Origin of the sequence: Flavobacterium sp. Root186 (assembly GCF_001428525.1) — a bacterium.
Lineage (GTDB): Bacteria > Bacteroidota > Bacteroidia > Flavobacteriales > Flavobacteriaceae > Flavobacterium.
The window spans coordinates 115,343-230,685 of the sequence record NZ_LMHW01000011.1; the positions used below are offsets into that span (position 1 = coordinate 115,343).

Consider the following 115,343-nt stretch of genomic DNA (forward strand, 5'->3'; position numbering starts at 1 on the left):
ATAATTAGTAAACGCTGAGAAAAACTACATGTCAAACAAATCTTTGTTGTTTTTCTTTTCACTTATTTTGCGTTTAGTGATTCCAGAACAGCTGTTGTTTTCGTTTACAATATCAGCGACATTCCAAGTTCCTTTAATGGATTTAACCCAGCAGAAAGAACTTACCTGATAAGCAACAATTGTTTCTGGATTAATATCTATGGTATCTGTTTTTTTTCCGCTTTTGAATAAAGAAATTGTATATTTTTTGTATTGATTATTTGTTAAATAAAAAGCGTCTGATTGTCTAATTTTGGCGATCTCTTCAACAGGTAGACTTATTGCAAGGCTTGAAATAATTTTTAAGTTTTGAGCGTCAGTTAATAGTTTTAAAATAGCAGTATTATAATCAGCATTGATTTCCTGAACTAAACCAGCAACATCTAAAATTTTAATAGTTACCAATTCAGGTTTGACAGGCAGACTATCTATGAAAGCAACTTTTGTTTGATTCTGGTTGTATTTGGCTTTTGATTTATAGATTTTATTTAATTTTCGATTATAGGGAACAACTCCAATTTCTATTCGAATATTATTTTCCAGTTTTGGCAAACCCTTTGGCTCAAATATATTTTCATTGTATGATAATTTTGATGTTCCGATACTTCCTAATTCGACAACAGAAGAGGAAAATTTATAGTTGTCATTTTTAATTTTAGTTGTCTGGCAGGCACTGCAAATTATGATGATAAAGACAACAATTTTTTTTAACATAATGTTCTTTTTTATAGATGGGAAAATATAATAATTCTATTAAAAAAATAATATTTATATATTATTCTTAGTTCCAATTTTTTTAACAAATCTAGTAAAATTGATGTAATAGATTGTTAAAATTAAATCTTTTATTTTTGGACTAAATTGCTATTTTTTTATACTTGATTTTCTTTGGTTTAATTTTCTTGTTCCATAGATTAAGATTATTATATCGTTAATTTTTTGATTTAAATTATGAGGTAATATCCTATATTTGATTTTTTAATTTAAAACCTAATTATGAAAAAAACTATATATGTCAAACTATAAATTGTTAAACATTCTCAACAAATCTTATTTTCTCAACAAATTCAGGAATTACAAAATGAAATTCATAAACTAAAAACTAAATAAAATGCTAAACCAAAAAAAAAAGAAAACTAAAAAGCAAATTTTTCAGCTTAATTTTAATTGTACTATTTTTTAATTTTTCATCCTATTCTCAAGCAAATGGACCTTTTGATTTAACACTAAGTGCCTTATTTCCACAAGGTGTCGCAAATCAGGCAGTAAATATTCAATTCCCTAGTGTTCCATTGTGGGGCTGGTTGGAAGTTACAGTTACTTCCGGATACAGTAATCAATTGTCAATAGGAAAATTAACTAAAAGATATCAAATTGGTCATAATGTAGGTGGTTATTTTAATCAGACAACTGAAATTCCGCAAGCATTTGGGCCTGTAGCAAACCAATGGCTTATAGGTGATTTTAATCATGATACGAACAGTATTCCTATTTATCATTTGGTAGGAACAAGTAATTTTTTGATAATTAAAATTGAAGGTTTAATAGTATCAAGTGCTACAGATATTAATTTAATAAAAACCGGCACAACAATTAGTTCTTTAGAAACCATTGTATCACCTGGAACGCGTCATTACACTAGTATTATGCAAGATAGAGTAGGGATTGGTACAAACACGCCAGATAGTGCCTTGGCAGTAAATGGAACGATTCATTCGAAAGAAGTTAAAGTAGATGTTCTAGGCTGGACTGATTATGTTTTTAAAAACAATTATAATTTGTCAACTCTTGAAGAAGTAGAAAAATATATTACAGAAAAAGGTCATTTAGAAAATATTCCAAGTGAAGAAGAAGCTGTAAAAAACGGAATTTCTTTAGGTGAGATGAATGCTAAATTACTGCAAAAAATTGAAGAACTTACTCTTTATATGATTGATGTAAATAAGAAAGTAAATGTACTTCAAATCAATAATGATAAGCTTGCTCAGGAAAATAAGCTGCTAGTTAAAAAGATTGAAACTATAGAAAAGAAATAGTTGTTGAGAATACTTTAAAGCTATTGAGATTTTATAATTAAAAAATGCACGAATGTCTACGTCGTGCATTTTTTTTGAAACTTAAAAGGGACTTACTTTTATTCTTATCGCTTTCTTTGAATTAATGAGCTTCCATTTCACTTTAGCAGGGGTATTTCTAAAGAAAAAACATTCCCAGTTCCCTACAAGTTTGAAGCAAAAAACGGATATTTCTGCAAGGTTTTATTTGAATTTGCTTCTAAGTACGGAAAAAATAATAAAAGGTTTTTCTTATATTTTTCATGGAATTATTAACAAATTATTTCTCATTCCCGGCATCCTTGTTTTCTCAATAAAAAAGATATATTTGTAAAAAAATATTACATTTTTGTTGTGAAGAAAAATCTACTTAAAAAACTGCCATCATTCAATCTACAGGAAATGTTGATTGTTCTTGCTATCATAGGAATTTTGCTTTTAATTGCTTTGCCAAACCTGATGCCTTTGATTACAAAAGCAAAAAGCGTAGAGGCACAGGTACAGCTTAAAGCAATATATAATGCAGAGAAACAGTACTATTTTATGTACTCAAAATACAGCCCGAATTTTACTGAGATAGACTTTGAAGCACCAAAAACGACAAAAGAAAGCGGGAGTGCGAATTATGTTTATGAAATAGTACAGTCAACTAATAATGAGTTTAAAGTAAAGGCTACAGCAATTACTGATTTTAATGGAAATGGGGTTTTTAATGTTTGGGAAATTGATCAGAATGGTGTTCCAAAACAAATCATAAATGATTAATGTGGTACTTGAAATTAATTTTACTTATTGTATTTACTCTTGTATTATATCAGGATTTTAAAAGCCGTTTAGTTTACTGGTTTTTATATCCAATTATTGGGATTCTAGCTTTTGCAATTCAATTACACAATCTGCCTTTGTCAATTGCATTGACTAATTTGGGGTTTAATTTAATATTTGTAGTTTTGATTTTGGCAGTCAGTATGATGTATGTCAGGTTTAGAAAATTAGATTTTAAAAATACTATCGGGATAGGAGATATCCTGTTTTTTCTTTTTATAGCCGGCACATTTTCTATAGTTTCTTTTCTGGTTTTATTTGTTTTTTCCCTTTTGTTTTCTTTGATTTTGCATTTAGTTTTAAGTAACAAAAAAGAGCAGTCTACGGTACCATTAGCGGGTTATATGTCACTTTTTTTTGGTGCTGTTTATGCAATTTCTTTTTTTTGGAACGACACATTTTTATACGCTTATTAAATGGAAAATTTTGACATTTCAATAGAGTTCCAGCAGCTTGTTAAATCAGAACAGGCTTATTATTACCGAATTGTTCCTGTTGGGAAAAATGAAAAAAACGTACTATTAAAAACAGATAATTCTGACATAGCAGGCTTGCAGAATGAATTAAGTATTCTGCTTAGTTTTCCTGTTCGGTTAGAAACAGATTCTACAGAAAATATAAACCGTTATTTAAGTACCAATTACCGCAAAACGTCTAATAACGTTTCTGAGATTCATTATACTTCTGATTTTTTAGAAAAAATTGTATTAAATGCTAAGGAAATAGGGAGCAGTGATATTCATTTTGAACCTTATGAAAAAAATGCAAGAGTTCGTTTTCGTTTAGATGGTAAGTTAAAAGAACAGTTTCATATTTCGGTAGAAGAATATCCAATTATTGTAAACAAAATAAAAATTCGTGCCCAGCTCGATATATCCGAAAAAAGATTACCACAAGACGGGCGTATAACAATGGTTACGGATTATCAGGATTTTGATGTTCGTGTTTCTGTTTTGCCAACGCTGCACGGAGAAAAAGTAGTACTCCGTATTTTAAGTAAAGACACCAGTCATATTGATATTAATTCTTTGGGTTTTACAGAAAAAGAATTGGCTTCTTATTTAGAAAATATAAAACGCCCAAATGGTATTGTTCTTATTTCGGGGCCGACAGGTTCAGGAAAAACAACAACTCTATATGCTACCTTGAAAAGATTAAATGTCCCGAATACTAATATTTTAACAGTTGAAGATCCGATAGAATATACGCTGGAAGGAATTAATCAGGTTCAGTTAAAAGAAAATATCGGGCTTGATTTTGCAGCAACTTTAAGAACATTTTTAAGGCAGGACCCGGATATTATTATGGTGGGAGAGATACGTGATGTGAATACCGCAAATATGGCGATTCGCGCTGCATTGACAGGGCATCTTGTTTTATCAACTATACATACAAATTCAGCATGGGCAACAGTATCGAGATTGATAGATATGGGAGTTCCGTCATTTTTAATTGCAAGTACTCTTAATATTAGTGTTGCACAGCGTTTAGTACGTAAATTGTGTAATTCTTGTAAAACGGAACAGCCAATTACTGAAGAAATTTTCCCAACTGGTTTTGAAGTTCCAAAAGACTTAAAATCACATCATATTGCTGTGGGATGTGAGCATTGTTATCATACAGGTTATTCAGGAAGGAAAGCGATTTATGAAATTCTGCCAATTGGTTCAGAATTATCTAATTTAATTAAAAACAACCAACTGGATATCAATGATTATCTAGAAGAAAAAGATATTTTTACACTAAAGCGTAATGCATTGTTATTAATAAAAGAAGGAATCACTTCTGTTGATGAAGTTTTTTCATTACTCTTGTAAATTAAAATATATAAAAGTCCTACAATTGACATAAATTCATGAAAAAAATAATTACTCTATTTTTACTGATTCTTTTCCAGATTTCATATTCACAGGATAATCGGATTTTACAGCTTAAAAATAATATAGAATCCATTTCTGCCGACGCTCCTGGACTTAATGAAAAAGTTAATGTTAATATTAAAGAGGCTTCTTTGTCGAGCTTCTTATTGGCTGTTTCTCAAATTCATAAACTTAATTTTAGTGTAGCTACAAATCTAAACCAGATTAATATTGTAAATAATTTTTCGGATGTTACAGTAGGTGATCTACTTATATTTTTGTGTAAAGAATATAATCTAACCATTGATTTTACGGGAAATATTCTGGCCATAAAATCATATGAAAAACCTGTAGAAATTCAAAAGATAAAAGAGATTGATGTTGCCTATGATTATGCCAATAATTTACTTTCGCTAAACCTGAAAGAAGATAAATTATATGATGTTTTCAGAAAAATAATGGATGTAAGCGGTAAAAATTTGGTTTTTGCTCCTGGATTAGAAAACCAGCCACTGACTGCTTATATAAAAAGTATGCCTTTTGATGCGGCACTAAATAAATTGGCTTTTGCTAATAATTTAAACGTAACCAAATCTAGAGATAACTTTTACATTTTTGATAAATTAGAAGGAAATTTTGTTGTTGAAGGTACAGGAAACCAAAATGGAGAAATAAGACAAAACAAACCTCAGCGTCCAAGAAAATCTAATTTTTTCTTTACTGTAATTGATCCTGATAAAAAACTGTTAAACGTAGATTTTGAAAACACTCCAATTTCAAGTATAGTGTATGATATAGGTCACGAACTTGATATTGATATGTTTATATCAAGTCCTTTAGAAAACGCAGGTAACGGAACAGTAAAAGCCAAAAACATCACTTTTGACGAACTTTTAGCAAAATTGTTTGAAGTAAAAACAGATAGTTATCCAGCACAAAATAATAATTCACAGCAGTTTAATACTAATAACTCAGTTGGGTCTATGGCATCTTCTGGAGGCAGTTATACTTTTAAAAGAAGTGGCTCTGTGTATTATTTTGGAACAAAAGATCAATTAGTGGTGCGAAATATTAAATCGATTCCGCTAATGCACCGTTCTATTGAACTTTTAAGTGATCCGGCAAAAGAAGGTCGAAGCGCAGGAAGATTAAATAACACGAACAGCTATTCAAATTATAATTCTTATGATAGTAATAGCAATAGATCAACATCTAATTCTAACTATTCTAACCCAAATGGTAATTATAATAACAGCAGTAATTCTTCGTCTTCAAGCAGCAGCAGTGGCCCTTCTGAATCTATTTTGACTATAATACCTGATGAAATAAAAAAAGATTTGGATATCAAAATTGACAAAGAGCTGAATAGCTTTTTAGTTAACGGACCTGCGGCAAACATCGAACGATTTGAATCCTTTATAAATTATATTGACAAAGCCGTTCCTGTAATTTTAATAGAAGTAATGCTGCTGGAAGTAAATCGAAGTGCAACTGTAGAAACAGGGATTCAGGCAGGAATTGGAGATAAACCTGTTACTACAAAAGGAACTGTTTTTCCGAATGCAGATATTAATTTAGGCGCTTCAACAATAAATAAAATTATTGATGGTTTTAACGGATTTGGTTCTTTAAATATCGGACAAGTGGTTCCTAACTTTTATTTAAGTTTAAAGGCAATGGAAACAAACGGAAATTTGAAAGTACGTTCGTCCCCGAGATTATCTACTTTAAATGGCCATAAGGCTTATTTGTCTATTGGTGAAACAACATATTATGTTGTTACCAACCAGAATTATTATGGTTCACAAATTCCGCAGGCTTCGGAAGTTAAAAACTATCAGCCTATTGATGCTGAATTGTCTGTAACTATTATGCCTTTGGTTTCCGGTAACGGACAGATTACAATGGATATTAAAGTAATTCAATCGAGTTTTAATGGGCAAAAAGTAGACAAAGATGCTCCTCCGGGAATTAATTCCAGAGAGTTTACTTCAATTATTAGAGTTAAAGATCAAGATATTATAGTATTAGGCGGACTTGAAGAGTCTGTAAAAAATGATTCAGGAACAGGAGTGCCTTTATTATCGAGAATTCCAATTCTAAAGTGGTTATTTAGTTCGAGAAAACGAGAAGATTCGAAGAAAAAATTAAGCGTATTGATTAAACCTACAGTTATTTACTAATGACCGCATTCTCCTTACATACTTTTTTACTTGGAAAACAATACATTGGCGTTGAGCACTTCACTATAAATAATGAAGACAAAGTCGCTTTACTGCTAGTTGAAAAGAAAAAAGAGGGGTTAGTAATTAGCAAAAAAGACAGAGTTGGCTATAATGGAAAAATTGCAGAAAAATGGGATACGAAACTACCCTTTTTTGTGCTTATAAATTCTAATCAGGTTATTCAAAAAGAAGTTTTAGGTGTAGAACCATCAGATGAAAAACTATTACATAAATCTTTCCCTAATACAAACTGGGATGAGTTTTATTATGAAATCTGGAGGTTAAAAACAAAATCTGTTATTGCTATTGCAAGAAAGTCATATGTTACTACTTTACTGGAAGATTATCAAAATCAAAAAATAACAATTGCAGGAATCAGTCTTGGTGTATGTTCTATAGCTGATATTATTGCCTATACTGACGAAGATAACCTTTATACCAATCATCAAAATATATCTAAAGAAGAGACTCAGATAATCTCTGCGAGTTCTTTAGAATCTGCAATAACCTATACTATAAATGATCTTCAAATTGAGAATAGACAATTACTGGCTTTTTCAGGTATTTTACGATTGATACTAAATAATACTCTTAATACCGGTTCAATCATTTCTTATAGTGATGAGTTGTATGATAACTACAATCAGAAAACATTTTTTAATAAAGGAATTAAAATAATGGTTGGGGTTATATTAGGAATATTACTTCTCAATTTTATTTTCTTTACCCACTATTATAAACTAGCCCAGGAATCATCAGAAATTTTGCTGGTAAATAAATCATCTATTGAAGATGTCAGTAAAATAAAGCAAAGAATTATAGTAAAGGAAGAAAAGGTAAAAGACATTGATGGCAGAATGACTTCCAGAAGTTCTTTAATTATCAATGAAATTGCCAATAAAGTGCCTTCGTCAATTTTATTGACTGAATTAACTTTTAATCCATTAGAGAAAAAGATTAAAGCAGAAGAGGCTATATGGACAAAAGATAAAATAATTACTATTTCGGGAACTACAATTGCAAATCAGTCCTTTACTAAATGGGTAGAAGATATTGAAAAACTACAATATATTGACAAGGTTTTAATTACGCATTTTGGTAAAAATGAAGATAATGAAACTACATTCTCTATAAACTTAACCCTGAAGTAAGATGAAACTGAACAAAAAAAATAAACTGCTTGTAATTGGTTTTTTTGTTGTGCTTTATATCTGCTATTCTTTTGCGATTTCTAATACAATAAATTATTATACTGAATATAAAAACAAAGAGCAGGAGATAGCTCAAGATAGTGATATGCCGAAACTAGTGGGGCAGCTGGTTCAAAAAGAAAAACAGCTGGATCAGATTTTGGCTAATTATGATGTAAATATTTCAGAATCTTTCCAGAATGATTTATTAAAGCAATTAACTTCTTATAGCGATAGTTACCATTTAAAGATTGTTGATTTTAAAGAGCCTCACATTATATCACAAAAGGGTTTTACTACAACGAGTTATACATTTTCTCTTGAAGGATCGTTTAATGGATGTTTGGCAGTACTCAACAAGGTAGAAAATAATCCGATGCTTGGGAATATTAAACATTTAAATTTCGTTAAAAAGAGAAATTATAAAACCAATACAGATCAATTATTTGTAGAAGTTATTATGCAGAAAAATAAAGGAGTTTAAAACGAAACTTCGCATCAAAAACCAAAAATTAAATAAATTATGAGAAAGACTTTTTTATTATTTGTGGCATTTGCCGCGCAGGTAAATTTTGCTCAAAGTGTTTTTCCTACTGATGGCTCGAATGTGGGAATTGGAACTTTATCACCGGTTTCTAAATTACATGTTGTGGGTACAATAACCAGCTACGAACCTATCGCTCTTAGTAGTACAGTTAACTCTTATCAGCTTATTAACAGTATTTCTGGAAATGTTGGAAATATATTAATAAATAACTTATGGACGTACAGAGATGGGACTTTAAATAACTGGTTTAATGCCAGACTTCATGATGGGATTTCAATAGATGCTTCTTTCAAAACTCCAAATTTAGATACCAAAACATGGTGGGAAAGAGATCCCAAAGATAATATTCAGTCGTGGGGTAACGATGCAGTAACGTATATGACTATTAATCAGGGTAATGTTGGTATTGGAACCGTTTCTCCTGTCAGTAAATTGTCTGTTATTGGATCTTTGACTTTAAATGGAGGTCTAAATAATGCATTAGAAAGACCATCGATAAATACTGGAACGTTAACATATGGTGAAATTCGAGGCTTTAGTAATTCAACGGATTTAGCAGATGATGGTTTCTTAAGAATTTCCGCAGGTGGTGGCACAAATTCTAGTACAAAATCTTTTATTGATTTGTCAGGATATTCAAGAATTCCAGATATGAATAGAAATATCGTATTTGGAACTTTTGGATTAGAACGTATGCGAGTTGATATCTATGGTAATGTTGGTATTGGAACAATAAGTCCTTCAAACAAACTTGATGTAAATGGGACAATACATTCAAAAGAAGTAAAAGTAGACATGATAGGCTGGTCTGATTTTGTATTTAAAAAAGAATATAATTTGCCAACACTGGAACAAGTTGAAAAACATATTGCTGAAAAAGGACATTTAGAAAATATTCCAAGCGAAGAAGAAGTTTTAAAAAATGGAATTAATCTAGGGGAAATGAATGCGAAACTTTTGCAAAAAATTGAAGAATTGACTTTGTATAGCATTGAGCAGCAAAAAGAATTAAATTCTGTAAAAGCTAAATTGGAAAGAATTGAAAATTTACTTAGTGAAAAACTAGAAAATAAATAAAACCAATAGAGATGAAAAAGAATTTTTTATTTATAATTGTATTACTAATTGCACAAAATATTTTTTCACAAACAGGAGGGAGAAGATTTTTTAACAAAAGCTTTTATGTTAACGATGTAACTCTTTTAGAATTAACGGATGATTTAGGTCAATCCTTAAATAAAAATAATATCTATAAAGTCCAATTGGTAGTTACAGGAACGGGAACTAAAACAGGTGCTGAATATTTAGTATGGAATGATGTAACTACTGCTTCTTGGCAGATTAGGGCAGTTACTTTGTCTGGCAATTCTTCAAATCATCCATTACTTATTGTAGAAAATAACATCGTAAAAGTTTATACAAAACATATTAGTAAATATACCGTTTTTGCATTTATTGAAGAGATAATTTCTAACGAAGATGATGTACAGCCTTCGATTTTTGGTGCTGCATATCATTGGCAGCGAGATGGAACATTTTTATTTTATGGCGGAAATGTAGGTATTGGAACAACAGTTCCAACAGCTAATAAACTGGATGTTAAGGGAACGATTCATTCTCAAGAAGTAAAAGTTGATATGCTTGGCTGGTCTGATTTTGTATTTAAAAAAGAATATAATTTACCAACACTAAAAGAAGTTGAAACACATATTACCGAAAAAGGACATTTAGAAAATATCCCAAGTGAAGAAGAAGTTTTGAAAAACGGGATTAATCTTGGAGAAATGAACTCTAAACTTTTGCAGAAAATTGAAGAATTAACTCTTTATGCTATTGAACAGCAGAAAAATACCGAAAAATTAATGAAGATTATCGAAGAACAAAACAAGAGGTTAGAGGTTCTGGAAAATGGAAAATAAATTGAATGTAATGATATAACAGAAAGTCGCTTCTATAATGAAGTGGCTTTTTTTGTTTATACTATTGGCGTAGCTTTAGAATCAGTAGCCAACATTGTGCGAAAAATAAGCCGCATTCTTGAACTAAGAGATATGAAGTAGAAGCATTAGCTCAGGCTTTAGGAACAAATCAACAAGCAGTTTCTGCTATGGAAAACAGTGAAACTATCGACGATGATAAACTTGCAGAAGTGGCAAAAGCTCTTGGCGTAACTGTGGATACAATTAAAAATTTTTCGGACGAAGCGGCTATCAATTATTTTAATAGTTTTAATGAAGCTGTAAATAATAGTCATTTTGGAAATAATAATCATTGTATATTCAATCCTCTTGATAAATTGATTGAAGTTTATTAAGAAAACAAAAAACTTTATGAGCGTTTGTTAGAAGCTGAGAAAGAGAAAATTGGTTATTTGGAGAAGTTGCTGGAAAAGTAAAAGTATTTATGAAAAAGAGAGACATTTAAGTCCCTCTTTTTTTTACTCTATAATATTTTATTGATTAAAAATAACCATGTTTGAAGCTTTGTTAATTTTATTCATTATGTAAAAACATTATAGTATTCCAAATGGCATTCATCGTCTCAATATTTAATACCCAAATTGAACAACTTTCATTTATTTCAACAAATTCATATTCTGCTGTTTTACCAAATTTTAAAGCATTTTTTTTAAGAATTTTTAAAAAAGCGTCGTGAGAAATTTGCCCTTCAACTCTAAAATTTGAACAATAATAGGTAAAATCATTTCCAATAACAGTATATACATCATCATCTCTTCTAATCCCGACTAATGCAGAAAATCCCTTCTGTTTTAAATCTTTGATAAAATCAGAATCATTATTCACATAAAACTTACCTGCGCACAAATCTAATTTATTTCGTTTAATTCTTGCTTCGATATTTTTTTTCATAAATCTTTTTGTAAAATATACATATTTTTTGGATTGCCAGTTTTTATAACATCTAAACCTTGAAATTGTTTTCCCGATTGATAAAATTTTTCTAAAAATTGAGGAAGTGTCTTGTGAATTATTGGACCGGAATCAATACTTATTCTCTCCACTCCCAATGATTTAAGGCTTTGAGAAACTATGGACATATCTGAATATTTAAGTTTATCAGCATATGTAATTGGTATATGAGCAGTGCCATTTTTTACATAAATATCAGAGGCATAAAAACCCGCTCTGCTAAGTGTTCTTTAACTACATAAACAAGCTGCGCAAATGTCTCTGACTTTGAGCTATTCCAAATATATTTAAAAATCGTAGACATCTCAAAGTCTCTAACTTTAAAAAAATAAGCTTACCTTAATCTTATCAAGAAGTATATTCAAAAAGTCAGAGACTTTTGAGAAAGTTATAATTTCTAAGAACAAAAGAATTGCGCAAAGTCAGAGACATTTGCGCAGCTTTTTATGAGAACTCTTCGGGGAGCGGGGGAAATATTCCCCTTTTCAATCTCACTAACAATCTGAAGTTTTAGTGACATACTGTAATCTCGTTGACTACGCTTTACATACTTTATTTGATCTTCCATAACGATGGCTTTTTGTGTATCGCTATTTCAGGACTAGACAAAGATATACAATAAAAAAAGAGACTTATAAAGTCTCTTTTTTTATTGTAATAAGTAAAAGCTAGATCTATTTTTTTAAAATTATCTGCGAATTAGTAATAATTATTTTTTTTTTGTGAAATTAAAGTCATTTTTATTTAACATAAACTTCCTTCGAAAAATATTTAAAACTTTTTTTAATAGTTAAATCAGATTTTTCATTGTTAGTTTCATAATGCATTTCTTCGAGAAAGCCTTTTATGTTTTTCTTTCCAGAAGTTTTGAATTCCAAACCAAATATCATCTTTATTTGTTGAATAAAAAGTATCTAATTTTACAGTGTTCAAATTACTAAAATCCGGATTAATACCTTGCCCTACATAAACAGCATATTTGCTGTCTTTTGAAAATGTTGGTTTACATTTAATTGATCCAATTGATCTTCCAATGTTTAATGTATCTGCTAATTTAATGGTAAATGTATCGCTTTGTAATTTTATTTCGCGACCGTCTAAATCATATTTTATACGTTGATTTAGTACTTCTTTGCCCTCAATTGTAAAGATTTCATCTTTTTGAATTAACTGCCCTTTATCATTGTATATTTTCCACCATCCATTTTTATTATTATTGTACAAAGGACCAAAAGCTTTAATTTTTTTGTTTTTATGGTACTCGTACTGTATCGTATTTATTGAATCGATTCGGTATTTTTTTCCAATCAAATTGCCTTGTTCATTATAAAAAAAACTTACTGATTGTCTGTTTTTTTTAAAACTCGTAGCTTCTTTTAATTTTCCTGTTTCAAAGTATTCCTGAGATTTAACCTGATTATTTAAATCGTCATAATAGAATACAGATTTTAATTTACCATTTTGAAAATACTCTTCTTCTGTATGTGAATTTTTATTATTACAACTAATTAACATGAAAATTATTAGTATAATAATAAGTTTTATTTTCCCCATGATTTTAAATATGAATTTTTTAATGCTTCTTTTTGATAATAAATTCTATTTAGTGAATCTACCTGTCGATCTACTTTGTGTGGATCGCCTACAAGGTGTAAAGTTATTATTTTTTTAGTAATTGTACTGTCAAATAGATTAATGTTATGATCTTCTTGTTGATATCTAATATATTTGTAATTATATTGATCATCAAATTTCCCTACTTGGTCTCCATGTAAATAACCACCAGTTAAGTCTCTTGAATATTTTAAAAAGTTATATTGAGCTTTTCCACCGCCACCGCCAATTGGGAAGACCATTTCATTTGCATAAATAGGGTTATCACGCTGTCCATCTTTACCTAGTTTTTGTCCTAATTCGTCTGTTCCTCCACCGGTTCCCCATACAGGATGTCCACTAAAATTATTCTCAAACCATTTCCATTTTGTATTTGGAAAAGGATCATAAAAAGTGTTTGAAAAAACACCAAAATTACCAAAGGCATCATTATGGTTAGAACTCATAGGCATACAAGATATAATATTGATTTTTATATTCATTTTTCTTTACGGGAAACCTCATTTTGGATATTTTTTTTAAATAATCTTAGTTCTAATATCTAACTTCCAGAAACAAAAAAAGAGCAAAATCTAATGACTTTGCTCTTTGCTTTTATAATGGTTGAAATAAAAGAATTTTCTATGTCGAAAAAGTCAACCCTTTTGCTTTAAAGTTACTAAACAAAACTTGTTTCGCTGTACTTATAGTTTCTTCGGTTCTGTAAATACTGCACCAAAATTTAATCTGTATTTTAAATTTTCCATCAGAAATAGAATTGTAATAAATCTGAGACGGTTTGGTGTTATTTACTAAAGGAAGACTTTCAAGAGAACTTAAAATAGTTGCATTTATATCTTCGGGAGTTGCATCGCCGCTAATTTCAATAGAAATATCTACCAGTTTAAAATTATCGGTATACGTCCAGTTGGTAATGTTTTGAGATAATAAATTACCATTTGGGATAATGATTTCGGCACCATTTGGAGCATTGATTTTTGTTGTTCTTAATCCCATTGATTTTACTCGTCCAGATTCAGAACTAATATCAATAACATCTCCAATTTGAATTGGTTTATCAAAAATCAAAATAATACCCGAAACAAAATTGTTTACCACGTTTTGAAGTCCAAGTCCAACACCAACACCTAATGCGCCTAAAAGAATACTCAGTTTATCTAAAGGCATTCCGGAAGCTGCGACGGCCAAAAGATAACCCACAATAAGAACAATAAGTCTGGTAATTAATAGCTTAGAGTGTTGTCTTTTGTTTATGTTTTCTTCGTTTTCATCTTCAATTTCTCCAAAAAAGTAGGCAACATAATTTTGCAGTAAATGTGCAGCCCAGACAATAATGAAAAATAAAACGATATTCCCTAAAGTAAAAGTGATGCTTCCAATGGTATTAGGACGGCTAAGTAAAGTGGCAAGAGAAGAACGTAATGATTCCCAAATGTTTAAATTGGAAGCAATTACAACCAGCCACATATAACTGATTATAATTATAAAAGGTTTTTTGAGTGTATCAGATACATTCTCGTAATCAAATATTTTTTCGATTCCTCTTTTTATACGTGTTGTGTAAATTTGCAAAAGGATTATTTCCAGAATTATTTTTAAAAGAACACTTAAAGCAACAATCTGCGTCAGCGAAATAAATGCAGTTAGGCTCAACATATTTGAAAGCGAAACTCTTCCGAAAATATTATAAAGAATTGATAATCCATTTAATCCGATAAAAATAATGCTGGCCCATTTAAAGAATCCTTTGATATACAATTGATCTTTTAAACTTTTTATTTGAACTAAGCCATATCGTATTCCTAGAATATTTATGATGATAAAAGAACAGCGTTGAAATAGTCCAACTTCGATAAAAAGGTCAAGGAAGCAAAGGGCAAAAAATAATCCGAAAAGCAATAGCCAGTTACGCATTGATTTTCCAGACCAGTCATTTTTAAATATAATAGTCAGTACACCTAGTGAACCTAACTGAAGCAGCTCTAAAAATAGAGCAGGAGCATATAAATTTGTAACTATAGCAATGTTTAAACCTATAATAATTACAGGCAAAATAACACCTCTGTTTAAATATTTAAAATTAAAAAGAGAAAGATTCTCGGCATGACCGTTAGATTTTAAGTATTTCAAATTTCGTGAAATATACCAGGCCAAAAGTCCCATGAAGAAACATAACGTAATTAACCCGCCTGCTTTGTAGCTTAAATAATAAGCAGCAACATTTTCTTCGATTATAACTTTTGCTTTAATGTTGTGCGATACCACTTTTTTTGCTGTAGTATTAGTGCTCCATAATGACGGATATTCTTTTTTAAGAATACTGATTCCAGATTTTTCGAGTTTTGTTTCTACAGTTGTTAAGGCGTTTGAAACAGCAATTTTATGCTCTACTGTCAGTCTTTTTTTGATATTTAAAATTTCCTGATTTTTCGTCATCAGGCTGTCCGTTTTTAGATATCTTTTTTTAAGACTGGCTAATTCTGTTTTAAATTGTTTTCTGCGAATGGTATCTTTTATAAGTGTAAAAAGAGTTTTGTCTTTACGTAGATCAATAATTCTACTTTTAATTTTTTCAAGATTAGAATTACGGTGATCTATCGCTTTATTTTGATCGTTTAATTCCTGTTCGATTTCTTTTAAAACGATACGATACATTTGCTGATTTCGCACATTCGGATTAGCACCTTTTAAACTTGCTAATATTAAATCGAGTTTGCTTTCGGTTCGTTTAATTTCTCCAAATAAGTGAAAAGTGTTTCCTTCGAATTCGGCATCATTTGCAGCCGATTGCAAAACATCTCCTGCTTTTTCAATAGACATTAAGTAATCACTGTCTGTTGCGGTTTCTTCAAATAGTTTTGACTTGTTTTCTGTTTTTGAAGCTGTAGTCTGCGAATACGAAAATGATACGAAAAACAGTATCATTAATAAGGCGGATAGATAAGAATTTCTTTTTGAATTCATAATTAATTTGGTGATTTAAGGTCACCAAATTTAATTGTTTTTTGGATAGAAATGTTTTTAAGAAATGGGAAATTTAAGAAAAGAAAGATCTGTCGACTATAAAGTAAAATGTCCTTGAATATTTTATAATATTCAAGGACATTTTCTTAAAAATGAAAAGGAATTTACTGTATTTTATTTTTTAAAGAGGAAAAGATATCCCATTTCCTGAATTATACAATTTATTAATATCATCTTGATTTAGCACTCTGTTTTTCCAAATACCGAGTTCGTCAACGTATCCGACATGTCTTAAAGTTGATGATAAAGTCCAGTTAGCAGTACCAATTCTGGTAGTACTGTTTCCTATGTTCATTCCTAAGTACTGACCTATGCTTGTATCGTTTATTGTTTGACTTATAGAATTAATATATATATTAGTACCAGAAACTGTTTTTGATCCATTATCAGTAACGACAATATGATACCAATTATTTAAAGCTATAACCCCATTTGGAGTTATTGCGCTTTGATACATTGCATTTGACCCTGCTGAAAATTTGGTTAATGTTGCAGCACCAAAAGGCGTTAAATGTATTTGCCATTCAACATCTGTTGAATTACTTCTTTTATTTATAATCCAGTTTCCAGTAGATGAAAAATTAGTTGCATAAAACCAGAAGGAAATAGAAAATGGGATATCTGCCCCGTTTCCTGATGTAAAACTAAAGTTTACATTATTTGGTATATCAACATACGCTACAGTTGATAAAGGAAAATTTATTGCACTTCCTATTTTTCCGGTTACATAATTTGTATTTGTAGTAATTCCATTTGGGGATAGGCCGGTTGATTCGGTAACATCTCCATTAAATTTGTAATATGCAACTAAGTTATCTTGTAGTTTGGATTTTTTTTTCCCAAAAATAGTATTTTGTAATAAGCTTCCCATAACTTATACTCCTAATAATAAAATATTATTAGTATTACCTCTTTTTGTGAAAGTAAAAATTTGTTTCTCAGCGGTTACAGAAGGTGCCCCAAATAACCATGTATGAGGTGTTGTAATTGCCCAAGTTATACTTACTCCAGGCAGTGTAATACCGTTAAAAATAAAACTGGCTGGCAAAGAAGCAGGAACTGTAATTGTACAGCTTGTTGTGAAAAGTATTGTTTTTCCGTGCCATGAAGAAGGAATAGTTTGACTTGCAGCGACTTCAACCTGATTAGCGATATCTTGCTTGTTTGATAAATCGATATTTCCACTTCCTACAAGGGATTCTCCGTTGATTGTTTTAAGATTATTAGTCGTGACAAGCGTTCCGCTGCTAAATTCTAATTCACCACTTTCATTAGTTACTAAAGTTTTATTTGGCTCATTTTTTTCTAAATCAGCTACCTTAATTCTGTTATATTTTGTTGTGCTCATTTTTTGTTTTATTAATTGTGATTAGATAGATTTTTTAAAATTTTTATGAAGTATGATATTTAAAGAAATTATATATCATTTATATTTCTCCATCTGTTATTGTCCAATTGTTTGGTGTTGCAGTTAAAATTACTTTTCCTGCAGAAGCTGCTCTGTATTGTATTGAAGAAGTATTCACTAAACAATTATATTATAGTGTATGCTGCAATTAAAACTTATTATAGTATTTGTTATAATTTGATGCTGCCAGCAGTGATAAATCACTAGGTATTAAAGCATCTGCCATCATTATATTTGTTTTATTGATATTATAGACTTCTAACATTTGATTAGAATTGTACATTCCGGAATAAATTTTCCCATTAGAAGCTAAATTACCAGTTGTCCATTTTAATGTAGTTGTACCATAATTATTACCTATTAGTTTTGTTGTATTAGTTAATGTGTCTAATTCTAAAACCTTACCTATTTTGGCTGGAATAAAGTAAATTTTGCCGTTTAGGCCAATAATTCCACCACCTAGCCATTTTTGCTCGGAAGTATAGGTTGAACCAATCAATGCAGTTGTACTCGTATTAGGATTAAATTCTAAAATTCTATCAGCTCCAGTGTACGGTGTAAAATATAATTTTCCATTTGGAGCTAAAACAACTCCAGAATATTTTCCGGTTCCTGATAGAGAATCCCCTACTAGCGTAGTTGTATCATTAGCAGGATTTATTTCTAAAATTTTATCGTTATTTAAAGGAGCACAATATATTTTTCCATTAAAAGCTAATACTCCTCCATACCAATTTGAGGTTGATCCAGAATAAGTATTGCCAATTAATGAAGTAATTCCTGTATTGGGATCCAGCTTTAAGACTCTTGAATTAGTGGTTGGTATAAAATAAATATTGCCGTTTGGCGCTAGTACTCCACCACTATAAGAAATACCTCCAACTTTGTCTAGTAATTCTGTTGTATCATTTGAAGGATTTATAACTAGTATTTTTGTAACATTTGATACCGATTGTGGAGCACAGTATATTTTTCCATTTGGCGCTAGTGTACCACCAACCCATTTATGATCTGATGTGACACCGTAAGAATTTCCTATCAATGTCATTACCCCATTTACAGGATTAAATTTTAATACCCGACTTGCACCGCCAGGTATGTAATAAATACAGCCATTTGGTGCTAAAACAGAACCTATGTATTTTACAGATCCAGATAATGTAGTAGAAGTTAGTCTGGTGAAATTCTGCTTTCCAAATTCGTTATAGATTATAGGGTTCATCCTTTATGCATTTGATATTCTTAATAAATCTATTGTTCCTATACTTACCAATGTAGCTGTGCTTCCTACAACTCCATTTAAGATAGCGGTTCCATCAACTTGAGTTAATGTTCGACCTTCACCCTGAACAAATGAAATTTCTCCAGTACCAAATTTGGTATATGTTATGATATTATTAATTCCTCCTTTTACAGTAATGCTTATAGGATTTACGCCATTATTAATGATGACATTTCGACCTTGCTGTTGCAGACCATTTGCATCAAGAGTATCAGTAGTTATATTGTTAACCCCGGTATTAATGGTAATTTGAGGCTTCAATCCAGTATCAATTAAATCTTTCAATACTTTACCTTGTCTGGCATCTAATGCTTTTCCAGCATTAGTAAAATCAAGAGCATTATAGTTGTCAATTGAAATTTCATTAATATCTGTAAAGACTAATTCTCCAGTGCTATTAGTTGATAAAATTTTATCAGGCTGATTTTTTTCCAGATCAGCAACTTTTATTCTGTTATAATTTGTATCCATTTTATATGATTTACTTGATTTGTGTGTATTGAATATCAAAATCAAATTAGTGGATTTGATTTTTTGTTTTGAAATTATTTAGGAAGATCTCCATTGGGAGAGCCAAAAGTTTGTAAAGATGAATTTACGGGAATGTTACCGCCAGTTTTACATAAACAAAGTTATCAGCATCAATATTTAACTTATGTTATTAGTTGATAAACTAATGATATTACTTAAGTCCGATTTATTGTAAAAATTGTCAACTGCCATTATACTAATAGTATAGTTGGTATTTTCTACAAAACCGTTAATTACATCACTAGATACTTTTAGATCTTGTTTGTAAACACCATTAACATATACTTCATAAAAATCTATACCATTTTGGGAATATGGAGGAGTAAATTGAAACTTCATGGAAGTATTATTAATAGGTGTCACCGATAAATCAATAACTGCATTTGGGGGTGTAAAATCTGTAACATATCTAACAATAGCCGATCTATTTGCAATTGCCCAGGCAATATCCTTATCCACAGCTCCAAAATAACTCGTTTGTGCTAGTGGACTTGCGTAAATCCTAAAACCGGTTTTATTTGAAGAAAATACAAAGTTATTTAAGGCTGCTGATGAGCCGCTTCTTAAGACTGCTAGTTTTGGAATATAGACAATTTCTAATGAGGGACATCCATCCATACCCGAAAAACTCCACTCAGAGTAAGAAGCTTCTGGAAGAATTATTCGTTTTAGCTTAGGGTTTATTCTGAATGATCCATAGCGTCCTTTTAAATTAGTTACATTTGGCAATGATATCTCCGCAAGATTTGTGTTAGTAAAAGATTCGTCTCCAGTATTTCGTAATCCATTTAATTTTATTTTCTGTAATAGTGTAGCCGATCTGAAAACCCGACTTTCATCTGTTACTGCGAGATTCTTTTCATCAATAAAATAAGTTATATTACTGTTCAACCAGCTACGATTTGGTAAGCTATAAGTACCTCCAATAATTGCACATTCAATATTATTATCTAAAAGGCGGAACATTTTAATACGACTGGCAGAAATACCTAATTTGGTCGCTAATAATGCTGGTGTATTAATTGTGTCGCCAATACCGCCTATATATGTATTTATTTTATAATTGGATTTTCCAAAAATGGTATTTTGTATTAGTGAACTCATTATTTATTGTGATTTTTTCTTATAATTAAGACATGTTAACTTGTTGTTTATGAAAGGATTTTATATTCTTTTGATAATGATTTAATTACAAATCAGCATTGGTCCAGCTTAAAATAAGAATGGCTGAATCTTGTTGAAATTAGATTCATTTCATTTTTCTCAATGCCGAATTTGTAATTAAAAAATAAATTATTTTGTACTGCAGAAATCCAATTTTAACTTATGGATTCGGATTTTCTTCCTCTTTATAATTATGAGTTAAAATTCCATTTGCGAAATAGGTATGAAATGGATTTAATGTTAAAGGGAAAATTCTTCTTTTCTCTAAATTAATGGCAACAGATGTAACCGGAATGATTTCATTGTTAATCGTGTAAAGATTATCTCCAGCCTGAATATCTCCAAGAGCGATAAATCTCCAAAAATCATCGCGCTGGATAAGCTGTAAGTGAGTTGGAGTAGCTTCTAACAATCCGTCGTTTACAATTATTGTTTTATAAGCATCTTTTTGCGTTAATTTAGTAATTGGAGATGTTATTCTTTTTTCCAGTAAAGAATCAGAAGACCATTTGTATAATTCGCTGGCATTATTGGTATCAATAAGCGTTTCAATTTCAGCAGAAAGAAGTAATTGATCGAGATGTAATTCTTCAATCGCTTTTTTAGACCCATCTGGCAATGTAATTAAAGTGCCTTCAACGAAACAGCCGCTTCCGCCTGAACCGCCTGTAGAATTATTACCCGTTGTTTGATACGTTACATTACTTGATGTTGACAAACCAGCTGCACTTCTTGTTGCAACCTTATAATAATAAGTAGTATTTGGAGTTAACGAGTTATCTGAAAATGATTTTACATCTGGAGCGTTTAAAGATCGGTATGCTGTCCAATTATCACTACTTAAGTCATTTGTTCGAAATAATTGATATCCCGTAATTCTTACATCATCATACGGAACAATCCATGATAAATTTATAGTCATTCCGTCACTTGAAAGACCGCTGGAGATAATTGGTGTATTAAGTATACACGTTCCTAAATTATTTGCATACACTTGTGCATTTTCTTCCAGCCAGGCAATGGCTTGATTATTTGCGTCAGTAACACTAATATCAGATACAAACTGATTTACATAAGCGGTAAGAGTGACTTCTGTACCAATTTCTCCCACAGAGCAGCTGTTCTTTCTTATAGTTTTAGTTTGTTCTGTATTATAATATCGTGCACCAGGCGGACAGTTTGTTGTGTCTAAAATGGGTGCGATATAATCCGGATCAGTTACCACATTTGGTTTTGTTTCCCCAGTAGAACTGTCATCGTCTTTATAGTATCTTTCTAATAAAGTAAAAGATTTATATCCTGTATTTGCCATGCTGTTTAATAAGTTATTACGACTTTTGCTGTCGAAGAGTCTACATTATATGTTATATATCCGATGTTAGTAACCTGATTTACATTATTTACCCAAGTTGGTGGATAAGGGATATTTTTAGAAAAATTGAGTTGTTGTATTTGAGAACCGTCTACGTTTATAAAATCATATCCTGATTTTTCCATGGTTCCTCCTGAAAAAGTTGTGATCTCAATATCGATGTTTCCTGTCCCAATTTGACTAAACCAGGCACCAGCCATTCTAACAGGAATTGACTTTAATGAGTTATTATCAAAAGCCAGTTTGTCAAAATTAATCAAGCAGGCCTCGACACCATTATTTTCTCGATTATCTCCTGCGTACATAATATAAGATTCAGTAACTGTATTGTTGTTTGGTAACTCAGTTCCATGGCCGTGACCAAATCCCATATATTTGTTATCCCACTGTGTTCCTGTGCTGACAAACCCCGTAAAGGTGTCAAAATCTATACCCGCACCTAATGCCCACTTGTATCTTATTACCATGTAATCGAAAGGCTGTAATGTTATTGGCGGTTCAATTACACATGAAGGATTTGCGCCTCGCCAAGCCGTTTCTCTAATGCTGCAAATACCAGTGTTATTAGCATATGCCTGAACATTTGCATTAAGCCATGATTCAGCTTGTTCATTTGCATCAGCTACACTTTCAGTTGATACAAATTTATTAGCACTTGCAGTTAAAGTGACCAGATTTCCAGTTGTTGCTTTAGAACAATCATTCTTTTTAACCGCTAATGTTTTTTCTGTATTATAAAAAACCACCTCACCTTCGATTGGAGAGTAATTATCTAAATAATTAAAAGGTTTATATGTTGTATTTTCTTCCATACATTATGTTTTAGTAAATAATAATGTTGTCTTTTTGTTTTCTAAATACCATTAGAAAGTCATTGAACAATTGTTGTATTATGATGGCTGTGTTGGCCAAACAATAGATGTTAAGTCATCGAGACTAGTCAAATCCCTTAGGGCCTGTCTGTAATTTTTCCATTCTGTTTTTTTCTCTTCTGAAAGAGGCGAATCATCTAATTGAGTCCAGTCACTATCAGTTAACAATGTGTTTCGGGTTGTTCTTAAGTTTTCCAGAATATTTTCCTGACTTTGAATGAAAGGAGAGTAAGCATGTTTACCATTAATTACCTTGTAATTTTTTGATAAGGCTTCCTGCCACTCTTTTTCTGTTAAGTCAATATTTGGCTCCGAGATATTTTCATGAATTCCCTCCACATAAAAACCCGTGTATTCTCCATCTATGTTGTATGTTCCTTTATACATTTTTTTATTTTTAAATTTTATTATTAATAACCAATTGCAAACATATATCCAGTGCTTCCATCAATAATTGCATCATATGATGTATTAGTGACATTATAAACATGATTAAAACCTTTATTTCCTGATGAATTTCTGTAGGTAGATAAGACTACACTACTTGCTCTGTTAGGCCAGGTAATAGGAAAACTGTAGTTTGTAGAGCCATTAATTAAATACGCCCATTGTAATATTAGACCGTTGCTAAATTTTTGATATCCATTGATTAAAGGTATACCATAAGGAGAATGTCCAGCATCATAATCAGAAGCGGTTGAGGTAGAAACCGAGCCATCTGCCATAAGATATTGGTTTGAAGCCCCGCCTGTTTTAATGAAACTTTTACTTTGGGTATCTCCGATAAAAGTTTTATTTCCGCCAATGGTTTGATTTGTAGTTAAATCGACATATTTTGAACTTAATTGCTGATCAGATATTGAGATTGAACTTGCAAACCAATAATCGACTTCAATATTTCGATTGCTTATTGTTTCAGAAAACGTAATAACATTGGTGCCGTCAACTATTGAATAATCTTTATCTTCTCTAAGTAACTGCCCGTTTTTGTAAATTTTTATACTGTACTTTAGCGGCTTGTTTTGTAACGTAATCGTATCATTACTAAAGGTATCGGCACTAAAATTTTCTTTAAACGGAATGGAAGATTTTCCATACATGGAGTCAGAATCTTCTAATATTGGATTCATGTTCTGATACCAATAATTTATTTCGATATTTCTGCCGGTAATTCCCTCAGGGAAACTAATTTTTGCATGATCATAGTCTAATTCATAATCTTCATCTTCTGCTAACAACTGTCCGTTTTTGAATACTTTAACACTGTTTTCAATAGGCGGATGTTCTAATTCTACTAATGAGCCGGTGAAATCATCTCGATATTCTTTTAAAGGGAAGTAACAGTTACCGGAAATAATTCCTGAATTTTGGAAAACAGATCTTAAAAGTGCGGGGGTAATATAATGCTCGTTAGATGTGCCAGTTTCGACCATTTGAAAATCGGCTTTGTCATCTTGTTTGTGAACGAAATTGTCAAAAATTTCGACAAAGTCAGCATGTGACGGAATGTCTCCATTTAGGAATTTGCTGTGAAAATCATTTCTGCTTGTTGCCATGTTATTTAATTTTATTTCTTGCTTTAAATGTTTGTTTGATAAGGTCTGATTTAAATACCAATGAGGTTAATCATTGGTATTTATTGGTTTAAAGAGTTAGGATTTTTTCTTCGCTGCTAAACATACCTGAAGAGTTTTCAGAAATTACTTTGAAGTGATGGTAGATTCTTTCGCCATCTTCATTTTTAATAACTAATTCATCTGTTGATAGTTTAGTCTCCTGCAAAGGCAGATTCACATTAATTTCATTAGATGCTTTCTCGTGAATTTTTTCCCAGTTACCTTGATTATTCATTTTATAAAAATGATATTTACCATTGTGAACAGTTTTTTCCCAGCTAAAAATTACTGGTTTAAAGATTTCTCCGTTTGTTCCGGTTTCAATTCCTGAAGCTTCTAATACGGGAGATTCTGGCGAAACATTATCTGCAATTATGGTTGCGGTAATTTTAGATGGCTGCGAAGGTGCGTAGTCAATATTAACGATTGTGTTTGTTTCAGTCGAACTCGGATCTGCATATTCGATTTCTTTTGAAACCGTAACGCGGTAAAAAAGACCATCTCCAAAAGGAACAGATTCCAGATCTTCAAATTCATTATAAACCGTCCATACATTATCAAATTCATTCGATAGTGTATTTTCATCAATTAAAACTTCTTTAACCGGAGCCATAGTTCTTATCGACTGTGCATCCTGCATTGAAGCTGCACGATAAATATTAATTTTTTTAATGTTGAATTCCGGCTGATAAGCATTTAATTCGAATTGAATAGCAGGCTTAATTCCTAAAACCTGATTTTCAAGAATTGGCATAATTCTCTTGATTTCCGGCATTTTAGGCGGAGTTGAAGAAACTAATTTCACAGGCCCTAAAAGATCACTAAATTCACTAAAGTTCATTTTAATGTCCATTTCGCGAACAGCGTAGAAATAAATACTCTGCGAATTTCCGTCAAGATTGAAATCTGTAAATTGCGTTATGTTTAGGTTCTCATTTACGATTTTCATCATTGGTGCAATATCAAAATCGGTATCAGTCGGTTTTAAGGCATGGCCATTTTTATCTTTAATAGTTTGTTTTTTATTGGTTGGAGTATATTCCGGGCCTTTAATGTGTTCATAAATAACCGGCACTTCCGTTAAAGGAACAAAGGCAGACTGAATAGCTTGTTCGATAAAATGGACTGCTAAAACAGGATTTTCGACTCCTTTAGAGATTATAACTCGATTTAATGCTGATATCGATGTGATTTCTTCTTCATCGTCTATTGTTTCAGGCAGTGAATCATTATGCCATCTAATAAAGTCATTGATTAGTTTTATTAATTCTTCATTATCTGGTAATGGGAAACCAAAGCCTTCAGAATCATTTTCCGGAAAAATTTTATAATGACCGTCTGTTTCAAGTTCATTAAAATTTAAAAAGTTTTTCCATCTTTCTTTAAAATTAATTTCATCGTTTCCGCCAAGTTTTTGTAGTTCTTCACGAATCGTATTTATAGTTTCTCTTTCATACAAAACATTTAAGAAACTTTCTTCATTGGCTCTGTAATGTAATGCTCCATAAGGTTTATGATCTGGACTGTATCTTGTTTTAAAAGTAAAAGTTGAACGATTGTAAAAATCTGGTCTTGTAGCATAATAACTATCACATTTTATCTCTTCAGGTTTTACCGGTTTTTCAATTTTAACAGCATACATCGGACTAGGAATACTAATCTTTGATTTGTATTTGAAAGTTGGCCGAACTGCACATGTACTGATTCCGAAAATAGAGTAGTGTGTACTTTCATTTGCTCTTGGCTGAATATTTTGTTCATTAATTCCAGATGCAGAATCTGCGTACAGGTAAACTTTATAACTAGGGTAGTAGTTTACCTCTTGCTGTCCGATAATGATTTCATTATAATTATCATCCATTATCTGATTCACATAATCTCCTAATTTGAAATCGGTATCATTAATATATAAAACTAAGTCTCCTGTTTCACCAATATTTTCTGTTCGAAAAACTTTAAATTCTTTTCGTGATTCTACAGGAACTGTACTTCCAGATTTTACAGCACTTTTTCTAAACAAACGAACAATACCATTAGACCATTCTACAGAATTTTCGTTTCCGGTTTTGAATTGAGGATGTTGAGGTAAATTAAAACCTGGGAAAGTTATTTTGTATAATCCTAAGTGTTTTTCTACTAGCTGTTCCTCTACAGCTAATGGAATAGGATCTTCGTTTTCATCTAATTTATATGTTCCATCTGCATTCATTTCATAAGTTTTTTCCAAAACTCTTTCAATTACAGCAGGTTTAAAGATTCCTCTTGTTTTTTCTAGTTGTAAATCGTTTGTGTTTTCGCTTTTTGGCTGAATAACTTCACGATGAATCTCATTAAGATAAGCTGGGTATTCAACTTTAAAATCAATTCCCGGTTTATGCCAGTTACAAGATGACTGCATATTTTGTACCAGAGTACACAATCTGTTTTCAGGAATCTGAATTGATTTAATTTGATCAGAATCTATTGTGGCATCTCCATCTGCATGAACACTGTCACTAACTTCTTTTTTCAATACTTCAATTAGTGCGTAATCAAATACTACATCAAGACCTGTTGTTTTGGTGAAAACTTCAATATTTTTAACAACATAATTTTGATCTCCAATAGTCAGGATTCCCCCATCATACCTTTCTTTGTTGTCTTTTGTTAATGAGATTTTAATTTGTTCACCACTGCTTAAGATTTTATATTCTTCAATTCTGACAATTGAAGTCAAATTATCTGTACCATTATCAATAACGCTTTTGATAGCAGCATATTCAACTTCTGGAAGTCCGTCTTTGTAATACAGTTTAAAATGATCTGCAAATATTTCTTCACTATCAGGATAAATGCTGTTTATGTCATCTTTTGTTTCTTCAACTGACATTCCTGTTGGAACGGTATAATTTACCAATTCCTGAGCCGAGTAATAATCGAACAAGATTCTGACTAATGTTTTATCATCTCCTGTAATCTTGTCAAGAAGTTCTTGTTCAGAAGCTGAAGTAAACATTAGCGGACTTTCTTCTGTAATTAAAAGTGAGTTGATATTACTTGGCGGCATTAAATTGTTTGCCGGTTTGATATCTGATTTAATACTTATTTGTCTTCCTGTTGTTGCTCTGGAGAAAATATTAACACCATATCCTTGATAGATATAGTTTTTTTTACCTACTTCTTTCTGACGTATATTTATAATTGATTTTCCAGATTCAGGAATAATAATTGGAACTGACTCATAATTCAATTCCTCAAGATTTTTATTGACATTCTTGTATTCTAAATCATGCGACAATTCAGGTTTTACCCAATTGTCATGCAGCTCTTCAACTTTATAATCAACTCCTACGTAAACAGGAAATGTAAAAGTGCTTCCGTCATATTCCACCGGAGATTTAAAGAAATCTTTATAGTCTTTACTAACGTCATAATCCATGACATCATCCATAAATAAACTTACATATCTTTTCTTTCCATCAAAACTGTATCCTTCCGGATCTGTAATGTTTGCAGTCTGACTTTCATCAGAATCCATATTTAATCCTGGAACAATTTTATTTAATTGTACAGGAAGAGACTGACGTTCTGTATTTAAAGATGTTGGAATACTCATAGAAAGATGTTGTCTTTCAGTTGCTCCCGTGCCATCCAAATCACCCAAAGTCGTATATTCTGTTAGATAAATAAATTCTCCAGAAAGAACTTCATTATCCATATCAATGCATCCCAGGCCTAACATACGCGCAATATGGTAATCATTTGCAGCAATGTTTAAAAGATCCAGATAAGATATTTGTGTGAATCTTTCATCTTCTAATTGTTCTTCTGTTGGAGTTTTTCCAGCATCAAGATCTCCAAAATTGATTATTTCTGAAGCAGTTGGATTATTTGGTTTAGTGCTTAATGCGAGATATTGATTGACAATTTGTTTAATATTTTTGTCTCCTTTATCATTTTCATCTGTTGTTCTATTCCATTTATTTTTATAGTTAGCAATATTTACATAATCGTCATCATTATATTTTAACCATTTTCCGTGAACGGCATTTAGTTTTGGTTCTAATTGTTCAAAGACCTTAGTATCGTCATCGCTTAGTGCATACTTTCCTTTTAAAGTCCAGTCCCCATTTGTATTAGCCTGAGTAATAAAATCGGAGTAAAACTCAAAACTTATTGAATGTAAGAGACATTTATCAGCTTTCAATCGAATGCTTCTTCCGTTTTCAGAAACTAAACGAATATTGTCTATTTGAGATGAAGAATACGTTTTACGATTTGAAACTCTTTTTTCTGCAATAAAATTATTTTCTGCAACAGATAAAGTTTCTAATCTTACTTTGCTCGAAGTGTTTACAGATGAAAAGTTCAATTCAGCGGCAAAAAACAATTCAGATTTATTTTCAATTTCGATCAAATTATTTCCATAAGCCTGAATAAAATCAGCAGGATTAACCAGTGGATCTATAGTCAGTTTAACTAATTTATATTTTGTTGTATTATGAAAAGTAACATAAATTGATCTCGTTGAATTAGCAGGTTTATAAATCCATAAAGCTTTATGATTATCGACAACATTTGGTTTTTGGCTTAAATCTAAAACATGAGTTTTCCTGATGTAAGGAGCTCTGTAGACTTTAACGAAGTCATCAGGTTTATTAAAATTAGATACCGTACCCGTATATAAATCTCCTTTGGGAAGATGTTTGTCGCCTAATTTGCCAGCAAGCATCCATCGAAGGTGAATTCCTTTTGTACTGTCAACTCCTCGTGAGCCGGCAGCTGCAATTTGCAAATAAGTAGACTGCAGATTTGTTTTTGACGAATCAATATCAATTACAGCAGATTCTTTACCAACATTAAAGTTAATGCTGAAGCCCAAAGGATTTTTAACATTATTCAAAGAAATAAGAGCAGGGAAATTTCCAAGAGCTAATGGTTTTCCTTCAATTTGAATAGCAGTTTCAATCTGAGCCGATCCGGGAATTGTAACAGCATTTTGAAGTTTAAAAATTAAACCATTTAAACTGCTTTTCTCATGAATTCTTGTTCCTGCACTTAATGTAAGCGCAACGCGGCTTTTGTTTCGAAGAATTAAACTTCCGGCTCCTTCCTTTACTTTTTTACCTTTCTTTAAAACAGGATAAGTAATTTTATTTTCGATAATACTTACATTCGAAATACAGCCCGTTTGAGCAGTAGATAAATCAGTAATAAGCTGATTTAATTCTGTGCCTAAAGTGCTGAAATCAGGAACTCTGATATAATCAGATTCTAATGCTGAAGTTCTGTTGTCTTTTAATTTTGGTACTCTGCCTAAAAAAGTATTTAATGGTGTAATTAACTCGTTAACATTATCTGTTGTACTCGTAACACCATAAACGAAAACCTGCGATTTTAGATTTAACTCAGTAAATAGATTTTTTAAGAATTGAGAATTATTTACCTGAAGACCATCTGTTACAACAAAAACAATATCGGGAGTAACAGCCAGATTCTTAGCAGCATTTAAACCAGATGCCCAATAATCAGATTGAATGTAGGCTCGACCATTTCCAAACAAATTAATCCAGTTTAAGAAATCTTGTTGGTTATCGGCAATTCTTTTCTGGATAACATTATCGGATCTAACAGCAGTATCGCTGTTAGACATTCCGATTAATGAAAGTGAGATGTTGCTTTGAGCCTGAGAATTGATAAATGAAGTCAGCCCGCCTCTAATCTGCTGTGCTTCATTGGAGCTAATCGAACCCGATTCGTCAACAACGATTGCTATATATTTTTCGCAGCCGGAGAGTTGGCTTGCCTGAAGATTTATAGAACTCATTTTTTTCTTGTTTTTTAAAGATTTGTATTTTCTAATTCTGATAGTTGAACCTCTATGTTTTGCTTGTCAATAGATTCTGTTAATGCTGTTCCTCCATTTTTCCACATTCTGTAATCAAATTGGATATTTAAATTATCCTTTGGAATTATTTTGTCACTATGCATAATTAAAGCCTGTGAATAATCTTTTGAATGCAATACCGTGTAATCAGCTTTAAGATTTCCTAGTTCATCAACTACTATAATTGAATCTTTGATCTCTTCTAAAGGCATTTTCGGAATATTAAATGGCTCCGGATTACGAACTAAAAGAGCGATGATATTACCAGTATTTGTGTCGATAATTTTATTAACCTCCGAATTTTGTGCCGGATCAAGAGGAGACATTTTTAAGATTCCTTCAATTGCACGGTCAAATGAATGCTGATATTTTGTTACCAATGCATCACTTAAATTGTTTTGTTGATTAGCGATTACATCATGTAAAGCATTAATTTGATCCTGAACTAAATTAAGTTTGACATCATACAATGCTCTATGCGACTGATCTTCATTTAAATAATAACTTTCGATTTGTTCTTTGAAATCTTTGTAACGGGAAGTCTGGAAGCCGAATTGATGTATCAATACGTTTTTACTTTCGCTGGTAGTTCCATGCTGTGCGTCATCAAAAAAGTTGTTTACTAAAACCGTATAAAGTTTAGAAGGTTTTAAATCAATTAATTCTACTTCGTATCTATATGATTTTGGTTTTAAAGGCTGTCCCCAATGTAAACTGCATCTCATTGCTGATTTATCAGTAAGAATGTTGTTTATTAATTGAATGCCTAATGGGATTCTAGGATCGTTATCGTCTTTCCATTCGTCAATTTCTTCATTCGGTTTTGGATATGCTATTTCTTCATTTTTAAACGGATATTCGATAAGCAAATCAGTCAGCGGATCTTTAATAAAAAGATTTAATTTTCCTTTTATTTCAGGTATTTCTTCATTATTATAAGGTCCCCAATCCTTAAACATGTGATAGGCATAAGGATTTGTAAAAAACAAAGAAACTTTACATTGTTGATTTCCATAAAAAGCAGGTTTCGACTGCAATAAACTTCCATCAGCATTTGGGTAAGAACGGTTATAATCTAAGTATTGTCTTAATGAAGTCAGTGGAGATTTCGATAACTCAGTCAATTCGTTTTTAACTGGCGGCAGTTCAGTAGGATTTACTGGTTTATCGGGAACCGGATAATGACCTACAGGGCCTAAAGTTTTAAATCCATAGAAATAATTAAAATCTTTTGTGTCTTTGTCATCTACTGTGTCAGTTAAAGTGAAGTCTAAACAATACGTTGTATTTGGTCTCCAGATTGGCTGAACAGTATTTTCTACTGCCGTTTTCATTGCTTCTCGATCGTCTTCTACAGCTTCTATTTGAGGAATGGTTGTATTATGGAAATAACTTTCTTTACTCAGCCATTCAATACTTTGAACCGAAGTTGTATAATCTAACTCAGGATCTTCTTCAGAATTTCCGTTAGAGCAAATCATCTCATTAACCGAAATTAATTTTGAGTTTTTAGGAGCTTTTGTATAATTTACTTTTTCAACTAATGTAACTGTTGTTAAACTTGTCATTTCTGTTGTTAGAGCTGATGCAGAAGTTGTTATGGTAACAGTTTGCTCAGGATATAAAGAACAATTATCAAACTGATCTGTAAACAAGGAGAAATAAACTCCTTTTTCTTTTGGTTTAGATGAAAGCATAAGAATTTCATTTTCAGAAGGTTCATTTTGAAGATGAATGATCGATGCGTTTTCTAGGTTATTTCCTCTTTTAATTAATCTTGTAAGTGCTAATGCTGAACTGAATACGAATAAATGCTGTTCGTTATAAGCAACAATCGAATTATCTGCCAGAGTACTGTTTGATAAATAAATTGGAGAATTAAAAACAGCATCCTGTTTTACAATATCTAATGAACTTGCTGTGATTTGAGCTAAACCAAATTTTTCATTTGAGAACTTAACCGTTATTAAAACCTTTCCGTTTGCAATGACAGCATCAATAATTTCAGATACAGAAGCATCAGAAATAACTTTTGTCTCCATTACAGAAATTGCATTTGTACTGGTATTAAGTTGGATACGAATAATTTTTCTATCTTTCGTAACCAAACTAAATTCAGTAGCATTATGCTGCAGAACATTAATTGCAGTTCCATTGATTGTCGCACGCTTAATAAGAGCACGATTGGTTCCGTTAACCCAATTAATCTGTGTTTCAGTTTCTAATGCATTAATCCAAAGCAATTCGTTATTTGCAAGAGACAAGATTTTATTAAATCCTAAAGAATAACTGTTTAAATATTGCACTCCGGAACTTAAATTCAATTCATCATCAAGCTCCGTAACAGCCATCGCAGCGATAGGAGATTCGCAGCCAATAATAAGATCAAAATCAATAATAGCTTCTCCAATTCCTTTACATTGTTTCGCATTCAGTGCCTGAGTGATTAGTAAATTACCATTTACAACCTGCATTGAAGTAACAACTCCATTCAATAAACGCTCTCTTAAAATAGCTCCTTTTGAATCAATTTGTAAAAGAACCGTTGTATCTACTTTTGGATGGAAAGAGATGATGTACGTGTCGTTGAATTTAATTACTTTATCAAATGTATACAGCGTCTTTCCTTTATATCCGTAATAATTTGTAAAAGTCAATTTACTTGGTGTACCAGCCGATGGATTATCATTTCCGGCATCAGCTTTTAATCTTGCTAATTCGGCCAATAATGCATTGTAATCAGACATAGAGCTTGGTAAAGAGATAGAAACTTCACCGGTTTCGCTGGTATATGTTTCATTAAATAAAGCGGCTATTTCATTTCTAATTTCATAAATGCGTTTTGCATTAGGAGATAAAGGAATGATAGCAATTTTATCAATTTTAGTTTTTGAAATTGGTTCCGTTTCTTCACTAAATAATTTTATGCTGCTTAACAATTCAGCTTTAGTATAAGTTAAATCATATTCGGCTGTACCACTTTTTGTTTTTCTAAGTTTAATTGGTTCGTATGAAACAAATTTTGAGTTATCTTCAGTAATAGCAGTAAAAGCTTTTATGACAACTTCTTTAGCCTGAGTTGTTATTTGGAAAGCTGGTTCAATTGCAGATTCCGGGAAAATAACTTCTAACTGATTCTCGTTTTTGAAAGACAAAGACTTATTGTAGCCATGCGGGTTTGTTTGTCCCGAAATACTCATAAAATCTAAACCTTCAATTGTATTATCTTCAGTGATTTCTGAAAGTTCCCCAATCAATTTAAAAAACAAGCCATTAATTTTATCTGCTTCATGTTGAGATGGAACATAATAGCGCAAACCAATTTGTTTATTAAGAAAATCAGTGTGTTCTTCTTTAATTCCATCAGAAACACAGAATAATTTAGATGAAGTGATTCCGAATTGCTCCGGAACGTGCCATCCTGGTTCTCCAGCACTTAAAAATGAAAATGGATTGGTTCCTAATACACGAATACTATCATATTGATCAATTGCTTTCTGCCATTGTGCCCAAGGCAGTTTGCTTAAATCTTCGGTTGTATCAATGTTTTTTACAGCTTCAAATGGGTGATAATCTTCCCATGCTGAACCATTCCATGATTTTATTCCAATAGATTTAATAGCATACTGATGCTTAACCTGACGCAGTTTTCTTCCTGCCTGAGTGCTTACTGGCGGCATCATGTCAGTATAGTTTTTAGCGTCTCCGGTATAACCTCCAATTTTTTGAGACAATTCAGGATTTGGCAATAATCCTTTGGCCATTTTAATATCGATGTACGTATCTAAAGGAATTATTTGTCTAATAAGTTCTGCCTTAGGCAATCCATCTTCACCAAATTGATTTCCATTATAACCTGTTTCACCTTCTGATTTGAAATAATCAAGAGCAAAAGCTTGATTCGTAAGCATGTGGACACCTTTTACATTTTCTAATGTTCTGTTGTCTTCTCCATCTCCAACTGTTCCTTTAGGAAGCGGACTGTAAGGTGTACGATCAACAACTCTGTTAATATCCCATTGAATTTCGACTACAAAGTTTTTACGGACTCTTATAAAACCAATTTTTACGCGAACACTTAACTCCAGTTTAGCATAAATTAAGAATGGTTTAAATGATTCTACAGAGAAAATAGTATCTAAAACAATCTCGACATTAATGATCCAAAGTTTAATTTGAATACCACCGCCGGCTGTAATATATCCACCCATTTGCGGACGTTTGAACGAAATTTTTCCGCCAAGTTCCAAATAAGCCCATAATTTTACTTTAGCAGGCCCAAAGCTTTGTTGTAAATTAAAATCTAACCTGGCGCCGGCTTCAATTCCCTGAGCCGAAAGCATGATAAAAGCTTTAGCAGTAAACAAGGTCAAAATTTCAGCAGTGATTGGGTCTTTTTTAGATCCAATATTTACATACCACGGTTTCTGATTTTTAAAGAAGAATCCGGCTTCTAATAACGCATGAAGTTTAAAGATCTGTCCGCTGTCTTTCGGAATACTAAAATCTGCTCCCGCTGCCAGTTCTAATGAATCGTCGCCAAAAGCAACCATTGCAAAGAATGGAGGATTACTAGGATCATCTTCAATAAGTCCTAATCGTCCGGCAACAACATTTAATCCTGCTTCAATATAAAATAACGTAGGCAGAGATAATAAAAGCATTGCTCTTAAAGACAATACATGTCCGCCGTCTGCAACGGTTCCAAAAGTAGCTCCGGCTCCAATAGAGAACGGAGAATTATACTGCATTGAATCTGGCGGTCCGCTGAATTTTCTAATATTAATACCTGGTTTTGGACTTTTGTAAAACTCATACCAAGAATTGTCTTTTTTCAATCCTGCAGCTTCTTTTGTCGCCACATATCTAAAACCTAGCAAACCTCTAAAAGCAGAAATAGCGAGGAATCCAAGTGGAATAGGAGTAGGCAGTTCGATATGAGCATCAATTAAGAATGCCGGATATTTTGGCATAAAACGCATTCCAACACCACCGGAGATTTTTGCTTTTGGCAGTTTTAAACCAACTTCACCTATAAATTCCTGTGATTTTCCAGGTTCTGGAAGCGAAATCATACCATTAATGATTGCCATTGCAGAAGCTTCCGTAGCTGTTCCCGGAATAATTAAGTCAACTTCAATAGTTTGAATTCTTAGGAAAGATTTTGCTTTACGATCGTCTTCATCATTGCCATCCGTAGGATAGTAAAATTTCACACCTTCTCCACGAGCGTCAACTCCAAGCGGGTTGATGCTGATTGCACCATCAAAGCCCCAGAAATTATATTTGCGGCCGTTAATTTGGGTAGAACCAAAGTTAATATTGGTAACAGCCATTTGAACCGGTCCAAGATTTACAGAAAGACTGATAGGAATAGGAATTGATCCTCCTTCAACTTCAATATTTCCATCGCTGTAAATACGAAGTTTTTCAATGTCAAATCCCTGACCTTTCATAAGGTTTCCAATTAAAGAATTTTCAGGGAAAGAAACATGACATGAAGTTCCTATATAAAAGTCATCGTCTTGTTTTCCTAGTTCGAAACTGTTGAAATCAAATTTTACGAGATCAAATAAATTTGCTGTCGGTTTATTTTCTTTAGGGAATGAAGCGGTAAGATTGAAGTCGCCATCATCTTGTAAGTGACCTTCAAGATCTATTTTAAAAGCATCGTTGCCCTTTTTGAATTTTTTAATTTCTAAAGCACCCTTGATATTAGAACCAATTACTTTGTTTTGTTTAAATGAAATATCAAACTTATTGAAACCAATTTTGAAGCCTTTTTCTGCAGACCCAATTGTTTTCCAAAGCGTATTGTCATATAACTCCAATAAAAAGTTTTGATAATCTTTAGCAGTTGTAAAAATATACGTTGTAGAAGCTTCAATAGGCGAAACTACTGAAGAAAGTGTTGTTAAAGATAAAGGGTAGTCAAAAGCATAAGGGATTCCTTTACTATTTAATTGTTGTAAAAAAACAAGTAAAGAGGCATAATCCGCGATTTCTTTTTTATTTGCCACTCCACTTTGATCTTTTTCGAACATCGTGATTGGGTAATTAAAATTGAATTTGTCGTTGAAATAATTAAAAGGACCATGTACACTTGGAACAGTTTCCAGATAAATATTTCCCGAAAGACCGCCGGAACCTACTAATAAATCGGAAGCGCCAATTTTTAATGTTGGAGTTGTATTTAGTGGATCCTGTTCAATATTATTAAACCATTTTGAAGGCAGAGTAACCGAAACAGCACGTGCATAAACTCCAACAAAATCATTTGGACGCCCGTCAGCATCAGCTTCGGGAATGTTGGTTTTCTTGCTTAAATCAACTTTTAAAGTATCTAATTGGAGAATTAAACCCGTATTACCAATCATGGCATATTCAGGTTTTAATGATCCGCCTAGTTCTAATTGATAACCAATTCCCTCTTCGGTATCAGCATACAATTGTGCCTGAGCAAATGTAAACATTGATTTTGTTGTTGGATCTGGAAAAGCCTCACCTTTATCTGTAACAGGTTTTAAAATGTTTTGAGGAAACTCGATACCGGCACTTAAAGCTAAAGTTGCTTTGGCTTTTGGTGTAATAATTCTTTTAATATGAGCTTCGATACCATCAGGAACAATAATGTTATAAAATTCCTGTAGTTTTTGTTTCGTTTCGCTTAAATCTGATTTTAAGATATAAGTAGCAAATAATAGTAGCGAAACAGATTCTGTAATTGCCGGATTGTTTTTAATAAGCGTAATTACAGCATGAATAGATTCTTCAATTCCTTCCGGAAGTTCTAATTTTTCTTGTTCAGTTAGCCCTTTAAGAGTATTGATATCTTCTAAAAGCTGTTCGTATTTTGTTTTTCCTTCTTCAGCTTCAACAAAAATGTTCAGCATGTGAGCAACAACCTGTTCTTCGCTGATGCGGAAAACTTGCAATCCTACCGAATAAAAATCTTTTATTGAAAAAGAAAAATTACTTGAACTGAAGGTTTTAAGAAAAGCTAAAATTTCCCACTGATATTCTAATGTAATAGGGAATGAGGAAATAGATGAATCGCCGTCAAGGTCTGGATTCAGTACAAGACCCAAGCCAAAAGGTAACGGAATTGCGAGTTTTTCGCTTGTTACGATATCAAGGCTGTAAAAAGCCGAGTCGCCGCGATATCCTTTTGAATATTGTAAGTTTTTGTAATGAATTTTATCGAAGATAGCATTCAGGCCATTTTCAACAAACGATAAAAACTCCGGTAAGTCATCTACGCTAATTACCTCAGATAGTCGAGGGTAATACCTTGCCGTAGGAATTGGAGTCGCTGGAATTGGATTAGTTGGCATATTCTAATTTGTTTTTGACTTTAATTTTCGTTCGTGGTTTTGCATGATTAAATTCTTGGTTTTATAAACCAAACGGGGCATTCAAATAATTAATCCACTATTTGATGTACCAGGTTTACTGTATTTTTTGATTTAGATAATGCCTTGAAAAAGCAGCGTTTTTTGCAGTGTTTTTCTTTTGATAGTGTAAAGATCTATCTAAAAAAGAGGTTTAACAAACAGCTGCTTAGTGGTTTAACATGGATGTTCTGGAGCTTTACAAGGTTGTAAAGGAAAAGAACGAATATGTGTTCGATTATTAAAAAAAATGATTTAAAAGTAGGATGAACTTATGGTTTTAAGTTTTTATTATTTTCTGTATGATAGAATGAAAGTTTTAAGAAAGCTCAAAGACTTTTTTAGCCTTTGAGCTTTCTTTAGTTCAATTGTCAGTAAGAGACTTTTATGTTTATAATTTTAAGAAAAGAGAAGAGAAATTATCAAAAATTGAACGACAGTTTGCATTGTTAAGTTTAATGTTGGTAGGATCAGCAAACTCACAAGAAACTCTGTATTCTAATGATATTGAGGCATTGCTAAATTTTATGTAATTGCCATTTAGTGCTTGTAAATAATATTGGCTGTAGTTTTCTTCCGAAACATTTCCATAATTATCGTAGGCCAGCGACGAAAAACTCAAAGAAGAAGATACAGGATTGTCGTTAATTGTTGCTAGATTAGTGTGTAAAGCTATTTCGCAATTTCGAATAGATTGATTTGTTTGTATGTCTGTTCTTTTGGAAGAATACAATTTAACGTATTGATTCCCCCCGAATGTACAATCGTTTCCTTTTAAGAATACTTCAAAAGTTACTGAAGTAGGAGGTGTGAGAGTTCCGTATGAGCTATTTCTTATGTGATATTTGTCAAATGTTTTGAAAAGAAGATTTGCATAATCCGAACTTCCTAAAGCATTTGCAGGCAGTAAAACTGTTTTAGTATCAGTACTATTTATTGTTGAATTTAAGAAAGCTGTTTGGGTAATTAATGATTTCCATGTCACAGCAAGAAATTTATCAACATCATTTGAACCTGCTAACTTAGATCTTTCGCCGTTATGTGTTTCCCATAAAATACCATTTTGATCTCGTTCAATAGCACCCTCTTGTGGTGTAGTTGTTAATGTACCATTTGGTATGATTAACGGGGGGCTAGCAGTTGTACCAGCGGCAGTTTGTACAAAATCATTTTTTAATGCTACGATGCCACTTTTATTTGGTAGTTCAATTTTATTTATTTCTGTAGCTTTTTCTTCGGATAAAAATGTACAGCCAATAAAGCTGCCATGTGTGTTAAATTGTATTCCATGAGTAGAAGTAATACCAGCCATTGCTAATCCATGTCCAGCAGAAAAACCTCTTGAACTAAAATAAGATCTATATTCATTATCTGATTCATCTAAATAAATTCCTTTATTATAAGCAACACATCCTGCTGTTAAGACTTCATCAAATGTAGGTGTAGATTCGTTTAGCTGTCCAAGAGTTACTAACTCATCCGGTTTAGTTGCAGGACTTGCGGATATAGTATTTTTCCATTTTAGTGGAGAATTTTTAATCCACTGCCACCAATTAAAAAGTTTTAATCGGCTTACTACTTTCTTGTCTTCCTGAACTGTATCATTTATTTGGGTTTCTGGATCACTAGCGAGATTAACAGTATTACTATCAATCATATCTTTTAATACTTTTCCCTGTCTGGCATCTAATGCTTTTCCTTCCGTTATGCAATCAAGTGCGTTGTATTTTTCGGTTTGAAGATTATTTGCATCATGAAACTCCAGTTCTCCTTTTTCGTTAGTTACTAAAATTTTGTTAGGTTGATTTTTTTCTAAATCTGCCACTCTGATTCTGTTGTAATTTGTACTCATTTTTTAATTAATTATTACGGGTTTATAAAATTTATAGGCGTTTATTAAGGCTTATGGGGGTTACCGTAATTTATTTTGACTGATCAATGTTTTAAAAAGCATGTTTTCAGTCAAAATGTATTGTTTAAAAATTGTGTTAGTGGCGTCACAATAGATTTTTCATTTTGCAGTATTGTAAAATGAAAGGGTAGTAGGTAAGTATGACTTTAGAAAAGCCAATAATTAGGTTGGAATGCTGATGATTTTGTACTTTAAGGTTTTTGAAAAAGTGCACGACTTCCTGCTATTTTATAAAAAGCTTTTGAGGGAAGGTTTGAATCTGCATCAGCGTCTGTATCATTTGCATAACTTGGAGGAGTGAGGTAAACAAAATAACCATTTTCATCAAGGTAAACTCGCATTTTTTCAACTTGCATATCAGTTCCTGACACAGTTTTTTGGCCTGTGTAAAATTCAACACGACTTTTTCCGGTTCCTTTTCCTGTACCCGATTTTATTTTGTATGTACCTCCGTCTAGATTTGGAGAGCCTAAATCATTATTTTGTTTGTAGTAAATATCATTTGACTCAACAGTAGCGTAAATATCCCCAATTGATTGATTTATGGTGATACCTCTAAATGTATAATTATACCCCATTGCAACAAAATTTCCAGTACCTCCATTTTGTTTATATGTATCACCACCTGCACAAGCATAAACATCATTATTTGTAGAATTAATAGCCATGCCTCTATAAGATCTTGAAGTTAGACCTAAAGCAGTAAAACTGCCAGTACCACCAGTTTGTTTATATATATCACCACCATTTACGCATGCATATACATCGCTATTTGAACTATTTACAGCTAAACCAAACCAAGCTAAACTGCTAACATCTAGTGAAACGAATTCACCTGTTCCTTTTGTTTGTATAAAAATTCCACCTCCATCAGCACATGCATAAACATTTTCTGTTAAAGAATTATATCCCATTGCAGTCCAGTTTCTTTTAGTTTGTCCTAAAGCAACAAAACTTCCGATGCCACCGGTTTGTTTATATATATCTCCATTGTAGACACAAGCATATACATCACCAGAACTAGGTATAACAGTAACACCATACCATTGACGATTAGATCTTTCTAAAAATTCAAAGTTGCCAGCCCCTCCAGTTTGTTTAAATACACCAAAACCATTTGCACAGGCAAACACATCGTTTGTTAAATTATTACAACTCATGTTTCGCCACTGTCTATATGTTTGCCCTAATGGAACTAATGCACCTCCAGAAGGATTAAAATTAATTGCCCTACCAGCTCTTACTATTAAATCCTTGCCATTTTGAATACTTATGCTGTCTTCAATCCCGATGGTTCTTGAAGCTGGTAAATAACCAAATAGTAAATCGGATGATAAAGCCCATTGATTATCTATTCCTATATAAGTTCCATCATCCAAAATTCTGCTATTTCCGACAACTGTAGAACCAACATACTTTGGAATTCGATTAGTTGTTCCTGCATTTATTACACTAGTAATATCCGAAGTCATTGCAACAGTTCCGCTTTTATCAGGAAAAGTCCAGGTTCGTGATGCTGTAGCAGTGTTTGTAATAAATGATGTAAAAGTGTTCGCCGCGTTTCGTAAACCTAACATTAAGTTCAGGAAAATTTTTACTCCAGAGACAGTTTGAGCTGTAGTTGTGTCCATGTCTGGTGTAGCAATATTACCGCTTCCAAATATTGAATTTCCTCCTACTGTTTTAAAGAGAGATTTAAAGTTTGCCCATGTCATCATTCGGGCTAGAGAACCAATTAGAAACGGCATTTTGTCTGTGTCAGCGATTGTACTGATAGTTTGCAATGAGTTCTGGAATGCTCCGAAATTTGCATCATCAAGTTTTGGCTGAAAATTATTTTCTGCATCGCTAAACTCTAATTCACCCTTCAGGTTCGTTTTTAGAATTTTATTAGGCTCATTTGTTTCTAAATCGACTACTTTAATTCTGTTATGATTTGTATTCATTTTTTAGTTAATTGCTGAGGTTAAAAGTTAGAAGTGTTAAATGATTGACCTATAGTCATAATTGATTTAAGTTGAGATATATTTTCAAACGGGACTTGTTTTTAGTCTTGTTTGTATTTTTATAATGGTAACCTCAAAAATTATATTTTAGAAATTGTGTTAGTGGCATCACAATAGTTTCATTTTACAGAGTTTATAAAATATTTGGATAATAATTGGCTTTCAGAAAAGCCAATAAAAGATTAGGGAACTTAATTATAAGTTCCAGGTTGGGATTTAAAATGTGATTTTTGAATTTTGTTAGATTATCATCTTCTGTGAAGGAGAATGATGTTTTTTTAAGAGAGCTCAAAGACTTTTTTTGTCTTTGAGCTTTATGTATTTTGTGTTCCCCCGTTGGCGCGAGCGTCTCGCTCGTACACACACAAGGATCAATTAATGTCAATTTCTAAAATAGTCTGATCATTATCACCATAATTTCTTGCCGAACTATATTTCCAATCTACCGGATTAGTTACAAAACCAGTTTCGATTGGATTATTATGGATATAGTTTAGTTTTTGTTCAAAAACTTTTAGTGACCAAATTTCAATAGGTTTATTGTTTTGCTGCCAAAATTGCCTGAATTTGACATTGCTGTTTTTGTTTCCGGCTCTTTCAAACATCCAAAGCATCCATTCTTTCCTGCTTTCTTGCGGATTTTCTTCAATTGTTTTGAGCATTTTTCTAGAGGTAAAACCTTTGAAGTCTCTTATTAGACCAGAAGGATCTCCATTTTCAGATCTAAAAATTAAATGAATATGACTTGTCATAATACAATAACCATAAATCTCCATTCCTTTATTTTTTCTACAGTAATCTAATGACTCAATAATATTTCCAAAATACTCTTCTCTCGTGAAAACATCTATCCAGTAAACTGTAGCAACTTATAAAATAGGCTCCAGTTTTTTCTCCAAATTTGTATTTTCTGCTCATTTATTTTTTTTGAACTAATGTAAGAAATACTTTGTGTTCACGAGCGAGACGCTCGCGCCAGCGGGGGAAATGATGTTTTTTAAGAGAGCTCAAAGACTTATTTTGTCTTTGAGCTGTTATATGCTTTGTGTTTATAAGCGAGATGCTTTCGCTAACGGAGGGGACACGGGATTAATATTAGACAATTGAACTAATTGGAAGCATAGGAGCAAAATTATGGAAATAAGGATGAGAAATCCAATTAAAATATCTTGCGTTATCAGATGACAAAAACTCATCTACACTTTGATAATCATCATCATATATATATATATCCCTTACATCATTGTTTTCATCATAAAATACACTTAAAAAAGGATATTCATATTCGTTTCTTTTATATATATTTAAGTCTCCATAAAAGTACTTTCTTTGATCATCCATTTCGTTTGTTTTTAGATCAATTGTACATGATGCAATTAATAATTTCTCACTATTGAAAACTTTAACGCCTTTAGTTTCTAATTCTCCTTTATTATAAAAAAGATATTCCCAATAAGAGTCTCCTAAATTATTACTTTGATTATTATAAAAAAATGTCCAGTAATTTCCAGTTGAAGCATATTGATTTATAATTGTTTCTAAGTTTTCATCTGAAGATAAATAGTAATCACCGCCTTTTAAAATTATATTATTTGTTCTTCCTTTTGAACCATACTTTTGAACCATCTTCAGTTCGTTATTATAAAAAAATTCTTTATTGAAGAATTTTAAGTTTGCAACTTGCTGACTAGTAATGTAATTTCCGTCTTGATTTGTATACTTTATATTTGTATTCATAATTTAATATTTAAATTTTAAAAATGGTTCAAGGTCATAAGGACCTCCTTCTTTAACAATAGCAAAGTTAATATCTTCAGATAAGAAATTAATGTCATTGCGTACAGTTTGTCTAAATTGTTTGACAAATTCTTTTCCGAAAAGTTTTTCAATTCCATCTAATTTCATAAATCCTTTACTTGAGACATTTTGAAAATTAAATGTAAGATTTTTTTCTTTTGCATATTGACGAGCGATATAAGTGAAAATCTCAAAATCCTTTGGTTTTAATTTCAATGCAAATTCAAAATCCCCTGGAGCATCTAAGAGGAAATCATTTGGATTTAAATGCTCTAATACTTCTCCACTTTTATACTTTCTTATTGCAGATCCTTGAACTATTAATTCAATTCTATTTGCAAAATTAAAATTTAACCAATTATCATCAATGTACTGCGTTAAATTGTTGTCATTTAATGTACTAATAACATCATCAATAATATCGTCATTCCAAAACTTAAATTTATTGCTAAAATATGTTTTAGTTTTCCCGCAGAATACTTCAAAAATTTTATCAGTTTTGTTAAAACCAGAAGGATAACCTCTTTTTAAAATCTCATCGTAAAAAAAAGTGATTTGTTTGATTAACCTATCTTTACTTATTAATTTATCAGTTTTCGAACCGATGAATAAAAAATGTGAACAAAGCTTATCAAATGCTGGACCAAAAACATCTGCTTTAGTATTTAAATGTGATACTATCTCTATCATGTCTGAACTACTGTAATTAGTAGGTGTAAATTGCAAGCTGCCCAGTAATTTTTTAGAAACATCAAAAAGACCAGTATTACCTTTGTTAGTAAGCAAGATTCTCACACGATCAACAATGGTATTGAGGCTTTGAAATTGAGATGCCGAATCAGCAAATTGGAGAATTGTATGAGCAGTTTCTTCTGCTGCATTGCTACTTCCTAAAGCGTGTGATAAATTATCAATGGAATTTGAGTTAGATCCATTACTATCTGCAATTTCAACCAACCTTCTTGCTTGCCTTTTAGCGGCTAAGGATGCTATACCATCGCCAGCATTAACAGTTAGACAAGCTAATTGTAATAAGTTCAAAAAGATTTTAACCCCTGCTGGCGCGAGCGTCTCGCTCGTGCACACCCAGCATATCAATTAATGTCAATTTCTAAAACAGTCTGATCATTATCACCATAATTTCTTGCTGAACTGTATTTCCAGTCTACAGGATTAGTAATGAAACCTGTTTGAACTGGATTAAAATGAATATAGTTTAGTTTTTGCTCAAAAACTGTTAAAGACCAAATTTCAATAGGTTTATTGTTTTGCTGCCAAAATTGCCTGAATTTGACATTGCTGTTTTTGTTTCCGGCTCTTTCAAACATCCAGAGCATCCATTCTTTTCTGCTTTCTTGCGGATTTTCTTCAATTGTTTTGAGCATTTTTCTAGAGGTAAAACCTTTGAAGTCTCTTATTAGACCAGAAGGATCTCCATTTTCAGACCTGAAAATTAAATGAACATGACTTGGCATTATGCAATAACCATAAATCTCCATTCCTTTATTTTTTCTACAGTAATCTAATGATTCTACAATGCTCCCAAAATACTCTTCTCTTGTAAACACATCTATCCAGTAAACCGTAGCAAAACTTATAAAATAGGCTCCAGTTTTATCTCCGAATTTGTATTTTCTGCTCATTTATTTTTTTGAGCTAATGTAAGAAATACTTTGTGTTCACGAGCGAGACGTTCGCGCCAGCGGGGGGATCATGGTACAATAAAAATACTAATCTTCATAAATTACAGTTAATGGTATATTAAGATTTAAAGATTTTTGTAAAAGTTCTTTTATTTCAATTATCATATCAATATAATAATCCATATCCTCGGGAACATAGTCATGATCTATACTTAAGTTGGAACTCCAATCATTTCTATTTCCAATATTAACCTCATTTTTTAAATTTTCAAAACCACTATACTTCTCCCACATGTTTAATGTTTCATTTTGTAATGCTGGTATGATTTGAGTTGTTATCAATTGAATACTTTCTTCAATATAACTTAAATCAAAATGTGCTTGCATGTCATTAAAGGAGTTTAAGTTTGCAATATTTAGATCATTTTTCAATCTAAAAGCTATTTCTTTTTCTAGTAGAAAATAGAGTTTAGCTGCTAAAGAATTGTTAATATTTTTTACATAGAATAATAATGTGTTTAATTCGTCTCTTCTAAAATAAGTATCTGTGTTTTCTATTTTGTATCTAATATCTAGTGACATATTTGTTTGTTTTAATCTGTTATTATCCTATTATACAAGCTTTCTATTAATTCTTCTCTTGTTGTGTTAAATGTTTCAGGATTAATCTCTTTAAAATCATTTCTATTGTAAGAGTTTGCTCTTAATTTTTGTTTGAAATCTGATAGAGACATTGTTTGAGGCTTCTCAAATTTATCAAAATATTTTACTTCTATAGAATATATTTGATCTAAATTTTGAGGTCTTGATATATCTTTCCATACTTTTTTTCCTTCATTTATGATGAATGCTTTTGCTTGTAAAATATCTTCTGGAAGATTTCTAAAAAACTCTAATTTTTGAGCATCATCATATTTTAATTTTCCTGCACTTTCAAATGTTTCTCCTATATTAAATTTAGCACTATATGGGGTTTTAATTTTATTTACAGTGGTGTTAATTACCATTGCATCAATATCTAGATATATGCCTGGTTTGAATGGAGTTCCATCACCCGATAGCGCGGATTTGTAATCCGTGCCCACAACAATAAGACACAAAACAAATCATTAAAACTAAAATTACACAAAGTTATATGCTTTTTTATATTTACAAATAGAACTAACCAATCTTTACGGGCACGGATTGCAAATCCGCGCTATCGTGGTTGCAAATCCGCGCGATCGGATAATAATAATACATGCCGCCACCAGCATCAGGGTGTTTTATTTCGATATTATTATCATTAAAATTAATTTTTATCATTGAATATTTATTTTATAAATGTTACTAAATCTGTTATATAAAAACAATCTGCACATGTATGCATTATTATTTTCGAGCTTTCTGGTTTTGCAACTATATTCCCAGCTACCTGAAGTCTTCGTTATTCACGTTGCGCAAATGTCTCTGACTTTGGGCTATTTTATTAAATTTGATTTAAAATCAAAAAGATCAAGAAGTCTCTGACTTCAATCTAAAATTTTGATTAAAGTTATTAGAATTTTGAGTGTAATTTATGTCATTTTTTAGAACGAAACATAAAAAGTCAGAGACTTTTCTAGACATATTAGCTTTAAAAGATGTAGGTAAGTTACGCAAAGTCAGAGACATTTGCGCAGCTTTTCATAAGAACACTTCGCAGAGCTGGTTATCATTTTCTGTGAAGGAAAAATGATTTTTTTTAAGAGAGCTCAAAGACTTTTTTGTCTTTGAGCTTTTTAATTTTTTGCGAGTGGGACGCTTGCGCCAGAGAAGGTGTTGGTTTAGATAAACTTACCCATTTCTTAGATAATTTACCCAAGCTTGGGTAATAGCTCGAAAATGATTTAGTGGGATACTTTGACTAATGATAAAAGATTCTCTATTAGTAAATGTCACAGAAAATGCAGATACCTCAATAAAATCACCATTTCCTACTGTTAGATCATTATCTACAGGAAAAGGATTTCCATTTAAATAATGATCAATTAATTGAATTACCTCCTCTTCAATATTATCGGGCTCTCGAAAATAAGTAAAAAACATTTCCATTTCTCCACCTCCATAAAAAAGTTTAGTATATGAATTTTGATTATCTCTAATTTTGATAAAACTTATATCATATAAGTCTAAAATCTGATTTAGTGTCATATTATTGTTATTTAAAAATCAAATTGATCGGGAAAAATAGACCATTTTCCGTACTTATCTTTTGTTATTATAATTTTTTGTCCATCTGTTGCCTTTGATTCAAATCGAAGTGTATTTATTTGTTTTGAAGGTCTAGATATTTTTTTTGAAAATGCATATGCCATTTCTTCATTTATTCTTTGCGTACTGTAAGAGGATGGCCAAAAAACACTTTCATCTCTTTTTGCTTTCATGTACTTTCTAGAAGGTGGCTCAAAAGGGTTCTCCCACTTTTTATTTGTTGCTGGATCAATTATATCTCCCATATGCCTTTCTATTTTTGCTTTTACATATCCTCTAGAATTTTCTTTAACCTTCAATGGATCTTTAAAATTCCATTTTCCTTCAATATATGGTGGAGCATTAATTATTTCAAGTTGATTATGTAAACCTGTAATTTCTGTTTTTGTAGAACTGCCTAATATATGAGTAACTGACACATCACCTTTATGAACATGTTTAATCAAATTTGTATTGTTCGTTATATTGTGATAGGCATCTAAAAAATCATAATCTCTATAAATTTTCAAAAATTGAATTTCATTTTGCCAAACATCTACCCAAGTGTAAAATTGCGTTTCACCATTCACAATTCGTGAATATTTGAAATCCATTTTTATCCATTTTCCTTCTTCCTGAACATTGTAAAAATAGTTAAAAAATGCAAATTGTTCATCTTTGGTAAAACTGTTAAATTTAGTTATGATTGTTTCACGTGCATAAGATGGAAGGTTATTTAGCTTTAAATGCATTAGATCTATTAAAGAATCAATATCATAAATGCCTCTGATAGCATTCATAGTATCAATATCTAATCCATGAGGCTTTCCTAATGATATCAATTTTCTTTCTTGTGTTAAAACGTCTGAAGCTGCACCATAAAGTCTTTTTTTGATGAATGGATTTGAAACCAGTGAGCTAATTGTCAAAATTCCAAGAAAAGTATTTAGTTTTTGTGTAAATTTTTGTATATCAGAATCAGGATTAGTATTTCCTAGATATGAACTAATTGCAAGTGCATTTCCTGCAGTAAATTGTATTAAACCGTTTACTCCAGAAACTGCTTCCCAAAATAATACGGTTTCTGATGCAGTGGCTGCACCAGTCCACACTGCCCTAGTTTTTGATAAATAATTCAAGTATTTTAGACTTGATAATTCTCCAACCCCGGTTAAATTTAAGGCAACTTCAACAGCAGTCATTGTAGCAAAATCAATTTTTTTTAGATCGCTGTAATCTTGCATATAATATAAGAAAAATACAGGAATTCGAGATGTAGGGTCATCTATATTAATGTCATTTTTAGGATTTCTAAATTCAATTAGATCTAAATCTGGTTTAAAACCAATAATTGAAATAGGTTGAAATAAATCATATATTCCATATACATACGAATATGGCATTTTATGCTGATTATTATCCTTAGGGGAATTTGTTGTTATCGTTGTTTCTCCTTTTTCCAGTATAGTAATTTTTCTCCCTTTTATACCTTCAATTTCGTATTCTATATTTGTTGAACTGAGAAAAGCATCGTTTAATTCTCCAAATGATTGATAAAGTAATACTGCTGGAGAATTCTTACTGTTATAATATTTTGTTTTTTCTATTGAACTTCCTGAATCAATAATTAATTTCATATAATATGATTCTGGGAATAGACCAAAAGCGTTTGCTCCTAAAGTATATGATGGATCAGCATATTTTGGATTGTATTTAGAAGATTTCCAAATTTTATATAATGTTAGTATGAATTTTTTTCTATTATCATCAGTATTAAAAATGTTATAATATCTACCAGTTCTGTTGTCATCAATTTTTGAATATAATATTTCAAAAAGGGTTTGCTGTGTATCGACAGTATTGGTTTGATTATAAACATTAGCAACCTGATATACTTGAATTTTCATAAGTCTATCTAGTAAATCATTTCTATCTCCAGCAGGTACAGAAGAAAAAGTGAAAGATTCGATAATCTTTATTGCTAATTGTTCTCCATTATTATTTTCAGTTAATCGATGACTATAATCACTTATATTTTCTAATAAATCAACTTTGTCATTCATAGGTACAGTTGCTAAAGCTTCTGCAGAAAGACATCTTGCTAACCAGTAAAATTGCTCTTTTTTGGAGGCTTTTCTGATTGAAATTTGATTTGCATAAAAACCTTCATAAAAACTAGTTAAATTTCTCATATAATCTTCGAAAACTTCAACACTTGGACTTACAAATATTGGTTGAGTACTCCATTCAGATTTCTGACTGTTTATATATTGGCCAAAATCACTACTTGTTCCTAACTCGATTGTATTAAATATATTTTCTATTGAGTTGATTTGAATAGCAATCTTTGCGATCAAAAACGCTTTTGCCTGTTTATCATTTACATCAGTAAGTGGTGTAACAAATAATCCAATTTTATGATTGTAAAATTGCATCGCGGTATTATTCAATTGAACATTTACCCCTCCAATAGGATCTGGAAAAACTCCAGTTGGGATTTTAATTTGCCAAGTTCCATAATCTACAATTTGTGTATTAGGTTGATATGGCCATTTATATGTTTCAATTTTACAGAAATCAGTATATGGGGTTTCTACTTTTATTTTTTTAACAATTATTACATCTTTAGCAGATGCTGGTTTAAAAGTATATTTATAATCTTTTAGTTGATAAAGCTTATTTTTATCTATTAGGTATTCTAGAAAAAAATCTTCTTCATAAAAGCCCCCTATAACATCTTTGTCTATTTGTCCAACAAGATCCACATCTCTGAAATCTTCCTTAACCGTTTCTCTGAATTTTTTTGTAACTCCATTAACATCAGCTTCAAACGAATTTAAAAAGCCATATATACTATATTTGGGGTTAGTTAAACCAGTTAATTTAATAACATTTCCCGATTTTAATATTGCTGCTTGTTCCATTATACAGATAAATCTAAATCTAACATTAATTCTTTTTTTAAGTCCTCTTTTACATATTCACTATATCCTTTACTAAAATGATAGTTTCGATCAAGAGAATAAGCAAATACAGTCTTTTCTGGTTCAGATAATTCTGTTTCACCATTTGTGTTTTCTGCTACAATAGCAACCTTATATTTTTGGTATGGAATATTTTCAAGAGAAATCAACTCATTTCCATCTTCAAATAAATCAATCAAAAACAAACGAGGATTTTTTGTGTCATCTGTAATTAATGTTTGGATAGCATCATTTTCGGTTTTAGTTAATCCCAAAATGATTTTATTAGGAGTAGAGCCATCCATTGTTTTTAATTCCAGTCCTGTAATAGTTTGAGTGCTGTCTGTAAACAGTTTCAAATTATAGTAATAAGGATCTGGCAATTGATAGGTTTTGCTTTTTGTAACGGCGCCGCTTGCAGAAGCCGTTGTTTTTGTATCGGGTGTTGTGCTTCCGGTTGCAGAAACAGCATTGTTCATCACATCACCTGCTTCTGTCAGGTAGGTAACACGGGCAACTGTAGGTGTTTCTTCAATTCCGGTTTCAATAACATCATTTACAGTAAGAGTTTGTACAATTGAAATGCCCTGCTGTTTTTTATCGTAAAACTCATTGATAAGATTTAGTTTTTCAGAAGTCATTCTGGAGTAACTGTCATCGCCGTTTAATTTTAATAAAGGTTGTGCATCAATTAAACTAAATACATTATCAAAAAAGTTCGCTTGTCCGTATAGAATAACAAGATCTCCATTTTCGTCTTGTGTTGTTCCGGCTGTATATTGATTCACTTTTCCCTGATATAGCAAAATGTTAAGCGCAGCAATATTCTTACCTTGAATTGCCGGAGTTGTAAGCTGAATGGTTGAGGTTACATTACTGTAATTTCCTTCTTCATCCGGAGGTAATCGCAAACCATCGGCATTAATGAAATTATCTTTTTGTGCGTTGGCAACTTTAGCAATCTGTCCGTAAAAAGCAGTATTGTTATTGTTGTCTGTAGTAAATTGCAGATAAAGATTATTTGTAGTAACAGTGTTCGGTTGTTCTTGTTTATCAATTAAAACCGGCCATCCATCCGTGCCATAAGTTACGGCTGTCATTGGAACAATTCCTTCTGAATTCGCTAATAAACCTGTTTTAAGATTTTCAGGCCCATCACCAATGTTGTAATTTCCGTAAAAGTCATAACTGCGGGTACGGTCACTCTGAATATAGACATACCAATAGTTTTTAGTGAAAAAATTATTGATAATGCCATTAAAAATTTCTGCACCTTTTTTTGTTGTTTTAGTTCCTGCGCTGACAACATCTACAGAATCTTGAGGAACAAACAAGCCATAAAAAGCAGCAATATCGATAAATTGTACACTTTGCTCACGTAGTAATTTTTGTTCATAAGGAGTACCTCCAGTAATGGAAATAGAAGCGAAAGCTTTACGGGCATATTCTAAATTAAAATCAAACTCGCCATTATTAAAATTATGTTTGTAATCTCCATAATTTAGGACTACATCAATGCCACATTCTCCTTGCGCAAAATCCCCTAACGTTTTACCACTATCAATTAAAGGAAGTTCGAAAGAATCCTCTTCTTTTAAGACATTATCTGTTGTTTTGAATTTCGATTCTTTAAAAAATAAATCAGATAGAGGCGTTGCTAAGGTTTTTTCTTCGTCAAATCCAATATATGAGGCAAGGAAAGACGGTTTCTCAATAGCTGTATTTCCATTATAGAAAGCATCAAAATCAATATTAATCTTATTGATAAAATCAGACGTTTGTTCTGTTTGCTGAATTATTGCAGGATTAGAACCTGTTGTAAAAAAATCACTTCTTTGCAATCCTCTATAAACGAAATATTTGATATTTAATCCCGGAAAAGGCTGTTTGTAAGGACGAAGAATAAGATTTACTTTATCAGGACTATTTGTCTGAGGCTGTACTAAAACAACTCCTTTGCAGATTGCATAAGCCTTTTTGGGAGAAGCTAATGAAAATTTGGAGGTCAGGTTAAACTCGGTACTCGATTGAGGACCAAAAGCTTGTTCGCGGCTTTGCGTAAAGCCTCCTGACTCCACGAAAAAATGAGACTGTGAAGACATATTTAAATGAATTATTTAAAAGTTAATTTTAAACCATTAATGGCTTATAGATTTTGTAGACGAATCTTAGAAGTAAAAAGACAAGAGCAATAAGAAGTATTCTACCCAGCCAAATCTGTACCTTTTGCCAAAAAGTTAAGTAATTGACAAACTTGGTAATCGTAATTGTTTTTTCCTGAACATCTTTTACCTGTTTCGATTTCCAGAAAGCATAGAGTTCCTGTTCTTTCAAGTCGCAGTCAACGCTGAGTTTATTGTTATCAAGTCGAACCCTTGGGCTTTTTAATGTACGCCCTGGTTCGGCCTGAATAACATTTTTGAGAACTACTTTTCCGTTAATACAATCAAGTAATGCGTTATAAGAACTGCTGTCTTTGGCTATTTTAAAAACAGTATCGTGCAGTGTTTCTGTAATAGTAATAGTTTGAACTTTATTTTCGTTTTCAACAGGTTTCGGACTTCGGCATGAAATCACGATCAGAATAATGAAAAGAGAAAAAACAAAACATTTTAGTTTTTTAGTCATAATTAAAGTTGGTTTATAAGTTTAGTTTTGCAGACGTAAAAAACCTTTTACGCTTTTTATATCACGTTTTCTTCTGGCTACTTTGTAGCCTTCACGGCCTCCGGCCTCATTGGTATTTCCTTCAATGGTGTAAATAGTAGTTCCGGTCACTTTTTCAACGAAACCAGTGTGGCCTGCGCCGTTATTAAAATCCATAATGAAAACATCTCCAGGCTGAGGTGTTTTTTTTACTAAAAGGGGTCTCGAATTATATTGATCCAGAACTCCGGCTGTTTTCTTTAAAGGATTTTTGGCATTAATCTGTAATGCTGCTTTTTGTGTACACCAGTAAACAAAAGCCATGCACCAGGCATATCCTTTTGATAGGCCGACGCTTCTTAAATAAATTTCAACTTCGGGACCGGAGTTGCTGTTTCTGGGAATTTCTTCGACACCAATTTGTGCCGTGGCGATTTCTAAGGTTTTTTGGATTAGTGTCATGAATTCTTTCCGTTAAGCTGTTTAAATTTTTGTAACTCATCAACCAGCTGCTGGTTGATAAGCATAAGTTCTTTGTGCTGTACTTCCATTTTTTTTATGGTATCTGTGGCAGCAGTAAGGCGAGCGGTAATATCGTCCAGAAGATCACGGTAATATTTTACGGCACTTACTGCGTTGTCAAGTTCGGCGGCGCGGTCTTCTGCTAATGATTTTCGCATAGAGAAAAACCAGGTTATAAAAGCGGCAAAAAATGCCGTAAGAGATGGGTATAGAAACTGTTCCATTGGTATTAATGTTGAATATTTGATAAATATGATTTTGGGGAAACAACAACAGCATGTTGTTTTTGGAAGAAGAGCAATCTTAAAATTCTGCAGTCAAATTAATGCTGTTCTTTCCTTTTGTGATTGCAAAGATTGGGAGAAAAAAGCCCTAAAAAAAACGAATGCAAGGTGTGCGGACATTAGTATTCTAGGGCTTTACAAAGTTGTACAGAAAGCGAACAGAGCTCATTTTTACGGAAGTAAATGACTCATCTTTGCACCAATAAAAACAATGTTTTTTAGGAGGTGAAAGATTTCGCTTTTCTTTTATAATAGTTAAGAAGGCTTTTCCTGATTGCTCATAAGTTCTTCGATTTTTTTTAATTCTGAAGTAATAGGCGTACAAAGAATTTCATACAAAGTAGTTCGTGAAATGGGATAAACAGGATATACATATTTACGCCATACTACCGTAGTAGGAATATCTTCCGTCTTGTGTTTTTGATACAACTCTTTAACAAGTTTGTAGCGCAATAATTTATTTTTTTGAATTCCGAGACTTCTGTTTGAGGATATAGGCATGATGTGATATTTATTGAGTGATAGAAAATGAAGAGAGATTTTTTGAAAAGAGAAGAATTATTAAAAGGAAGATTTAATCATGATTACGAATTATTTGAATACTAAATAATGACATAAAGATTTACAGCAGCCAAACCATTTAATCTTTTTAAGTAATGGTTTTTCTACTTCAAATGCCATTTTTTGAACCTCGTTCTGAGGTACTATTTGTTAAAGATTATTTTTTAACAATTGAGGTCAGTACACTTCCTATCATGATCTCGTTCCGCAGCTCTAAAGACTGGGAACTCTATAGAAAGAATGGTTTTTGGCTGCTTTTTTTGGGTAAAAACCGCCCATCTTCGGTTTCTGTTTTCCTTCAGAAAGAAGTGAAAAACAGGAACCATTTTTTTATGTTTACTTAAGTTTTTATAATGTAGATATTGAGGAATTTATTTAGCCTTTGTAGGTGGCTGTTGTGTGTTTTTTAAATCTCGGATTTTTAATTACGATGCTTTCATATTGATTAAAAGCCTGACGTTCCTTATTAGATAAATCATTTTTGCAGTTCCAGTTTCCAAGTCCGTCTTTAAAAATGGTATGTTCATTGACCTTGTAACTTTCGTGGTCAGTAATTGGCTTTATTTTTACGCTCATTTAAGTATTGTTTAAAAATTATTTTGATTCTGAAATAAAACCATTCACGGAATAAAAGAATAGGTTTTAAGTTGGTAGCAATAAGCAGAAGCGCTAAAAGAGCCGACGCGTAAATATCATTATTAGGCTGCATGACTTTGTTCGTTTTGCTGGTTAAAGAAATTAAAAGCATATCCCTGTAAAAAATCTACAGACGACATAGACAACGGAATATTGGTTTTTACACCATTTTCATCAATTCTGTTCGCCTCAATAAACCAGCTTGAGCGGATTGGTTTAAAAGAAGAAGCGATAATTTCAACACCATCGGTAAATTCTTCATTATTAAATTCTTTAGTTAATTTTTGAAGCTCCAAAACACGCGAACCTTTTAAATTTCCTTTAGCATCTTTTTTTAATAAATTGAAAACAATTTTTACCAATGATGCTGTTTCTTTACTGGTAGAAAGCGACGAAATGTAATTTTGTACTTTTTCAATCCCAATTGTAACCGTATCATCCCAGCCTTCATTAATACGATAACCAATCGTGATTTCTTCTTTATCATTAGAAAAAGTATGAGACATCTGCTTTTCTTTAAAACCATAAACCTGATTCTTTAAATCCAGAATAGTCTCAAACAACTGAAAAGTTTCTGTTTTCGCATTTCGCATCATTTCAGAAGTTTCGTGCAACCTCGAAAGTGCTTTCGGAATAGTTTCGGCTACCAGTTTTTTATAAGCATCTCGTTCTTCATTCTTTTTATTTTCAATTCGGTTTAAAGCTTCTTTTAATTGCTGTGCAGAAAATTGAGATAAATCCATAGATGGGTTAATTGTATTTGTTAACGGCGTGTTCATAGTAATTGGCTTTTAGTTTTTATAATAATTTAGTTATGCACATAAGATTTCTTCCTTAAAGGGATCACCGTAATAAGGTTTAAAATTATAGTGATCAGCAAGTCTCAAGACTTCTTTTAATTTGTTTTCAATTGCTTGTGAAACGGGGCGGGGAGAAGCGGTTTCATCGTCCAGAATATGCATCCATTGAAAACGTTCCTGATTAATGCAGATTCTTTCTCCGGGTGTAAAAGATCTCGATCTTTCAGAACAATATTGAAGTGCCAGATACAATTGTGCAATTCTTGCTTCGATTTGATTTCTACTCATGATTTTTATTTAATAAGGTTCGTAATTTTTTGATATCAGATTCTATTAAGTTTCTCTCGGGACTGTTTGGATTTTCAATCAGCCAATTTTCCAGTTCCTGAATTTTTTCCTTGATTTGATTTGTTTCCATTTTTATTATTTTAAGTAATGATGAATAATGTTTTTTAATTTTAATGATTAATATTACTAGTTATTCGTAGTTTTATTCTCATTTAGTGTAGTGGTTTGTTTTTATTTTTCTACGACTTATATATGTTTTAATTATTTTATAATCAGTATTTTGAATATGATTTTGAACTTAGGTGTAATTTCTGTATCGCATAAAATTGTGTGTATTTGTCTTGTTTTTGATATTTATTTTTCTTTACTTTGCAAATATAATGTAAAATAATACATTAAAACAAATTTTTAACGTAAAAAAATACATCTTTTTATGGGGTCAACTGAAAGAATAAGAGAATATCTTGATTATAAAGGGATTACTAAATATAAATTCTGTAATGAGTTAGGCTTTTCTAATAAGTTTTTAGATAACAGCAGTAATATGGGAACAGATAAAGCGTGTAAAATTTTACACTACTATCCGGAGATAAATTCTGAATGGCTTTTAACCGGAAACGGATCCATGATAAAAGAGGATAACACTAATATTGTAATTATGAGTAATGACCGAAAAACAATCGATTCACTGCATGTGAGCCAGGAAATACCCTTATATGACTTAGAAGCTGTGGCGGGTTTAAGAGAATTATTTAACAGCGGAAAACCGCAAAGAGTTCTCGATACAATAAAAATTCCAAATCTTCCAAAATGTGACGGAGCCATTTCTGTAACTGGAGATAGTATGTATCCGCTTTTAAAATCCGGAGATATTGTCCTTTATAAAGAAACCGAATTTGAAAATATCTTTTTCGGAGAAATGTATCTTTTAAGCGTCAAGTTAAATGACTGGGAAGAATATATTACGGTAAAATATGTTCAGAAATCAGAGCAGGGAATGGAGTTTGTAAAATTGGTAAGTCAGAATTCGCATCATCAGCCCAAAGACATTCATATTTCAAAAATATCTGCATTGGCACTTATAAAAGCCAGCATTCGTATTAATACGATGATGTAAGCTTTGCCTATTGTTATAAAAAGTCAAACCCTTTAAATTAGTTATATTTAAAGGTTTTTTATGTTTTTATCCCAACAAAAGTACAAATACACCCCTTCAAAAGAAAGAATAACCACTCTCATTTTTTGTATTAGATTTACCTTGCAGTGCAATTGATTTATTTTTTTTCTAAGTTTAGAGCAAAATAAACCAATCCTATTTATTTAGTCACTGATCTCAGTAAATCAATTTATGAAGGACATTAAAATTTACCTTTTAAGTTTTATATTATTTTTTTCAATTCCTTTTGAAGCCAATTCTCAGGAATCAGATTTATATTTTGATCATATTGATTATGATGTGAGTTTTTCGCAGAGTATGATTTCGAGTATTCATCAAACTAAAAAAGGATTTGTCTGGATAGGGACTGCAAACGGATTAATTAGTTACGACGGCTATAATTTTCTAAGATATGTCTACAATAAAGATATACTGAACACGATTAGCAACAATCATATCAATGTAATTTTAGAGGACAGCCAAAAAGAACTTTGGATAGGAACCAACAACGGATTGAATCTTTTCAATAAAAAAGAGAACAATTTTTTAAGAGTTGATGTTCAAAAAGTTAAAGGCGGAAGAAACTACATTTCATCAATCATTCAGGATGATCAAAATAGAATCTGGATTGGGACTTTCGGCGGAATTAAACGCTTAAACAAAAAGCAGTATTTATTAGAAGAAATTTCAAACGACCATAATTCTCCTTTTAGAAAAAGCAGGGTTTTATCACTTTTTTATGATCGTAATTATGGCGTTTTCGTGGGAACATCAAAAGGATTGGAATGTTTTGATCCTAAAAATGGTTCACGAAAAGAACTTCCTGAAATTTTAAAGGAAAATGATGCCCTTATTCATTCTAAAATTTGGAAAATAATCAAAGAAAAAAACGGGGATTTATGGTTTGCCACCGAAGCCAATGGGGTATTTCACTACGATACAGCCGGAAATTCCGTGAAAAATTATCTGCAGAATCCTAATAACAGGAAAAGTTTGTCTTCAAATTGGGTAAACGATATTGTTAATGTTGATGCCAATACTATTTGGTTTGCCACCAAAAATGGTTTATGTGTTTATAAAAAAGACAAAAAAGAGTTTACCAAATACCAGCACAATCCGTTAGCAAGTTACAGTTTGTCTGATGATGATATAAAATGCTTTTTAAAAGACCGTCACGATGATATCTGGATTGGCACCAATGGCGGAGGCGTGAATTTTTTTCAGAAAACCAATACCAATTTTACCAACGTAAGAGAAGTTATTAAACCTAATTTCGGATTAAACAGCGCCCTGGTAAATGCCGTTTCTAAAGAAAATAATAATGCTGTCTGGGTAGGAACAAACGGCGGTGGTTTAAATTTTCTCGACTTCAGAAATAATAGAAATTCCTCTTATTTAATTGATACCAATGATTTTGATAAAAGCGTAAATATGATCACTGCTTTGGTCAATCAGAATCAGGAGAATTTGTTTTGCGGTACTTTTAACGGATTATACAAGTTTAACAAAAGCAGTAAAACCTTCAATAAAATACCGCTTTCACCAAACCCAAAAGATCGTGACAGACCCATTACTTCTTTATTACTGGATAATGGAGATTTATGGGTAGGAACAAACGGAAACGGACTAAAAAAAATACTTCAGGACGGAACCATTGAAAGTTATATGGCCGACGGAACTTCAAATGCCCTTAGCGATAATTTTATTACAGATATAGCAAACAGGGAAAATGGTTTGTGGATTGCCACGCAGTATGGTTTAAACTATTTTGATAAAAAACTAAAAAAAGTTACCAAAATCTATAAATCAGGAAAAGCCAGCGGATTGCCAAATAATAGTCTTACCGTTATGTTTACCGATTCTAAAAATAGATTTTGGGTAGGTTCTGAAAGCGGAGGCATAAATTTATTAAATGAACAATCAGGGCATTTTTTCGAAATCAACCGAAATATGGGTTTTACAGATGAAACCATCAAAAGTATTTCAGAAGATTCAGAAGGAAATATCTGGGTGAGCGACAATAATTTGTTATACAAAATCAGAACAAAGAAATTTAAAACAACTCCCAATATTTCTGATTTTGAGATTATTTCCTATTCTGCAAAACACGGTTTAAAAGTAAAACAGTTTTCAAATAACAGCAGTTTAAGACTCAATAATAACGAACTCGTATTTGGATCTTCAAACGGTTTGATTCATTTTAATCCGTTCAAATTGATCAAAACACCAGATAATGCAGAGATCGTTCTAACCAAACTTATTGTAAACAATGAAGAAATCAGGCCGGGAAATAAAGATGTCGATTTACAGGAAGATATAAGCGAAATTCAGGAAATCACATTAAATCATGATCAGGGATATATTGGTTTGGAATTTAGTGCAATGAATTTTGTTTCTCCGGAAAAAAATGAATATGCATATAAGTTGGAAAGTTCGTTTAATAAAGACGACTGGCACACCATTGGCTCACAACATTATATAAATCTGACCAATTTAAATTCAGGAACTTATCTTTTAAAAATCAAAACTTCAGATGGAGGCGGAAAATGGAACCCAGCCATTAAAACCTTAAAAATTATTATGTTGCCGCCGTGGTGGAAAACCTGGTGGGCTTTTATTTTCTATTTCGGATTACTGCTTGCTGCATCTATTTTGTTATTTAGATTTTTGAGAAATCGAGAATTGCTAAAGCAGGCATTTTATTTGGAACAGGTTGAAAAAGAAAGACAAGAAGAATTATACAAAATGAAACTGGATTTCTTTACCAATGTTTCGCACGAAATTAGAACGCCGTTAACGCTTATAAGCGGGCCTGTTGAAGAATTATTAAGCGGAGCCGAGAAGAATTCTAATCTCGAACAGAAACTAAAGGTTATAAAAAATAATTCAGACCGATTATTGAAATTGGTAAATGAATTAATGGATTTCAGAAAAGCCGAAAAAGGAAGTATGAAAATTTATTGCGAAGAGCAGGATATCGTTTCTTTTTGTTTTGATATTTACGAATCCTTCCGCGGATTTGCAGTCGCGAAAAAAATCGATTACAAATTTGTTCTCAATATCAATACAGCGATGCTTTATTTTGATAAAAATCAGATGGAGAAAGTGATTTATAATCTGCTTTCGAATGCCTTTAAATTTACCAGTAAAAATGGCAGAATCACTTTGGCTGTCGAACAAAAAGAAGAATCAGATTCGATAGAAATTAAAGTAAAAGACAACGGAATTGGAATTCCTGAAAATAGAAAAAAGAAAATTTTCAAGAACTTTTTCCAATTAGACGATCGCGGAAGCACCAATATGGGAAGCGGTATTGGGCTTGCTTTGAGCAAAAGCATTGTAGAACTGCATCACGGGGAAATCAAAGTGCAGACAGAAGCCGATGCCAATTTCAATACCATCTTTACTATTACTCTAAAGAAAGGAAAAGATCATTTTAAAAAATCTCAGATTGTTGAAAACGCAGTCAAAATAGAAAATGCAAATCCAATTTCTGATGTTGAAACTGAAATTGAAACTTACGAAGCAGAATATTTTGAAGAAACAGAAAACAACACCAAAAAGACAGTTCTTGTAATTGAAGACAATGAAGAAGTACTCTCTTTTGTTTATGATATTTTATACAGCGATTACAAAGTTCTCAAATTTACAAATGGTTTGAAAGCGTTGGAATATATGGAAAAAGAAATTCCAGATCTTATCGTAACCGATGTTATGATGCCGGAAATGGATGGATTTGAACTCTGTAAAATTTTAAAAACAAACCAAAACACCAATCATATTCCGGTAATATTGTTAACTGCAAAATCTTCCACTTTAAACAGAATTGAAGGACTTTCGATAGGAGCAGATGCTTATATTTCAAAACCTTTCAGTATTGAAGAATTAAAACTGACGATAGCCAATTTGTTATCTGCAAAAGAAATAATGCGCCAGAAGTACGGCGAAAGATTTATTTCAGATTCAGAACTGGAAAATGTAAATACGCCCGAAGGTTTATTCGTAAAAAAACTAACCCAGATAATCGAAGGCAATATCGATAATACAGATTTTGATGTAAATGATTTGGTTCGGGAAATAGGAATGAGCAGAACGGTACTTTATAAAAAAGTACAAACTCTGACGAACCATTCTGTAGCAGGATTTATAAAAAATATGCGATTAAAGAAAGCAGCCAGCTTATTGAGCAATACCAGCTATTCCGTGTCAGAAGTAACTTATATGGTTGGTTTTAACGACAGAAAGCATTTTAGCAAAGAGTTTAAAAAGTTTTACAATTTATCACCTACAGAATATAAAGGGACACATACCGGGAAAGAGTAAAATTTAAATACAGGTTTTATTGTAGAGACGCACAACAGTGCGTCTTTTTTTATGCATAAACGAATATGCCTTAAAAAAAACAAAAAATGCGTTTCAAATAATTTTTTAAGGTTTTTATTACGAATATCATTTTTAAAGGTTTTAAAACTATAAATAAACACATTGACGCCCCTAAAAGCGAATGTTATCCTCCCCTCAAACCGTCATTTATTAATCACATTTGCAATGAAATCATAACTGATTTCTATCTAACTAACCAAAAAATAACTTATGAAAAAAAGCAAACATGAAAAGATGTTTTTTCTTGGAGGAAACTATCTTAAACTAGTTTTATTACTTTTTATGTGTATTCTTTCAACCACAATGAAGGCACAGGAAAGTTCGGTTTCTGGAAAAGTAGTCGACAACTCCGGACTGCCTTTGCCGGGTGTAAATGTCCATGTAAAAGGATCAACAAAAGGAACCCAAACCGATTTTGATGGTAACTTTAGTATAACGGCGCCATCAAAAAGTACGCTTGTTTTTTCTTTTATCGGAATGGATGAGGTTTCAGTTGAAACCGAAAACAAAAACAATATAAAAGTAGTCTTAAAACCAAGTTCTCAGGCATTAGACGAAATTATCGTTGTAGGTTACGGAACCAAAAAGAAAAGCGACGTAATAAGTTCTGTTGCATCGGTAAAACCAGGCGACATGACAAAAGTTGCCACTTCTGATGTTGGAGAAATGCTTAGGGGAAAAGCAGCCGGAGTTCAGGTAACATTGGCCGATGGCGGTCCGGGAAGTTCTTCATCCATACAAATTAGAGGTAAAAAATCTATTAACGGAAGCAACGAACCCATCGTAATTGCAGACGGTATCGTAATAGGAAATATCAACGACATTAATGCCAATGACATTGCTTCTTTAGAAATTTTGAAAGATGCCGCTGCACAATCTATTTACGGAGCCAGAGCATCAAACGGGGTTATCTTAATTACCACTAAAAGAGGAAAAACCGGAAAAGCAAGAATTGCTTATAATGGATTTTCTGGTGTGCAAACAATCAACAGAAATTTTGATATCTACAGCGGAGAAGAATTTGCCCAGCTAAAAAGAGAAGCGTACAGAACAAGTAATAATGGTGTTTACAGACCAGACGAACAGGTTTTTTCGCCTCTTGAATTAGAGTCGGTTAAGTCAGGAGAATATATCGACTGGGAAAAATATATTGTAAGAACAGGAGTAACGAACAACCACAGTTTGAGTGTTTCATCCGGAACTGATAAATCAAGCATTTTTACGAGTTTGAACTATATCAATACTTTGGGAGTTATTCCAAATACCGACTTTGATAAAGTTGCCATGAGAATTAATGTTGACCAAAGAATTTCAGACTGGTTGAAAATTGGGATGAACCTTTCGCTTCAGTATTCAGAATCCAATCGTCCGAATGTGGGGAACATTCTGAACAATGCAATTAATACTTCGCCACTCGGGAAAATCTACAATGACGATGGCACTTTCCGTCATTTACCAGGAGGAATTCAGGAAACCCCAAATCCGCTGATTGATATTTATGAAACTAATACCAACGAGGTGAACAGAAATGACATTATGAATGTATTTCTGGACATCAATATTTTAAAAGGTTTCACGTATAAATTGAATGCAAGCCGCAGATCGTGGAATTATAAAGGAATGGCATTCAATTCTTCAAAATCACTTTCCGGAATCGCTAATTCAGGTCAGGGCAGCGGAAGTATTACCTATAAAGATAATGTAGAATATCAGCTGAGTAATATTTTGAATTACAACTTCAATCTCGCCGAAAAAAATCATTTTGGTGTAACAGGAGTTTATGAAGTAACAACATCAGAATACAACGATTTTGTAAATACAGCAAGCAGAATCCCAAGTGATATTCTGGGAATTTATGGTTTAGAAAGTGCTTTTTTAAATACACCATTAATTGGAGGAAACGAGCGTTCCCTAATTTCATTTGCCGGAAAATTAGAATATGATTTCGACAGCCGATATTATTTTACAGTTTCAGGCAGAGCCGATGGATCATCAGTATTTGGTAAAAATAATAAGTGGGGATTTTTCCCGGCTGTAAATGCGGCATGGAATGTTTCAAATGAAAATTTTATGAAAGAACACGTACCCGTGATCAGTAATTTAAAGTTAAGAGCCAGTTATGGAAAAGTAGGGAACCAGCCTCAAAATCCATATCAAAGTATGGCAACTGCAACGCAAAGGGATTACATTATAAACGGAGTAAAAGTATCCGGTTATGTTCCCGGTTCTCAATTGTCTAATCCTGATTTAAAATGGGAAACATCGACACAATTAAACCTTGCCGCTGATTTTGGATTATTCAAAAACAGATTAAACGGAACAGTTGAGGTTTATAATACAGATACATCAGATTTACTAATTTATGAAACATTAAATGCGAATACTGGTTACACGACCAAACTTTCGAATTTAGGAAAAGTAAACAATAAAGGTTTAGAAATTTCCCTGAATGGAGATGTGATCAAAAAGAAAGATTTTAAACTGAATTTGGGAGCAACTTTCACCAAAAACAAAAACAGTATTGTAAGCATTTATGGCAAAGATGCCAACGGTGACGGAAAAGAAGATGATGCCGTTGGAAACTTATGGTTCATCGGAAAGCCAATCGACGTTTATTATCAGTACAAAGCTGTTGGAATTTATCAGGAAGGAGAAAATATTCCAATCGTTACAGGAACAACGTTACTTCCGGGAGATATAAAATTATACGATGCAGATCCGTCAAATGGTGCCAATCCAAATCCGGATCAGGATAGGGTGATTACATCAAAAATGCCCGATTGGTTCGGAACTTTTTCCATAAACTTAGAATACAAACATTTTGATTTCTCAGCAGATATTTATACTGTTCAGGGCATTACAAAAGACAATCCATTTTTATATAGCTACGTTCAGGGAGGATCTTTAAGAGGAGTAAAAAATGGTTTAAAACAAGATTACTGGACACCTGAAAATCCGGGCGGAAACTGGCCGAGGCCAAGAGACGGTAACGACCCGCCATATATTTATACTTTAGGATTGCAGGATGCATCATATGTTCGATTACAAAACGTATCAGTAGGTTTTAAATTCCCTGAAAACACACTTAAATCATTAGGATTAAACAACATGAGATTGTATGTAACAGGAAGTAATTTAATCACCATTACAGATTTCCAGTCGTACAGCCCTGAGAAAAACGTAGGCGAATATCCGGAACCGGTTACTTGTGTTATAGGCTTACAAGTTGGTTTCTAAAAGCATTTTATAAATAAAAAAATACGACAAGATCATGAAAAATATAAATTTTCTATTTGTTTTGGTTTCCGTGCTTTCTTTAGGACTTACTTCTTGTGAAGACTTTTTGGAAGAAGAGGTAAAAGATCAAATTTCGGTAGATTATATCTACAGTTCTCCAGCCGGATTAGAAGTTGGAGTAAATGCACTTTACAACCAGATGCGATACTACAATCTGCCATCTGGAGACAACAGCGATTTATGGGGTAATGTTTTCTTTATGGTCGCAACCGATTTAGGATTGCACAGAACATGGAATACGCCTTACGGAACAGGTCACAATCCGGCTGCATTTACTGGCTCAAAATGGATTCAGGGCTATAAAATTATCGACAGATGTTCTGCTATTATTACATCGGCAAGATCTATAAAAATGGATGAAAATGCCAAGAAAAAATTAGTAGCGCAGGCACGTGTTATTAGAGGTGAATTATATCTGGATTTAAAACAAATGTATGGAGGAATTTTGATCGACACCATTCCAACAACACCTGAAAATATTAATGATGCAGTAGAATACAAAGTAGCCAGCGATGCTGATGTTTACCGGTTAATTGATGCCGATTTAGATTATGCGATTGCTAATCTTCCGTTTAAGGTAGATGCCGGACGTTACGGACAAGGTGTTGCCAGACACATACGCGGTAAAAGCGCTTTATGGCAGGAAGACTGGGCAGGGGCTGCTTCACAATTTGATGCCATCATTAATGACGGAACACACGGTTTGGTACCCTTGGCTGAGGTTTGGGGACAAAATGGAAATCATAAAGAATCACTTTTTACCTATCAAAAAGATTTTTTATTAGGCCCGGATGATAATTTAGCCGGAGGCGGCGGATCTTGGCTGGGAAGCGTTTTTACACAAAGAACCTACGAATTAAATGCAAGCGAACTGATTCAGGATGTGGCTTATGGAGGTCAGGCTTTAGGATGGTTTTATCCAAATAATTATTTAAAATCACTTTACGATCAGGCAAATGACTTAAGATTTAAAACCTATTATTATTCCGATAATTATCAGGATTATAAAATTAATGTGCCGGGAAATCCAAAATTCGGACAGCCAATAACGAATCCGGCAATTGCGGCTCCAAACGGAAATTACAGAGCCTGGCACTGGAGTTTGAAAAAATACCACGATACCGAAAAACTGCCTATGACCTCTAACAGTTACAAAGATTATATGTACTACAGACTGGCAGAAACGTATTTATTGGCATCAGAAGCACATCATAATCTGGGCAACGATACAAAAGCATTAGCTTATCTAAACAAAGTAAGAAGAAGAGGGTATACAGGAAACCCGGACAGTAATGTAACAACTTATGACATCACGGTTTGGACTTTGAACAATTATTTAGATGAATCAGCGAGAGAATTAGCATTCGAAAACAACAGATGGTTTCTCTTAAAAAGATTAGGGCTTTTGGTCGAAAGACAAAATTTGTATTTCCGTTCAAGTCCATCCGGAACTATTTCTGGCGAAGTACCTCTAAAAATGACTCCGGCAATGGTCAATATGCCAATTCCGCAAAGTCAGATTGATTTAATGGGAAAACCGGCAGGATTTAATGTAGGCTATAATTAAGGTTAAAGTTAGTAATTAACCCGATCCGGGAATCAAAGTAAAATTTAATTTCCGGATCAAATAAAAAATAACACGATGATAAATAAACAATATATTTTAGGTGCATTGACCGCTTTGTTGTTTGCCTCTTGCAGCAACGACGAAAAAGTAGTTTTTATTAACGCAGATGATAATGGAGCTCCGGTAAATCCGACTCCAGTATTGACTTTAAAAGAAAAAGCAAAGTTTAAAATTGGTGCAGCAGTTAAAATGAAAGATCTTCAAGGAGAACCCAATTTAAAAAATGCAGTGCTAAAGCATTACAGCCAAATTACGGCCGAGTATGAAATGAAAATGGCAAGTATCTGGACTTCTGAAACAGCATATAATTATACAGCGGGCGATTATCTGGTAAATTTTGCCAAAGATAATAATCTGCAAGTTCACGGACATACCTTGGTTTGGTACGATTCATTTCCGCAGTGGTTTAAAAATGCCAAATACGATTCGATTGCATTTGAAGCCAAAGTCAAAATTTATATTACTGATGTTGTAGGGCATTATAAAGGAAAAGTAAAAAGCTGGGACGTAGTAAATGAAGTTTTTGCAGATGGCGGTGCTTTAAGAAACGAAACCGTTATAAATCCTCTTTTTAAAGATCCAATTGGATTCTATGGAAGATGTTTTAGATACGCAAAAGCAGCCGATCCCGATGCTAAATTATTTTACAATGATTACAGCGTAGTTATTGATGCAGGAAAAAGAACTGCTATTAAAAAAATGGTAACAAGATTTAAAGCGAATGGAGTTCCAATTGATGGTGTAGGAGATCAGTTTCATTACGCAACTGATACTAACAGACAAACCATGAAAACCGGTTTTACAGATCTTGCCTCTACAGGATTACTAATTCATATTTCAGAATTAGACATTAAAGTAAATACCGGCAAATCAGATTCGTATGTATTTAATGATGCCGAAGCTCAAAAACAGTCAGAAACCTATAAATACATTACCACAATGTATGAGGAGCTGCCTCAAAATCAAAAATTTGCCATTTCAACCTGGGGTGTAACCGATAAATATACCTGGCTCACAAGTTTTTGGCACTCAAAAGAATATCCGCTGCTTTTAGATGCTGATTATAATAAGAAACCAGCCTATCAAGGATTTTTAGACGGATTAAAATAGCGTTTTTAGAATATAGAGTATAGAAAATAGAAAATAGAATATAGAAAATAGAGGCAAGAAGCAAGATTTGAAGAGAAGTCTTTCCTCTTTCTTCAAATTCTCTTAAAAAAAGCAAAAGCAAAACAAGATTAAATGAGAAATCTTTCCTCTTTGCTCTTTCTTCTATTCTCTCAAAAAAATAACCAAAAAAAAGAAATCATGACCATAAAACTAAATCATATAGCTAAATTAAAATATCTCTTTTTAGTACTTTCAATAGGTTTATTTTCCTGTGAGGAAGATGTACGTGAAGTTTATCTTTATAATAAAGGAAAATTAGAAGCAGTTTCGACTAGTACCTCGATTAAGGCAGGAGAAACTGTAACCTATACCGATTCGTCGACCAAAATACGTGCTATTAAATGGACATTTCAGGGTGGATCACCGGGTTCATCAATAGATCCGAATGTTGAGGTAAAATATACTAAAGGCGGCTCCTTTACAACGACTTTAGAAATCACCTTTGTTGATAATACAATACAAAAGAAAACATTTGCTGTTGAGGTTGAAGCGCCGGCAATTCCTCCGATTGTAGTGCCTGTAGATGGATTAAAAATCTATTCTGATAATCCAGATTTTACAAAAACGGCACCTGTTTTAAACTGGGTTTCAAGTAACCAGTTTGTGATAAAAGAAACTGCTGATGGAGGATACGAAGCCGCTTACAGAACTTTTTCACTTCCGGCAGCACCTCCGGCAGCCGAAGCAAAATGGGCAATGGCAATTTTACAATTTGTCAATGTTACTGATATTTCATCTTATACGCACATCAATATGGCAGTAAGAACGACCAGTACAGGAAAAATCAGATTCAGAATGAAAGATGCGAGTAACACAGGTTATGTAGAATTTGATGCAACAAGTAATCTTTACGGTTTAAAAAGGGATGGAAACTGGAATATGGTTAAAATTCCAATTGCAGATTATAAAAAACAAAATCCACTTTTAGATTTAACTAAAATCAAAGATATTTTGGTTTTAAGAAGCGTTGATCCGGAAGATGTAAGGTCTTTAAATAACTACACTTTCGATATTGATCATATCTATTTATCGAAGTAAAAATTCAAAATACAATTTGGGACAGTGAATTGCTGTCCCAAAATTTCTTTTCAAATCTCCCATATTAAAAACTAATGTAATGAAGCATTTTCTTTATGCAGTATTCTGTTTTATAAACCTGATTTCTCTGCAAGCACAAAATACTATTGCCTATCAAAAAGTCGAAGCCAGACAAAATGCCTTAGATCCAAAATGGGTATCATATGAAGCTAAAACAGTTGATGAACTTCCCGGATTTAAAATTAAAAAGCAAGGAACCATTTCTATTTACGGCGGATCAAAAGCCTGGCAGAAAGAAGCAACTGGATTTTTTAGAACCGAAAAAATTGACAATAGATGGTGGATTATCGATCCCGAAGGTTATCCGTTTATTTATAAAGGAGTTGCCGTTTTTAATGCGGGTCGTTCTGTAAATCAGCAAAAATCATTCGATAAAAAATTTGGAAGTCCGGAAAATTGGCTGAAACAAGAATCAAAATTACTTCGCGAGAATGGATTTAACGGAGTAGGTGCGTGGTCGAATGTAGACTTGATTAGAAAAGGAGAAAATCCTTTGGTTTATACCGTAATTATTTCGCCAATGGGAATGTATCATTCCGATCATATTAAAAAATATGGTGGAAAATATAAAGAAGCCAGCTGGCAGAATTACCGTTTTGATTTGGTTATGGTTTTTGACAAAGAGTTTGATGCCTATATTGAAAAATCAGTAAAAGACGTTTCTCAATATAAAAATGATAAGTATTTGATGGGTTATTTTACAGATAATGAACTGCCGTGGTATAACGACGCATTAGATAAACATTTAACTTTATTGGCCAAAGATGAACAAGGATATATCGCTGCAAAAGAATGGTTAGATCAAAGAAAAGGTTTTGATGCTTCGGCCTCAGACATTACTCAGGAAGACCGAATGGCATTTACCGCTTTTTATTTTGAAACCTATATGAAAAAAGTAACGCAGGCACTTCGAAAAGCAGATCCTAATCATCTTTATTTAGGATGTCGTTTTAATCAGGATAAAGAGCAGGAATTAACGAATCCGGAGATTTTTAAGGTTGCCGGAAAGTACATGGATATCATTTCGATCAACCATTACAGAAAATGGGAGCCGAGTCAGGATTTAATGAATAAATGGGGCGAATGGTCAGGAAAACCATTTTTAATTACAGAATGGTACACCAAAGGAGAAGATTCAGGTTTGCCAAATAATACGGGTGCCGGATGGCTCGTTCGAACTCAAAAAGAGAGAGGACTTTTTTACCAGAATTTCACTTTAGAATTACTTAAAAATAAAAATTCGGTTGGCTGGCATTGGTTTAAATATATGGACAACGATCCGGAAGATTTGAGTACTGATTATTCAAACAGAGATTCAAATAAAGGCATTGTAAATAGTGCATTTAAACCTTATGCGCCTTTATTAAACGAGATGAAAATAATTAATGATAACGCGTTTGAATTGACACGTTATTTTGATAAGAAATAGAAAATTGTATTAAAAAATAAAATGATTTTAGCTATGAGAAAAATAATAATGCTGTGTTTTACTTTTCTGATTTTTGGAAAAATGATGGCACAGGAAATTCCGTTACTATCGAATATTTCATCTCGAAATAATATTAACTTAAACGGAAAATGGAGTTATATCGTAGACCCGCTCGAAAACGGATATTATGATTATCGTTTAATGCCCTTTAAAAACAACGGATTTTTTGAAAATAAAAAATTCAATACCACAGATTTAACCGAATATAATTTTGCAACTTCTGCTACGATGGATATTCCGTCTGATTGGAATTCAAAAGACGAAAGATTGTTTTTTTATGAAGGAACAGTTTGGTTTCAGAAAGACTTTAATTATAAAAAAGAGGCTCAAACCAAAGGGATTCTTCATTTTGGAGCAGTCAATTACGATGCGAAAGTATATGTAAACGGAAAATTAGCAGGAAGCCACGTTGGAGGTTATACACCATTCAATTTTGATGTGACCAATTTATTAGTAGACGGAAATAACTTTGTCGTGGTAAAAGTGGATAACAAACGTCATAAAGATAATGTTCCAACGGTAAACATGGATTGGTGGAATTATGGCGGAATTACAAGAGACGTTACTTTAGCTCAGGTTCCAAATACGTATATTGAAGATTATCTGGTTCAATTAGACAAAAAAGAAAAAGGAAAAATTTCCGGCTGGGTGAAGCTGAATAGCGAAACGGCAAATCAATCGCTTTCTGTTTCAATTCCCGAATTAAAAATAAAAAAGAACATTACAACCGATGCAAAAGGAATCGCGTATTTTGAAATAAAAGGAAATCCGGTTTTATGGACACCGGAAAAACCAAAATTGTACGACGTAACTATAAACAAAGCTGATGAAAATATAAACGACAAAATTGGTTTTAGAACAATTGAAACCAAAGGAAAAGAAATTCTGTTAAACGGAAAAAAAGTCTTTTTACGTGGAATTAGTATTCATGAAGAAGCCCCTTTTAGATCTGGAAGAGCCTGGTCTCAGGAAGATGCGGTTACCTTACTAACCTGGGCAAAAGAACTAGGTTGTAATTATGTTCGTCTGGCGCATTATCCGCATAATGAAAACATGGTAAAAGAAGCTGAAAAAATGGGATTAATGATTTGGTCAGAAGTTCCGGTATATTGGACAATTTCATGGACAAATCCAGATACGTATGCCAATGCCGAACGTCAGTTGCACGATATGATTTACAGAGATAAAAACCGCTGCGGAATTGTAATCTGGTCTATTGCCAATGAAACACCACATGGAGACGACAGAGATGTTTTCCTAAGCAAATTAGCAAAATATGCGCGTACACAGGACAATTCCCGTTTAATTAGTATGGCAATGGAAGTAACTAAAAGCCCTAACAATATCAATACACTGCAGGATAATATGAATGAATATGTAGATATTGTAAGTTTCAACCAATATTTAGGCTGGTATAGAGGAACGAATGAATCCTGTAAAGATATGCAGTGGGTAATTCCGTATAATAAACCCGTTATTGTTAGTGAATTTGGAGGCGAAGCTTTACAAGGATTACACGGCGACAAAAAAGAGCGCTGGAACGAAGAATATCAAGAAGAACTGTACATTCAAAACACACAAATGTTTAATCGAATTGAAGGCTTAGCGGGAGTATCCCCATGGATTCTTGTAGACTTTAGATCACCAAGAAGACAATTGACCAACATTCAGGATTTCTTTAACCGCAAAGGTTTAATTTCAAACACAGGAATTAAAAAGAAAGCTTTTTATGTGATGAAGGATTGGTATGCACAGAAAGAAGAGGAATATAAATAAAAGGAGTTTTAGATAAACTGAAAAACCTTCAAAGTCAGAAATGATTTTGGAGGTTTTTTGTTTTGAATTTTTTTTTGATTTGAGATGATGTTTAAATGACTGCACCTCATATTTGTTGAGTTTATATTTTTTGCAATATTAAAAATTTTCTCCAAGGGTTCGAATCCCTCTTTCTCCGCAGAACTTGAAACCTGTAACAAATGTTAGGGTTTTGCTTTTTTATATCTTTTCTCTTTTACTGTAGCTTTTAGCATTTGATTAAAAGAGAAAGAGGCTCCGCCACCTGTATCGAAAGCACCAGCAAACACTGGGTGTTATGTTATGTCAAAAAAAGCAGGGTCACTAATAGGGCACTCTTGAAATTCTTGGGTTTACTAACCTCTGTAAATGTAGGAAAAAAAATCGAGAAATGGCTGGAGAATTTCGAAAAAATGCGATTTTATCTTTATCAATTATTCAGCATTTCGTTTGTAAAAGAATACTTTGATTTTTACTTTGCTTTATGAACAAGTCATTCATAAATTAATTTAGAGAAGGCTCTCGTGTGTTTATCTAAAGCTTCATCAAGCACTGAGATCTTTTATTCACAAAAACGAGTAACAATTCAATAACTCTTTAATTCGCCAATTTTTCACATCATATAATGATAATGTGCAGATTATCGATAAAAAACATAATATTAACAGGATTTTTTTGTATTAGTTTGTTTTGGCTGTAAGTTTGTATTTATCTGATTTTTATTGTTTTATACTTTAATGCGCTGCGATATATTAAAAGAAATAAAATTATTAAGCCTAAAGAAGCAAAGAAAGATAAGTGCTAGATTTTTCTGTTAGCTGTTAGGCAAACAAATGCTATAATAAACTAGGAAAAGAATCTGCATAAGCATTTTTTATACCTATACATGCAATCTGCTCTTTAAAACTGCTCTCATACTTGAGGAACTGCTCCAGTTTAAAGACAAATGAGCTTGATAGCTCAGATGCTGGCATATCTTCCTTTTTGTAGTTGCTACTGATGAAGCTTAAAAGCAGATCTTTTGCCCTTTTGTACTTCTGCAGAGAAGCCGGTGCGCGCTCTCCTGAGTTAACTCTTTTGGTGAAAAATAAGTTGTAAGTGTCCATAATCTCAATTATGGTTGGGCCTTCAGGCTGGTCGATTTTGACTTTTCCTGTGAGTTCAGCTTTTAATAATTCCAAGTCAACTTCAGGGTCAATCCTGAAGAGTTCAGTAAACTTTTTTTCGGCATTAAGCTGCATCAGATCAAGTAAACTTTTAATTACCTTCTCTTTTTCCGCCTTCAATGTATTTTTTAAGTGGTTTGTCTGAATCCATCTTTCTTTCGAGATGAATTTTCCCGAGGCGATTGTAATTATTTTGTTTTTATAAGAAAGTCTTAGAATAATAGAGCTTTCTCCATCTCGATTAACTCTGCCGGATTTTAGCAGAAAAATTGTTTTTAACATGTTATCTAATTTTAAAATTAATAATCAAATTGAATTAATAATTTTAAGAGAGCCCATTGATAGCAGGGAATTCCCAGGGAATTCTTTTGCTTTAGTGGTCCAATTTCGAGAAAAAAGATCTCAAAAAAACTGGGTTACTAATTGTGCCACCATTCTTTGATAAAACATGTGCTTTTTGAAAAGTATGCAAAAACAAAAAAGCCTTTAAACACTAGTGTTTAAAGGCTTTTGACTTTTAAAGTTTCTTTTGAAACTTCTACTGGCGGAGAAAGAGGGATTCGAACCCCCGGACCTGTTACAGTCAACAGTTTTCAAGACTGCCGCATTCGACCGCTCTGCCATTTCTCCAGTATGTCGCTATCATTTCGTGATTGCGAGTGCAAATATAAGACGGTTTTTCGGTTCTCAAAACTTTTTTTGGACTTTTTTTGGACTTTTTTTGAAAGTTTTTTTAAATAATTTTCAAGTGTCTAATTATCAGTATTTCCGAAAAAGAGATTTTTGAAAAAATTAATTTAAGTTGTCCAAAATAGGCGTTGGTTTTTTGTTTTCATCAACAGCAACAAACGAAAAAGTTCCTGAAACTACCGTTTCGCGAAGCTCAGAATACATTTGTTCCATAAAAATATCTACGTGAATTTTACAGCTCGTTCTTCCAACACTTACAACTTTTGCTACCAATTCGATTAAAGTTCCTGCCGGAATCGCCTTTTTGAAATCAATTTGACCTGTAGATATCGTAACAACTTTTTTACGGCTGAAACGTGTGGCACAAATAAAAGCCACTTCGTCCATTAAATGAAGCGCAGTTCCGCCAAATAAAGTATCATAATGATTCGTTGTGCTTGGGAAAACCGCTTTAAAAATATGTGTTTCAGATTTTAAAATTCTTTCTTCTAATGTACCCATAAAGATTAATAAGTTACGTATTCAGTGATTTCAAGGCCATATCCAATCATTCCAACGCGTTTCGTTTGTTCAGTGTTCGAAACCAATCTAATCTTAGAAATATCAATATCATGAAGGATTTGAGCTCCAATTCCGTAATCTTTACTATCTATGATAACTTTTGGTGCTTTTAATGTTCCTTGTGCTTGTAATGTCTTAAGTTCAGAAATTCTGTTTAATAAATTTACAGCTGTCATATCTTGGTTAATAAAAATAACCGCACCTTTACCATGTTCATTAATAACCTTAAACATATCGTCTAACTGCTGTTCTGCATTATTAGTCAATGTTCCTAATAAATCATTATTAACCTGCGAAGAGTGAATTCTCGTCAAAATTGGTTCACCAAGATTCCATGTTCCTTTGGTTAAAGCGATATGAATTTGTTTATTTGTAGTCTGCTCGTAAGCTCTTAATCTAAAAGTTCCAAAACGGGTTTCGATATCAAAATCTTCTTTTTTAATGATAAGACTGTCATGCTGCATTCTGTAAGCGACCAAATCTTCAATCGAAACTAATTTTAAATCGAATTTCTTTGCCACTTTTATAAGTTCAGGCAAACGAGACATCGTTCCGTCTTCATTCAAAATTTCGCAGATAACACCTGCAGGTTTAAAACCTGCTAATCTTGCAAAATCAATTGCAGCTTCAGTATGTCCAGTTCTTCTTAAAACACCTCCTTGTTTAGCAATCAAAGGGAAAATATGTCCTGGGCGCGCTAAATCGTGTGGTTTTGTATTTGGGTCAACTAATGATTGTACAGTTCTAGATCTGTCAGCGGCAGAAATTCCGGTTGTTACGCCATTTCCTTTTAAATCTACAGAAACCGTAAAAGCAGTTTCCATATGATCCGTATTATTGGTAACCATAGCACGTAAGTCAAGTTCCTTGCAACGGCTTTCGGTAAGTGGTGTACAGATTAATCCACGTCCGTGTGTAGCCATGAAATTGATCATATCAGGAGTAACTTTTTCAGCTGCTGCTAAAAAGTCACCTTCATTTTCGCGATCTTCATCATCAACTACTATGATTACTTTACCTTGACGAATATCTTCTATAGCTTCTTCAATGGTATTAAGTTGAATTTTTGTTGACATAATTATTGTTTGTTTTGAGCTGGTGAAAACCGCTCGGAAATTTTTTGAAATAGTTGTGATATTGGAGTCGTTATCGCATCAAAATTAATTAATCCATTATCGTTTGTGGCGCGATACGTTAATAATATAGCTAATGGAGAAAGGATAAATGATGACATCCATGAACCCATAAAAGGAGTCATTCCGCCTTCCTGCGATAATCTTTTTCCAAAAGTATTGATGAAATGAAAAGTAATAAAAATTAATACCGCAAAAACAATGGGTAAACCAAGTCCGCCTTTTCTGATAATAGCTCCTAGAGGCGCACCAATAAAGAACATTAAGAAACATGCAAAAGCAATAACAAACTTTTCATACAATGCAGTTAAGTGTTTGTTGATGTCACGCTGTTTGTCCTTTAAATCTTTTTGGGTTGATTCGATAGAGAAGATGTTGCTGGTAACGTTACTGCTTGCCATTTTTAGAACATCAACTTTTTCTTTATTGTTGTATAAAGACAGAAGGTCACTTGGTAAAGGTTTTTTCTTTTTCGCCTTATCATTAACCAGAGAGCTTGATCTTCTAAATCCAACACGCTGATTTATATTCTCAGAAAATGAAACAATTTCATTATCCAGATTCTTGTTTAATGAATCTAAAGTATAACGTAATTCATTAACATTAAGCATTGCATTTGTACCGGCAATACTTTCTTTACTGTCGTCAACCTTATTTAATTCAGATAAATCGATATTAATGATATGCTTTTTAAAAGCTCCTTTTATAAAGGGAAGTTTAGAACGGTCTTCGTATTTTTTTGGAGTAACATCCTGATAATAATAACCATCATTTAAAACCAGTTTCAAAATACTTGATTTTTCATTACTGATTAATTCTCCGTCTTTGGCTTTTATGACCGTTTTGTTTTCTCCAAAATTATTAGCCTTTTCGTGAATAGTTACACCCGTTAGAATATTTCCGTTTTCGCCAGATTTTTTGTTGACTTTAATGTTGTAGGTTCCAACATCATTAAACTGGCCTTCGGCAATTGCCATAGCAGGTTTTGCCTGTGCGATATTTTTACGGAAGTTCACAAACTTATATTCGGCGAAGGGAATAACATTATTGGCAAACCAAAATGCCACAATACTCAAAACGAATATAAAAATAATTAAAACCCGCATTGCTCTTTGAAGGGAGATTCCAGATGATTTCATGGCAGCAAATTCATAATTCTCGGCTAAATTTCCGAAAGTCATGATGGAAGCCAAAAGAACCGATAAAGGTAAAACCAGCGGGATAATACGAGGCATAGAAAAAAGCAGGAATTTCACGACCAATAATAAGTCGAGATCTTTACCTGCTAGTTCTGATATAAATAGCCATACTGTTTGCAGTATGAATATGAAAAAAAGGATTACAAATACCGTAGTAAATGTAACTAAGAATGTTTTTAATAAGTATTTGTCTAGAATTTTCAACCTTCTGATTAATCTAATTTATTGATGTAGTATTTCGGGTATTTACTCGCTACAAAGGTAAATTGATTTTTTGATAATGGCTGGTTGGTTTTAAAAGAATTAACGGTTAAAGTTGTTTTTGTTCCGTTTTTTCCTGTTTCAATCAAATTATAGATGTGTTTTGTCTGAACATCAATGCCTAAAAGAATTTCTTTTCTTTGATCTTTTCCAGTAGTTGGTACTAACTTAATGTATTGAATCTTTCTTCCTTTTACATTTTGTACAATATCCATATTGTATTTATAACCAGAATTAAAGAAAGTCAGCATTTTTGAAGGCGTAATAGCATTGTCGTCCTTTTCGTTTACTTTAGAAACTGTAACCTCTTCGTCTTCAGGAACAATTGTATACGTTTTTTGTCCGTCGAAAATTTTAGTAACGCCCATAAAATTCAATACATATTGATTTCCTTTCATGGTTACATTTCCTTTACTGTCTTGGTTAATGTTCTCTTTTGCATTATTTAGAGAGTATTTAAAATCAATAACAATATTATCGTAGCTTTTTATTTTAGTAGTCACTTCGTTCAATAAATCTTTGGCTTTTTTATCCTGAGCTTGAATAGAAGTGAAGCTCAAAAGCAAAATAACTGCCATTTGAAAACACTTTTTAGTCATGTTAGTGATAGAATTGTTTTTGATTTCCTGAATGTTTGTTCTCATGATTGGATTAATTTTGTTCATTATTAAAGAATTGATCAAGAGCACTTAAATCTAAAATGTTCACACTTCTTGCTTTACTGCCTTCAAACGGTCCAACAATTCCTGCTGCTTCCAGCTGATCGATCAAACGACCGGCTCTGTTGTAACCTAATTTTAATTTTCTTTGCAGTAATGAAGCAGAACCTTGCTGTGCATTAACAATAATCTCTGCAGCTTCTCTAAATAAGGTATCTCTTTCGGAAATATCCATATCAAGATTGATGCCACTTTCTTCTCCAACAAACTCCGGAAGCAAATATGCTGTGGCATATGCCTTTTGTGAACCAATAAAATCCGTAATTTTTTCGACCTCCGGCGTGTCTATAAATGCACATTGTACACGCGTTACGTCATTTCCGTTGGTATACAATAAATCTCCACGTCCAATTAACTGATCAGCTCCCTGAGTATCTAAAATCGTTCTCGAATCAATTTTTGAAGTTACCCTAAACGCAATTCTAGCAGGGAAGTTGGCTTTAATTAAACCTGTAATAACGTTTACAGATGGTCTTTGTGTAGCAATAATTAAGTGAATACCAATAGCACGCGCCAGCTGTGCCAAACGAGCGATCGGAACTTCGACTTCTTTTCCAGCCGTCATAATCAAATCGGCGAACTCATCGACAACCAAAACAATGTAAGGTAAAAATCGGTGTCCGGCTTCCGGATTTAATTTTCTTGCTTTGAATTTTTCATTGTACTCTTTGATATTACGAACCATTGCATCCTTTAATAAAGAATAACGGTTATCCATTTCAGTACAAAGCGAATTCAAAGTATTGACCACTTTTGCGTTATCTGTAATAATAGCATCTTCCGTATCTGGAAGTTTCGCTAAATAATGTCTTTCTATTTTATTGAAAAGTGTAAGCTCTACTTTTTTCGGATCGACTAAAACAAATTTTACTTCTGCCGGATGTTTTTTGTATAAAAGCGAAGTTAAAACCGCATTTAATCCAACCGATTTTCCTTGTCCTGTTGCACCTGCCATCAATAAGTGAGGCATTTTGGCAAGATCAACCACAAAAGTTTCGTTCGAAATTGTTTTTCCTAAAGCAATTGGCAGTTCCATTTCGGCTTCCTGAAATTTAGCCGAACCAATAACGCTTTTCATGGAAACCATAGTAGGGTTCTTGTTTGGAACCTCAATACCAATTGTTCCTTTTCCGGGGATTGGCGCAATAATACGAATTCCTAAAGCTGATAATGACAATGCAATATCGTCTTCTAAGCTTTTAATTTTAGAGATTCTGATTCCGGCTTCCGGTACAATTTCGTATAAAGTTACCGATGGACCAACGGTTGCCTTAATCTGTGCAATTTCAATTTTATAGTTACGAAGAGTATCTACAATTTTATTTTTATTTTCTTCTAATTCTTCCTGATTAATGGTAATTCCTCCTGTCGAATATTCTTTTAATAAATCGATAGTTGGGAATTTATAATTGGATAAATCCAAAGTCGGGTCAAATAATCCAAAATCTGCAACAAGGCGAGAAGCAAGGTTTTCTTCAATAATATCTTCTTCCTCGGCTTTTTCAATAACAAATTCTTCCGTATGTGGAGCAGTTTCTGTTACTGGATTTACATTCATCTGCACAGGTTTTAAAACCGGATTCAAATCAATTTCTGATGAATGATTGATAGTTGGTTTTAAAGCTTCTTTGTTGATTTCAAATTGAGTATCATCTGTTTTTAAATGAATATTGTCCAGTTCAGGATCTTCTTCAATTGCAAATTCTTCTAAATTATAAGCGCTTTCAGGTTCTTGATCTTGTTGAGGTTTTTTGATCGAATTTAATTCAGATTTCAATTCGTTTTTAGTCGAATCAAAATAAGACTGAATTTTTTCCGGAGATACTTTTATTTTGAAAATCAAATAAACAATCAGCCCAAAAAGTAAGGTCAATAAAGTTCCCGTTTTCCCGATATAATCCTGAAGGAAAAGATTGAGCTCATAGCCAATTGTTCCTCCTAATTCTGGTGCCGAAGTAGCAAAAAAGCCAAATAAAATGGAAACTACGATAATGGCAAATAAATCCCAGAACCAAGTGTTTTTTAATTTTTTGGTCGAAAGTTCTAATGCCAGAAATAATCCGGTTAAAAAGAATAAACGAACGATTATAAAAGAGGCAAGACCGAAACCTCGATATACAATTAAGTCTGCAAGAAAAGCCCCGAATTTTCCGAGCCAGTTTTGCACCACTTCGTCACGATCCCCAATTTGAGTAACGGCACTTTGGTCTGTCTGCCATTGTCCGTTGACATAAAAAGAAATAAATGCAACTAATAATGCAATAGAAAAGAGTACCAAAAGGCAGCCCAAAACAAATTTTTGTTGTTTGGATAATGTCCAGGATCTAATGCTGGCGACTTTTGATTCGGTTTTTTTGTCTACAGTTTCTTTTTTTGTTTTTGCCATTCTTGCGTTCCGCCTATATAAATTTTGGAATATAAATTATCAAACCAATCGCTATTGCTGTCATGGCGGCAAAAAATACCGCTCCAGCAGCAATATCTTTAATAAACCCAATTCGTCTGCTGTAATCGGGATGGATAAAATCGGCAATTTTTTCAACGGCCGTGTTTAATCCTTCAATGCTTAAAACCAAACCAATGGCTAAGGTTTGACATAGCCATTCGGTTTGAGAAATATGAAAATAGAACCCCGCAATGGTCATAACAATTCCCAATGTGAATTGAACCATAACGCTGTGTTCTGTTCTTATTAATTTTACGGCACCTTTAAAAGCGTAAGTTACACTCTTTAAGCGACCCGTAACAAAAGTATTATCTTTTTGAAACTCCATTTAGTGGAAAATATTATAGTGCGGCTAAAGCTGCTTCGTAATTTGGTTCGTTTGCAATTTCTGCAACTTGTTCTGTATGAGTAATTGTTCCGTTTGCATCCACAACAATGATAACTCTTGAGTGTAAACCTGCTAAAGGTCCGTCAGTGATTTCTAAACCATTTGCTTTACCAAAACTTCCTGTTTGAAAATCAGATAAGTTTACTACATTTTCTAAACCTTCTGCACCACAAAAACGCTTTTGAGCGAAAGGTAAATCTCTTGAAATACATAAAACAGTAGTATTTTCTAATCCGCTTGCACTTTGGTTGAATTTTCTAACAGATGCTGCGCAAGTTCCAGTATCAACACTTGGAAAGATGTTTAAAACTAATTTTTTGCCAGCGAAATTACTTAAAGAAGCGACTGATAAATCGTTTTGTACTAATTTGAAGTCAGCTAATTTTGAACCAACTGCTGGTAATTCGCCTGATGTATGAACTGGATTTCCTCCTAATGTGATTGAAGCCATGATTTTTGTTTAAATTAATGAGGCTCAAAAGTAAGGATTAATATTTGAATCTAAAAGTATTTGTTAAGGGTTTAAGGTGAGATTAAGAGAGAGGTTTTGATGGCCTGTATTCATGTTGGTTTGCGTGTATATGGCACACAGATGACGCAGATTAAACGGATTTAATATGTCATTGCGAGGAACGAAGCAATCTCATCCAGATTAGAGATTTTTATGTTTATCCAATTTGCTTTTGATAGTGAGGTTGCTTCGTTTCTCGCAATGATTTTGCGTTTGTTTAAATTATAAACAAAAAAAGCGTCTCTTATTCAGAAACGCTTTCTCAGTCATGTTTTTTTGTTTTTTTATTTGAAAAAGAGCCCGATCTATTTATCGATTGAACCTAAAACACGTTTCATAAACGCGTTTAAAGCTTCTTTTTTATCGGTTCCCTGAGAAACCATTTTGTGTACTTCAAGAGCACCGTACATATTCGAAATCAATTCGCCAATTACATCTAATTCTTCGTCTTTAAGAGAAGGAATTTCGGTCATAGCTTCGAGAACTTCGATCGTTTCAATGATATAATCCTGATCGTTTTCTTCGATGAATTGCGTTAACTGCTTTATTACTGGTAATTTCATGTTTAGATTTCTTAGATTTTTAGACATTCTTAGACTCCTTAGACTTTTTTAAAGTTTGTAGACAACTTCTAAGAAGTCTAAAAATCTAAGCCAGTCTAACTAATCTAATTTAAGCAATTGCGTTTACCAAGTCGATTAAAACTTCTTGTTTGTTGGTTTGCGTTTCGCCAACTAATTGTCCGTTTACGAAAGTTGCAAATGTAGGCAGGTTGCTCACATTAGCTAATTTTCTTGATTCAGGAGAATTTTCTGCATCAACCAAAACAAAAGTGATAGCTTCATTTTCTGTTGCTAATTTTTTGAATTTTGGTTTCATAATACGGCAGTTTCCACACCATGAAGCTGAATATTGTACTACTACTTTTTCGTTTTTAGCAACTAAATCTGCTAATGTATCTTCGTTTAAGTCGATTAACATAGTTTTTATTTTTTGAGATTCTAAGGTGCTAAGATTTTAAGGTTCTAAGTTTTTTTTGTTGAACCTTTACTTTCTTTGCACTATAATTTTTTTGAGATTTTTTTGAAGATAAAAGATTTCTAAGTTACCAAGGCCTAAGAATAAATCTCAGAACCTTAGCATCTTAGTATCTTAGAAACTAATTAAAAAATTAGTTTGCGCTTAAGTATTCAGCAGTACTAACTCTGTCTGCAGACATAGCTTCTTTTCCAGCTTCCCAGTTTGCAGGGCAAACTTCACCTTTAGTCTGGATGTGAGTGTAAGCGTCAACCATTCTTAGGTATTCATTTACGTTACGTCCTAATGGCATATCGTTTACACTTTCGTGGAAGATTTTTCCAGTTTCGTCAATAAGGTAAGTAGCTCTGTAAGTTACGTTTGAACCTTCAACAATTACTGAATCAGTATCTTCGCTGTAGCTTGTAGATTCGATATCAAGAATACCTAAAATGTTAGCTAAATTACGGTTTGTATCAGCTAAGATTGGGTAAGTAACACCTTCGATTCCACCATTGTTTTTTGGAGTATTTAACCAGGCAAAGTGAACTTCGTTTGTGTCACAAGAAGCACCAATTACGATAGTATTTCTTTTTTCAAATTCTGGTAATGCAGCTTGAAAGGCGTGTAATTCAGTTGGGCAAACAAAAGTGAAATCTTTTGGGTACCAAAACAATAATACTTTTTTGTTGTTGTTTACTGCTTCTTCAAAAATGTTGATTTTTAAATTATCACCCATTTCTGAGATAGCATCTACTGCAATACTTGGGAATTTTTTTCCTACTAAAGACATATTTTTCGTTTTAACGTTAAAAATTTATTTCTGGTGCAAAAATAGGGTATAAGTACAGATTCTTACAATAAGATGTGATTATAAAAATTTATAAGTTGATAAATTTTGACTATTTAACTTTTTAACTTATTGGATATCAATATTTACTGGAAGAATTCCGGTTGAAGAAATTTTATCTAAAAATTGAATTGCTGCTGTTTTTTGAAATTCTTCAAAATCCTGATACGCCTGAACTAATCCTGATGCCTTTTTTAGATTCGGAATTATTGGTAAAACGTAAGGATTTCCGAAAACGTAAACAATGCATTTTTTGGTTTGAAGTAAATCAGAAAGCAGCTCTAAAACTTCATCGTTAATTTCGAAATTATTTGCAGGTTTTGCTTTTGGAACAAACAATGAAATCAGAATAGTTTCGAAATTTTCTAATTCTTTTTTGATAGATGAAATATTCGAGACTTCTAAATTTTCAAATGCAAATTCAGGAGATTCTAATTTTGAATGTAAAGTTTTAAAGAAGGTATTTTCGGTATTTTTATATAAACTCAGTTTGGCTAATTTATTGTTTTTCTGAGCCTCAAATGTTAATTCTGAATTTAAGTTACCAATAATTGTGGTAATAGCATTTTGAGCAATTTCCAGATTTAATTCAGAAGCTTTTTCGAAATTTAATTCGCCCGAAGCATCGGTATTTCCAGAAAGAATTCCCGCTTTTTCTTTAGCCTTCATGATTCGGCTATGGCTTTTGAAAATACGATCTGGCGATGCATTCCTAAAGATAGCTTCGATTCCTTCGGGAACATTTTCGGCGAAGCATAAAATATCATTTCCGGCATTAAAAGCTTCCCATTCCAGCTGACCTTTGGTTTCGTATAATTTTGAAACACTGTGCATATTTAAAGCATCAGAAATCACCAAGCCATCATAACCTAATTTGTCGCGTAAAAGATCCTGAATCACAGCTTTTGATAATGTTGCCGATGTATCTTTTCCATCGTTTAAACTGGGAACGGCCAAATGTCCAATCATAATCGAATCGACATTATTTTCAATTCCTTTAATGAACGGATATAATTCGTTCTCTAATAATTCTTCCAGAGTTTCCTTTAAAACCGGTAATCCTAAATGCGAATCGACATTGGTATTTCCGTGTCCGGGAAAGTGTTTCAGACAGCCTAAAACGCTAACTTCGGACATTCCATTCAAATATTCAACGGCAAAATCAGCGACTTTTTCTTTGTTTTCACCAAAAGAACGATAGCCAATAACCGGATTATTTGGATTGTTATTGATATCTGCTAAAGGCGATAAATTATACTGAATTCCGGCAGCTTTTAAATCTAGACCAATTTGTTTTCCGACCTCGTAAACCAAATTAGATTTGTTTTCAGGCAAGGCGCCAAGTGTAATTGCATACGGATATTGGGGTGTTTTTTCGATGCGCATTGCCAAACCCCATTCGGCATCAATGCTGATTAAAAGTGGAATGGAAGCGGCCTTTTGATAACGAACAATAAGTTCTTTTATTTTTTGATAACTGTCATCATTAAAAACAACTTTTTTCTTGCTTTCATAATTCGTTGCAGCGCTCGCACGACTGTGAAAAAAGGTCAGTCCGCCAATATTGTGTTCTTTTATTAAACGTTCCGTTTCCTGAATGTTTTCTTCGGTATCGTTGATGAAAACAGCAGGGAAAAAGAATTGTCCTATTCTTTGTCGTAATGCTTCGGCAGTAATTTTCATTATTATAAAGTCTTTTTCATGCAGACACTATTATCCATCTTTTCATAAGGCGGATAATTCGGAATGATTGTGTAACCTAATTTTTGGTACAAATTTATGGCTTCGGGCTGGTTTTTTCCCGTTTCGAGAATAGTATAGGTATAACCAACTTCTTTGGCCCAGATTTCTAATTCGGCTAAAACTTTTGAGGCAATTCCTTTTTTGCGAAAGTCAGGATGAACATACATTCGTTTAATTTCGGTTTTGTCACTTTCTTTTTCGCGAAAAGCGCCGCAAGCAACCGGAATGTCATTTTCGTAATAAACAATCGTATGTTTTATTTTATCCGTTTTATTAAACTGATTGTAAAACGCATGATCTTCTCCGTCCCTAATCGCTAAATCCTGATCTAACAAAGCCACCAGATTTATAAAATCAATATCGTCTGAGTTTGTTCGTTTTAAAGTCATGATTTTTAAATCTTAAAAGTATTTTTATTTCAATTTCGCTTTCTTTTGTTTTGCCAGTTGTTTTTTAGTTTCAATTGCTTTTTCTAATCGGTTTTTAAAACGGAAAAGTTTTGGAAGCCCTTCCAGTCGATCTTCAATTGTAATTTCTTCATAAACCACAATGGCTTTTTCTAAAACCCTAATTTCATTGTCGAGATCATTTTGGTTTTTGTAGATTGTTGCTAATCTATCGTAAGGATGATTTCCTTTAAAGCTTTCTGCGACATTTTCCTCATATAATTCAATTGCTTTTTCAAGATTTCCGGTTTTTTCGAACTCAGCTCCTTTTAAGTTGCGTTCGGCCTGCAAATTTTCATTGATTTCCATAAGTAAGAGTTTGATTTGGGGTTAAACTTCTTCAGATTTTTTCCCAAAATCTTTTGGGAAAATTAAAAAACGTGATAAAATAAGACCTGGAATTGTGGCTATAAAAACCCAGATAAAAAAGTTTTGATAGCCTAAATATTGTTGTATAAAACCACTCAACATTCCCGGAAGCATCATTCCTAATGCCATAAAACCGGTTGCAAGTGCATAATGTGCTGTTTTTGATTCTCCTTCGGCAACATGAATTAAATACATCATAAAGCCTGTAAATCCAAAACCGTAACCAAATTGTTCAAGAATAACAGTAAGGCAGGTATAAAGATTTAACGGAGAATTTATTTCAAAAAAATATAAATTTAAATGAAGATGAAAAAGTTCCTGAGGCTGAAAATGGGCTAACCCAATAAAGCCAAGAATAGGCAGATGCATGGCCAAAAACATTGGAAGCATCCATTTGGTAAGACCATGTTTAGAAATGGCCATTCCGCCTAAAATTCCACCAATTGTTAATGCAAAAATACCTAACGTTCCGTAAATTATTCCAACAGATTCGGTATCTAATCCCATTCCGCCTAATTCATTTTTGTCCAGTAAAAACGGACTTAACATTTTAAGTAATTGTGATTCTCCTAGTCTGAAAACCAGGATAAAAGCTAAAATTAATCCGATTTGTTTTTTCTTAAAAAAACTCACAAATATAGTGGCGAAGTTTTGATGATGATGTGCCTCTTTGTTTTCGGAAGCATTTATTTCAGTTTTTGGTGTAAAAATGAAATTGTAAAGCGTTATAAAAGTCATTAACAAGCCAACAATAATCATAGTATAAGACCATGCTTTGGTATTATCACCATATTTATGCTCCAGATAACCTGCAAAAAGTACAATTAATCCGTTTCCGGCTAACATTGAAAGGCGGTAAAAAGTACTTCTGATTCCGAGGAAAAAGGATTGTTGTTCTTTTGGTAAAACCAATAAATAAAAACCATCACTGGCAATATCATTTGAGGCCGAAGCAAAAGCCGCAACCCAGAAAATTGCAAGCGTCATCATAAAAAAACCGTTGGTTGGAATCGTAAATCCAACCAGTAAAAAGGCAATAGAAATCAATAATTGCATCGATAAAAACCATTTCCTTTTGGTTCCGGTTAATTCAATAAACGGACTCCAAAGCGGTTTTATAACCCAGGGTAAGTATAATAAACTGGTGTAAACGCCAATATCTTCATTTGAAATACCTAAATTTTTGTACATAATTACCGAAACCGAAATAATTACGGCGTAAGGCAATCCAGACGCAAAATTAAGAAGTGGAATCCAGAACCAGGGTTTATTATCTGTTTTCATTAGGCTGAGCAGGTGAATAGATTTTAAAATTCTTTTTTAAGTCGGCAGCAGTTGGGGTGCTTTCGTTCGCAAAATAATCAATAAATGTCACAGCGCAAGCTTTATACATATCGATTTTTTCTGCAGGAATAGAAAATGATATAAAGCCGTCTTTTTCAACAGCTCTTACTTTATCAATTATTTTCTCAGCATCGTTTGTATTTATTTTTGAAATATGCTCGCCGCCATAAATTACAATATAACGCACTTTTGTATTAAGCGGATTTTTGATGCTGAAAGAATATTTTATCGTGTCTTTTGCAAAATCTGTAATAACCGGTGTATCAATAATGATACGTTTTAAATTAGGAACCGCGGCAGGAAGCGCAGGATATCTATATTGATTGTCTTCCAGAAGACGAACAATATCAAGGTTTTTATTCATGAACCATTTTGCACTGAAATATGCACTTCCGGAAACATTTTTAGTACTTCTTGCATAATCAATCTGGGTTGGAATTTCGCTGACATAATTCCAGCTTTTATCGCCGTCGGCTCTAATTTTATAAGAAGCGTGACCAATATAAACAGCCGTATTATTAGAGTTTTCTGCCCACCATTTTACTAATTTAGAATAAGAAGCTCTCGGATTATACATGCTCCAATACAATTGCGGAAGTATATAATCGATCCATTTTTGATCCATCCATAAAAGAGGGTCTGCATATAAATCGTCGTAATTGGCAGTTGACTGCGTTTCTGAACCTCTTGGGTCAACAGATTTATTTCGCCAAACTCCAAACGGACTGATTCCGAATTGAACCCACGGTTTGCTTTCTTTTATAGTTGTTGAAATCGTGTGCACAAAGTTGCTCACGTTCGCACGACGCCAATCAGGAAGACTTAAACCGGCACCGTATTTTTTGTACGAAGCCGAGTCGTTGAAAACTTTTCCGGGAACGGCATACGGATAAAAATAATCATCAAAATGAATCGCATCGATATCATATTTATCAACAACTTCTTTTACCACTTTGGTTAAATGCGTCTGAACTTCAGGCAGGGCAGGATCGTAATAATATTTTCCGCCGTATTCTATCATCCATTCCGGATGTTTAAAAACGTCGTGATTTGGGCTTAAAAGATTTTTATTTAAATCAAAAGTCGCTCGATACGGATTCAGCCATGCATGAAATTCAAAACCTCTGTTGTGCGCTTCTTCAATCATCCATGCCAAAGTATCATAATACGGATTTGGAGCTACCCCTTCTTTTCCTGTCAGGAATCTTGACCAAGGTGCAAATTCAGAAGGATAAAAAGCATCACCAACGCTTCTAATCTGAACGATCACAGCGTTGTAGTTTAACTGTTTGTAAGTTTCGAGAATTTCTAAATAATCAGCTTTTTCTTTTTCAACATTATCAGTCGCCGTTTTTGGCCAGTCAATATTTACTACAGTCGCAATCCAAACACCTCTAAACTCATTTTTAGGATGCATTATTTTTTCTTGTGAAGTCGATTTTAATCCAAAGAAAAATATAAGTATGATAGCGTATAGTAAGTGCTGATTTTTATGCATTTTAATCTTTAATTTTAACAAGAACCAAAAATAGTTTTTTTAACTGATTATAATTGATTTTTTCCGCCACGAATTCACGAATTATTTTTAATACTTTCAGGAAAAATAATTCGTGAATTCGTGGCTATCTTTTTATTTTTAATCTGGAAAAGAAATTTTCCCCATTGTTACCGATGGAATTCCTTTTTGTGAACCAAAATTATAATTTCCTCCCGCAACGGTTTCATTGGCCAAAACGGCAAACAAAACAGCTTCTTTTGCATCGCCTAAAATTCCGAGAACGTCGCTGGTTTCAAATTTACAAGGTAATAATTCCTGTAACCAGCTTACCAATAACGGATTTCTTGCACCACCGCCAGACATATAAACTGTAAACTCATCGATTGGTGTTTTAGTATTTTTTACAACAAACAAAACCGCTTCGGCAATTGTCTCGGCGCTAAGGCGTGTTAAAGTCGCAAGCAAATCTGGGGCCGAAATGTTTTCTAACCCTAATTTTACCAAAGCCGAATTCACAAATTCATGATTGAACAATTCCTGACCAATTGTTTTAGGAAAGCTTTTCCGGAAGAAAGCATTGCTTTTTAATTCGCTCAAAAGCTCTTGATTTACAATTCCACTTTTAGCGATTTCGGCATCTTTATCGTAACTTTTTTCAGGAAAATAATGTTTGGTCAAAATATCAATTAAAGTATTTGCCGTTCCGGTATCGGTTACAAAAACTTCCTCGGCGTTTTGTGAGGCAGGTAAATAAGTGAAATTCGCAATTCCGCCCATGTTGAGCATAATACGGTTTTCGCCTCTTTTGCTGAATAATAAATAATCGCCATAAACGGCCAAAGGTGCGCCTTCGCCGCCCGCTGCAACGTGTTTTTGTCTAAAATCAGATAAAGTTATAATTCCCGTTTTAACCGCAATATGATCGCCGTCGCCAATTTGCAATGTCGCATTTGGAAATTTTTCCTGCTGATGCAAAAACTTTGGCGCATGCAGAACCGTTTGTCCGTGCGATGCGATTAAATCAACTTCGTTTGCGGGAATTTTCCATTTTGAAAGACAATCGTTGATCATTCCGGCATGCAAGTCTGCAATCCATTCGTTGAGTAAAACCAAATGCTGAAAATCGATTGTTTTTTTAGCAAATACTTTTCTGATTTCGGTTTTTATATCTTCATTGTAGTCAATGGTTTCAAACTGCTCGATTTTTATAACCGTGTTTCCGCCTTCGCCAGAAATTTCACAAAGAGCCAAATCGAGCCCGTCGAGCGAAGTTCCGGACATTAAACCTAGTATTTTTCGGGTTTCTTTTTGGGCTATATCGTGGAGTGCGGTTATGTTTTTATTCATTAAAATGATGTTTTAAAAAGCATTTTATTTGGAAACGCTAAAATGGGATTTTTTACATATAAATATAAGTAAACTTTGAGATTTATTTTTTAAACGTTGGATGTAATTGTTTTTAAACGCATAGAGACATAGTTTTTTCTTTGTGGGTAGTCGTTTCGATTTTTTAAACAAACATAGCCAGTGGTTTTAACCACTGGAAACGTACCGTGAATTATTCTGTGTCCCAGTGGTTAAAACCACTGGCTACGTTCAAAAAATGATGTAAAATAAAAAACTCAAGAACTATGTTTCTATGTGTTTAAATAAAAACACAATGCTAAATAAAACTTACTTCGGTTTTTATATATTTGTTTCCAAACTAATTAAAAATTAAACCATGATTATAGTTATTATCCTTTTTGTTTTCATCATAATCGGAGTATTCATATACAATTCCCTTATCGAAAAAAGAAACCAGGTTACAAATGCTTTTTCTTCTATTGATGTAATGCTGAAAAAACGTTTTGATTTGATTCCGAATTTGGTTGAGATTGTAAAACAATATACTAATTATGAACAAAGTACCTTAACTAAAATCGTAGAGCTTCGTTCAAGAGCAACTTCAGGTTCTTTAACCGAGGCTGAAAAAGCAAGTTTAGATACTGAACTTAGCACAGCTGTAAAAGGTTTAATGGTTACGGTTGAAAATTATCCGGACTTAAAAGCCAATACCAATTTCTTGAACTTACAAAGCACTTGGACAGAAAGCGAAGAGCAAATCGCGGCTGCCAGAAGAACGTATAATGCTTCGGTTACGAGTTACAATAACGCTATTATGATGTTCCCGGGAAATCTTTTTGCGGGAATGTTGAAATATACTCAAATTGATGTTTTGGCAACGGCAGAAGAAGAACGTAAAAATATTAGTGCAAAAGAACTTTTCAATAATTAATGGATTCAGAAATTAATCACAATTCAGCCTTTCAAGGGGCTTTGAATACATTAGAAGTTGAGCGAAAAAAAATTGCTGAAACCTATAAAACCACCTACATTTTATTTGGTCTTGCCATTTTATTTATGATAATTGGTTTATTGATTAGATTTCCGACTTTAGGTTTTCTGGGATTTGCCGTTTCTGCCATTACTGGCATCGTAATGCATTTTAGAATTGGCGACGATGTTAAGAAATACAAAATAGCTTATAAAACCAATGTTGTAGGATCTGCATTAAAAAATATCAACGAAAGTTTAACAATAACGCCACAAAGCGGACTTCCTGAATATGAGTTTAGAAGTTCTGAACTTTTTACAACCGAATCTGATCGTTATAAAACACAGGATTTAATAAGCGGAACAAACGATAAAACTTCTTTTTGGTTTGCCGAAGTTCACGCCGAATACAAAACCGAAACTAGCACAAAAAACGGAACCCGTACACAATGGCATACCATTTTTAAAGGAATTGTTTTTGTGGCCGATTTCAATAAAAATTTCAATGTTTCGACAGTTGTTCGACCAAAAGGTTTTGGAGAAGCTTTTGGTTCCTGGTTTTCTAAAAACGTTTTTAGTTTTGGAAACTCTGATGTTATAGAATTAGAAAACATCGATTTCAGCAATAAATTTGTAACCTATTCGAGTAACCAAATCGAAGCGCGATATATTTTAACGCCTGCCATGATGGAAAGAATTCTGGACTTAAACGGCAAATGCGACGAAACGATTTCGGTTTCGTTTATACATTCTAAAATGTATATTGCTTTTCCGTTGTCCGAAAATTATTTTGAAGCGCCTATTCATTCTTCGCTTTTAGATCCCGATTTACTTTCAGGCGATCTTTCGATTGTGAAATTCATGCATGATATTGTTCATGAACTGGATTTGAATACTAGGATTTGGGGGAAGGAGTAAGAGTTCCTTTTTCATAAAATATTTTTAAGCCGTTTAATAGATTTTGATTTATTTGAGATTTATTGAGCGGTTTTTCTTTTTAAATAATTCAGGTATAAATACTTGCTTCTTTTGTTTTATTTATTGTTAAACTTGTTTCCAAAGGATTTAGACTAAATATGGTTTTCCGTAAAAAAGCAGTAAATCAGATAATTAAATTTGGATGATAATTTAATCTTAAACAAAAATTTTAACTAATTAGATAAGAAGCCTCATGAAAATAATATTGCCAGAATTGCGAGAAAAAATAAAAATCTATAATAACTCTATTGTTAATTTAAAGGATATTGAAAAAGAAATTGAAGTTGTTCTAACAAAAGAAAATAGAAGTTATGTTACATTCAATCATGATAATAATAAATATTGTATAACTGGAAATAAGGATATTTATTCTGATAATAGTGATTTTATTCTATTATCGGATGGTACTCCTATAAATGAAAAAATTGTTATTAAAAAATGGATAAAACATCCAAATATGATAGAGTTTGAGCCAAATACAATACTTAATTCTTGGAAAGATACTTTTGTTTACAAAAGTGATGATAATTCTCAAATTAAAAAAAATAATGAGGGAGGATTACGAAAACCACAATTAGGAGCTATACATAATATTTTAGGGCATTTTACAAATTCAAAAGAAGCTGGAATTGTTGTATTACCAACTGGAACTGGAAAGACAGAAACTATGCTTTCTGTATTAATAGCTAATAGATGTGAAAAACTTCTCGTTATTGTACCTTCTGATTCTTTACGTGGTCAGCTTTCTGAAAAGTTTATTTCACTAGGCGTTTTAAAAAAATTTGGTATTGTTTCTCAATCGGCATTATATCCAAAAGTTGGAATATTAGATAAAGGAATAAAAAAAATAGAAGATTTAAAGGATTTTTTTGAAAAATCTAATGTTATAGTATCGACAATGAATCTGATTTCAAATATACCAAATGACTACATGGAAGTAATCGCTGGTGTATGTTCACATCTATTTGTTGACGAAGCGCACCATGCAAAAGCAAAGCAATGGGATAGAGTAATTGGATATTTTGATAAAGGAAAGGTAATACAATTTACAGCGACACCTTTCAGATACGATGGGGAACGTCTTTCAGGAAAATTTATTTATAATTTTTCTATGAAAGATGCACAAGAGCAAGGTTATTTTCAAAAAATTGATTTCATACCAGTTAGAGAATATGATAGAGAAATTGCAGATAAAGAAATTGCATTAAAAGCCATTGAAAAATTAAAGGAAGATAGAGATGTTAATAAATTGGATCATTTTCTTATGGCAAGATGTAGAACCAATTTAAGAGCCGATGAAGTATTTAAATTGTATGAAAATTATACTGAGTTTAATCCTGTTGTTATTCATTCGAATGTTTTAAACAGAAAATTCATTTTAGAAAATATAAAAAGAGGAAAACATAAAATAATTGTTTGTGTTGATATGCTTGGAGAAGGTTTTGACTTGCCTGAATTAAAAATTGCCGCATTACATGATATAAGAAAAAGTTTACCGATTACACTTCAGTTTATAGGAAGATTCACAAGAGTTAGTAATTCTATTCAATTAGGAAATGCTTCATTTATAGCCAATTTGCGACAAGAAGGAATAGAAGAGGGAATAGATTTACTTTATAATAAGGAATCTAATTGGAACACTATTTTACCAGATTTAAGCCAAATTGCAACTCAAGATCAGATTGATTTTAGTGAGTTTTTAGCAGGATTCAATAATATAGAAGAATCAGATATTCCTTTTCAAAATATAAACCCTGCATTTAGTACATTAGTTTATAAAAACTCAAAAGATGTTTTTCAAAAATTAAATGTAATTACTAAAGAAGATTTTCCTGAATACAAACATAGATTCATTTCATATAATGAAGATGAAAGGACTTTGGTAATTTTATTGGGTAAAGAATTTAATGTTGAATGGGGAAGTTTTAGTGAATTTCAAAATTTTGATTGGCATTTAATGGTAATACATTATGAAGTAAAAAATAATTTACTTTTTATTCATTCATCGGTTAAAAAAGAAAGTTTTAATTTTTTAGTTGATAAAGTTTTTGTTGAAGGATATACAAAAATTTCAGAAATTGATGTGTTTAAGGTATTTTACAATGTAAAAAGATTATTGTTATTTAACGTTGGTATGAGAATGACTCCAGGAAAGGATAAGAGTTTTCAATCCTTTTTCGGCAGTAATTTGCAGTCAGCAATAACAAAAGCGGAATTAAATGCAGGATTTAAGAATAATATTTTTGGGGTTGGATTTGAAAACGGAGATAAAGTTTCTTTTGGAGCTTCGACTAAAGGTAAAATCTGGTCATATTTAAGAGGAAATTTAAAAGAACTTACAAATTGGTGTGGAAGTGTTGGTGATAAGTTAATTGATCCGAATATAGATCCTAATGAAGTCCTAGACACACTTGAACCCAAAATTATAGAAACAAGACCAGATTCAATACCTTATTTTATTGATTGGAATCCGCTTTTTTATAAGGAAGTTGATAAGAAATATATGTTGAAAATTTCAGATGTCTTATTTAATTTGTGGGATTGTGAATTACAAATTAAAAACCCAAGTGAAACGGGAGATATATTATTTGATTTATTAACTGCAAAAGACATAATAAGTTTTAAATTAATTATAAATAAAAATGGATTTAAAATAGAAAAAATTTCAACATTAGATGTTCTTATAATAAAAGGATTGCAAGAGCCAAAAGCTCTACTCGGATATCTCAATGGAGATTATCCTCCTCAAATAGGTTTTATAGAAAATTCGATACTTTATGGCAATCGTTATATAAAATACAATGAAGAAGTTTTGGATTTTCCAAAGAACGAAATTATACCATTTGATTGGCAAGGGGTGGATTTAACAAAAGAGTCAATGGGATTCGACGAAAATAATTTTGTAAAAAACTCCATACAATACAAATTATATGAATCTCTAAAAAAGGAAAATTGGGATGTAATTTTTAATGATGATGATAGAAATGAGATGGCAGATTTAGTTTTGCTAAGAGATGAAGCAGATAAAGTTTATTTAAGTTTATATCATATTAAATTTGTAACTAAAGGAAAAAACCAATCTATAGCTGTTCCCAATAACAATTTAGAAAATTTAAATTTATATCAAATATGTGGACAAGTTCAAAAATCTATTAATTGGAAGTATAAAGATTATAAGTTTTTTAAAGAGCATTTCAATAGAAGAGAAAATTTAAAAAAACGAGCAAATAAAACAAGAATTTTGAAAGGAGATTTGGATATAATTGATGAAGTGTGTAATAGTATGAGAAAAAAACCTTTAGAAATTCAAATTTTTTTAGTGCAACCAGGAATAAATAAAAATGATGTTTCTGAAAGTGTTCTAAAACTTTTATATGTAACTGCGAATCATTTAGATATTACAGCTGGACTTAAACTAAAAGTAATAGGATCTGAAATTTAAAATTTAAAAATGATAACAACAATCGATAAAGAAATAACAAAACAACTTGATTTAATTAAGGCATTTACTAATGAACTTCATTTTGAACAAATATGTCAGTTTGATTTAAATGAAAATTTAGAAAATATTCCATGGAATATTTTAATGCATCCGGGGCTTTATCTAATTGAGGTTAGAAATAAGCAGAATTTTACATTTTTTGAAGAATGGGTTAATGATTTCAAATTTAGATGGGAAAATGAAAATTATTTCAAAAAATTTACTCCAAATTTTAAATTGAAAAGAATAAAGGCACACAATAAATTAGAAGAATGGATTCCTCTTTACATAGGAAAGTCTAAAAATATTAAATCAAGATTACATGGTCATATTTATAAAGAATTAAACAAGACAACTTTTGCTATGAAACTTTTAGCAAGAGAAAATATGAAACAAGAAACTTTTCGAATTAGTGTAATAAATCTTGAATTAACAAATTATGATGCCATAATTCCCGTTATAGAAAATCAATTACGAAATAGAATAAATCCCTTAATTGGAAAACAATAATGCAAAAACCTCGATTTTGAAATCGAGGTATTGCTTTTTAAATCCTACTCCAAATCCAAATAAGGATTTAAAGTTTCAGCTAATTCATTAAGCCAGTAAAACTATCTCTTAATTTGGTGATTTCGTTTTGAAGATCTTCGTGTTCACTCATAACGCCTAATGCAAGTGTAAAATTTACCTGCCTTAGTGTTTTAGCCATTTCTTCAGGTTCAATTCTGTCGTTAAAAAAAATTAAAAGCCTGATTAATCTAGTTGTAAATCAAATAAAATCAATTTATATTTGATTTAATCATGATCGAAAAAATCTTAACCGACTACATTACATTTATCAGAAGCTTTGAAGCTTTATTAAAAGAAAAATACAAACAAGATATAAATCCATGTTCATTTTCTATTACCTTTTTTAAAAGAGTAGGATCAATTGAAGGAATTGAATATTATTTTCACGGAAGTGGCTGTACTGCTAAAAAAGATGAAATTATTTATACCTACGATATTTCAATAAATGAAATTACTTTCACACAATGGGATCTAACAGAGCTTATTAGAACGCATCCTGAATACCAGAAACTAAATTATAGTGCTGAGTTTATTGAATATGAACTCTATCAACTTATAAATAAAGGAATTTTAGAATGGTTAACTTACGAAAGAATTGAAGGTAAGGCTTTTGGATGTGTTTTTAAATGTTATAGAGTTGTTCAGGAATCGCTTTTTGTTCAATAAACCTTCTTATGAAACCGAGAGCCCTAGCCCTGATGGAAGCGACATCCTTTTGCGCCGGGGTTCGGCGTAAAAGATATAGCGGACAGCAGGAAATAGCTCCTGAAAAATAAAACTCCAATTTTTTAAATTCCAAATTCCAAAAAAGATTTACATTTTCATAAGCCTTCGACTTCGCTTAGGGTGACAATTGGGTTAAAGAGATTTATTTCTTTTTCAATTTATACTCTCGTTTATTGCTTTTTGGGTTGAGATCGACAAATTCGTATTCTTCAAAATCTTCAAAATTAGTTTTAAAGAAATCTGCTGCTTTTTCGAGCGGCCAGGATTTAGGATAATAAAAACCGTCAAATTCAGCATTTTGAAGTAGAAGTCTAAAATCATGCCTGAATTCGTCAGCTCCGGAATAGGTTAAAGCAATTTTTCCAGTCCATTCAATATCATATTTGTTTTGTGTCGTTTCTGTGATTTTTATTCTATGATTGGCGCAGGTATCGTGTCCTAATAAATAAATTCCGAATGCGATTTCATCATAATCAAAATCTTCATCAAGTGGAAAAGTATCTGCCAATAAATCTTCTTTTATAAAATCATTAAAAATAGCTTTTTGTGAAGTTTTATTGATTTTAATTCCATAATCTCCCCAATGTGTTGAAGACATGGTACATTGATGAAAATTGCCCCAGACTCCTTTTGAATACCAGTCACCTTTAAATTCTTCATTGTCGTCTTCGGATTCATCTTCGGCATAATAATCATCTGTTTTTAAATGAAAATCAAACCAAATTGATTCGTCTTCTTCGATTCTTCTGCTCCATTTAAATTCTTCTAAAGTGTGACCATTTGGATATGGATTTTCTAAAAAATAGATTCTGTTTGGCTTCATAGAAACTGAGTTTATAAATCAAATATAAAGGTCAATTTTTGAAATTCCAAATTCGAAAGAGTTGTATTAAAATATTGATTTCATAAACCTTCGACTTCGCTCAGGATGACAATCGAGTTTAAAGTCAAAGAAAAGAAAACTTTTGTCCTTTGTAACTCTGAACCTTTGCCCCTTAAAAAGAGCCTTATTTAAGAACAAATCCGTTTTCTTTCAACGTATTCAAAACTTCAGCGATGATTTTAGAACGGCATTCGGCACTTTTTCTATTGGTTCCGGTTTTTACCCAATAACGAATGTTTAACTGAATAATGACACCAGAAATATCCGTGATAACGGCTGCGTCTTCATGATCTTTTTCGGTTACTTCTTCGTTTCGTTTTAGAACTTCTTTTACGAGTTCTATAGCCTTTCCGTAATCAGAACCATATTCGAGGCCGACATTAAAAGTCTGCAAAAGATATCCTTCGCTGTTGTAGTTAATGAGCGTATTTTTAATTAAAAGTGCGTTGGGAATATAAATGATTTTCGAATCGCTTTTGACTTCAGTGTCACGAAGGTTGAGGTTGATGACTTCGCCTTTTACGCCATTGCTTTCGATAATATCCCCAATAGAAAATGGACGTTTGAAAGCGAGCAGAATTCCGGCAAGGAAATTTTCGCCAATATCTTTAAGCGCAAAACCAATTACAAAAGCGGAGATTCCGGCGCCGGCAAGCATACTTTGGGCGATTCCGTCAAGACCAATAATTTTGAACATGAACAAAACCCCAATAATAATCAAAACCGATTTAATTAAACGGGCGATAAAAGTGGCGAGAAGTCGGTCGTGCATCTTGGCTTTGAGTCGGTTTCCGGCAAAAATACCAATGCGGGCCGCAATAAACCACGAAACGAGAATAACAACAATGGCGAGAATAAATTTTGGTGTAAGATCGACAATGCTGTAATAATAGTTTTCTAAATGTTTGAAGACGTCCTGAACGAAATTTTCCATAATAATAAGGCGTAAAAAGTAAAATCTTAAAATTACCCATTTTGCAATTTTAATGCTTTACAGAATTTGACTTTAATTTTATAAAATGTTGACAGGCTGTTAAGATAAATTGGCATTTTATACGTTTTAAGCAGCTATATTTTTATATTTGCTGTCTCAGTTTTTGAGGAATTATTTTTTAAGAAAAGCACCATTTACATGTTGACCCAATCTCATTTAGAGCAATTAGCCGGCGAACTCGAAGGCACACTTTTATACGATGATCTTCATAAAACACTTTATTCGACAGACGCATCAGTGTATCGGATTCGGCCAAATGCGGTGGCTTTGCCTAAATCTACAGCAGATATCAGCAAATTAATTCGCTTTGCGGCACAGCATAATATTTCGATTACGCCCAGAACTGCCGGAACTTCACTGGCGGGACAAGCAGTTGGAGACGGACTTGTGGTGGATGTTTCAAAACATTTCGCCAAAATAATTGGTTACGATGCCGAAAAAAAAACGGTTACGGTTCAGCCCGGTGTTATTCGCGATGAACTAAATTTATTTTTAAAACCCCACGGCGTATTTTTCGCACCCATTACATCAACTTCAAATCGAGCCATGATTGGCGGAATGGTGGGGAATAATTCATCGGGAACAACTTCGATTCGTTATGGTGTAACGCGTGATAAAATTGCTGAGGTAAAAGCAATTTTAAGCGATGGAACAGAAGTAGCTTTTGGAGAATTGACTTCGGCGGAATTTATTGAGAAAACCAAAGGCGATTCTTTAGAAAATAAAATTTATAAAAGCATTTACGACGAACTTTCGGTAAAAGCAATTCAGGAAGAAATTATAAAAGAGTTTCCGAAACCGGAAATTCACAGAAGAAATACAGGTTACGCTGTTGATATTCTGCTAAGATCAGAATTATTTGGCGGAACCGAACCAACAATAAACCTTGGAAAATTACTTTGCGGAAGCGAAGGAACTCTTGCTTTTACAATCGAAATTACTTTAAAAGTCGACGATTTACCGCCTGTCCATAATATTATGGTCGTGGCGCATTATCATACGATTCAGGAATCTTTGGAATCTGTTGTAGTGGCGATGAAACATCATTTGTACACTTGCGAAATGATCGACGATACGATTTTGGATTGTACCAAAACGAATCGCGAACACATTAAAAACCGATTCTTTTTGGTTGGCGAACCTAAAGCGATTATGTTGTTTGAAGTAGCGTCTCACAATTTAGAAGATGCCGAAAATCAGGCGAATGCTTTAATTGCTGATTTAGAAAAAAACAATTTTGGTTACGCTCTTGTAAAGATTTACGGCCCTGATATTGACAAAGCCAACGAACTTAGAAAAGCCGGACTCGGACTTTTAGGAAGTATTGTTGGAGACAACAAAGCAGCCGATTCTATTGAAGATACAGCGGTTGAATTAAGCGATTTGCCAGCTTATATTGCAGAGTTTTCGGCGATGATGCTACGTCACGGACAGGAAGCGATCTATTACGCGCATGCCGGCGCAGGAGAACTGCATTTGCGTCCGGTTTTGAATTTAAAGAAGACATCAGACTTAAAATTATTCAGAGCCATTGCGACCGATGTGGCGCATTTAGTAAAAAAATACAGAGGTTCATTAAGCGGCGAACACGGCGACGGAATCGTGCGCGGCGAGTTTATTCCGTTTATGATCGGTGAGAAGAATTACGAACTGCTGAAAAGAATCAAATTAGCGTTTGACCCGAATTCAGTTTTGAATATAGGAAAGATTGTCAACGCCTTGAAAATGGATGAAAACCATCGTGTGATTTCAGGAAGGGTAGAACCGGATATTAAAACGTTTCAGGATTTTTCAGATAGTTTAGGAATTTTGCGTGCCGCCGAAAAATGTAACGGTTCTGGCGATTGCCGAAAAATGCCATCAGCTGGAGGAGCAATGTGTCCGAGTTATCGTGCGACGAGAAATGAGAAAGAAACGACTCGTGCACGTGCAAATGCTTTACGAGAATATTTGACGTATTCTGAAAAAGAAAACAAATTTGACCAGAAAGAATTATATGAAGTTTTTGAGTTGTGTGTAAGCTGTAAAGCCTGCGCAAGCGAATGTCCTAGTAATGTTGACGTTGCGACTCTAAAAGCGGAGTTTTTATATCAATATCAAAAAGCAAACGGATTCTCGACCCGAAGTAAAATTTTTGCCAACAATGCAAAATTGAACAAAATGGGAAGTTTGTTCCCGTCGATCACGAATTTTATTTCGAATCAATCGCTTGTTAAAAAATCAATGGGAATTGCGCCCGAAAGGCAAGTTCCGCTTTTGGCAAAAAAGACTTTTAGAAAATGGTATGAAAATAACAAACCTGCAACTGCCAATTTTCCAAACGGACAATTGTATTTGTTTGTTGATGAATTTACGAATTATTACGATGTCAATATCGGGATTGATGCTTTTGAATTATTGACGAAATTAGGTTATGAAGTTTTAATCGTAAATCACGAAGAAAGTGGAAGAACGTATTTGTCTAAAGGATTTTTGGAAGAAGCGAAAAAGATAACGGATATTAATGTCAATATATTCAAAGATTTAATTTCCGCAAAAATGCCATTAATCGGAATCGAACCTTCGGCAATTTTGACTTTTAGAGACGAATATTTACGATTGGCATCGGATAAAGAAAGTGCGGAACGTTTGTCTCAAAATGCTTTTACAATTGAGGAATTCTTCAAAAAAGAAATAATCGACGGCAAAATAACACCGGATTCATTTTCTGAAGAAACCAAAGAAATAAAAATCCACGGACATTGCCATCAAAAATCATTGAGTTCTGTTGAAGCGACTTTTGCAATGCTGAACCTTCCTAAAAATAATACTGTCACGATTTATAATTCGGGCTGCTGTGGAATGGCGGGTTCTTTTGGTTATGAAAAAGAACATTATAAAGTAAGTATGCAGATGGGAGAGGACACGCTTTTTCCAAAAGTTCGCAATACTGCCGAAAACGTAAAAATCGCCGCTGCAGGAACGAGCTGCCGTCATCAAATTTATGATGGAACGAAACGTGAAGCACAGCATCCGGTTAGTATTTTGAGAAGCTGTTTGAAGGCTTAACCGCAAAGTTCGCTAAGGTCTACGCAAGGTTCGCAAAGATTAAAAAAAAAAATAATTCGTGAATTCGTGGCTATTTTTTCCGCCACGAATTCACGAATTGAAATAAATTAAAAACTTTGTGTCTTAGAGCCTTTGTGTCAAAACTACTCTAGTGAAACTTTCTTTCCTGTTTCAGCGGCTTTATAGATGGCGTTGATGACTTTAATATCTTTAAGTCCTTCTTCGCCTGTAATATGATTAGGCAGTTTTTTGTTTTCTAATAATACTTTGCAAATTTCATCCATTTGCGTTTGCTGTTGATTTATTACAGGAAATTTCAGAACGCCTTTTGATGTTTTTCCTTCGAATGGTCCGTAACTCAAAGCGGGACTTAATTCGAAAAAACCTTCATCTGCGGAAGCGTAAAATCGGTCAATATTGTAACTAACAGAAGTATTACAATTGGAAACCGCACCGCTTGGAAATTCCATTTGCCAGGAAATACTTTCCTCAGTTTCAGCAAAAATCTGCTTGTTATATACTTTGCCGAATTGAGCCGTAACCGCAATTGGCTCTTCTTCTAAAACATAACGGCTTGCCTGAATACAATAAACGCCTAAGTCCATTAGCGGACCACCTCCGGATAATTTTTTGTTCAATCTCCATTCGTTTCGGTCATTAAAATTAACAGTGCTTTTCGTATCACGCGGATCGTGTATTTGATAACCAAGAGAAGCTTCGATATAACGCACTTGTCCTAAAATTTTCTCTTGTCCCAATCGTTTAATTTCTAAATGGGTAGGTTCATAATGCAAGCGATAACCAATCGCCAGTTGCACTTTATTATCTTCGCAGGCTTTGATCATTTCTTCGCAGTCTTTGACAGTAATAGCCATTGGTTTTTCGGTAATGACATGTTTTCCCGCTTTTGCAGCGCGAATAACAAATTCTTTATGAAGGCCATTTGGCAATACCACATAAACTAAATCAATGTCTTTGTTTTTGCTGATTTCGTCGAAGTTTTGATAATTATAAACATTCTTGTCAGGTATATTGTATTTGCTTTTCCATTTTGTCGCTTTTTCAGGAGTTCCGGTAACGATTCCGGCAAGATGGCAATATTCAGAAACCTGAATTCCTTCTGCTAACATGGACGCGTAATTTCCAAGACCACAAAGCGCAATATTTAATTTTTTTCCTGTATACGGTATTTTATCCGTTTCCGGCGCAGATAAAAAAGAAGGGAGAGTTGTCATAATAACTGAAGCACCAACACCAACACCAAATTTATTCACAAATGAGCGTCTTGAAATTTTTTCCATATAATTCATCTTTTAAGTTAAATATCAAATTATTAGTAAGCTATTTTTGATAAATGTTACATTTGTGTTTGATATAAGTGGCTTATGCGGAAAAGATGGCACGCGGATGACACGGATTTAAATGGATTAACACAGATTTTTTTAATCATTTTTAATCTCTTGTAATTTGTGGCAAAATTTTCAAGCAGATTTAAAAAGATTTAGGCAGATGTGTGCAGATTTATTTATAACTGATCAAATTTAAACCTGAGTGAAAGAATAATTCGAGTAAATTAGAGAAATTCGTGGCAAAAAAACTTTGTGTCTTAGCGTCTTGGCGGCAAAAAATAATTCACAATAAAACAAAATGGTTTTATATATTTGAAATCAGGATAATTTTTGCATTATTTGCAAAATAAAACCATAACAACTGAATTAAATTAATTTATAATAGCAAATCATATATGGCATTTTCAAGTTTATTCCGAAAGAAAACAGTACAGGATATTCTGAAGCAGGTTGCTCAGAATGAATCAGATGGTCATAATGCACTAGGAAAACATTTGACTACAAGGGATTTAACTGCATTCGGAATAGCGGCTATTGTTGGAGCGGGAATTTTTAGTACGATTGGAAAAGCCAGTGCAGACGGCGGACCAGCTGTTATTTTCTTGTTCTTATTTACAGCTCTTGCATGTAGTTTTGCCGCTTTTGCTTATGCTGAATTTGCTTCGATGGTTCCGGTTTCAGGAAGTGCTTATACGTATTCTTATGTTGCTTTTGGAGAATTAATCGCCTGGATAATTGGATGGGCTTTGATTATGGAATATGCCGTAGGAAATATAACTGTAGCCATATCATGGAGTGATTATTTTAGCGGACTGCTCCAGAGCGGCGGAATTCATTTACCGCAATGGATTCAGATGGATTATTTAACCGCTTCAAACGGATTTAATGATGCCGAAGCTTTAATGCGAGGCGGAAAATCTTTCGAAAATTTAAGTGTTGCTTTACAACAGGCACACACAGCATGGACAACTGCGCCAACAATAGGATCTTTTCATTTCGTTACCGATATACCTGCATTATTCATTATTATTTTAATTACAGCTTTGGTTTACAGAGGAATGAAAGAGTCTCGTAACGCGAGTAACTTAATGGTTGTGATAAAACTTTGTGTAGTTCTTTTAGTAATTGCCGTTGGTGTATTTTATGTAGATACAGCAAACTGGGATCCGTTTGCTCCAAATGGAGTTGGCGGTGTTTTAAAAGGAGTTTCTGCCGTTTTCTTCGCTTACATTGGCTTTGATGCTATTTCGACAACAGCCGAAGAATGTAAAAACCCGCAGCGCGATTTACCACGCGGAATGATGTGGGCGATTATCATCTGTACGATTTTATATATTGCTATTGCCTTGGTTTTAACCGGAATGGTAAAATACCACGAATTAAATGTTGGAGATCCTCTTGCATTTGTTTTCGATAAATTAGACTTAAAATGGATGTCGGGAATTATTGCGGTTAGTGCAGTAGTGGCTATGGCAAGCGTTTTATTGGTTTTCCAAATGGGACAACCGCGTATCTGGATGAGCATGAGTCGTGACGGTTTACTGCCAAAGAAATTCTCTACGGTGCATCCAAAATTCAAAACTCCATCTTTCGCAACAATCGTAACAGGTTTTGTAGTGGCAATTCCGGCTTTATTTTTGAATTTGACAATGGTAACTGATTTATGCAGTATCGGGACTTTATTTGCCTTTGTATTGGTTTGTGCGGGAGTTTTAGTATTGCAAAATAAACCTGAAATTCCGAGAGGAAAATTTAAAACGCCTTATGTCAATTCAAAATTCATTCTTCCGGTTTTAATGATCGCAGGATTGTATTATGCTTTTACTTTCAACAATAAAGCGACAATGGCGTTTATTAATAATGATCCACAAATTTATGATGCAACTTCAATCGTGACTTCTTTAGATAAACCAGAATCTGAAAAAGTTTTCAAATATTTAGAAAGCATCGAGGTAAACAATAAAACTGCCGAAACATCAGATTTAGAACATTTATTAGGACAATACCAAGACGACGAAGCTAAATATGTCGAAGTTGTAAAAGGTTTACCAATTGCTGATTCTGCAAAATATGAATCAGGATTTAGTTTATTCAAACACAAAATTCCAATGTGGATATTCTTATTCGTTTTAGTTGGATTAGCTGTTTGGGCTTTCAGAAGAAATCTGTCTTTAATTCCACTTTTAGGATTAATCTGCTGTTTGTATATGATGGCTGAATTAAGCGTTTGGAATTGGATTTACTTTACCATTTGGTTATTAATCGGGCTGTTTATTTACTTTACTTATAGTAGAAAAAATAGTAAACTTAATGTAGTTAAGTTATAAATTATAAATGAGAAAGCCGTTCTGATTGATTTCAGAACGGCTTTTTTATTTTGCCACAAATTCCAGGATTAAAAAAGATTTTTTGTTTCTCGCAGATTCTGCAGATTTAAGCAGATTGAAATAGATTTTTAAATTTTATTATAATAAATAAATCTGCGTACATCTGCTTAAATCTTTTTAAATCTGCGTGAAACTTCTTAGTGAATCTCTGCGAAAACTTCTTTGCGATTCTCTGTGGAATTCAAGATCCCAAGCTCAATCATACAAGCCTTCATCATTTCATAAGTACGATCAATATCATTATCCAAACCAATAGAAAAACGAATCAAACCATCTGTCAATCCCATTTCATGTTGTTCTTCCAACGGAATTTCACTTGAAGTTGAGGTTCCCGGCGCGCTGAATAACGTTTTATAAAACCCTAAACTTACCGCCAGATAACCCAAATTTCTAGCTTGCATCAACTCCATTAATTCATTTGCTTTCGCCAAAGTACCAACATCAATCGTCATCATTCCGCCAAAACCATATTCGGGATTAATCATCGTTTTGTACAATTCATGACTAGGGTGGCTTTTTAATCCCGGATAAACCGTTTTTAATCCGTCTTTTTCAAATTGATCCGCCAGAAAATGCGCATTGTGACTGTGTTGCTTAATTCGGATATGAAGCGTACGAAGGTTTTTCATGACACTTGCAGAACGTAAACTATCCATCGTTGGTCCTAAAAGCATACTCGCACCAGAGTTTACATTTTTCAACGAATTAATAAATTCTTTCGAAGCACAAGTCACGCCGCCAACCGTATCACTGCTTCCGTTAATGTATTTCGTTAAACTGTGAATTACAATATCGGCACCTAATTTTGCAGGAGAAACCGATAATGGCGAAAACGTATTATCGACAACTAATTTCAAATTATGTCTTTTAGCAATTTTAGCCAAACCAGCAATGTCAGCTACTTCCAATAACGGATTACTAACCGTTTCGCAATACAAAACTTTCGTATTTGGCGTAATTGCAGCTTCTACAACATCCAATTTTGTAATGTCAACAAAGCTTGTTTCAATGCCAAATCTTGGTGTAAAGTTTTTTAAGAAAGCGTATGTTCCGCCATAAATAGTTCGGCTCGAAACAATATGATCGCCTGCACCGCAAAGCTGTAATAGAGTAGGGGTAATTGCTCCCATTCCCGAAGCTGAAACATTTGCCGTTTCCGTCCCTTCCATTGCTGCCAAAGCCTGATCTAAATATAAATTACTTGGCGATGAATGGCGCGAATACAAATAACAGCCCTCCATGTTCCCTTCAAAAGTGTCAAACATAGTTTTTGCCGAAAGAAAAGTATAAGTCGAAGAATCAGAAATCGACGGATTCACACCGCCAAATTCACCAAAGTACTGCAGATCCTGAATTTTATCTGCCGGGTTAAAGTCTTTCATATTTTTTTAGTTTCAAGTTTTATTTGTTTCAAGTTTCAAGTTCTTAACATGTAGAATTTAAGTCTAATTTTCAGGAGCTATTTCCTGCTATCCGCTATATCTTTTGTGGCGAACCCCGCCACAAAAGGATGCCGCTTCTATCAGGGCTAGGACACTCGTTTTCAAAAGAAATTCTATTCAAAATAAGATCTAATTAGAAAATTAGTCAACTACATGATGAATAATTAGATTTTAAAACTATAAAAATTAATTTATTGTGATTTTTAATCTAATTTTGATTTGTAAATCATAATTCAATAGATTTTCTTTCTTTTCAAAAACAAACAATAATACTAACCGGAGGATGAAATTGCTTCGTTCCTCGCAATGACGTAATCATGACTTTAGACGAAATCGATAAAAAACTCTTGGTTTTACTACAAACCGACAGTAAAAAAACAACCAAAGAATTATCTTTAAAACTGAATCTTTCGGTAACAGCAGTTTACGAACGAATCAAAAAATTAGAGAGAGAAGGTATAATTAAAAACTACACAGCCTTAGTTGATAAATCCAAAATTGAAAAAGGATTTGTGGTTTTCTGTCATCTAAAATTGATTCAGCATACCAAAGAATTCCTGACCAAATTCGAAAGTGAAGTCATCAAACTCAACGAAGTTTTAGAATGTCATCACGTAAGCGGCGATTACGATTATATTCTGAAAGTTTTGGTAAAAGATATGGAAGCTTACAGGGAATTTTTAGTTACCAAACTGACTTCATTACAGCATATTGGAAGCACACAAAGTATGTTTATGATTAGTGAGGTTAAGAACTCGACGGTGATTTCTTTTTGAAAGGCATAAAGTTACAGAGTGACAAAGGTTCAAAGGTTTTTGAATTGCCTCCAGCTTTAGCTGGAGGTTTTAGATTTATATAGAAAAGGGCTTTAGCCAAATCTGTGTCAGTTTGGCTAAAGCCTTTTACTTCGGCAATAATTTACCATCCAGCTAAAGCTGGACGCAATTCATTTAACAAAAAAACTTTGCGACTCTGCGTCTTTGCGAGACTAAAAAAACAAAAACTTTGCAAACCTCTGCGTAATTCTTAGTGCTCTTTGCGGTAAAACCACAACCCAAAATTTCACACAAAAAACATTGAAAATTAAACTTCAAACAAAACTTTATTGCTTAATTTTGTAACCGCTAAAATAAAAACAAAATACTATGAGTTCATTTGACGTAGTCATTATAGGTTCAGGTCCTGGCGGATATGTATCGGCAATTCGTTGCGCACAATTAGGTTTCAAAACTGCAATTGTAGAAAAATATACTTCATTAGGCGGAACTTGCCTTAACGTAGGTTGTATTCCTTCAAAAGCATTACTTTCTTCTTCTCATCATTACGCAGAAATTGCTCATTTTGCAGATCACGGAATCGAAGTTTCTGGTGATGTGAAAATCAATTTAGAGAAAATGATTGCTCGTAAACAAGCAGTTGTAGATCAAACCGTAGGTGGAATCAACTACTTAATGGATAAAAATAAAATTACTGTTTTCAATGGTTTAGGTTCATTCGTAGACGCAACACATATTGCAGTTGCAAAAGCTGACGGAACATCAGAAACTATCGAAGCAAAATATACTGTAATTGCTACAGGATCAAAACCATCTTCTTTGCCATTCATTAAAATTGATAAAGAAAGAATCATCACTTCGACTGAAGCTTTAGCATTAAAAGAAGTTCCAAAACACTTAGTAATTATTGGTGGTGGAGTTATCGGAATCGAACTTGGACAAGTTTATTTGCGTTTAGGGGCTCAGGTTTCTGTAGTTGAATTCATGGACAGAATCATTCCTGGAATGGACGGTTCTCTTTCTAAAGAATTGACTAAAGTATTGAAAAAACAAGGAATGAAATTCTACGTTTCTCACAAAGTAAAATCAGTTGAAAGAAATGACGATGCTGTTACAGTTCAGGCTGAAAATGCAAAAGGAGAAACAATTACGCTGGAAGGAGATTATTCATTAGTTTCTGTTGGTCGTCGTCCTTATACAGATGGATTAAACGCTGACAAAGCTGGAGTTAAAATCTCAGACAGAGGACAAGTTGAAGTAAACGATCATTTGCAAACTAATGTTCCGAATATTTATGCAATTGGTGATGTTGTTCGTGGAGCAATGTTAGCACACAAAGCAGAGGAAGAAGGAACTATGGTTGCTGAAATCTTAGCAGGTCAAAAACCACACATCGATTATAACTTAATTCCTGGTGTAGTTTACACTTGGCCGGAAGTTGCTGCAGTTGGACAAACTGAAGAGCAATTGAAAGCAGCAGGTGTTGCTTACAAATCTGGAAGTTTTCCTTTTAAAGCCTTGGGGCGTGCAAGAGCAAGTGCAGACTTAGACGGATTCGTAAAAATCCTTGCTGACGAAAAAACGGATGAAGTTTTAGGAGTTCACATGATTGGAGCACGTACAGCCGATTTAATTGCTGAAGCAGTTACTGCAATGGAATTCAAAGCTTCTGCTGAAGATATTTCAAGAATGAGCCATGCGCATCCAACTTTCGCGGAAGCGGTAAAAGAAGCAGCATTGGCAGCAACAGAAAACAGAGCAATACACGTATAATTTTACGTAAAATCATATTTTAAAACCCGTCTCGTTTTTTAACGAGACGGGTTTTTTATTTTGTCTCAAATTTTAATGCCTGAAAAAATATAAACTTCAGGAAAAATTTTGTAAATTAGATGTACAATTCAGATGTTATCTTTATGATAATAAAAAGATTACATCATGAAAAACAAATATATTGCTCCGGTTCTATTAGGAGCAGGAATTGCATTCGTTCTTTATTCTTGTGGTTCAACTATTCCTAAAAAAGCTGCTGCTGTTACCAATTTTGATAAAGCAAAGTATTTAGGAAAATGGTATGAGATCGCACGATTAGATTACAAATGGGAAAGAAACTTAGATAATGTTACCGCCGAATATTCTCTTAACGATAACGGTACTATTAGAGTCGATAATAAGGGCTATGATGTCAAAAAAGACAGATGGGAACAGAGCATCGGGAAAGCCAAGTTTGTCAAAAAAGACAATGTTGGTATGCTCAAGGTCTCATTTTTTGGTCCTTTTTATTCAGGGTATAATGTTGTCGCGGTAGACAGCGACTATAAATATGCACTTGTTGCAGGCGAAAGCTTAAAATACATGTGGATACTTTCCAGAGAAACTACAATGCCGGAAAGCATTAAAGCAGATTTTTTGATCAAAGCTCAGGAAATAGGATACAACATATCAGATTTGATTTGGGTAAACCACGATAAATGAAATTAAATAAAAAACCCGGCATTCTAAATGTCGGGTTTATTTGTTTTTATATTTTACAAACTCAAGGTGTAAATACTGTTTTATAATTATCCCAATATCTGTAAATTAAAAATAGATTAGCTAGAAAAAGCAAGGCAGCAATTGGCAGGCCTTCCGGCGCTAAAAAATAATTGATAAATAAAATATTGATCGTAATTGGTAAAATCAGAATATTTGCCAAGGTCACAAAACGACCTGTTACAAATGAAAGACCACAAAGCAATTCAACTGTTTTTGCAAGGGGAAGCAAATAAGTTGAAGCAACTAAACCCATATTAAATGCCTTAAAATTACCTGTTGTTTCTGGTTCCGGCGCAAGTTTAAAAAAGAACGAAATAGAAGCAAACAGCAAAAGAAGGCCGATCAAAACGCGGACAATAATAGTAGCAATTTTCATAATACTTAGAATTTGAATAGGTTAAAAATGATATAATTAGTGTGCTGATAATTCAAATCAATATTCTTCAAATAAAAACAAAAATCTATTTTAAGCTTTATTTTATTGAGAATTTAACAATCAATAATATTCTATTTTGGGATTAGTTTAATGCTATATCAAATATAACGAATTTTTTATTATGAAATTGTTGTTTTATTAACACTTTTCTTATTTTTTATAATATTTTTTGTAAAGAAAGAATCCGCTGATTATCAGTAATATAATTGACCAAAGATTGATAAAGAAAACTAATATTGCCTGCAAAATGTACCATCCGCTTTTTAAAGCATCAATAATCTGAATGCCTAAATTAGGTTTATAAGCGGCACTGTCTTTTTCGCCCGCAGTTATTTCTTGCTTAATGGTTTCGTTTTGATAAAGCTGTAAAGTAATAGTGCTGAAATTAATTTGATCTTCCATCGATAAATGCTCAATAATACGATTATCGTTTTCTTCTTTTTGATTAGCCAGCACATTTTCAGCATCCATAACATCATTTATTTTTTTGCCTTTAGAATCAATTGCTTTTTCTACCCTTTTTTCATTTACAGCGCCTCTTTTTTGTGAGAGTTGATTGGCAAGTAATTTTATCGAAACATCATCGGCCTTTATAATTCTGTAATCTAAAAAGTCAATTTGCTTTGCAATAGTCTTAATAATAGTATCGAGTTTTGTATTGGGAACACGAATTGTAATATTATTTTCTACAGAATATTTAGTAGTTTCAAGTGTACTGTCCTGACTAATTTTAGTTTTAATTTGATCGTGAATGTTACTTTGTAAATTGGTATAAGTAACAAAACCGCCAAATTTTTGAACAGCATTTTCAATTGCATAAGTAGATTTGACGACGTTTTTAACTTTGAATTTAATATCAGCGGTTCTAATAAATTTCTGTTTGCTGTCTTTTTGTTCGACTGCTGCAGAAGATGAAATAGCAGTTGTATCTGCTGCCATTTTAGAATCTGCTAATTCCCCAGAATCGTAATCTGCTTTTTTGCAGGAAAATAATAAAGTAATAATAGTTAAGGCGATCAAACCTAATTTTGCACTCGTTTTCATAAAGGTTTAAAATTTGATTAATAAATAAAATGTTTGGATGATATTAAATTCGGTTGATTTGTTAAAATGTTTGTGAATTATTACAAAATCGATGTACTAAAAAGCGTGCCAATAATTTTTATAGAATCTTTTATCGAAGGTCTTTTTTTGTTGTAATTTTGAAATTTAAAAAACCATTCATTTTTGAGAGTTTCTATTACCAAATATATTTCAAACCCAGAGCAGTTTAAACAACAGCTTTTAACCTGGGCACAGCAATTTCGTGAAGTCATTTTTTTAGACAGTAATTCTTATCCACAGCAATATTCGAGTTTTGATTGTTTGTTGGCTGTCGACGCTTTTACATCATTAAAAACAGATTTTCAGAACGCTTTTGATGACTTAAAGCAATACCAGCAAACCACAAAAGACTGGCTGTTCGGCTATTTGTCTTATGATTTAAAAAATGATGTTGAAGACTTAAAATCAAATAATTTTGACGGATTAGAATTTCCCGATTTGTTCTTTTTTCAGCCAAAAAAAATATTTGTATTAAAAGGAAACCAGCTTGAAATTCAATATTTACTGCTTTGCGATGATGAGGTTGAAGATGATTTTAATGAGATAGTTGAAAGTCAAAAGTCGAAAGTCGAAAGTGCAGCATCTTTAAAAATTGAACAGCGTATTTCCAGAGATTCATATGTTGAAAAAGTAACTAAAATGCTCGAGCATATTCATAAAGGGGATATGTATGAAGCAAACTTTTGTATGGAATTTTTTGCCGAAAATGCTGTAATTAATCCGTTAGAAAAATTTGAGAAACTGAATGAAATTTCACAAGCACCATTTTCAGTTTTCTTCAAAAATCACAAACAATATTTACTTTCTGCCTCGCCGGAACGTTATCTTAAAAAAGTAGGAGATAAAATTATTTCTCAGCCTATAAAAGGAACTTCAAAACGATTTTTAGACTCGGCAGAAGATCAAAAATCAAAAGAATTTCTGGAATCTGACACAAAAGAACGTGCAGAAAATATCATGATTACAGATTTGGTTCGAAATGATTTATCGCATACAGCACAAAAAGGTTCTGTTGAAGTTGAAGAACTTTGCAAAATTTATTCTTTTCTGCAGGTTCATCAAATGATTTCGACGATCAAATCAAAATTAGATCCTCAATATTCTCCGATAGATGTTTTAAAAACAACTTTTCCGATGGGAAGCATGACGGGCGCACCAAAGATTTCGGTTATGAAAATCATCGAAAATCTGGAAGAAACCAAACGCGGAATTTACAGCGGAGCAGTTGGCTACTTTACTCCCGAAGGTGATTTTGATTTCAATGTTGTTATTCGAAGTATAGTATACAATCAGGAAAAACAATATGCTTCATTTTCAGTCGGAAGTGCCATCACATCTCTTTCCATTCCCGAAAAAGAATACGAAGAATGTTTGCTAAAAGCTAAAGCAATGCACGAAGTTTTACAGTAAATTTAAAAGTTAAAGTTACAGATTAAAATGATTTTTTTGTTTCACGCAGATTTTGCAGATTTAATTTAAATTTAAATAAAAAATCTGCGTAAATCTTTTCAATCTGTGGCAAAAAAAATCTGCTCAATCTGCAAAATCTGCGTGAAAAATAATTCGTGAATTCGTGGCAAACAAAAAAATCACTGCTTAACATTTCATTTAAAAATAGATAAAATTTAATTTGTTACTTTTATCAAATGCTTTCAAAATTCCAAAACCATATCACATCGAGACTTCCATTTTTAGCAGAAAAAAAACTTTTTCTTGCTGTTAGCGGAGGCTTAGACAGCATGGTTTTATTACATTTATTAAAACAATTGCCATATGAAATTGCTGTTTTGCATTGCAATTTCCAGCTTCGCGGACTAGAAAGTTTCGGCGATCAGAGCTTTGTTCAGGAATATTGTAATCAAAATGATATTGCGGTTTTTATAACGCAGTTCGATACCGAAGCTTTTGCGAAAGATTATAAACTTTCGACTCAGGTTGCGGCGCGAGAACTTCGTTACAGCTGGTTTTATGAACTTCTGGAAGAAAAAAACTTTGATTATATCTTAACAGCGCATCATGCAGATGATAATCTGGAAACCTTTATTATTAATCTAACCCGCGGAACCGGATTAGAAGGATTAACCGGAATTCCAGAAGAAAACGATAAAATAATACGTCCGCTTTTGCCATTTTCAAGAGAAGAAATTCTGAAATATGCCGAAGAAAATAATATCAAATGGAGAGAAGACAGCAGTAATGCTTCTAATAAATACCTGCGCAATAAAATCCGTCACGATTTAGTTCCCATTCTTAAAGAAATCAATCCCAATTTTTTAAACGCATTTCAAAAAACGCAATCATATTTGCAGGAATCGCAGATTATGGTTGAAGATGCATCGATTATGATTTATCAGCAGGTTGCAAAAGAAGTTGGCGACGATATTCATTTCGATCTGAATCAGTTGAAAAAACTTCCAAATTATAAATCCTATTTGTACCAATGGCTTAATGAATTTGGTTTTTCAGCATGGAACGATATTTACGATTTAGTCGAAGGACAATCGGGGAAACAAGTTCTTTCTGAGGAATTTCGATTATTAAAAAATAGAGAAACGTTGATTTTAAGTCCGATTTCAGAATTTTCAGAAAAAGAAGAATTTGAGATTGCTGCAAACGTTACAGAAGTTAATTTTCCCTTAAATTTGAAGCTTTGTCAGGTAGACGACATTACAATAGATTCAAATAAAGCTATCTTTGTGGACGCCGAAAAAATCCAGTTTCCTTTGGTTTTACGTAGATGGAATGAGGGAGATGTTTTTCAGCCTTTTGGAATGCATGGAAAGTCTAAAAAAGTAAGCAAACTTTTTAAAGACGAAAAATTATCGCTGATCGAAAAGGAAAAAACATGGATTTTAGCGTCTGATAATCAAATAGTTTGGGTTGTTGGGATTCGGCAGGATGAGCGTTTTAAAATAAAAAATGCCACAAATAAAATACTTAAAATAGAATTGCAATAATGAACTTTAATCAAAACCATCAAATGATATTTTCTAAAAATATCTGGAATAAAATCACTGTCTTTTTTCTGTTTTTCTTTTTTGCTTTGGCAAGTAATGCCCAAATTTTAGAGCCTGTAAAGTGGACTTCTAAAATTGAGAAAAAAGGAAATAATGCCGTTTTAATTTTCGAAGGAACTATCGAAAAAGACTGGCATATGTATTCGCAATTCACTCCGGAAGGCGGACCGCTTGCATTAGAAATTGCCTTTAAAAACCAAAAAGGAAACTACGAGTTAGTAGGAAAAGCAAAAGAAGGTAAAACCAGAACAGCTTTTAATGACGTTTTTGGTGTAAATGAAACTTTCTTTGAGGGAAAAGCACATATAGAACAGGAAATAAAAATTATTAACCCAAATTTAAAAACGGTTGATGTAGATTTTGATTTTCAGGTTTGTAAAGAAGTTTGTATCAATTCAAATAAGAAATTTTCTATTGCAGTTCCTTCAACCTTTAAAATGGATGAAGTTCCTGTTATAGCACCAGCACAATTAGATGAAACTAAAAGAACAGGTTTAGCCATAGATACTGTTAAAAAAGAAACAGAAGTTGCTAAAGATCAAACGGTAAAAGCAGAAACTGAAAAAGCGGTAAAAGAAGAAATTCCTGCTCCGGCACCTACAAGAAGTTTATGGTCTATATTTTTTGTTGCCTTCTTGTTTGGATTTACTGCATTATTAACGCCATGTGTTTTTCCAATGATTCCAATGACAGTAAGTTTTTTTACGAAACAAAGTAAAACGAGAGCTGCTGGAATAAGAAATGCTATTATTTATGGCATTGCTATTATTGTAATTTATGTTGGTTTAGGATTGATTGTTACTAAAATATTTGGTGCAGATGCCCTAAATGCATTGTCTACAGACGTTTGGTTTAATCTTATCTTCTT

General features: G+C 32.9%; 88 protein-coding genes, 1 tRNA gene and 2 pseudogenes (1 of these 91 cut by a window edge). 31 read left to right on the forward strand and 60 right to left on the reverse strand.

The genetic code is table 11. The features are described 5' to 3' along the window. Positions 1-24: 24 nt before the first annotated feature. Positions 25-753, reverse strand: coding sequence for a hypothetical protein (locus ASD98_RS09590; protein ID WP_056203505.1), 729 nt, complete (start codon positions 751-753; stop codon positions 25-27). 590 nt (positions 754-1,343) lie between these two features. Here ASD98_RS09590 and ASD98_RS09595 point away from each other — a divergent pair. From ASD98_RS09595 to ASD98_RS09645, 10 genes and pseudogenes are all read left to right on the forward strand, one after another. Then, positions 1,344-2,075 (forward strand): hypothetical protein, encoded by a 732-nt coding sequence (locus ASD98_RS09595; protein ID WP_056203507.1) that lies wholly within the window; start codon positions 1,344-1,346, stop codon positions 2,073-2,075. Positions 2,076-2,447: 372 nt separating this feature from the next. Next, complete coding sequence (locus ASD98_RS09605; RefSeq protein ID WP_291152152.1) at positions 2,448-2,858, forward strand: type IV pilin protein; 411 nt, start codon at positions 2,448-2,450, stop codon at positions 2,856-2,858. Further along, entirely contained in the window at positions 2,858-3,334 is a 477-nt protein-coding gene (locus ASD98_RS09610; protein ID WP_056203516.1) for a hypothetical protein, read from the forward strand. The genes ASD98_RS09605 and ASD98_RS09610 overlap by 1 nt, the downstream gene beginning before the upstream one ends. Then, positions 3,335-4,735 carry a GspE/PulE family protein gene (locus tag ASD98_RS09615; protein WP_056203519.1) on the forward strand — a complete coding sequence of 467 codons (1,401 nt, stop codon included), beginning with the start codon at positions 3,335-3,337 and terminating at the stop codon, positions 4,733-4,735. 38 nt (positions 4,736-4,773) lie between these two features. Continuing rightward, entirely contained in the window at positions 4,774-6,960 is a 2,187-nt protein-coding gene (locus ASD98_RS09620; RefSeq protein ID WP_056203521.1) for a type II secretion system protein GspD, read from the forward strand. Then, entirely contained in the window at positions 6,960-8,153 is a 1,194-nt protein-coding gene (locus ASD98_RS09625; RefSeq protein ID WP_056203524.1) for a hypothetical protein, read from the forward strand. Before ASD98_RS09620 ends, ASD98_RS09625 begins: the two co-directional genes overlap by 1 nt. Before the next feature lies 1 nt (position 8,154). Next, complete coding sequence (locus ASD98_RS09630; RefSeq protein ID WP_056203526.1) at positions 8,155-8,676, forward strand: hypothetical protein; 522 nt, start codon at positions 8,155-8,157, stop codon at positions 8,674-8,676. Positions 8,677-8,715: 39 nt separating this feature from the next. Beyond that, on the forward strand, positions 8,716-9,816 hold the full coding sequence (locus ASD98_RS09635; RefSeq protein ID WP_056203529.1) for a hypothetical protein: 1,101 nt from the start codon (positions 8,716-8,718) through the stop codon (positions 9,814-9,816). An 11-nt stretch (positions 9,817-9,827) separates the two neighbouring features. Beyond that, positions 9,828-10,658 carry a tail fiber protein gene (locus ASD98_RS09640; protein WP_056203532.1) on the forward strand — a complete coding sequence of 277 codons (831 nt, stop codon included), beginning with the start codon at positions 9,828-9,830 and terminating at the stop codon, positions 10,656-10,658. A 63-nt stretch (positions 10,659-10,721) separates the two neighbouring features. After that, positions 10,722-11,134 (forward strand): annotated as a pseudogene (locus ASD98_RS09645) (helix-turn-helix domain-containing protein). A gap of 97 nt (positions 11,135-11,231) precedes the next feature. Here ASD98_RS09645 and ASD98_RS09650 read toward each other — a convergent pair. From ASD98_RS09650 to ASD98_RS24025, 35 genes and pseudogenes are all read right to left on the reverse strand, one after another. Continuing rightward, positions 11,232-11,609 carry a hypothetical protein gene (locus tag ASD98_RS09650; protein WP_056203535.1) on the reverse strand — a complete coding sequence of 126 codons (378 nt, stop codon included), beginning with the start codon at positions 11,607-11,609 and terminating at the stop codon, positions 11,232-11,234. Next, positions 11,606-11,797: a hypothetical protein gene (locus tag ASD98_RS09655; RefSeq protein ID WP_056203538.1), complete on the reverse strand. Its 192-nt coding sequence runs from the start codon at positions 11,795-11,797 to the stop codon at positions 11,606-11,608. The genes ASD98_RS09650 and ASD98_RS09655 overlap by 4 nt, the downstream gene beginning before the upstream one ends. A gap of 688 nt (positions 11,798-12,485) precedes the next feature. After that, positions 12,486-13,223, reverse strand: coding sequence for a hypothetical protein (locus ASD98_RS09660; protein ID WP_056203541.1), 738 nt, complete (start codon positions 13,221-13,223; stop codon positions 12,486-12,488). Continuing rightward, positions 13,211-13,729: a hypothetical protein gene (locus tag ASD98_RS09665; RefSeq protein ID WP_056203544.1), complete on the reverse strand. Its 519-nt coding sequence runs from the start codon at positions 13,727-13,729 to the stop codon at positions 13,211-13,213. The genes ASD98_RS09660 and ASD98_RS09665 overlap by 13 nt, the downstream gene beginning before the upstream one ends. A 175-nt stretch (positions 13,730-13,904) precedes the next feature. Beyond that, positions 13,905-16,247 carry a mechanosensitive ion channel family protein gene (locus ASD98_RS09670; protein WP_056203547.1) on the reverse strand — a complete coding sequence of 781 codons (2,343 nt, stop codon included), beginning with the start codon at positions 16,245-16,247 and terminating at the stop codon, positions 13,905-13,907. A 181-nt stretch (positions 16,248-16,428) separates the two neighbouring features. After that, positions 16,429-17,178, reverse strand: a complete 750-nt coding sequence (locus tag ASD98_RS09675; protein WP_056203551.1) for a LamG-like jellyroll fold domain-containing protein — start codon at positions 17,176-17,178, stop codon at positions 16,429-16,431. A 3-nt stretch (positions 17,179-17,181) separates the two neighbouring features. Beyond that, positions 17,182-17,655 (reverse strand): hypothetical protein, encoded by a 474-nt coding sequence (locus ASD98_RS09680; RefSeq protein ID WP_056203554.1) that lies wholly within the window; start codon positions 17,653-17,655, stop codon positions 17,182-17,184. 208 nt (positions 17,656-17,863) lie between these two features. Continuing rightward, entirely contained in the window at positions 17,864-18,937 is a 1,074-nt protein-coding gene (locus tag ASD98_RS09685; RefSeq protein WP_056203558.1) for a hypothetical protein, read from the reverse strand. Between the two features lie 3 nt (positions 18,938-18,940). Beyond that, positions 18,941-19,468, reverse strand: coding sequence for a hypothetical protein (locus tag ASD98_RS09690; protein WP_056203561.1), 528 nt, complete (start codon positions 19,466-19,468; stop codon positions 18,941-18,943). A gap of 177 nt (positions 19,469-19,645) precedes the next feature. Continuing rightward, positions 19,646-20,632: a fibronectin type III domain-containing protein gene (locus ASD98_RS09695; RefSeq protein ID WP_056203565.1), complete on the reverse strand. Its 987-nt coding sequence runs from the start codon at positions 20,630-20,632 to the stop codon at positions 19,646-19,648. Between the two features lie 220 nt (positions 20,633-20,852). Further along, positions 20,853-22,004: a DUF5977 domain-containing protein gene (locus ASD98_RS09700; RefSeq protein ID WP_056203568.1), complete on the reverse strand. Its 1,152-nt coding sequence runs from the start codon at positions 22,002-22,004 to the stop codon at positions 20,853-20,855. Between the two features lie 5 nt (positions 22,005-22,009). Further along, positions 22,010-22,876 (reverse strand): DUF5977 domain-containing protein, encoded by an 867-nt coding sequence (locus tag ASD98_RS09705; protein WP_056203570.1) that lies wholly within the window; start codon positions 22,874-22,876, stop codon positions 22,010-22,012. 78 nt (positions 22,877-22,954) lie between these two features. Then, positions 22,955-23,323 carry a tail fiber assembly protein gene (locus ASD98_RS09710; protein ID WP_056203573.1) on the reverse strand — a complete coding sequence of 123 codons (369 nt, stop codon included), beginning with the start codon at positions 23,321-23,323 and terminating at the stop codon, positions 22,955-22,957. 23 nt (positions 23,324-23,346) lie between these two features. Next, positions 23,347-24,492 (reverse strand): hypothetical protein, encoded by a 1,146-nt coding sequence (locus tag ASD98_RS09715; protein ID WP_056203577.1) that lies wholly within the window; start codon positions 24,490-24,492, stop codon positions 23,347-23,349. Between the two features lie 88 nt (positions 24,493-24,580). Continuing rightward, positions 24,581-30,358 (reverse strand): VWA domain-containing protein, encoded by a 5,778-nt coding sequence (locus ASD98_RS09720; RefSeq protein WP_056203585.1) that lies wholly within the window; start codon positions 30,356-30,358, stop codon positions 24,581-24,583. A gap of 14 nt (positions 30,359-30,372) precedes the next feature. Then, the gene (locus ASD98_RS09725; protein ID WP_056203594.1) at positions 30,373-37,752 is read right to left on the reverse strand and encodes a hypothetical protein; all 7,380 of its coding nucleotides are present in this window, start codon (positions 37,750-37,752) and stop codon (positions 30,373-30,375) included. 448 nt (positions 37,753-38,200) lie between these two features. Next, a complete protein-coding gene (locus ASD98_RS09730) occupies positions 38,201-39,661 on the reverse strand; it encodes a hypothetical protein (RefSeq protein ID WP_056203602.1) in 1,461 nt (486 codons plus the stop codon). Between the two features lie 251 nt (positions 39,662-39,912). Continuing rightward, entirely contained in the window at positions 39,913-41,667 is a 1,755-nt protein-coding gene (locus tag ASD98_RS09735) for a hypothetical protein (protein WP_056203606.1), read from the reverse strand. A gap of 431 nt (positions 41,668-42,098) precedes the next feature. Further along, a pseudogene (locus ASD98_RS09745) lies at positions 42,099-42,645 on the reverse strand (transposase). Between the two features lie 177 nt (positions 42,646-42,822). Beyond that, positions 42,823-43,464 (reverse strand): hypothetical protein, encoded by a 642-nt coding sequence (locus ASD98_RS09750; protein WP_056203611.1) that lies wholly within the window; start codon positions 43,462-43,464, stop codon positions 42,823-42,825. Positions 43,465-43,467: 3 nt separating this feature from the next. Then, positions 43,468-44,565 (reverse strand): hypothetical protein, encoded by a 1,098-nt coding sequence (locus ASD98_RS09755; protein WP_128414815.1) that lies wholly within the window; start codon positions 44,563-44,565, stop codon positions 43,468-43,470. A 53-nt stretch (positions 44,566-44,618) separates the two neighbouring features. Beyond that, on the reverse strand, positions 44,619-45,167 hold the full coding sequence (locus ASD98_RS09760) for a transposase (RefSeq protein WP_056203619.1): 549 nt from the start codon (positions 45,165-45,167) through the stop codon (positions 44,619-44,621). 87 nt (positions 45,168-45,254) lie between these two features. After that, complete coding sequence (locus tag ASD98_RS09765) at positions 45,255-45,749, reverse strand: hypothetical protein (protein WP_056203622.1); 495 nt, start codon at positions 45,747-45,749, stop codon at positions 45,255-45,257. Between the two features lie 11 nt (positions 45,750-45,760). Continuing rightward, entirely contained in the window at positions 45,761-46,252 is a 492-nt protein-coding gene (locus ASD98_RS09770) for a hypothetical protein (protein WP_128414816.1), read from the reverse strand. 730 nt (positions 46,253-46,982) lie between these two features. Further along, on the reverse strand, positions 46,983-47,339 hold the full coding sequence (locus ASD98_RS09775; RefSeq protein WP_056203627.1) for a hypothetical protein: 357 nt from the start codon (positions 47,337-47,339) through the stop codon (positions 46,983-46,985). A gap of 11 nt (positions 47,340-47,350) precedes the next feature. Further along, entirely contained in the window at positions 47,351-50,302 is a 2,952-nt protein-coding gene (locus tag ASD98_RS09780; RefSeq protein WP_056203630.1) for an EndoU domain-containing protein, read from the reverse strand. Then, positions 50,302-52,443 carry a hypothetical protein gene (locus tag ASD98_RS09785; RefSeq protein WP_056203633.1) on the reverse strand — a complete coding sequence of 714 codons (2,142 nt, stop codon included), beginning with the start codon at positions 52,441-52,443 and terminating at the stop codon, positions 50,302-50,304. The genes ASD98_RS09780 and ASD98_RS09785 overlap by 1 nt, the downstream gene beginning before the upstream one ends. Positions 52,444-52,471: 28 nt before the next feature. Beyond that, complete coding sequence (locus ASD98_RS09790) at positions 52,472-52,969, reverse strand: hypothetical protein (protein WP_056203636.1); 498 nt, start codon at positions 52,967-52,969, stop codon at positions 52,472-52,474. A gap of 21 nt (positions 52,970-52,990) precedes the next feature. Next, positions 52,991-53,449, reverse strand: coding sequence for a CHAP domain-containing protein (locus ASD98_RS09795; RefSeq protein WP_056203639.1), 459 nt, complete (start codon positions 53,447-53,449; stop codon positions 52,991-52,993). Further along, positions 53,446-53,733 (reverse strand): methyl-accepting chemotaxis protein, encoded by a 288-nt coding sequence (locus ASD98_RS09800; protein ID WP_091290755.1) that lies wholly within the window; start codon positions 53,731-53,733, stop codon positions 53,446-53,448. Before ASD98_RS09800 ends, ASD98_RS09795 begins: the two co-directional genes overlap by 4 nt. 315 nt (positions 53,734-54,048) lie before the next feature. Continuing rightward, the gene (locus ASD98_RS09810; RefSeq protein WP_056203645.1) at positions 54,049-54,294 is read right to left on the reverse strand and encodes a hypothetical protein; all 246 of its coding nucleotides are present in this window, start codon (positions 54,292-54,294) and stop codon (positions 54,049-54,051) included. 435 nt (positions 54,295-54,729) lie between these two features. Beyond that, a complete protein-coding gene (locus ASD98_RS09820; protein ID WP_053471136.1) occupies positions 54,730-54,930 on the reverse strand; it encodes a hypothetical protein in 201 nt (66 codons plus the stop codon). A gap of 122 nt (positions 54,931-55,052) precedes the next feature. Then, the gene (locus ASD98_RS09825; protein ID WP_056203652.1) at positions 55,053-55,769 is read right to left on the reverse strand and encodes a DUF3164 family protein; all 717 of its coding nucleotides are present in this window, start codon (positions 55,767-55,769) and stop codon (positions 55,053-55,055) included. A 33-nt stretch (positions 55,770-55,802) separates the two neighbouring features. Beyond that, positions 55,803-56,078 (reverse strand): hypothetical protein, encoded by a 276-nt coding sequence (locus ASD98_RS09830; RefSeq protein WP_056203656.1) that lies wholly within the window; start codon positions 56,076-56,078, stop codon positions 55,803-55,805. Then, complete coding sequence (locus ASD98_RS24025) at positions 56,071-56,208, reverse strand: hypothetical protein (RefSeq protein ID WP_157849152.1); 138 nt, start codon at positions 56,206-56,208, stop codon at positions 56,071-56,073. The genes ASD98_RS09830 and ASD98_RS24025 overlap by 8 nt, the downstream gene beginning before the upstream one ends. Positions 56,209-56,511: 303 nt before the next feature. Here ASD98_RS24025 and ASD98_RS09835 point away from each other — a divergent pair, with 303 nt between their 5' ends. The 8 genes from ASD98_RS09835 to ASD98_RS09870 all read left to right on the forward strand — a co-directional run bounded on the left by ASD98_RS09835 (position 56,512) and on the right by ASD98_RS09870 (position 72,074). After that, on the forward strand, positions 56,512-57,195 hold the full coding sequence (locus ASD98_RS09835; RefSeq protein ID WP_056203659.1) for a S24 family peptidase: 684 nt from the start codon (positions 56,512-56,514) through the stop codon (positions 57,193-57,195). A 231-nt stretch (positions 57,196-57,426) separates the two neighbouring features. Further along, positions 57,427-61,557: a hybrid sensor histidine kinase/response regulator transcription factor gene (locus ASD98_RS09840; RefSeq protein ID WP_056203662.1), complete on the forward strand. Its 4,131-nt coding sequence runs from the start codon at positions 57,427-57,429 to the stop codon at positions 61,555-61,557. Between the two features lie 270 nt (positions 61,558-61,827). Continuing rightward, a complete protein-coding gene (locus ASD98_RS09845; protein WP_056203665.1) occupies positions 61,828-64,854 on the forward strand; it encodes a TonB-dependent receptor in 3,027 nt (1,008 codons plus the stop codon). A gap of 34 nt (positions 64,855-64,888) precedes the next feature. Then, positions 64,889-66,481: a RagB/SusD family nutrient uptake outer membrane protein gene (locus tag ASD98_RS09850; protein WP_056203668.1), complete on the forward strand. Its 1,593-nt coding sequence runs from the start codon at positions 64,889-64,891 to the stop codon at positions 66,479-66,481. 75 nt (positions 66,482-66,556) lie between these two features. Continuing rightward, on the forward strand, positions 66,557-67,651 hold the full coding sequence (locus ASD98_RS09855; RefSeq protein WP_056203671.1) for an endo-1,4-beta-xylanase: 1,095 nt from the start codon (positions 66,557-66,559) through the stop codon (positions 67,649-67,651). Positions 67,652-67,849: 198 nt separating this feature from the next. After that, positions 67,850-68,749 (forward strand): PKD domain-containing protein, encoded by a 900-nt coding sequence (locus ASD98_RS09860; RefSeq protein WP_056203674.1) that lies wholly within the window; start codon positions 67,850-67,852, stop codon positions 68,747-68,749. A 79-nt stretch (positions 68,750-68,828) separates the two neighbouring features. After that, positions 68,829-70,238, forward strand: coding sequence for a hypothetical protein (locus ASD98_RS09865; protein WP_056203677.1), 1,410 nt, complete (start codon positions 68,829-68,831; stop codon positions 70,236-70,238). 33 nt (positions 70,239-70,271) lie between these two features. Then, a complete protein-coding gene (locus ASD98_RS09870; RefSeq protein ID WP_056204373.1) occupies positions 70,272-72,074 on the forward strand; it encodes a glycoside hydrolase family 2 protein in 1,803 nt (600 codons plus the stop codon). A gap of 854 nt (positions 72,075-72,928) precedes the next feature. On the opposite strand, the gene ASD98_RS09875 is transcribed toward ASD98_RS09870, so the two are convergent. The 18 genes from ASD98_RS09875 to ASD98_RS09960 all read right to left on the reverse strand — a co-directional run bounded on the left by ASD98_RS09875 (position 72,929) and on the right by ASD98_RS09960 (position 89,780). Further along, the gene (locus ASD98_RS09875) at positions 72,929-73,540 is read right to left on the reverse strand and encodes a hypothetical protein (protein ID WP_056203681.1); all 612 of its coding nucleotides are present in this window, start codon (positions 73,538-73,540) and stop codon (positions 72,929-72,931) included. A 260-nt stretch (positions 73,541-73,800) separates the two neighbouring features. Then, positions 73,801-73,888: transfer RNA gene (locus ASD98_RS09880), tRNA-Ser, on the reverse strand. Between the two features lie 162 nt (positions 73,889-74,050). Further along, positions 74,051-74,449: an acyl-CoA thioesterase gene (locus ASD98_RS09885; protein ID WP_056203684.1), complete on the reverse strand. Its 399-nt coding sequence runs from the start codon at positions 74,447-74,449 to the stop codon at positions 74,051-74,053. A gap of 5 nt (positions 74,450-74,454) precedes the next feature. Next, the gene (ribB, locus tag ASD98_RS09890) at positions 74,455-75,585 is read right to left on the reverse strand and encodes a 3,4-dihydroxy-2-butanone-4-phosphate synthase (RefSeq protein ID WP_056203687.1); all 1,131 of its coding nucleotides are present in this window, start codon (positions 75,583-75,585) and stop codon (positions 74,455-74,457) included. A 2-nt stretch (positions 75,586-75,587) separates the two neighbouring features. Continuing rightward, positions 75,588-77,045, reverse strand: coding sequence for an LptF/LptG family permease (locus ASD98_RS09895; RefSeq protein ID WP_056203690.1), 1,458 nt, complete (start codon positions 77,043-77,045; stop codon positions 75,588-75,590). Positions 77,046-77,053: 8 nt separating this feature from the next. Beyond that, positions 77,054-77,746, reverse strand: a complete 693-nt coding sequence (locus tag ASD98_RS09900; protein WP_082577837.1) for an outer membrane lipoprotein carrier protein LolA — start codon at positions 77,744-77,746, stop codon at positions 77,054-77,056. Between the two features lie 7 nt (positions 77,747-77,753). Next, positions 77,754-80,207 (reverse strand): DNA translocase FtsK, encoded by a 2,454-nt coding sequence (locus tag ASD98_RS09905; RefSeq protein ID WP_056203692.1) that lies wholly within the window; start codon positions 80,205-80,207, stop codon positions 77,754-77,756. A 13-nt stretch (positions 80,208-80,220) separates the two neighbouring features. Further along, entirely contained in the window at positions 80,221-80,595 is a 375-nt protein-coding gene (locus ASD98_RS09910; protein WP_056203696.1) for a diacylglycerol kinase, read from the reverse strand. Between the two features lie 13 nt (positions 80,596-80,608). Then, a complete protein-coding gene (tpx, locus tag ASD98_RS09915; RefSeq protein ID WP_056203700.1) occupies positions 80,609-81,106 on the reverse strand; it encodes a thiol peroxidase in 498 nt (165 codons plus the stop codon). Positions 81,107-81,471: 365 nt separating this feature from the next. Then, positions 81,472-81,729: a hypothetical protein gene (locus ASD98_RS09920; protein WP_042566605.1), complete on the reverse strand. Its 258-nt coding sequence runs from the start codon at positions 81,727-81,729 to the stop codon at positions 81,472-81,474. A 109-nt stretch (positions 81,730-81,838) separates the two neighbouring features. After that, complete coding sequence (locus tag ASD98_RS09925) at positions 81,839-82,147, reverse strand: co-chaperone YbbN (protein ID WP_007805605.1); 309 nt, start codon at positions 82,145-82,147, stop codon at positions 81,839-81,841. Between the two features lie 190 nt (positions 82,148-82,337). Further along, positions 82,338-82,976, reverse strand: coding sequence for a peroxiredoxin (locus ASD98_RS09930; RefSeq protein ID WP_031453682.1), 639 nt, complete (start codon positions 82,974-82,976; stop codon positions 82,338-82,340). Positions 82,977-83,102: 126 nt separating this feature from the next. Continuing rightward, positions 83,103-84,716, reverse strand: a complete 1,614-nt coding sequence (locus ASD98_RS09935) for a glycoside hydrolase family 3 protein (protein WP_056203702.1) — start codon at positions 84,714-84,716, stop codon at positions 83,103-83,105. Between the two features lie 2 nt (positions 84,717-84,718). Next, entirely contained in the window at positions 84,719-85,165 is a 447-nt protein-coding gene (locus ASD98_RS09940) for a GNAT family N-acetyltransferase (protein ID WP_056203704.1), read from the reverse strand. A gap of 24 nt (positions 85,166-85,189) precedes the next feature. After that, a complete protein-coding gene (locus ASD98_RS09945; protein WP_056203709.1) occupies positions 85,190-85,531 on the reverse strand; it encodes a hypothetical protein in 342 nt (113 codons plus the stop codon). A 21-nt stretch (positions 85,532-85,552) separates the two neighbouring features. Then, positions 85,553-86,875 (reverse strand): MFS transporter, encoded by a 1,323-nt coding sequence (locus ASD98_RS09950; RefSeq protein WP_056203713.1) that lies wholly within the window; start codon positions 86,873-86,875, stop codon positions 85,553-85,555. Then, positions 86,862-88,433: a glycoside hydrolase family 10 protein gene (locus tag ASD98_RS09955; protein WP_056203717.1), complete on the reverse strand. Its 1,572-nt coding sequence runs from the start codon at positions 88,431-88,433 to the stop codon at positions 86,862-86,864. The genes ASD98_RS09950 and ASD98_RS09955 overlap by 14 nt, the downstream gene beginning before the upstream one ends. 138 nt (positions 88,434-88,571) lie before the next feature. Next, a complete protein-coding gene (locus ASD98_RS09960) occupies positions 88,572-89,780 on the reverse strand; it encodes an anhydro-N-acetylmuramic acid kinase (RefSeq protein ID WP_056203720.1) in 1,209 nt (402 codons plus the stop codon). Positions 89,781-90,156: 376 nt separating this feature from the next. Between ASD98_RS09960 and ASD98_RS09965 the strand changes: the two genes are divergently transcribed. The 5 genes from ASD98_RS09965 (at position 90,157) to ASD98_RS09990 (ending at position 96,444) form a co-directional block, all read left to right on the forward strand. Continuing rightward, positions 90,157-90,711: a LemA family protein gene (locus ASD98_RS09965; RefSeq protein WP_056203723.1), complete on the forward strand. Its 555-nt coding sequence runs from the start codon at positions 90,157-90,159 to the stop codon at positions 90,709-90,711. Then, the gene (locus ASD98_RS09970) at positions 90,711-91,667 is read left to right on the forward strand and encodes a DUF3137 domain-containing protein (RefSeq protein WP_056203726.1); all 957 of its coding nucleotides are present in this window, start codon (positions 90,711-90,713) and stop codon (positions 91,665-91,667) included. Before ASD98_RS09965 ends, ASD98_RS09970 begins: the two co-directional genes overlap by 1 nt. A gap of 253 nt (positions 91,668-91,920) precedes the next feature. After that, entirely contained in the window at positions 91,921-95,169 is a 3,249-nt protein-coding gene (locus tag ASD98_RS09975) for a DEAD/DEAH box helicase (protein WP_056203729.1), read from the forward strand. A gap of 9 nt (positions 95,170-95,178) precedes the next feature. Further along, positions 95,179-95,718, forward strand: coding sequence for a hypothetical protein (locus ASD98_RS09980; RefSeq protein ID WP_056203732.1), 540 nt, complete (start codon positions 95,179-95,181; stop codon positions 95,716-95,718). Positions 95,719-96,009: 291 nt separating this feature from the next. Continuing rightward, a complete protein-coding gene (locus tag ASD98_RS09990) occupies positions 96,010-96,444 on the forward strand; it encodes a hypothetical protein (protein ID WP_056203735.1) in 435 nt (144 codons plus the stop codon). Positions 96,445-96,646: 202 nt separating this feature from the next. Here ASD98_RS09990 and ASD98_RS09995 read toward each other — a convergent pair whose 3' ends face one another. Both ASD98_RS09995 and ASD98_RS10000 read right to left on the reverse strand, forming a co-directional pair. Beyond that, the gene (locus ASD98_RS09995; RefSeq protein ID WP_056203738.1) at positions 96,647-97,327 is read right to left on the reverse strand and encodes a hypothetical protein; all 681 of its coding nucleotides are present in this window, start codon (positions 97,325-97,327) and stop codon (positions 96,647-96,649) included. 184 nt (positions 97,328-97,511) lie between these two features. Beyond that, entirely contained in the window at positions 97,512-98,321 is an 810-nt protein-coding gene (locus tag ASD98_RS10000) for a mechanosensitive ion channel family protein (RefSeq protein WP_056203741.1), read from the reverse strand. A gap of 198 nt (positions 98,322-98,519) precedes the next feature. Between ASD98_RS10000 and ASD98_RS10005 the strand changes: the two genes are divergently transcribed. Next, on the forward strand, positions 98,520-101,429 hold the full coding sequence (locus ASD98_RS10005; protein ID WP_056203744.1) for an FAD-binding and (Fe-S)-binding domain-containing protein: 2,910 nt from the start codon (positions 98,520-98,522) through the stop codon (positions 101,427-101,429). Positions 101,430-101,572: 143 nt separating this feature from the next. On the opposite strand, the gene ASD98_RS10010 is transcribed toward ASD98_RS10005, so the two are convergent. Next, complete coding sequence (locus ASD98_RS10010; protein ID WP_056203747.1) at positions 101,573-102,730, reverse strand: Gfo/Idh/MocA family protein; 1,158 nt, start codon at positions 102,728-102,730, stop codon at positions 101,573-101,575. A 443-nt stretch (positions 102,731-103,173) separates the two neighbouring features. Between ASD98_RS10010 and ASD98_RS10015 the strand changes: the two genes are divergently transcribed. After that, positions 103,174-105,105 (forward strand): amino acid permease, encoded by a 1,932-nt coding sequence (locus ASD98_RS10015; protein WP_056203749.1) that lies wholly within the window; start codon positions 103,174-103,176, stop codon positions 105,103-105,105. 197 nt (positions 105,106-105,302) lie between these two features. On the opposite strand, the gene ASD98_RS10020 is transcribed toward ASD98_RS10015, so the two are convergent. After that, the gene (locus ASD98_RS10020) at positions 105,303-106,547 is read right to left on the reverse strand and encodes an aminotransferase class I/II-fold pyridoxal phosphate-dependent enzyme (protein ID WP_056203752.1); all 1,245 of its coding nucleotides are present in this window, start codon (positions 106,545-106,547) and stop codon (positions 105,303-105,305) included. A gap of 377 nt (positions 106,548-106,924) precedes the next feature. On the opposite strand from ASD98_RS10020, the gene ASD98_RS10025 reads away from it, so the two are divergent. The 3 genes from ASD98_RS10025 to ASD98_RS10035 all read left to right on the forward strand — a co-directional run bounded on the left by ASD98_RS10025 (position 106,925) and on the right by ASD98_RS10035 (position 109,858). After that, positions 106,925-107,383 (forward strand): Lrp/AsnC family transcriptional regulator, encoded by a 459-nt coding sequence (locus ASD98_RS10025; protein WP_056203754.1) that lies wholly within the window; start codon positions 106,925-106,927, stop codon positions 107,381-107,383. 369 nt (positions 107,384-107,752) lie between these two features. Further along, positions 107,753-109,156, forward strand: coding sequence for a dihydrolipoyl dehydrogenase (gene lpdA, locus ASD98_RS10030; RefSeq protein WP_056203757.1), 1,404 nt, complete (start codon positions 107,753-107,755; stop codon positions 109,154-109,156). 165 nt (positions 109,157-109,321) lie between these two features. Next, on the forward strand, positions 109,322-109,858 hold the full coding sequence (locus ASD98_RS10035) for a lipocalin family protein (RefSeq protein ID WP_056203760.1): 537 nt from the start codon (positions 109,322-109,324) through the stop codon (positions 109,856-109,858). Between the two features lie 61 nt (positions 109,859-109,919). Here the strand turns inward: ASD98_RS10035 and ASD98_RS10040 are convergent, their stop codons facing one another. Together ASD98_RS10040 and ASD98_RS10045 are read right to left on the reverse strand one after the other, a co-directional pair. Then, entirely contained in the window at positions 109,920-110,294 is a 375-nt protein-coding gene (locus ASD98_RS10040; protein WP_053471099.1) for a DoxX family membrane protein, read from the reverse strand. Between the two features lie 210 nt (positions 110,295-110,504). Continuing rightward, complete coding sequence (locus tag ASD98_RS10045) at positions 110,505-111,398, reverse strand: DUF4349 domain-containing protein (protein ID WP_056203763.1); 894 nt, start codon at positions 111,396-111,398, stop codon at positions 110,505-110,507. A gap of 183 nt (positions 111,399-111,581) precedes the next feature. Here ASD98_RS10045 and ASD98_RS10050 point away from each other — a divergent pair, with 183 nt between their 5' ends. The 3 genes from ASD98_RS10050 to ASD98_RS10060 form a co-directional block, all read left to right on the forward strand. Continuing rightward, positions 111,582-112,868, forward strand: a complete 1,287-nt coding sequence (locus tag ASD98_RS10050; RefSeq protein ID WP_056203766.1) for an anthranilate synthase component I family protein — start codon at positions 111,582-111,584, stop codon at positions 112,866-112,868. Between the two features lie 236 nt (positions 112,869-113,104). After that, complete coding sequence (tilS, locus tag ASD98_RS10055; protein WP_056203769.1) at positions 113,105-114,415, forward strand: tRNA lysidine(34) synthetase TilS; 1,311 nt, start codon at positions 113,105-113,107, stop codon at positions 114,413-114,415. Between the two features lie 23 nt (positions 114,416-114,438). Beyond that, on the forward strand, positions 114,439-115,343 hold the beginning of the coding sequence (locus tag ASD98_RS10060; protein WP_056204380.1) for a protein-disulfide reductase DsbD. Its footprint extends 1,159 nt past the window's final position; only the first 905 of its 2,064 coding nucleotides appear in the window; the start codon lies at positions 114,439-114,441; the stop codon falls past the right edge of the window.

Excerpts from the sequence above, each read along its gene's own strand:
- ASD98_RS09590 (WP_056203505.1), bottom strand. The coding sequence starts at position 753 with ATGTTAAAAAAAATTGTTGTCTTTATCATCATAATTTGCAGTGCCTGC.
- ASD98_RS09610 (WP_056203516.1), top strand. The coding sequence starts at position 2,858 with ATGTGGTACTTGAAATTAATTTTACTTATTGTATTTACTCTTGTATTA.
- ASD98_RS09615 (WP_056203519.1), top strand. The coding sequence starts at position 3,335 with ATGGAAAATTTTGACATTTCAATAGAGTTCCAGCAGCTTGTTAAATCA.
- ASD98_RS09620 (WP_056203521.1), top strand. The coding sequence starts at position 4,774 with ATGAAAAAAATAATTACTCTATTTTTACTGATTCTTTTCCAGATTTCA.
- ASD98_RS09625 (WP_056203524.1), top strand. The coding sequence starts at position 6,960 with ATGACCGCATTCTCCTTACATACTTTTTTACTTGGAAAACAATACATT.
- ASD98_RS09630 (WP_056203526.1), top strand. The coding sequence starts at position 8,155 with ATGAAACTGAACAAAAAAAATAAACTGCTTGTAATTGGTTTTTTTGTT.
- ASD98_RS09635 (WP_056203529.1), top strand. The coding sequence starts at position 8,716 with ATGAGAAAGACTTTTTTATTATTTGTGGCATTTGCCGCGCAGGTAAAT.
- ASD98_RS09640 (WP_056203532.1), top strand. The coding sequence starts at position 9,828 with ATGAAAAAGAATTTTTTATTTATAATTGTATTACTAATTGCACAAAAT.
- ASD98_RS09650 (WP_056203535.1), bottom strand. The coding sequence starts at position 11,609 with ATGAAAAAAAATATCGAAGCAAGAATTAAACGAAATAAATTAGATTTG.
- ASD98_RS09655 (WP_056203538.1), bottom strand. The coding sequence starts at position 11,797 with ATGTCCATAGTTTCTCAAAGCCTTAAATCATTGGGAGTGGAGAGAATA.
- ASD98_RS09660 (WP_056203541.1), bottom strand. The coding sequence starts at position 13,223 with ATGGGGAAAATAAAACTTATTATTATACTAATAATTTTCATGTTAATT.
- ASD98_RS09665 (WP_056203544.1), bottom strand. The coding sequence starts at position 13,729 with ATGAGTTCTAACCATAATGATGCCTTTGGTAATTTTGGTGTTTTTTCA.
- ASD98_RS09670 (WP_056203547.1), bottom strand. The coding sequence starts at position 16,247 with ATGAATTCAAAAAGAAATTCTTATCTATCCGCCTTATTAATGATACTG.
- ASD98_RS09675 (WP_056203551.1), bottom strand. The coding sequence starts at position 17,178 with ATGGGAAGCTTATTACAAAATACTATTTTTGGGAAAAAAAAATCCAAA.
- ASD98_RS09680 (WP_056203554.1), bottom strand. The coding sequence starts at position 17,655 with ATGAGCACAACAAAATATAACAGAATTAAGGTAGCTGATTTAGAAAAA.
- ASD98_RS09685 (WP_056203558.1), bottom strand. The coding sequence starts at position 18,937 with ATGAACCCTATAATCTATAACGAATTTGGAAAGCAGAATTTCACCAGA.
- ASD98_RS09690 (WP_056203561.1), bottom strand. The coding sequence starts at position 19,468 with ATGGATACAAATTATAACAGAATAAAAGTTGCTGATCTGGAAAAAAAT.
- ASD98_RS09695 (WP_056203565.1), bottom strand. The coding sequence starts at position 20,632 with ATGAGTTCACTAATACAAAATACCATTTTTGGAAAATCCAATTATAAA.
- ASD98_RS09700 (WP_056203568.1), bottom strand. The coding sequence starts at position 22,004 with ATGGCAAATACAGGATATAAATCTTTTACTTTATTAGAAAGATACTAT.
- ASD98_RS09705 (WP_056203570.1), bottom strand. The coding sequence starts at position 22,876 with ATGGAAGAAAATACAACATATAAACCTTTTAATTATTTAGATAATTAC.
- ASD98_RS09710 (WP_056203573.1), bottom strand. The coding sequence starts at position 23,323 with ATGTATAAAGGAACATACAACATAGATGGAGAATACACGGGTTTTTAT.
- ASD98_RS09715 (WP_056203577.1), bottom strand. The coding sequence starts at position 24,492 with ATGGCAACAAGCAGAAATGATTTTCACAGCAAATTCCTAAATGGAGAC.
- ASD98_RS09720 (WP_056203585.1), bottom strand. The coding sequence starts at position 30,358 with ATGAGTTCTATAAATCTTCAGGCAAGCCAACTCTCCGGCTGCGAAAAA.
- ASD98_RS09725 (WP_056203594.1), bottom strand. The coding sequence starts at position 37,752 with ATGCCAACTAATCCAATTCCAGCGACTCCAATTCCTACGGCAAGGTAT.
- ASD98_RS09730 (WP_056203602.1), bottom strand. The coding sequence starts at position 39,661 with ATGAGTACAAATTACAACAGAATCAGAGTGGCAGATTTAGAAAAAAAT.
- ASD98_RS09735 (WP_056203606.1), bottom strand. The coding sequence starts at position 41,667 with ATGAATACAAATCATAACAGAATTAAAGTAGTCGATTTAGAAACAAAT.
- ASD98_RS09750 (WP_056203611.1), bottom strand. The coding sequence starts at position 43,464 with ATGAATACAAATATAAAGTATACAAATCAAGACGGAAATTACATTACT.
- ASD98_RS09760 (WP_056203619.1), bottom strand. The coding sequence starts at position 45,167 with ATGAGCAGAAAATACAAATTCGGAGATAAAACTGGAGCCTATTTTATA.
- ASD98_RS09765 (WP_056203622.1), bottom strand. The coding sequence starts at position 45,749 with ATGTCACTAGATATTAGATACAAAATAGAAAACACAGATACTTATTTT.
- ASD98_RS09775 (WP_056203627.1), bottom strand. The coding sequence starts at position 47,339 with ATGACACTAAATCAGATTTTAGACTTATATGATATAAGTTTTATCAAA.
- ASD98_RS09780 (WP_056203630.1), bottom strand. The coding sequence starts at position 50,302 with ATGGAACAAGCAGCAATATTAAAATCGGGAAATGTTATTAAATTAACT.
- ASD98_RS09785 (WP_056203633.1), bottom strand. The coding sequence starts at position 52,443 with ATGTCTTCACAGTCTCATTTTTTCGTGGAGTCAGGAGGCTTTACGCAA.
- ASD98_RS09790 (WP_056203636.1), bottom strand. The coding sequence starts at position 52,969 with ATGACTAAAAAACTAAAATGTTTTGTTTTTTCTCTTTTCATTATTCTG.
- ASD98_RS09795 (WP_056203639.1), bottom strand. The coding sequence starts at position 53,449 with ATGACACTAATCCAAAAAACCTTAGAAATCGCCACGGCACAAATTGGT.
- ASD98_RS09800 (WP_091290755.1), bottom strand. The coding sequence starts at position 53,733 with ATGGAACAGTTTCTATACCCATCTCTTACGGCATTTTTTGCCGCTTTT.
- ASD98_RS09810 (WP_056203645.1), bottom strand. The coding sequence starts at position 54,294 with ATGCCTATATCCTCAAACAGAAGTCTCGGAATTCAAAAAAATAAATTA.
- ASD98_RS09820 (WP_053471136.1), bottom strand. The coding sequence starts at position 54,930 with ATGAGCGTAAAAATAAAGCCAATTACTGACCACGAAAGTTACAAGGTC.
- ASD98_RS09825 (WP_056203652.1), bottom strand. The coding sequence starts at position 55,769 with ATGAACACGCCGTTAACAAATACAATTAACCCATCTATGGATTTATCT.
- ASD98_RS09830 (WP_056203656.1), bottom strand. The coding sequence starts at position 56,078 with ATGAGTAGAAATCAAATCGAAGCAAGAATTGCACAATTGTATCTGGCA.
- ASD98_RS24025 (WP_157849152.1), bottom strand. The coding sequence starts at position 56,208 with ATGGAAACAAATCAAATCAAGGAAAAAATTCAGGAACTGGAAAATTGG.
- ASD98_RS09835 (WP_056203659.1), top strand. The coding sequence starts at position 56,512 with ATGGGGTCAACTGAAAGAATAAGAGAATATCTTGATTATAAAGGGATT.
- ASD98_RS09840 (WP_056203662.1), top strand. The coding sequence starts at position 57,427 with ATGAAGGACATTAAAATTTACCTTTTAAGTTTTATATTATTTTTTTCA.
- ASD98_RS09845 (WP_056203665.1), top strand. The coding sequence starts at position 61,828 with ATGAAAAAAAGCAAACATGAAAAGATGTTTTTTCTTGGAGGAAACTAT.
- ASD98_RS09850 (WP_056203668.1), top strand. The coding sequence starts at position 64,889 with ATGAAAAATATAAATTTTCTATTTGTTTTGGTTTCCGTGCTTTCTTTA.
- ASD98_RS09855 (WP_056203671.1), top strand. The coding sequence starts at position 66,557 with ATGATAAATAAACAATATATTTTAGGTGCATTGACCGCTTTGTTGTTT.
- ASD98_RS09860 (WP_056203674.1), top strand. The coding sequence starts at position 67,850 with ATGACCATAAAACTAAATCATATAGCTAAATTAAAATATCTCTTTTTA.
- ASD98_RS09865 (WP_056203677.1), top strand. The coding sequence starts at position 68,829 with ATGAAGCATTTTCTTTATGCAGTATTCTGTTTTATAAACCTGATTTCT.
- ASD98_RS09870 (WP_056204373.1), top strand. The coding sequence starts at position 70,272 with ATGAGAAAAATAATAATGCTGTGTTTTACTTTTCTGATTTTTGGAAAA.
- ASD98_RS09875 (WP_056203681.1), bottom strand. The coding sequence starts at position 73,540 with ATGTTAAAAACAATTTTTCTGCTAAAATCCGGCAGAGTTAATCGAGAT.
- ASD98_RS09885 (WP_056203684.1), bottom strand. The coding sequence starts at position 74,449 with ATGGGTACATTAGAAGAAAGAATTTTAAAATCTGAAACACATATTTTT.
- ribB (WP_056203687.1), bottom strand. The coding sequence starts at position 75,585 with ATGTCAACAAAAATTCAACTTAATACCATTGAAGAAGCTATAGAAGAT.
- ASD98_RS09900 (WP_082577837.1), bottom strand. The coding sequence starts at position 77,746 with ATGAGAACAAACATTCAGGAAATCAAAAACAATTCTATCACTAACATG.
- ASD98_RS09905 (WP_056203692.1), bottom strand. The coding sequence starts at position 80,207 with ATGGCAAAAACAAAAAAAGAAACTGTAGACAAAAAAACCGAATCAAAA.
- ASD98_RS09910 (WP_056203696.1), bottom strand. The coding sequence starts at position 80,595 with ATGGAGTTTCAAAAAGATAATACTTTTGTTACGGGTCGCTTAAAGAGT.
- tpx (WP_056203700.1), bottom strand. The coding sequence starts at position 81,106 with ATGGCTTCAATCACATTAGGAGGAAATCCAGTTCATACATCAGGCGAA.
- ASD98_RS09920 (WP_042566605.1), bottom strand. The coding sequence starts at position 81,729 with ATGAAATTACCAGTAATAAAGCAGTTAACGCAATTCATCGAAGAAAAC.
- ASD98_RS09925 (WP_007805605.1), bottom strand. The coding sequence starts at position 82,147 with ATGTTAATCGACTTAAACGAAGATACATTAGCAGATTTAGTTGCTAAA.
- ASD98_RS09930 (WP_031453682.1), bottom strand. The coding sequence starts at position 82,976 with ATGTCTTTAGTAGGAAAAAAATTCCCAAGTATTGCAGTAGATGCTATC.
- ASD98_RS09935 (WP_056203702.1), bottom strand. The coding sequence starts at position 84,716 with ATGAAAATTACTGCCGAAGCATTACGACAAAGAATAGGACAATTCTTT.
- ASD98_RS09940 (WP_056203704.1), bottom strand. The coding sequence starts at position 85,165 with ATGACTTTAAAACGAACAAACTCAGACGATATTGATTTTATAAATCTG.
- ASD98_RS09945 (WP_056203709.1), bottom strand. The coding sequence starts at position 85,531 with ATGGAAATCAATGAAAATTTGCAGGCCGAACGCAACTTAAAAGGAGCT.
- ASD98_RS09950 (WP_056203713.1), bottom strand. The coding sequence starts at position 86,875 with ATGAAAACAGATAATAAACCCTGGTTCTGGATTCCACTTCTTAATTTT.
- ASD98_RS09955 (WP_056203717.1), bottom strand. The coding sequence starts at position 88,433 with ATGCATAAAAATCAGCACTTACTATACGCTATCATACTTATATTTTTC.
- ASD98_RS09960 (WP_056203720.1), bottom strand. The coding sequence starts at position 89,780 with ATGAATAAAAACATAACCGCACTCCACGATATAGCCCAAAAAGAAACC.
- ASD98_RS09965 (WP_056203723.1), top strand. The coding sequence starts at position 90,157 with ATGATTATAGTTATTATCCTTTTTGTTTTCATCATAATCGGAGTATTC.
- ASD98_RS09970 (WP_056203726.1), top strand. The coding sequence starts at position 90,711 with ATGGATTCAGAAATTAATCACAATTCAGCCTTTCAAGGGGCTTTGAAT.
- ASD98_RS09975 (WP_056203729.1), top strand. The coding sequence starts at position 91,921 with ATGAAAATAATATTGCCAGAATTGCGAGAAAAAATAAAAATCTATAAT.
- ASD98_RS09980 (WP_056203732.1), top strand. The coding sequence starts at position 95,179 with ATGATAACAACAATCGATAAAGAAATAACAAAACAACTTGATTTAATT.
- ASD98_RS09990 (WP_056203735.1), top strand. The coding sequence starts at position 96,010 with ATGATCGAAAAAATCTTAACCGACTACATTACATTTATCAGAAGCTTT.
- ASD98_RS09995 (WP_056203738.1), bottom strand. The coding sequence starts at position 97,327 with ATGAAGCCAAACAGAATCTATTTTTTAGAAAATCCATATCCAAATGGT.
- ASD98_RS10000 (WP_056203741.1), bottom strand. The coding sequence starts at position 98,321 with ATGGAAAATTTCGTTCAGGACGTCTTCAAACATTTAGAAAACTATTAT.
- ASD98_RS10005 (WP_056203744.1), top strand. The coding sequence starts at position 98,520 with ATGTTGACCCAATCTCATTTAGAGCAATTAGCCGGCGAACTCGAAGGC.
- ASD98_RS10010 (WP_056203747.1), bottom strand. The coding sequence starts at position 102,730 with ATGGAAAAAATTTCAAGACGCTCATTTGTGAATAAATTTGGTGTTGGT.
- ASD98_RS10015 (WP_056203749.1), top strand. The coding sequence starts at position 103,174 with ATGGCATTTTCAAGTTTATTCCGAAAGAAAACAGTACAGGATATTCTG.
- ASD98_RS10020 (WP_056203752.1), bottom strand. The coding sequence starts at position 106,547 with ATGAAAGACTTTAACCCGGCAGATAAAATTCAGGATCTGCAGTACTTT.
- ASD98_RS10025 (WP_056203754.1), top strand. The coding sequence starts at position 106,925 with ATGACTTTAGACGAAATCGATAAAAAACTCTTGGTTTTACTACAAACC.
- lpdA (WP_056203757.1), top strand. The coding sequence starts at position 107,753 with ATGAGTTCATTTGACGTAGTCATTATAGGTTCAGGTCCTGGCGGATAT.
- ASD98_RS10035 (WP_056203760.1), top strand. The coding sequence starts at position 109,322 with ATGAAAAACAAATATATTGCTCCGGTTCTATTAGGAGCAGGAATTGCA.
- ASD98_RS10040 (WP_053471099.1), bottom strand. The coding sequence starts at position 110,294 with ATGAAAATTGCTACTATTATTGTCCGCGTTTTGATCGGCCTTCTTTTG.
- ASD98_RS10045 (WP_056203763.1), bottom strand. The coding sequence starts at position 111,398 with ATGAAAACGAGTGCAAAATTAGGTTTGATCGCCTTAACTATTATTACT.
- tilS (WP_056203769.1), top strand. The coding sequence starts at position 113,105 with ATGCTTTCAAAATTCCAAAACCATATCACATCGAGACTTCCATTTTTA.